We start from the raw sequence: 112,713 nt of genomic DNA on the forward strand, positions 1-112,713 counted from the left end.
GCAAAACCAGCTTCATCAACACGATGCTCGGCACCACCACGCTGAACTCTGGCTCCGTGCACATTGCCGGCGAGCCGGTGCGCCGCGGCTCCGACCTCGTCGGGCTCATCCCGCAGCAGCGCCCCTTCGGCGACAACGTGCCGCTCAGGGCCCGAGACCTGGTGGCGCTTGGCGTCGACGGCACGCGATGGGGTGTGCGGCTCAGCCGCCGCGCGATCCGCACCCGCGTGGCCGAACTACTTGAGCTGGTCGGCGCCACCGGCTATGCCGACCGCGTGGTGTCCGAGCTTTCCGGCGGTGAGCAGCAACGCCTGCGCGCCGCCCAGGCGCTAGCCGGCGAGCCGAAGGTGCTGCTCTGCGACGAGCCGCTGCTGAGCCTGGATCTGCACCACCAGCAGGCCATCAGCCAGGTGATCCACCGCCAGGCCGCGGACCGGCAGGCGGCGGTCATCTTCGTCACCCACGAAATCAACCCGATCCTGCCCTTCGTCGACCGCGTCCTCTACCTCGCCGGGGGCCGCTTCCACCTCGGAACCGTCGACGAGGTGATGCGCTCCGAGGTGCTCAGCGAGCTCTACCAGGCACCGGTGAAGGTGCTGCGCGTCGACGGGCAAATCATCGTCGTCGCCGGACAGCCCTCGCTGGATGACTGCGGCCCACATACACACCATCACGGCGCGAACCGCGCGGAGCAGGAGGGGCGATGAGCTTCGAGAATTACGCCGAGCTGCTACCGCTGGTCACCAACTCGCTGATTGCCGGGGCCGCGCTGGGCCTGGTGGGCGGCGTGATCGGCATCTTCGTGATGATGCGCGATATGGCCTTCGCGGTGCACGGAATTGCCGAGCTGTCCTTTGCCGGGGCCGCCTTTGCGCTGCTGATCGGCGCCGACGTCGTCACCGGCTCGGTGATCGGTTCGCTGGTGGCCGCGCTGGTGCTCGGGGTGCTGGGCACCCGGGCGCGCGATCGGAACTCCATCACCGGTGTGCTCATGCCCTTCGGGCTCGGGCTGGGCATCTTGTTCTTGGCGCTCTATCAGGGGCGCAGCGCCAATAAATTCGGCCTGCTCACCGGGCAGATTGTGGCGGTGGACGACACCCAGCTCGGTGCCATGCTCTTCTTGAGCGTGCTGGTGCTTGGCGCCCTGGTTCTGATGTGGCGTCCGCTGATGTTTGCCTCGGTGGACCCGGTGGTGGCCCGCGCCCGCGGTGTGCGCACCGGCGGGCTGTCCATCGCCTTCATGGTGGTGCTCGCCCTGGCCGTGGCGATGGCGATCCAGGTGGTCGGCGCGTTGCTGGTGTTAGCCCTGCTGATCACCCCGGCGGCGGCCGCGCTGCGTGTGGGGCGCACGCCGCTGAGCACCGTGGTGCTGTCGGTGGTTTTCGCGCTGAGCGCCGTGCTGGGCGGTATTCTGCTGGCCTTGGCCGGTTCGCTGCCCATCAGCCCCTATGTCACGACGATTTCCTTCGTGATCTACCTGGTCTGCCGCGTGGTGGAAAAGCTGCGTTCGGTGCAGCGCCACCAGGTCTAGGCCAGAGGTAGGGGGTCTGCCTGGCGGGTTACTGGGCTAGCTCCTCGCGGCAGCTGGCGCAGAGCCCGTAGATCTCCACGGTGTGCTCGGGGTCGCTGAAGTCGTGCTCCTCGGCCACGCGGGCGGCCCAGCGCTCCACCGCGGGGGCCAGCACCTCCACGGTCTTCGAGCACCGGCGGCACACCAGATGGTGGTGGTGCCGTTCGGTTTCGCAACGGCGGAAACGAGCCTCTCCGTCGCCCGAGCGCAACACGTCGACCAGCCCGTCGTCGGCCATCGACTGCAGTAGCCGGTACACGGTGGCCAGCGACACCTTCCGTTCGGCGTCCTGCAACCAGCGGTGCAATTGCTGCGCGGTGGCGAAGTCGTCGACCTCCGCCAGGGCCTCGGCCACGGCCAGCCGCTGCTTGGTCATGCGGGTTTCGCTCTGCGCCTTCACTGCTGCTTCATCCTTCGCTGTTGCTCGCCCGCGCCGGCTGTGGCCCGTGCCCCTCAATTTTAGCCAATCCGACGCCGCTTAGGTGCGTTGACTAGCACACCGCGTGCCGCGAGCCTACGCTAGTGTCATGCGCATCACAAGCCACGGACACTCCTGCATCACCGTTACGACGGTGGATGGCGCGATCCTTCTGGACCCGGGATCCTTTAGCCAGCTGACCAGTGACGATCCGCCCGGCACCGTGTTCGACGGTGTCGACGCGGTGCTGATCACGCACCAGCATCCGGACCATGTGCACAGCGCGTCGGTGCTCGAAGCGGTGCTGGACAATCCCACGCTGGAGGTGTTCGCCCCGCAGGTAGTTGCACTGGGCCTGCGCGAGCAGCTCCCACCGGCCTCGCGCTCCCAGGTGCGAGCCGTCGCTGCGGGCGCCGACTTCACCGCCGGAGGCATCCAGGTGCGCGCCCTGGGCGGCACCCACGCGACCATTCACCACAGCATCGAGCTGGTGGCCAACCTGGGCTACGCGCTGGGGCAGGGGGAGGTGTTCCACCCCGGGGACAGCTACCAGGTTCCGGTGGGGCTCAACCCGCAGGTGCTGCTGCTGCCGGTGATGGCCCCATGGGCCAAAATGGCCGAGGCGGTGGACTTCGCGGTGGCCACCGGCGCGAAAACCTGGGTGCCAATTCACGACGGGCTGCTCAACGAGCGCGGCCTGGAACTTTTCGACCGCCAAATCGGCGGCCTCGCCACGGCCCACGAACGAACCTACCGCCGGCTGACCCCCGGCGTCAGCTACACGATTGAGGACCTGAGATGAGCAACCCACTGATCAGCGCCGCAGAGCTACTGCAGCTAGTGAACGCCCCCACCCCCAATCTGGTGTTGCTGGATGTGCGCTGGGTGCTGGGACGCACCGACAACGTCGAACAGTACCTGGCCGGGCACCTGCCCGGAGCAGTCTTCGTCGACCTTGAACGCGAACTGTCGGGCCGCACCGGGGAGCACACCGGCCGCCACCCGCTGCCGGACCCCGAGGATTTCCAGGCCGCCGCCCGCCGCTGGGGGATTGAGGACGACGCGCAGGTGGTGGTGTACGACGACGCCGGGGCGCTGGCCGCCGCCCGTTGTTGGTGGCTGCTGCGGCACGCCGGGTTCACCTCGGTGCGGGTGCTCGACGGTGGGCTGGAGGCGTGGCGGCAGCTCAAGGGCCCGCTGGAGCTCGGACCGGTCGAACCCACCCCGGGGCAGGTCAACCTCTCCTGGGGTGCCATGCCGGTGCTGGAGCACGAGCAACTCGAGGGGTACTCCGGGGTGCTGATCGACTCGCGGGCCACGGCCCGCTACCTCGGCATTGAGGAGCCGGTCGACCCGGTGGCCGGGCATATTCCCGGCGCGCTGAACCGGCCCACCACCGATAACCTCAACTCCGAGGCGCACTTTCGTTCCAGCAGCGAGCTGCGCGAGGCCTTTGGCAGGCTCGGGGTGCCGCAGGCCGGATCGGAGCAGCCCGGCGCGGCGGCCTACTGTGGTTCGGGGGTTACCGCCGCTCACCAGGTGCTGGCCGCCGAACTAGCCGGGCTACCCCTGGCGCTCTACCCGGGCAGCTACTCGCAGTACGTCTCCTACCCGCAGGCGCCGGTGGTGACCAGCGACGAAAAGCACCGCGACCGGCGGTAGGATCGAACTCGCCGCCTCGCCGCGGTCGACGAACCACAGAAAGGTCCTTATGAGCACGCTGTTCACGAAAATTATCGACGGTGAGATCCCCGGTCGCTTCATTTGGCGCGATGAGACCTGTGTGGCCTTCCTATCCATCGGGCCGCTGTCCGACGGACACACCTTGGTGGTGCCGCGCGCGGAGATCAACGAATTCACCGACGCCGATGACGAATTGCTGGCCCACCTGATGAAGGTTTCGGCCATCATCGGTCGGGCGCAGAAAGAGGCCTTCGGCTCGGCCCGCGCCGGGCTGATGGTCGCCGGTTTCGAGGTCCCGCACCTGCACGTGCACGTCTGGCCGACGAACTCGCTGGCCGATTTCGATCTTGCCAACGCCGATACGAACCCGGACCCCGAGCGCATGGAACGCAGCGCGCAGCGTTTGCGCGCGGCATTGCGTGCGGCCGGGGCCGGTGAGCACGTTCCCGAGGACTAGAGCTCGGCCAGCCCGTCCTTAATGGCCTTGCGGATGCGCTTCTCGCTCACGGAATACGCGGTGCCCAGCTCCTGGGCAAAGAGCGAGATGCGCATCTCCTCGAGCATCCACTTCACCTCGGCCAGTGCCGCCGGTGTGCGCGTGCCGGAGGGTACCCGCTCCAGGGCCGCGTCGTACTCATCCTCAAGCCGCTGGATGATCGCCAGACCCTGCCCGTCGCGGGTCACCGCCCCGCCGGCGAGCTTTTGCAAGCGCACCTCAATGGCTTGCAGATACACCGGCACGCGCACCAGATGCCCGGCACCGGTGGCGGCGATAAACCCGGGATAGATCAGCTGCTCGAGCTGCGAACGGATATCGTTCACCGCTTGGAACATGGCCAGCGAGGCACCGGACTTCAGCTGCTTGGCAATCCGGGTGGAAATGGCGAAAATCTTCGCCACCACCGCGGTGATCGAAAAGACCGTGTCGATCTGGTCCGCGCGCACCGACTCGAAGAGCGCCTCGAAGGCCGCACGGTCCATGGGCAGGTCGGCCGGCACCAGCCGGTCCACCGCCGCCCGCGTGCAGTCGGCGATCAGCGAGTCGACCGAGCCGTGCGGATTCTGGCTGAAGGCCAAACGTTCGGTATTGCTCAGGTGTTCGAGCACGAACTTTTGCGTGGACGGCAGATGCAACATCAGCAGCCGGATGACCCCGCCGCGGTGCGCCGCATCGCGTTCGCTGGCACTGCGGAACACCGTCAAGCGCACGCTGTCGCCCTCGTCCACCAGTCCGGGGTAGGCGGTGACCTGCTGACCCATCACATCGGTGGTGACCTTCTCGGGGATCCGGCCCTCGGACAGCTCCGGCCAACTACTCAGCCCCGGCTGCTCCCAGCCGGTGGACTTCGTGGCGCCGCCGCCCTTGCCGCGGGCGCCACGCCCCGCGGATTTGCCCTTGGCCGCCGCACGCGCCGCCCCCGAAGGCTTGCCCGGCTGGGCCGTTGCCGAACCTCCGGAAACCTCGGTCGCCAGCGCCGCACGGTTAGCCGCGGCAAACCGGTGCTGCAACGCCGGAAGGTCGCGGCCGCTGCCTAGCACCTTGCCGCGCCCGTCGAGCACCTCGAAGCCGAAACGCAGGTGCGTGGGCAGTGCGTCCAGATCGAAGACCGCAGGGTCGACGACGATGCCGCGCAACCGGCGCAACACCAGGGCTAGCGCCTCGGTCAGCTCGTCGGTGGCCGGATCAAAGTCGGCGTTCAGCTGCTCCAGCGCCTGACGTGCCACATCGGGGGCGGGCACGAAATTCTTGCGCAACGCCTTGGGCATGGAACGAATCAGCGCGGTGAGCAACTCGTGACGCAACCCGGGGATCAGCCAGCGGAACTGGCGTGGTTCGAGCTGGTTGAGGAAGACCACCGGCACCTGCAGGCTCACCCCGTCGCCCTCACCGGGCGCCGCCGTCGGGTTGTATTCGTAGTGCAGCGGCAGATCGACGCTGCCGTGGCGCCAGACGGTGGGGAAGTCCTCGGTGGCTAACTGCTCGGCGTCGGCCTCGAGCAGCGCTTGCGGGTCAAAATCCAGCAAGGCCGGGTCGTTGGCGCGCGCCGTTTTCCACCAGCGGTCAAAGTGCCGTTCGGAGTAAATCTTCTCCGGTAGCCGGGCGTCGTAGAAGGCGAAGAGATCGTCGTCGCTCACCCGCAGGTCATGACGTCGCAACCGCGTTTCGAGCTCCTCCACCTCCGCCAGGGCCTTGCGATTACGTTCGAAGAAGCGGTGGTGGGTGCGCCAGTCGCCCTCCACCAAGGCGTGGCGGATGAACAGTTCGCGGGCCACCGCCGGGTCTACCCGCCAGTAGTGAATGCGACGTTGGGGCACCACCGGTAGCCCAAAGAGCGTCACCTTCTCGTAGCCCATCACCGAACCATTGCGCCGTGACCAGTGCGGTTCCGAGTAGCTACGCTTGAGCAACGGCGCGGCGACCTCTTCGATCCACGCCGGATCGATGGCGGCCACGGTCCGCGCCCACAGCCGCGAGGTTTCCACCAGTTCGGCGGCCATCACCCAGCTGGGCGACTTCTTGAACAGGCCGGACCCGGGGAAGATCGCAAAACGGGTGCCGCGGGCGCCCTGGTAATCGCGTTTGCGTTCGTCGTAGAGCCCGACGTGGCCCAGCAGGCCGGTGAGCAGACTGATATGCACCTGATCCTCATTGGCGGCCGGGTCAATGGCGGCCGCGGCCACCGTAATGCCCAGCGACTTGGCCAACTGGCGTAGTTGGGTAAACAGATCCTGCCATTCACGCACGCGCAGATAGTTGATGTGTTCGGCGCGGCACAGCCGACGGAACGCCGAGGAGGAAAGCTCGCGCTGCTGTTCTTGCAGGTAGGCCCAGAGGTTCAGCAATGAGATGAAGTCCGACTTCTCGTCGGTGAAACGACGGTGCAGTTCGGCGGCACGTTCCCGCTGCCCGGTGTCTTCGCTGGGGCGCTCCCGCGGGTCTTGAATGCTCAAGGCGGCGGTGAGCACCATCAACTCCTTGGCCACCCCGCGCTCGGCCGCCTCGAGGAGCATCCGCCCCAGTCGCACATCCAGCGGCAGCATCGCCAGTTTGCGGCCGATCTCGGTGACCTGCGCCTTGGCGCCGCCGTCGAGCGCACCCAGCTCACGCAGCAGATTCGCACCATCGGAGATCGCCCGCGACTCGGGAGGTTGCACGAAGGGGAACTCCGCGACCGCCTTCGCATCGGGCACCACGCCTAAGGAAATCATTTGCAGGATGACGCTTGCGAGGTTGGTGCGCAGAATTTCCGGATCGGTGAACTCCGGGCGCGACTCGTAATTGGACTCCGCGTAGAGCCTGATGGCAATGCCAGAGGAGACGCGGCCGCAACGACCCGAACGCTGGTTGGCGCTGGCCTGAGAGATGCGTTCAATAGGTAGGCGCTGCACCTTGGTGCGGTGCGAGTAGCGCGAGATGCGCGCGGTGCCGGTATCGATCACGTACTTGATGCCCGGGACGGTCAACGAGGTTTCGGCGACGTTGGTGGCCAAGACGATGCGCGGAGCCGAGCCGGGATGGAAGACCTTATGCTGTTCGGCCAGCGAGAGCCGGGCGAACAACGGTAACACCTCGTAGTTCCGCAAGGCGCGAGTCGAACTAATTAGAGAGCGCAGGGCGTCGGCCGCATCGCGGATTTCGCGCTCGCCGGAGAAAAAGATCAGGATGTCGCCCGGCTCTTCACGCGACAATTCGAGCACCGCGTCGGTGACCGCGTCGAGCGGATCACGGTCGTCTTCCAACTCCGAGGCGTCTTCGTCGGCGGTTTCCGCCTCGACCTGCAAGGGACGGTAGCGAAGCTCGACGGGGAAGGTGCGACCCGAGACCTCGAGGATCGGGGCGGGGACCGGATCGCCCTGCGGGTCGGGGGAGGCGAAGTGCGCGGCGAAGCGTTCGGGGTCGATGGTTGCGGAGGTGATGATGATCTTCAAATCAGGCCGCTTGGGCATGATCTGCTTGAGGTAGCCGAGCAAGAAATCGATGTTCAGGCTGCGTTCGTGGGCCTCGTCGATGATGATCGCCGAGTACTTTTTCAGCAACTTATCGCGTTGAATCTCGGCGAGCAGGATGCCGTCGGTCATCACCTTCAGCTTGGTGTTGCGCGAGACTTCACCGGTAAAACGGACGTGGAAGCCGACCTCGTCGCCGATCTTGGTGCCCAGTTCCTCGGCGATGCGCTCGGCCACGGTGCGTGCGGCAAGTCGCCGGGGCTGCGTGTGCCCGATCATCCCGTGCCGTGCCAGACCGAGCTCGAGAAGCATCTTGGGCAACTGAGTCGTTTTACCCGAGCCGGTTTCACCGGCGATGATGACCACCTGGTGTTTCGAGATCGCGTCGATGATGTCGTCGCGGCGAGCGGACACGGGAAGTGCTTCGGGATAAGAGATGCTGATCGCCATGGTAGGGCCCATTCTATGCGCCGGTCTTCGCAGAGCCGACATTCGCCCTGCAAGGGGCAACGACGGGCCGTCGATACGCGCGGTCGATGCCTATCACGCGACGTCCAACAAAGATGCGAAATGGATGTCAAATTTTCCGATTGTCTACCGTTTGCCGGTGCAGTCTGCGTGTTGGAATACAAAAATTCACCGACGTGGTTGGTTTGTGGTCATAATTTCTATCCTCAGGCCTTATCTCGAGACATTTGTCTGTACTCGTGCCACATTCATGGTCACAGTGAGGTCATTCACAGGTAAGATCGTGGGTACCCACTGACGGGGCGGCCGGCTGTTCCCACATGGCCGTATGTCCCATCGTCCGTACCCCGGGCGATGTGCCGCCGGTGGTCATTACTCGCAGGGAACTTGTGAAAGGGACGAAAAGCAATGAAGCGTTTCATGGCGACAAAATTCGCGGCTCTGGCCGCGGCGGGAGCGCTCGCACTGAGCGCCTGCGGTCAAGACGGAGGTTCGTCGGGCGGTGTGCCGGAAGGTGAGACCGTGAAGATCGGCATCGCCCAGTACGTTTCGCACCCTTCGCTGGACGCCGTTGTCACAGGCTTTAAGGAAGGTATGAGCGAGGCCGGCTACGACGCGGGCTCGGTGGAGTACGACTTCGCAAACGCTCAGGCCGACCAGGCCACCAACACCTCCATCGTCGGTAAATTCGCCGCCGATTCGGATATGGATTTGGTGCTGGCCGTGGCCACGCCGACCGCACAGGCCGCCGCACAGTCCATCAGCAACATCCCCGTGGTCTTCTCCGCGGTCACCGACCCGGTCGCCGCCAAGCTGGTCGACTCGCTCGAGGCACCGGGTGGCAACGTCACCGGTACCTCGGATAAGAACCCGGTGCTGGAACAGCTGCAGTTGCTCAAGGAACTTGCGCCGGATGCCAAGAACGTCGGCATCGTCTACTCCTCCGGTGAGGTGAACTCCGCCAGCCAGGTCACCTGGGCCAAGGAAGCCGCCGCCGAATTGGGGCTGAACATCAAGGAAGCCGCTATCTCGGCGCCTAGCGAGGTTCAGCAGGCCGCGAATTCCCTGGACGTCGACGCGTACTACGTGCCAACCGACAACGCTGTGGTTTCCGCTCTTGAAGGCCTGCTGCAAACCGCGCAGTCCAAGAAGGTGCCGGTGATCGCCGCCGACGGTGAGTCCGTGGAACGTGGTGCAACCGCGACCTATGGCATCAACTACGAAAAGCTGGGCAAGCAGACCGCTGCCATGGCCGCCAAGCTGCTCAAGGGTGAAGCCGAGGCCAAGTCCATGCCGGTGGAGACCCTGACCGACGTCGATCTTTACATCAACGAAGGTGCCGCGAAGAAGGTGGGGATTGAGATTCCTGCCGAGCTGAAGGAGAAAGCCGCAGAGGTCTACTAACCCCTGAACGGCGATGACGATCAAGGTGAGGCGAGCTAAGCACGTCGCCTCGCCTTTGTCGTGACCCAACAGCGCAGCAACTTTTCCTCCTCGACGCAAGGATCCCACCATGATCACAGCGGTTGAACTGGGCCTGATTTACGCCATTATGGCCCTAGGCGTCTATCTGACGTTCCGTATTCTTAACTTTCCCGACCTGACCGTCGACGGTAGCTTCACCACCGGGGCGGCCGTCGCCTCGGTCAGCATCGTCAACGGGGTCAACCCCTGGCTAGCGACCGCGCTGGCCTTCTTCGCCGGCATGATCGCCGGCGTTATTACCGGCTTGCTCCACACCAAGGGCAAGATTGACGGTCTGCTCGCCGGTATCCTCACCATGATCGCGCTCTACTCGATTAACCTGCGCATCATGGGCAAGGCCAACGTCCCGTTGCTGGGAGAAGACACCCTGATCAGCCCGCTGCGTCAGGCCGGGTGGCTCGGCTCCGGCCCGGCCATCGGTGTGTTGTTCCTCGTCTGCCTGATTTTCGTGGCAATTATCGTGTGGTTCCTGCACACCGAGGTCGGCATGGCCATGCGTGCAACCGGTGACAACGAGCAGATGATCCGTTCCTTCGGCGTGAGCACCGACAACCAGAAGATCCTAGGTTTGGCGCTCTCGAACGGTTTGGTGGGGCTCTCCGGCGCACTGATCGCCCAGTACCAAGGGTTCGCCGATGTTGGCATGGGCATTGGTCTGATCTTGATCGGTCTGGCCTCGGTGATCGTCGGTCAGGCAATCTTCACCCAGCGCTACATTTGGCTGGCCGCGTTGGCCGTCGTCCTCGGTGCCGTGATCTACCGCCTGGTGATCCAGTTCGCGCTGATGGCCGGCCTGGAAGTCAACGACATGAAGCTGATCTCCGCAATTCTGGTGGTCGTGGCACTGCTGCTACCGCGCTGGAAGGGATTCCAGAAGATGGTCAAGTCTTTCAAGGGCAATAAGCCGCAGGACACCCCGACCAAGGAAGAGGTGAGCAGCAATGCTTGAGATCTCCAATCTTTCGCGGACCTTTTTCCCGGGTACCGTCAACGAGCGCAAGGCCCTGCGCGGAATCAACCTGAACCTTAGTGCCGCGGAGTTCGTGACCGTTATCGGTTCGAACGGTGCTGGCAAGTCGACCATGTTGAACATGGTGGCCGGCAAGCTCCAGCCCGATGTGGGTGCGGTGCGAATCGACGGTAAGAACGTCACCAAACTGGCTGACTACCAGCGCGCCAAATACATTGGCCGCGTCTTCCAGGACCCGATGGCGGGTACCGCACCGAGTATGAGCATCGAAGAGAATATGGCGCTGGCTTACGCCCGCGGTCGTTTCCGCGGGCTCGGACTTGGTGTCGGGGCGCGTCGTCGCAAGCTGTTCATTGATGAACTTGCCAGCCTCGAGCTGGGCTTGGAGCACCGACTGAAGACCAAGGTCGGTCTGCTCTCCGGCGGTCAGCGCCAGGCGCTGAGCCTCCTCATGGCGACCTTCTCACAGCCGAAAATCCTGCTGCTCGACGAGCACACCGCCGCGCTGGATCCGCAGCGTGCGGCCCTGGTGTCCCGGCTGACCGACGAGATCGTGAATCGTCATCAGCTGACCACCTTGATGGTGACGCACAATATGGAGCAGGCCTTGGCGCTCGGCACGCGGTTGATCATGATGCACGACGGTCAGATCATCTTGGATCTCGATGCCGAGGCCAAGTCGAAGATGACCGTTAAGGGTCTGCTGGGCGAATTCGAGAAGATCAAGGGCGCTCAGCTCGATGACCGCACGATGCTGCAGTAAGGCGGCGATGCTCCTGAGATGATCCTCTGCGGGGCCCGGACGGCTGTTAGACGCCGCCGTCGGAAGCAAGACTCGCTTCCGACGGCGGCGTTTCGTCGTTATGCGACCTGCCGCCAGTAGTTATTCCGCCGGGGAATCTGCAAGGGGTCTTGATGGGCGGGGAGCAGAACATGGGGTAGGCCCGCATGTTCGATGACCTGCAGTTGGCCGGCATGTACCGCGTGATGGTGGGCGCTACACAGTGCGCACCCATTGCCGACCGTGGTGTGCCCGCCGTCTTTCCACGATTTCTTATAGTGGTGGGCCTCTAGGTGTTCGACCGGCGCGGTACAGCCCGGGACAATGCAGCCGCGGTCGCGGGCGATGATGGCTTTCTTGATCGGCGGAGGGAAGAGCCGTTGGGCTCGACCCACGTCCAACACCTGACCGCGACCGTTGAGCACCATGGGTACCACCTCGGCCTCGCAGAGCATCTGCCGTAAATCTGCGGGCCCGACGGTCAGCCCATGGGCGGTGATTCCCCGTCCATCGGCCAGGTTGGTGAGATCTTCGAGGTTGATATGCACGATGACTTCGGGGGCAATGCGCCGCGGTGTCGCCGACGGCTCGCTCAGGGCGGCCAACTCCGGGACTGGTGCTAGCTCTGTTGGGTCGTTGGCTTCGCGGGCCCCGGGGAGCACCGCCCCTAATTTGTCGAGCACCGCGTTCAGGCGGCGTTCGGCCACCGTGACTCCCGATTCTGGTGCGGGTTCTGGTTCAGTGGCCGGTGGCGTGCCGAGGTTGGGGGAGGGCTCGTTCACACCGGCCCACTCGGGGGCCGGTTGATCGGTGCTCAGCCACGAGGGCGTGTCCCCATCCGCCGCCTCCGGTTCTTGCCCGGTGGCTAAATTGGTGCGCTGGCGGCGAGCCTCGGCGCCGGCCTGGGTGCGCGGATTATCCGCTTGTGCCATGGCCGATCGAATCAGTTCCGCGCCGGCGGCGGTGGTGTGCAGCGTAAATACGTGCACCGCGCCGCGCGTGGGTCGGGCAAAGAGACCTAGTTCGGGGTCGGACTGTTGCGCCGGTGCCTGCTGCCGAAGGAGCTCGGAAATCTGTTTGGCGGCGGTGCGCGGGTCTTCGCCGTGCAAAAGGTCGGTGGCTCGTTCTTCCACGGTGCGTCCGTCGGGGCAGCGTAGCCACGGTTCACTCGGGGTGCCCTCGGAGATCAGGTCGGGCCCTTCGGCTTTGGCGAGCTTGCGGGCGACCTGGCGCACGGCGCGGGGATCGATATCCGTGGCGTCGAAGCTTTCGGCCAGCTGGCTGTACCGTGCAGTGGTGCCGGTGCCAGCCATGGTGGGGCGCGCCACCAATAGGTGGGCATCGGCGACGCGGGTACGCGCCTCGAAGTAGTCGATATTCAGCCAGCCGGCTAGCAGGTCACTGGTGTCCTGGTAGCAAGACCGCCCGCCGGTGAGCTCGGCCGTGCCCTGGTAGTCGCAGGTGCCCGCGGCTATTTCGTCGTAGGTTTCCGGTGGCAGCGCGTGGGCGGCGCCCAGCTCGGCCGCCGCGGCGCAGCGCAATTGCTCGCGAATTGCGTGTCGGTAAAGTTCTTCGGTGCGCTTAGCATGGGCCAGCAGCAGTCGGGGATCTTCACGTGATTGGACGGCCGCAGCGCACTGTTGCACCAGAGTCAGCGCGAGCTCGTCGAGCTCGGCGAGCAGACTCGTCGCAAGCTCGGGGCCGGACTCGGTGCAGGCCTCGCGGAGGGTGGCGACGGCACCGGCAATGGCGTGAAATTCCATGCCCCGATCATCGGGCAGGGTGAAAGGTGAATTTCCCAGGTGCTGGCGAACTGTGGAGAAGTGGCCACCAGCCCGGCCGCAGGCGGGCCGGGGGAGGATTTTGGGCACAAAAAGTGCCCCCGAAAGGAATCGAACCTTCGACCTTCTGTTCCGGAGACAGACGCTCTATCCACTGAGCTACGGAGGCATGCCGCTGTGCGACGGATATGAGCTTATCAGCTGGTGGGGCGGTTGGCACAATCGGGTCGGAGGGCTGCGTGGCGCCGCCGTTGACGTGAGCGGATTGACGTCATGAAGTGGTCGAATAACCCCTACCATTCGGTATTCTTGAACGGTGACTCCAGAAGAACTCTCCACAGCCATATCCGCATGCCTTACCGAGGCCGTCGCCGCCGGTGAGATCACCGTCGACCTTCCCGACACCGTGCGGGTGGAGCGACCGAAAAGTCGCGAGCACGGGGACTGGGCCACCAACATCGCCCTGCAGCTGGGCAAAAAGGCCGGCATGGCGCCGCGCGACTTCGCTCAGTTGCTCTCCGCCCGGCTGAGCCAGGTCCCCGGGGTGAGCTCCGTGGACATCGCCGGCCCGGGCTTCTTGAACATCACCCTCGACGCCGCCGCCGCCGGCGAGCTGGCGCGCACCATCGTCGAGGCCGGTAGCACCTACGGTCATAACCAGTCGCTGAACGGCCAGATCATCAACATGGAGTTCGTCTCGGCGAACCCCACCGGACCGCTGCATATCGGGCACACCCGGTGGGCCGCGCTGGGCGATGCGATCGCCCGCGTGCTGCGTGCCTCGGGCGCCGACGTGACCAGCGAGTATTACATCAACGACGCCGGCAACCAGATGAACGTGTTTGCCACCAGCGTGTACAACCGAATGCATTCGCTGCCGGTGCCCGAGGGCGGCTACCCGGGCGAGTACATCCAGGAACTGGCCGATATCGTCCTCGAGCAGGCCCCGCAGCTGAAGGACGAGCCGCTTCAAACCGCGCTGCCGCAGATCCGCGAGCTGGCCTATGCCGCGCAGATGGCGGACATTAAGCGGACCCTGGCCGACTTCGGGGTGAGCTTCGACGTGTACTTCTCCGAGGCCACCTTGCACAATGCCGGGGCGGTCAACGACGCGGTGGCGCGCCTGCGTGAACAGGGCCATGTGTTCGACGACGCCGGCGCCGTGTGGCTGCGCACCACCGATTTCGGTGACGACAAGGATCGCGTGATGATCCGTGCCAACGGGGAGCCGACCTACTTCGCCGCCGACGCCGCCTACTACCTGTCCAAGAAGGACCGCGGTTTCGAGCAGAAGATTTACCTGCTGGGCGCCGACCACCACGGATATGTGAACCGGCTGAAGTCCATCGCCGCCTGCGCCGGCGATGACCCGTCGCACAATATTGAGGTGCTCATCGGCCAGCTGATCAGCGTCAACGGCGCGAAGCTGTCCAAGCGTGCGGGCAACATCATCGAGCTGCGCGACCTGATCGAGTGGATCGGGGCCGACGCGCTGCGTTATTCGTTGGCCCGCTACCCGGCCGATTCGCCGATCGCGCTGGATCCGGAGCAGCTGAGGAAGAACAGCAACGACAACCCGGTGTACTACGTGCAGTACGCACATGCACGCTCGCGGGCCGCCGCCCGGCAAGCCGAGGCCAAGGGCGTGACCCGTGGTGAGTTCGACGCCAGCTTGCTGACCCACGCCACGGAGAATGACCTGTTGGCCGTGCTCGGTCAGCTGCCCTCGGTGGTTGCCGGTGCCGCCGAATCGCGCGAACCGCACCGCATTGCCCGCTACCTGGAGCAGGTCGCCGCCGCCTACCACTCCTGGTACGCCGCCACCCGCATCACCCCGGTGGGCGAGGATACCCAGGTCACCGCCGAGCACTCGACCCGCCTGTGGCTTAATGACGCCACCAGCCAGGTACTGGCCAACGGGCTGGGCCTGCTGGGTGTGAGCGCCCCGGAGAAGATGTAGCGATGGCGCGCAGTGCATTAGCCCCGCAGTGGTTGGACTACCCGCAGGACCCGAACGAGCTGGGTCAGGCGGCGTGGGCCGCGTCGGTCGCGCGCGATAGCGGTGGCGAGCTGGCCGTCTCCGGCCTGCCGGTCAGCGAGTTGGCCCGCGAATTCGGCACCCCGCTATTCGTCATGGATGAGCAGGATTTCCGGTCGCGCGCCGCGGATTTCAAGGCGGCCTTTGATGCGGCCTTCGCCGACCTCTGCGGCGGGGTCGACGTGTACTACGCCGGCAAGGCCTTCCTCTGCACGGAGGTGGCCCGCTGGGTGGTGGCCGAGGGACTGCGTTTGGATACCTGTTCCGGCGGGGAGTTGGCCGTGGCGCAGGCCGCCGGGGTGCCCGGTGAGCTGCTGTCGCTGCACGGGAACAACAAGTCGGCCGCGGAAATCACGCGGGCCATTGAGATGGGCGTCGGACGCATCGTCGTCGACTCCCTCGATGAGCTCGAACGGGTGGGCCGACTGGCCACCGGGCTTCAGCAGCGCGCCAAGGTGATGCTGCGGTTGACCCCGGGGGTGCACGCCTCGACCCACGAGGCCATCGCCACCGCCCATGAGGACCAGAAGTTCGGCCTATCGATCCTGTCCGGGCCCGATGGGGTCATTCCGGCGCATGCGGCCATCGACTTTGCGCTGGAACATGAGTGGATCGAGCTGCTGGGCCTGCACGCGCACATCGGTTCGCAGATTTTTGATGCCGACGGTTTCGCCATGGCCGCACGCACCATGCTCGGGGTTCTGGGCTGGGTGCGTGACACCCATGGCGTGCAGCTGCCCGAGCTGGATCTGGGTGGCGGCTACGGCATCGCCTATACCGCGGTGGATACCCCCTCGACGCCGAGCGTCTTGGCCGAGCAGATGGCCGCCGTGGTGGCCGCGCGCAGCGCCGAGCTCGAGCTGGCCGTCCCGCGGATCTCCATCGAGCCGGGGCGCGCGATCGTCGGACCGTCGACCTTCACCCTCTATGAGGTGGGGGTGCGCAAGGATGTGCAGGTTGAGGACGCGGCCGGAAGCCTGCATCCGCGGCGATATGTGGCCGTCGACGGCGGCATGAGCGATAACGCCCGACCGGTGCTGTACGACGCGAATTATTCGGTGGCTTTGGCCTCCCGTATGACGCAGGCGGAGCCGATTATTTCTCGCGTAGTTGGCAAGCACTGCGAGTCGGGTGACATAGTCGTGAAGGATGCCTACCTGCCGGCCGACGTGAGCGCGGGCGACCTGCTGGCCGTGCCGGGGACCGGCGCCTACTGTTGGGCGCTGTCGAGCAACTACAACTACCTGACCCGTCCGCCGGTGGTGGCCGTGCGCGACGGGCAAGCACGTCTGATCGTGCGCAGGGAGACCGAATCCGATTTGTTGGCCCGCGACATGGGAGTTAAATGAGCGGCGAAAAAAGCTTGAAAATTGCCTTGCTGGGTTGCGGCACCGTCGGTGCCCAGGTGGCCCGGATCCTGCGTGAGCAGCGCGAGGAGCTGGCCACCCGCGCCGGCGCGAACCTGGAACTGATTGGCGTGGCGGTGCGCAATATCGGCGCCCCGCGCGATGTCCAGTTGCCGCCCGAGCTGCTGACCACCGACGCCCATGGGCTGATCGAACGCGCCGATGTGGTGATCGAGCTGCTCGGCGGCCTGCAGCCGGCCGGGGATTACATCGCCGCCGCCCTGCGCCGCGGCGCCTCGGTGGTCACCGGCAACAAGGCGTTGATCGCCGCCGAGGGCGCCGCCCTGGCCGAACTGGCCGAACAGAACGACGCGCAGCTGCGCTATGAGGCCGCGGTGGCCGGGGCCATCCCGATTCTGCGTCCCATCGCCGATTCGCTGTCCGGCGACCAGATCACCAAGGTGATGGGCATTGTCAACGGCACCACCAACTTCATCCTCGACGCGATGGATTCCACCGGCGCCCAGTTCGACGACGTGCTCGCTCAGGCCCAGGCGCTGGGCTATGCCGAGGCCGATCCCACGGCCGACGTCGGCGGTCATGATGCGGCGGCGAAGGCTGCGATCTTGGCTTCGCTGGCCTTCCACACCACCGTCTCCTCCGACCAGGTGCACACCGAGGGCATCACCGAGATCACCGCGGAGGACGTTTCGGCCGCGGCCGCAGCCGGCTATGTCATTAAGCTGCTGGCCATTGCGCAGAAGTCCGAGGCCGGCATTTCGGTGCGCGTCTACCCGGCCCTGATTAAGCGTTCGCACCCGCTGGCCAGCGTGCACGAGGCCTTCAACGCGGTCTTCGTCGAGGCGGAAAACGCCGGCGATCTGATGTTCTACGGTGCCGGTGCCGGTGGCGCCCCGACCGCCAGCGCCGTGATGGGCGATGTGGTGGCCGTGGCTCGCCGCGTGGTTTCCGGCGGCCCGCTGCCGGCCTCCTCGCAGGCGCAGTCGGCCACGATGCTGGACTTCACGCAGATCACCACCCGCTACTGGATCGGCCTTTCGGTCTCCGACGAGCCGGGTGTGCTGGCGCGTATCGCCGACGTCTTCGGCAGCCACGAGATCTCGATCGAAGCCATGAACCAGCAGGTGAGCGCCGAGAAGTCTGGTGCTCAGCTACGCATTCTCACCCATGAGGCCTCCGAAGCGGCATTGCAGTCCACGGTGGCTGCCCTGCAGGAGCTGGACGCGGTCTTAGAAGTTCAGTCCGTTCTGCGAGTTGAAGGAAACTAGCATGGCTCACCAGTGGCGCGGCGTAATCCGCGAATATGCCGACCGTCTGCCGGTCGACGAGAACACCCAGGTCGTCACCCTCGGCGAGGGCGGCACCCCGTTGGTGTTCGCACCGGCGCTGTCGAAATTGACCGGCAACGAGGTGTACCTGAAGGTCGAGGGGATGAACCCGACCGGGTCCTTCAAGGACCGCGGGATGACCATGGCGATGACCGCGGCGGTGGCCGCCGGGGCCAAGGCCGTGGTGTGTGCCTCCACCGGTAACACCTCGGCGTCGGCCGCGGCCTACGCCACCCAGGCCGGGCTCAAGTGTGCGGTGTTGGTGCCGGACGGCAAGATCTCCATGGGCAAGCTCTCCCAGGCCGTGGCGCACGGCGCGGATATTTTGCAGGTGGATGGCAACTTCGATAACTGCCTCGAGGTGGCCCGCAAGCTCAGCGAAAACTACCCGGTGTTCCTGGTTAACTCGGTGAACCCGGCCCGTATCGAGGGGCAGAAGACCGGCTCCTTCGAGGTCGTGGACTTCCTGGGCGACGCCCCGGACTACCACCTGCTGCCGGTGGGTAACGCCGGTAATATCACCGCCTACTGGAAGGGTTATAAGGAGTACGCCTCCGAATACACCAACCAGGCCGGTGAGGTACTTGCCCCGGTAGCCACCAAGACGCCGGTGATGTGGGGCTTCCAGGCTGCCGGTGCCGCCCCGATCGTGGCCGGTCACCCGATCACCGAGCCCGACACGATCGCCACCGCCATCCGCATCGGCAACCCGGCCAGCTGGGAGCAGGCCGAGGCGGCGCGTGACGAGTCCGGCGGCTTGATTGACTCGGTCACCGACGAGGAAATCCTCGCCGCACACCGCTGGCTGTCCTCCAAGGAGGGCGTGTTCGTCGAACCGGCTTCCGCCGCCGGTGTTGCCGGACTGCTCAAGCACCACGCCGCCGGGGATGTGCCCAGCGGAAAGAAGATCGTCATCACCGTCACCGGTCACGGCCTGAAGGACCCGAACTGGGCCCTGAAGAACCTTGATGGGTCGGAGGTTGAACCGACCAAGGTGCCCTTCGACGTCGTCGAGGTCGCCGCGGCGCTGGGTCTGTAACCCACGTCGAAGACCATTCGGCCGGGCCCGCGGGCCCGGCCGAACGTTTATCCCCATTTTTCACCGTGCGCCCACCAGCGCACCCGCAGCCGAGGAGCCTTGCATCTTATGAGCGCCACGATCGCTTTGGGCCAGCACCTTCGTATTTGCCCGCCGGCCACCAGCGCCAACCTTGGGCCGGGCTTCGATTCCTTCGGGCTGGCCTTGGATTACCGCGACGAACTGCTGGTCAGCACCGCGGAGCACACCGAGGTGGTGGTGCACGGTGAGGGCGCCGAGAGTCTGCCGCGCGATGAAAGCCACCTGATCGTGGCCAAAATGCGCGAGTACTGGGCGGAACGTGGCGTGGAGCCGGTGGGCGTGCGGCTTGAGGCCACCAACAACATTCCGCATGCTCGCGGGATGGGGTCCTCGGCCGCCGCGATCGTCGCGGCCTATGCCGCGGCCGACGCGCTGCTGCCACCGGCCCTGCGCGGGGGAGCGCAGGCGGTGTTCCAGGCCGCGGCCGCCTGGGAGGGGCACCCGGATAACGTGGCCCCGGCGGTGTTCGGTGGCCTGAGCATTTCCGCCAGCCTCGACGACGGAGAATTTTCCGCCGTGCCGCTGCCGGTGCACTCGGCGGTGCGTGCGGTGCTAGCCATTCCCTCCACGGGGCTTTCGACCCATGCGGCGCGTTCGGTGCTGCCCGAACAGATCGATCACTCTCGTGCCGCGGCAAATTCGGCCGCCACCGGCCTGCTTGTGCATGCCATCGGCCACGCCCCGCAGCACCTGTTGGCCGGTACCCGGGACTACCTGCACCAGGATTACCGGGCCGAGGCGATGCCCGAATCGGCCGAACTGATTCGACGTCTGCGCGAGGCCGGATTGGCGGCGGTGGTCTCCGGTGCCGGACCGACCGTGCTGACGTTGGTGTCGACCGAGGCCGACGAAGATCGCGCCCAGCAGCTCATCGAGGGCTACGCCGAACAGCTCGAAGCCTCGGGGAACCCGGTAAGTTGGCGCATAGAAATTCCCGCACTGGCGCGCAACGGTGTTACAGTAGAGGTGCTGTAGCGCTTCGAGCAGTCCGAAGGACTCAGGTTCCAGCGACCGTTGATGGTTTTCGTCGGTTCGCGCCAAGGCAAGCGATTATGCGTGGGAAGTTCACGCAGCGCTCGTACAGCCTTTCGGATGTTTCCCCTGGCGCGCAGCATCTCGACATCCCTTATTAGTGCACAGCCTCGTGCCATCGAGTTGTCGAATCTTTCACATCCCAGTGCCGCCATGCTCGTCTCAATGGCGGTACGTGCGGGTCGTCGCGTCGGACATCTGCCGGCCGGTGGCCACCGTTTAACGGCACAAGAACCGGATCACCGGTTCATCGAAACGAGTCAGAAGGAACATTCGTGACCGAAACCACGAGCCTCGTCGAAGGCGTGGACAACAAGACTTCAACCCCCAAGGGCTCCGGACTGGCATCTTTGAAGATGACTCAGTTGCAGCAGCTCGCCTCCCAGCTTGGCATTACCGGCGGTTCGCGCATGCGCAAGGCCGACCTGGTCGCCACCATTAGCGCACATCAGCGCGGGGAGGCCGTCGCCAAGGACTCGAAGGCCGGCGCGAAGGCGTCCGCCAAGTCCGCACCGAAGACCGAGGCCGATAACGCGGAAGCTCCGGCCGAACCAAAGCGCAAGTCCAGCCGCAGCCGCGCCTCGAAGGCCGAGCAGCCCGCCGAGTCCGTCGCGGCCGCTGCCGCCGAGGCCCCGGCCGAGCAGGGCGGAACCAAGGCTCCGGCCCGCGCCCGCCGCGGTTCGCGTCGCGCCACCGATTCGGGCAAGGTCGCCGCCGAGGCACCGGCCGCGACCGAGGCACCGGCCGAACAGCCGACCGAGGAAGAGGCCAAGTCCACCGCAAAGGCACGCCGCAGCGGCGGCCGCGGCAAGAAGGCCGAAGCAGAAACCGCCGCGCAGAACGAGGCGGAGGGTTCCGCAGAGCGCGGCAACAACGAAACTCAGGGCGAGGAGCGCAGCGAGCGTCGCGAGCGCGGCAACCGCCGTGAACGCAACAACCGTCGTGAGCGTTCCGAGTCCAACCGTGCGGACGCCGGTGAGGACAAGCAGGACACCGAGGAGCGTAGCGACCGCTCCGAGCGCAACGAGCGTGGTGACCGCAACGACCGCGGTGATCGTAATGACCGCAACGAGCGTGGCGACCGTAACGAGCGCAGCGAGCGTGGCGACCGCACAGAGCGCGGGGACCGCGAGGATCGTGGCGAGCGTAATGAGCGCAACGATCGTAATGACCGCGGGGATCGTAACGACCGTAACCGCAACCGCCGTGAGCGCAACCGCGACCGCAACGATCGTAACGACCGCAATGATCGCAACGACCGTAACCGCAACCGCCGCAACCGTCGTGAGGACAACGACGAGCCGCAGCTGAACGAGAACGACGTGCTGCTGCCGGTCGCCGGTATTTTGGATGTGCTGGAGAACTACGCCTTCGTGCGGACCTCCGGCTACCTGCCCGGCCAGAACGACATCTACGTCACCCTGGGCCAGGTCAAGAAGTACAACCTGCGCAAGGGCGATGCCATCGTCGGTGCCGTACGTGCCCCGCGCGAGGGTGAAACCCCGAACCCGCGTCAGAAGTTCAACGCACTGGTGCAGCTGACCAGCGTCAACGGGAAGACCCCGGAGGACAACAAGGAGCGCGTCGAGTTCAACAAGCTCGTGCCGCTCTACCCGCAGGAGCGTCTGCGCCTGGAGACCGACCCGAAGAAGGTCGGCCCACGCGTGATCGACCTGGTGGCCCCGATCGGTAAGGGCCAGCGTGGCCTGATCGTCTCCCCGCCGAAGGCCGGTAAGACCCAGATCCTGCAGTCCATTGCGCAGGCCATCACCACCAACAACCCGGAAGTGCACCTGATGATGGTGCTCGTGGACGAACGTCCCGAGGAAGTCACCGATATGCAGCGCACCGTCAAGGGTGAGGTTATCGCCTCGACCTTCGACCGCCCGGCCGATGATCACACCACGGTGGCCGAACTGGCCATCGAACGCGCCAAGCGCCTGGTGGAAATGGGCATGGACGTTGTGGTGCTGCTGGATTCGATGACCCGTCTGGGCCGCGCCTACAACCTGGCCGCCCCGGCCTCGGGCCGCATCCTCTCCGGTGGTGTGGACTCGGCCGCGCTGTACCCGCCGAAGCGCTTCTTCGGTGCCGCCCGCAACATCGAAAACGGTGGCTCGCTGACCATTCTGGCCACCGCCCTGGTGGAGACCGGTTCGAAGATGGACGAGGTGATCTTCGAGGAGTTCAAGGGCACCGGCAACATGGAGCTGCGCCTGAGCCGCAAGCTGGCCGACAAGCGTATCTTCCCGGCCGTGGACGTCAACGAGTCCTCGACCCGCCGTGAAGAGCAGCTGATGAGCGCCGACGAGGTGCGCATCATGTGGCGTCTGCGTCGCATGCTCTCCGGGCTGGATCCGCAGCAGGCCCTGGAAATCCTGACCGGCAAGATTCGCGAAACCGAATCCAATGCCGAGTTCCTGATGCTGGTGAATAAGACCACTCCGGCCAAGGACTAGCAACCCGATGCGCGACGGCGCCCGGTACCTGAGATGGGCACAGACCCAGCCAGGAACCGGGCGCCTTCGACGCGCAATCAGCGGTTGGAACTAGACTTTATTAAGCGCGCGACTATTGCGCGCGTTCGCGCACATATCGAAGGAAGACCTCCACCATGTTCGAATCCGTCAAGCCCTTGCTCGAGGAGCACGCCAGCATCCAGCAGCAGCTCTCCGACCCCGCGGTGTACGCCGACCAGGCGCTGGCGCGCAAGCTCGGGCGCCGCTCCGCACAGCTCAACGGCATTGTCGACGCCTACAACCGGTGGAAGCAGAGTTCCGAGGACCTCGAAGCGGCCCGCGAAATGGCCGACGAAGACCCGGACTTTGCCGAGGAGGTCGAAACCCTGACCGCGGCCCTGCCGCAGCTCGAGGAGCGCCTGCGCCGCCTGCTGATTCCGCGCGACGAAAACGACGGCCGCAACGTGATCCTCGAGGTCAAGGGCGGCGAAGGCGGTGACGAGGCGGCGCTGTTCGCCGCGGACCTGCTGCGCATGTACACGCGCTTTGCCGAAACCAAGGGCTGGAAGGTCGAAATGATCTCCTACAACGAGTCCGATCTCGGCGGTTACAAGGACGCTCAGGTGGCCATCAAGGGCTCCTCGAACGACCCGGCCGAAGGCGTATACGCCCAGCTGAAGTTCGAAGGTGGCGTGCACCGTGTGCAGCGCGTGCCGGTGACCGAATCCCAGGGACGCATTCACACCTCGGCCGCCGGCGTGCTGGTGCTGCCCGAGGTGGATGAGCCCGAGGAAATCGAGATCCACCAGAACGATTTGAAGATCGACGTGTACCGTTCCTCGGGCCCCGGCGGCCAGTCGGTGAACACCACCGACTCGGCGGTGCGCATCACCCACTTGCCCACCGGCATTGTGGTGGCGATGCAGAACGAGAAGTCGCAGATCCAGAACCGTGAAGCCGCCATGCGCGTGCTGCGTTCGCGCCTGCTGGCCTACCAGCAGGAGCAGGTGGATGCGGAGAACTCGGCCCAGCGTGCCAGCCAGATCCGCACCATGGACCGCTCCGAGCGCATCCGCACCTACAACTTCCCGGAGAACCGCATCGCCGATCACCGCACCGGCTACAAGGCCTATAACTTGGATGCGGTGATGAACGGTGAACTGCAGCCGGTGATCGACTCGTGCATCGCCATGGACGAGGAAGAGCGCCTCGCGGCCCTCGGCGAGCAGCACTAAGAACGGCATGGACCGATCGATCGCGGCCTTGCGCCGCGCGGCCAGCGCCACGCTGGCGGCGGCCGGGGTGCCCAGCCCCGCCGCCGACGCCCGCATCCTGCTCTGCTTCGCCACGCGCATGGAACTCTCCGAGCTGGAACTTGCGGCCCTGCACGGCACCCAGTTGCCGGATGCCGACGTCGAACTCTTCGAGCAGTTGGTGTGTCGCCGCGCCGAACGGATCCCGCTGCAGCACCTGACCGGGCGCGCCGCCTTCCGCTATCTGGAGCTGGCGGTGGGCCCGGGCGTGTTCATTCCGCGCCCGGAGACCGAAACCGTGGTGCAGGTGGGATTGGATTTCCTGAGTCGGGCCGGGCTGAGCGCACCGCGCTGCATCGATCTGTGCTCCGGGTCCGGGGCCATCGCCGCGGCGCTGGCCAGCGAGCTTCCCGCCGCGCAGGTGTGGGCGGTGGAGCTCTCCGACGAGGCGATCTCCTACACCCGGCAAAATTGCGAGCCGCACGGGGTGCAGGTGTTGCACACCGATGCCACGCAGCTGCCGGCAGAGCTGGAGGGCGGCATGGATCTGGTGATCAGTAACCCGCCCTATATTCCGCCCGGAGCGGTGCCGCGCGAGGTCGAGGTGTATTTGCACGACCCGCAGATGGCTCTCTACGGGTTGGGCGAGGACGGACTGCAGATTCCCCGGGCCATCACCGCGCAGGCGCTGCGTCTGCTGCGGCCCGGGGGACTGTTTGTGATGGAACACGCCGAGGTGCAGCAGCACAGCGCCGCCGAGATGTTGCGGCAGGCCGGTTTCACCGCGGTGCGTGGCCATGAAGATTTAACCCAGCGGGCACGGGCCACCAGTGGCCGCAAGCCCGAGTAGCGCATGAAAGAATAAGCAACGTGAGTACTCGATTTGATGTCAGCGAAGAATCCGGGCGCGAGGCCTCCTTGGCCGCCGCGCGTGACGCCCTCGCCGAGAAGCGGTGCATCGTGTTGCCCACCGACACCGTCTACGGCATCGGTGCCGACGCCTTCAGTCCGCAGGCCGTCGCGATGCTGCTGGCGGCCAAGGGCCGTTCACGCACCATGCCACCGCCGGTGCTCATTTCGCAAAGCGCCACCATGGACGGCTTGGCCCGCGACATTCCCGATGCGGCCCGTGCGCTGGCCGACAAGTTTTGGCCCGGGGCACTGACCCTGATTTTGCATGCCCAGCCCTCGCTGACCTGGGACCTGGGGGAGACCAAGGGCACCGTGGCGCTGCGTGTGCCCGACGATGCGGTGGCGCTGGAGCTTCTGCGCCACACCGGTCCGTTGGCGGTCTCCTCGGCGAATCGTTCCGGTCAGCCGGCGGCGACCACCGTCGACGAAGCCCGCGAACAGCTCGGTGACAGTGTGGATGTCTATCTCGACGGGGGAGCGCGTGGTTTGCATCCGGATGCGGCACCGTCGAGCATCGTCGACGCCACCGGTGAGCGGCTGCGTCTGGTGCGCGCCGGAGCGTTGAGCATCGAGCAGTTACGCGAGGTCGTGCCCGACCTGCTAGACCTTGGCGAAGAGCCCGAAACCGCCGGCGCATGAGACTCTATGTCCTGCTGATCGCCTTTAGTTTCGCGGTCAGCTACTTGCTGACCCCGGTGGTCAGGTCGGTGGGCGAACGGTTTACCGCGGGCCAACAGCTGCGCGATCGTGACGTGCATACCGCACCGATCGTGAAATTCGGCGGCCTGGGCATTATCGCGGCGCTCGGTGCCGGGCTGTGGCTGGCTAGTTACCTGAGGTTTTTCTCCGCCGTCTACGAGTCCACCGATGCCATCCGCGGCGTCGGCCTAGCGCTCGTGGCCGTGTGTATTTTGGGCCTGGCCGATGACCTGATGGACCTGAAATGGTGGATCAAGCTCGGCGGGCAGATCGCGATCGCCGGAATCGTCGTCGCCCACGGCATTGTCATCCAAGCGCTGCCGGTGGGCTCGTGGCAGATCGAACAGTTTTGGGTGCAGGCCAGCATCACGATTTTGCTGATTGTGATGACCATGAACGCGGTGAATTTTTCCGACGGTCTGGACGGGCTTGCCGCCGGGCTGGCGGCCATTGGCGCCGCGACGTTCTTCCTCTACTCCTATGTGCTGGCCACGCACGTCAACGCCGAAGATTACGCAAACTTTTCGGCGCTGATCTGTGCGCTGCTGCTCGGAGCATGCCTTGGGTTCTTGCCGCATAACTTCAACCCGGCGAACATTTTCATGGGGGAGTCCGGGGTGCTGGGCATCGGCCTGGTGCTCTCGGTGGCGACCATTGCCGTGACCGGCGATGTGCAGGGCATCGAGGCGTACCGATTCCGCAATGTGCCAGCCTATATGCCCATCGTGCTGCCGGCGGTGATCGTCTTCCTCCCGGTGCTGGACCTGGGACTGTCGGTAATCCGCCGGTTGAGCAAGCGGCGCTCGCCTTTTGCTCCCGATTCGAAGCACATCCACCACAAGATGCTCGCGCAAGGGCACTCGGTGCGTAAAAGCGTGTTGTTGCTCTACTTATGGGCGATTTTTGTGGCGCTCACCGTGGTGCTCGTGGCCTTCATTCCACTGACCCTTTTGATCCCGCTATGCCTGCTTTTGGGTCTTGGCGTCGGCCTTTTAACCTGGTGGCCGTTGGTGCGTCGCCGCGCGCTGCAACTTCGCGATAAACGCACCGGGCGTGCGGGGTAGTCGCACGTCTGCAAGTGGTTTCTATCTCGTGTAGAATTCAAGTGATACCTAGTTCATTGTGTACACCCGTATGCGGTGCGCTGGGGAAGTCGATCATCAACTCCGCATGGTTCCTAGCACCGGGCGGTCGAGGCATAAAGGCGAGGGTGAATTAGTGAAAGCCAATTCCAACCGCTTGACCGCCGCGAGCGCCCCCGAATCCATATGGCTCCCGATTCTCGGCACCTCACTGGTCTATGCAAGTGTTGCCACCGCCGGCTTTTTCCTGATTTCTTGGCTGGTGGCGGACCTTCAGTATGCACTGAGTGGGGCGCTGGCGGCCGGGGTCGTCGTCGGGTTCTTTGCGCTGGGAATTCTGGTGGCCGAGATCGCTGGGCGCATCCGTCGTTCGTGGGCTATGCCCGCGTTTTTGGCGGTCTTCGTGCTCAAGGTTTTCGGTCTGGCCTTCGTGTTACTTAACCTGGGTTTGCCCGGATGGGTCGATCGTCAGGGCTTCGTGCTGGGTGCCGCCATTAGCTTGGTGGCCTGGCAGGCCGGAGAGATCCGCGCCTTCATGAAAACCCGCTTGGCGATTTACCACGAGGACTAGTGCTTCGTCGACGGATTATGTCATTAGCGAAGCTGTGAGTTTGATAGGCTTACGTTGGGTCATTTCCGGTCCTCCGCCACTGCGGATGACCGGCGGGTTCGACGGCGTGGGATACCAGCCGCCGGCCGGTGTCTCATCAGCGTCGATACCCTGTGCTGACGCGCTGATGCCCGAATGATCTTTACTTCACACGGTGAGGGGCAGTTACCGCCAGTCACCGCCTTTTGCCCGTGACCGTTACTGCAGAGAGGACAGCGCGTTGATCGCGTTTGCGCTCCCAATGGCCTCAGAAGAAGGCGGATTCATTCCGCCGACCGTGTCCGACACCCACCTTCCGGATCTCTTCCCGTGGATGGCGGAGTACGGCACCGGTTTCGGCAAGCAGATGCTCATGATCGTGCTGTCGATCGTGTTGATCACCTGGTTCTTCACCGCGGCCATCAAGAACCCGAAGCTGGTTCCAGGCAAGATGCAGTTCCTCGCCGAGTCCGGCTACGCCTTCGTGCGTAATGGCATCGGTCGAGACATTATCGGTGAGAAGAACTTCCGCCCGTGGATTCCACTGCTGTTCGCCACCTTCTTCTTCATCCTGCTGAACAACCTCTTCGGGGCGATCCCGTTCCTGCAGCTGCCGTCGTTCTCACACGCCGGTTCTGCATACGCGATGGCCATCATCATTTACGGCACCTGGATCGCTGTGGGTCTGAAGAACCACGGCATCAAGTTCTTCAAGCTCATGGTGATGCCTTCGGGCGTCCCGGGCTGGATCATGCCGTTGATGATTCCGCTGGAGTTCATTTCCAACTTCATCGTTCGCCCGCTGACGCACTCGCTGCGTTTGATGGCAACGATGCTGGCCGGCCACATGATCGTGATGCTCGCCGCCGCAGGCGCGCGTTACCTGATTGTGATGCAGGAAAACCTTGCCATGAACGGCTTGGGTGTTCTGGTCATCGTCGGTTCGGTCGCCATGTACTTCCTGGAACTTTTGATCATGGTGCTGCAGGCATTTGTTTTCGCCCTGCTGACCGCGATCTACATCCAGGGCGCGATTGAAGCCGACGCCCACTAGAGGCCAACTCTTCTTCGACCATTCAAAGAATTTCCCCTTGGCCACCAAAGGGAATACCTCACAACCTACCGAGACCATCGGTATCTTGAAAGGAACATAATCACATGTTGCACGGCTCCTTGAACATGATCGGCTACGGCCTGGCTGCTATCGGTTCGGCAATCGGCGTGGGCCTGATCTTCGCCGCTTACATCAACGGCGTGGCTCGTCAGCCGGAAGCACAGCGCATCCTGCAGCCGATCGCCATGCTCGGCTTCGCACTGGCCGAAGCACTGGCCATCCTGGGCCTGGTTTTCGCCTTCGTCATCGGCGCCTAGTCTTTTCGCGAGTTTGTAGTGGCCTCGCCACTATCGCGAGGCCCATACATCAAGCGAAAACTAGTAGATAAGGAATAGTGAGAATGAATAGCACTGACTTCATCCTCGCTGCGGGCGAATCAGTTAACCCGTTGTTGCCGAACCCGTGGGAAATTCTCGTCACGGGCGTAGGCTTCGCGTTGCTGCTCTTCATCGTCGTCAAGGTGATTGCTCCGAAGTTCGAGCAGTCCTACGAAGATCGCGTCACCGCGATCGAAGGCGGTTTGGAGAAGGCTGAGGCTGCACAGAAGGAAGCAGAGGAGACCTTGGCTCAGTACAAGGCTCAGCTTCTGGAAGCACGCACCGAGGCTAACCGCATTCGTGAGGAAGCACGTAGCGAAGGTGCACAGATCCTTGCCGATCTGAAGACCAAGGCAGGCGACGAGGCAGCTCGTATCACCGAGCAGGCTCACCGCCAGATCGACGCCGAGCGCTCCGCCGCACTGGCGTCGTTGCGTAGCGATGTTGGCACCTTGGCCACCGAATTGGCTAGCAAGATTGTTGACGAAGCTCTGCAGGACGACGCCCGTGCCCAGCGCGTGGTTGACAAGTTCCTGAACGATTTGGAAGCCCAGCAGAACGCAGGTGCATCGAACTAATGGCAAGTGTAACGAGCGAGTCATTGGCAAGGGCCTTGGAGTTCATTGAACCCAAGTTGGCCACCGCATCTCTGGAGTTGCCGAAGGAACTGTTCGCGGTCCTGGAAGTACTGGATGCAAACGCCGGTCTACGCCGCGCATTGACTGATCCGGCCCGTGAAGCCGACGAGAAGGCTGCGCTGTTGGCGCAGTTGCTGCGCGGCAAGGTCTCGGCCGATGCCGAGGACACCGTCGCACAGTTGGCTTCCACCCGCTGGAGCTCGGAACGCGACATTAGCGATGCGCTGGAGACGCTGGCGGTGACTTCGGTTGCCGCGGTGGCCGAGCAGACCGACGGCGCATCATCGTTGGCTCAGCTGGAACAGGACCTGTTCTCCTTCATCGAGGTAGTGCGTGCAAGCCACGAACTGCAGCGTGCGTTGGACGATGCACAGGCTCCGGCCCAGGCCAAGACGGAACTGGCACTGAAGCTTGTGCCGGGCGCCACGCGCGGTGCGCAGCTGCTCATCGGCCAGGCGGTGGCCAACCCTCGCGGGATGAAGCCGCTGAACCTGGTGGAGCGTTTCGTGCAGCTGGTCGCTAAGCGCCAGCAGCGCTGGATCGCCGAGGTGGCCAGTAGCGTGAAGCTCTCCGACGCTCAGCTTGAGCGTCTGGGTGCCGGGCTGAACAAGCTCTACTCCCGCGAGCTGAAGATCAACGCAACCGTTGATCCCAAGCTCGTAGGCGGTCTGGTCATTAAGGTTGGCGACGAGGTTGTCGACGCTTCCGTGGCCGCTCGCGTGGCCGAGGTGCGCCGCGCCCTGGCCGGCTAGGACTTCGATTCCGAAGTCCTGGCCGCGCCGGGACCACCACAGACTTCATTCACATTCGATCCGCCGTGAGCGGATCACAATTTAGGAGAGCAGGGACTGCAGATGGCCGACTTGACCATCAACGCCGACGATGTCCGTAATGCCCTAAACGAGTTCGCAGCGTCCTACGAACCGGGCAAGGCAGAGCGTACCGAAGTGGGACGCGTCATCACGGCAAGCGACGGTATTGCAAAGGTGGAGGGTCTTCCCTCCGTTATGGCAAACGAGCTGCTTCGCTTCGAAGACGGCACCCTGGGCTTGGCCCAGAACCTGGACACCCGTGAAATCGGTGTCGTGGTCCTCGGTGACTTCACCGGGATCGAAGAAGGCCAGAAGGTAGAGCGCACCGGCGAGATCCTCTCGGTTCCGGTTGGCGATGGCTACCTCGGCCGCGTGGTCGACCCGCTGGGCGAGCCACTGGATAACCTGGGCCCGATCGAGGCCGAAAGCCGCCGCGCACTGGAGCTGCAAGCTCCGGGCGTGACCCAGCGTAAGAGCGTGCACGAGCCGCTGCAGACCGGTATCAAGGCCATCGACGCCATGATCCCGATCGGCCGTGGCCAGCGTCAGCTGATCATTGGTGACCGTCAGACCGGTAAGACCGCAATCGCCGTCGACGCCATCCTGAACCAGAAGGCCAACTGGGCCTCGGGTGATGTGAACAAGCAGGTGCGCTGCGTGTACGTGGCCGTTGGTCAGAAGGCTTCGACAATCGCCGCCGTGCGTCAGACCCTCGAGGAGCAGGGCGCGCTGGAGTACACCACCATCGTGGCTTCCCCGGCATCCGACCCGGCCGGCTTCAAGTACCTGGCACCCTACGCAGGCTCGGCCATCGGCCAGCACTGGATGTACGGTGGCAAGCACGTTCTGATCATCTTTGATGACCTGTCCAAGCAGGCCGAAGCCTACCGCGCCGTGTCGCTGTTGCTGCGTCGTCCGCCGGGACGCGAAGCCTACCCGGGCGACGTGTTCTACCTGCACTCCCGTCTGCTGGAGCGTTGCGCCAAGCTCTCCGACGAGCTGGGCGCCGGTTCGATGACCGGTCTGCCGATCATCGAAACCAAGGCCAACGACGTGTCGGCTTACATCCCGACCAACGTCATCTCGATCACCGACGGCCAGATCTTCCTGCAGTCGGACCTGTTCAACGCTAACCAGCGTCCGGCCGTCGACGTGGGTATTTCGGTGTCCCGCGTGGGTGGTGCCGCTCAGGTCAAGGCCATGAAGAAGGTCTCCGGTACGCTAAAGCTGGAACTGGCTCAGTACCGCGATATGCAGGCCTTCGCGATGTTCGCCTCGGACCTGGATGCCGCCTCGAAGCAGCAGCTGACCCGTGGTGCCCGTCTGATGGAACTGCTCAAGCAGGGCCAGTACACCCCGTACCCGGTTGAAGACCAGGTTGTCTCCGTGTGGGCCGGTACCAACGGTCACCTGGACGACGTTCCGGTGGAGGATGTGCGCCGCTTCGAGTCCGAGTTCCTGGACTACCTGCGTCACCGCACCCAGGTACTGACCGTCCTCGCCGAAACCGGCAAGCTGGAAGACGAGACCGTCGAAGCTCTGAAGACGGCCGTGGCCGACTTCAAGGCTGGCTTCTTCGGCGACGGCGACAGCCAGCTGGTGGCCGCCGGGCACGAGGAGCACGACGCTCTGGATGCCGAGGCAGTCGACCAGGAACAGATCGTCAAGCAGAAGCGCTGACATTTTCCTTCACGCTAGTGGGCTGCGGCCCGGCAACGGGCCGCAGCGCCACATCGCGTAGGGAATAAGGAAAGGACATACATGGGAGCCCAGATCCGGGTCTACCGCCAGAAGATTGCCTCGACCTCGTCGATGCGCAAGATCTTCAAGGCGATGGAACTGATCGCTACATCCCGCATCGGCAAGGCACGTAGCCGTGTTGCGGCCTCGTTGCCGTACGCCAATGCGATTACCCGTGCAGTTACCGCCGTCGCGTCCCAGGCCGAGGTTGACCACCCACTGACCACCGAGCCGGCCACTGTGCGCCGTGCCGCGGTGTTGGTGATGACCTCCGACCGTGGACTCGCCGGGTCCTACTCCGCCAGCGTTCTGAAGCAGGCAGAGCACCTCGTCGAACTCCTGCATGAGGAGGGCAAGGAAGTCAAGACCTATCTGGTCGGCCGCAAGGCACAGGCTTACTTTGACTTCCGCTCGCGCGAGTACGCACGGGTGTGGACCGGGGGGACTGACGCCCCGCAATTTGAAACCGCACGTGAGCTGCGCGAGGTCCTTCTTGAGGACTTCGCTAACGATTACGAGCAGGGTGGCGTGGACGAGATCCACGTCGTCTACACCCAGTTCAAGTCGATGGTCACGCAGGAACCGACGGTAATCCGTCTGTTGCCGTTGGAGGTTGTCGAGGACGAGTCCGAGACCCCGACCGACGAGCTGCTTCCGCTGTACGAATTCGAGCCGACGCCGGAGGATGTGCTCGATGCACTGCTGCCGCGCTACATCGATTCGCGACTGTTCAACTGCCAGCTGCAGGCCGCCGCATCCGAACTGGCAGCACGCCAGCGCGCGATGAAGGCCGCCGGTGACAACGCGGGTGAACTGATCAAGAAGTACACGCGACTGCGTAACAACGCCCGTCAGGCTGAAATCACCCAGGAGCTCTCCGAAATTGTGGCCGGCGCCGACGCGCTGAGCAGCTAATTTCCGAGCGTTCCTACCAGAGATAGAAGTGAGAAAGATGACTGCCCAACTCAACGAGCAGGTTACCGCAGGGGCCACCGGTCGTATTGCCCGCGTGATTGGCCCGGTCGTGGACGTCGAGTTCCCAGCCGATGCACTGCCTGCAATCTACAACGCACTGACCGCTGAGCTAACCCTCAACGGCGAAACCAAGAAGATCACCTTCGAGACCAGCCAGCACCTGGGTGACAACCTGGTGCGCGCCGTGTCGCTGCAGGCCACCGACGGCCTGGTCCGCGGCACCGTGGTGAAGGACACCGGCGCCTCGATCTCCGTCCCGGTTGGCGACGGAGTCAAGGGCCACATCTTCAACGTGCTGGGCGACGCCCTGGACGTTGACAACTCGGAGATCCAGGTGTCCGAGCGCTGGCCGATCCACCGTCAGGCCCCGAAGTTCTCGGACCTCGAGGGCTCGACCCAGATGCTGGAGACCGGCATCAAGTCGATCGACCTGCTGACCCCGTACATTCAGGGTGGCAAGATCGGCCTGTTCGGCGGCGCCGGCGTGGGCAAGACCGTGCTGATCCAGGAAATGATCACCCGTGTGGCTCGCAACTTCGGTGGTACCTCGGTATTCGCCGGTGTGGGTGAGCGTACCCGTGAGGGTAACGACCTCTGGGTGGAAATGGATGAGGCCGGCGTGCTCAAGGACACCGCCCTCGTATTCGGCCAGATGGATGAGCCGCCAGGAACTCGTCTGCGCGTGGCACTCTCGGCACTGACCATGGCGGAGTACTTCCGCGATGTGCAGAACCAGGACGTGCTGCTGTTCATCGACAACATCTTCCGCTTCACCCAGGCCGGTTCCGAGGTGTCGACCCTGCTCGGTCGCATGCCTTCGGCCGTGGGTTACCAGCCGAACCTTGCCGATGAGATGGGTCTGCTCCAGGAGCGCATCACCTCGACCAAGGGTCACTCGATCACCTCGATGCAGGCGATCTACGTCCCGGCCGATGACTACACCGACCCGGCACCGGCGACCACCTTCGCCCACCTGGATGCAACCACCGAGCTCTCCCGTGAGATCGCTTCGCGTGGTCTTTATCCGGCGATCGACCCGCTGACCTCCACCTCGCGTATCCTCGATCCGCAGTACATCGGTCAGCACCACTACGACGTGGCCACCCGCGTGAAGCAGATCCTGCAGAAGAACAAGGAACTGCAGGACATCATCGCGATCCTCGGTGTGGACGAGCTCTCCGAAGAGGACAAGATCGTCGTGGCTCGCGCCCGTCGCATCCAGCAGTTCCTTTCGCAGAACACCTACACCGCGAAGCAGTTCACCGGCGTCGAGGGCTCCACCGTGGCCCTGAAGGACACCATCGAAGGCTTCGAGGCCATCTGCAACGGCGACCTGGACCACATCGCAGAACAGGCGTTCTTCAACGTCGGTGGCCTAGACGACGTCGAGCGTCAGTGGGCCGACATCCAGAAGGCTAGCTAGTAGCATGGCCGAGCTGAAGGTCGAAATCGTGGCCGCCGACCACTTCGTGTGGGCCGGCGACGCGAAACTGGTCAAGGCACGTTCGGTGGACGGAGAGATCGGTATTCTGCCCGGTCACATTCCGACCCTGTCCGTGCTCGCCGCTGGGGACCTGGAGATCGACCCGGTGTCCGAGTCCCGTTTCACCGTGCAGATCGACGGCGGTTTCATCTCCGTCGATTCGGATCGCGTGGTGATCGTGGCCGACAACGCTGTGGTTGCTAACGCAGCGTAGGCCCGGCATTGATCGAGATCACCGCACCAGTTCTCATCGCGCTGCTGGTTTGCGCCGGCATCGTCGCGTTCTTTGGTGCCATGGCGGTGCGTCGCTATCAACTGCGACGCACCCTGGGCACCTTCGATGCCTCCATCAAAACGCCCAAGGGGCGTTGGATGTTGGTCATCGGCCGTTATGGCAGGGCGCATGTGGATCTGCTGCGGTTTTTCTCGATCTCCCCGCAGCCGAGATTTATGCTCGAACGCCGCGGGCTGGATATTTCCGGCTGGCGACAGCCCAACGACCAGGAGGTCGGGCAACTACCGCCCGGATTCATCGTCGTGCAACTGACCCGTGACGGGCAGGAGTTGCTGCTGGCCATGGACTACCGCGACTACACGGGTTTTTCCGCGTGGCTCGAGGCCGGTCCGATCGCTGGCAACTGGCATATCTAGTACTCGCAGGGCAAAAAATCCCCCGCACCACCCGAAGTTTTCGGGAGGTGCGGGGGATTTTGCGTACCGGCAGTACTAGGCCGTGACCGGGGTGGGGAGCAGCTCGCCCTGGCGGAACACCTGCTGCAGGTTCAGGTGCTCGTCGAGCAGCAACAGGTTGGCGGCGAAGCCGTGATGCAGCGAACCGACCTCATCGGCCAGGCCGATCAGCGTGGCCGGGACGCTCGTGGCCGAGAGAATGGCGTGTTCCAGCGGTACCCCGGCGGCCACGGTGCCCCGCACCACCTGCAGCAACGTGGCGGTGCCACCGGCCAGGGAACCGTCGGAGATCAACCGGGCCTGACCGTCCTTGACCTGTACCTGCTGCGGGCCGAGGCTGTACTTTCCGTCTGCGAGCCCGGCGGCGGCCATCGAATCGGTGACCAGCAGAATGTTGGGGGAGCGGACCGTGGAGAAGACCCACTGCACGGTGTACGGATCCAGATGCACGCCGTCGGCGATCAGCTCCACCACGGCCTGGCCACGAGCCGCCAGCTGCAGGCAGGCGGCCACCGGGCCCGGGGCGCGGTGATGCAACGGCGGCATGCCGTTGAAGAGGTGGGTGACGGTGGGACGCTCGGTGAAGCCATCCACGCCGGCGCTGGCCAGCTGCTCGCGGGCGAAGTTCAGCGAGTCGAGCGTTTGCGCGGCGCTGGCGTCGGTGTGCCCCAGCGAGGGCACCACCCCGTGGGAGATTAGCTGTTCGAGCAATTCCTCACTACCGGCTAGCTCCGGGGCGTAGGTCATGGTGCGCAGATTGCCGCGGGCGGCCATGACCAGCTCGTCGACGAACTCCGGATCGGGGTCGCCGAGGAAGCGTGGGTCCTGGGCGCCGCAGCGTGCGGCGGAGAGGAAGGGGCCCTCGGAGTGGATACCGGCCAGCAGCCCGTCCTCACAGAAGTCGGCCAGCGCCTCGGCGGCCTGCACCATGAGTGCCGGTTCGGCGGTGACCAGCGAGCCGAGCAGCGTGGTGGTACCCGAGCGGTGCAAGAAGTCGATGGCCTTGCCCACCGCCTCGGGTTCGGGAGCCGGGAAGTCCGCCCCGATGGCCCCGTGGCAGTGCAGATCCACCAGCCCCGGGGTGATGATGGTGCCCTCGGGCACCGGATAGTCGGTGTAACTTGCCGCGTCCTCGAGGGCGGCGAAGTCATCGCGGGTGCCGGCGAAGCTGATGCGATCGCCCTCGAGCGCCAACGCGCCCTCGGTGATGCGCTGCCCGTCCGAAACCAGGGTGGCAAAGATGACCGTGCGCTGGGCTGTGTTCATACCCCAAGTCTAGAAGAGGCGGCCCGCCGAGTCATCGACGCCGCGCATCGCATCGTAGTCCAGTACCAGGCAACGGATGCCGCGGTCCTCGGCCAGCGTGCGAGCCTGCGGTTTGATCTGCTGGGCGGCGAAGACTCCCTGCACGGGTTTGAGCAGCGGGTCGCGGTTGAGCAGCTCCAGGTAACGGGTCAGCTGCTCGACGCCGTCGATATCGCCGCGGCGCTTGAGTTCCACCGCCACGGTGGCGCCCTGCGCATCGCGGGCCAGAATATCCACCGGACCGATCGCGGTCATGTACTCGCGGCGCACCAGGGTGTGCCCGTCGCCGAGCAGTTCGATCTGTTCGGCGAGCAGACGCTGCAGGTCGGCCTCCACGCCGTCCTTGATCAGCCCCGGGTCGGTGCCCAGTTCGTGGGCGGAGTCGTGTTCGACGCCGTGGAAGTTAATGGTCAGCGTGTCATCGCTTTTAGCGCTGGAGACCTGCCAGATTTCGGTGATGCCCAGTGCCGCGGCATCCTCATCGACCTCGAGGGTGCGCAACGTCAGCGGGGGATTCATCCAGTTCAACGGCTTGTAACTGCCGCCGTCGGAGTGAATCAGCACCGAGCCGTCGGCCTTATGCATGATCAGGCGGGTAGCCAGGGGCAGGTGGGCCCGCAAACGGCCCACATAATCTACAGAACATTTCGCAACCACTAAACGCACCCGCACCACTTTACCGTCTTCGGTTGGCTCCGGCGTGCCCCGGTGCGGCATGATTAATGGCATGCCACGCAATAACCGTCCTAAGCGCCGCCGCGGATCGAACCCCCGGGGTGGCTCCGGGCCCGGGGCATGGGAGCAGGAGCCCGAGGAAGACTGGATCCAGGCCGCCCGCTATGGGGTGGTTCGGCTACAGGATGCCCCGGACGGGCAGTGGCATGTGCGCAAGATCGCCGGCGCGAATGCGGTGAAAAATTACACCTGCCCGGGCTGTCACCGCACCATCACCCCCGGCGTCGGGCACGTGGTGGCCTGGCGTGCCGATCACTGGTCGGGGGATGAAGCCGCGGCGAATTCCCGCCGGCACTGGCATGAGCACTGCTGGAAGATTCGTTCCTACCGGTATTAGCGGCGGTCCTGCCGGGCGATGAAGATTTCTTGCACGAGCATCATCGCCGAGGCGGCCACCGGGATGGCCATCAGCGCACCGGTGATCCCCATCAGCGAGCCACCGGCGATCACCGAGATCACCGCGACCGCACCGGGGACCGAGACCGCACGGTTCATGATGCGCGGAGCCAACACGTAGGACTCGACCTGCAGGTAGCCGAAGTAGCACAGCGCGTAGACCAGCGCGCTCTGCCAGCCCAGCGAGAAACTCACCAGGGTGACCAGCACCCCGGCAATCACCGCGCCCACCATCGGGATGAAGGCCAGCACCGCCACCGCGGCGGTCAGCAGCGCGGCAAAGGGCACCCCAAGCACCAGCATCAGAGTCATCGCCACCAGCGCGTTGAGCCCGGCCACGCTGGCTTGGCCCATCACGTAGTTACCCACCGAGCGGGTGATGCGGGTCAACAACTGATCGACGCGCTTGCGCTTGGAGTTCGGGGCCAGACGCAGGGCAAAGTGATTGATCGAGGGCAACGAGGCCAGGAAGTACACGGCCAGCACCAGCACGATCAGCACACCGAACATCGACTGCGCCACCGTCTGCGAGACGCCGAGCACACCGCCGAAGAGCTGGGTCACGGCCCCGGAATCACCGAAGAACTTATCCACCTCGGTGGTCACTCGTTCGGAGAGCCCGAATTGGTTATCGAGGTTATGCACCCATTCGCTGTTCACGAAGTTGGACACAATCTCCGGGGCGTCGTCGATGAACTGGGTGATCTGGGTGATCAGCATCGGAATGATCAGCGCCATGAAGCCGCCGAAGAGCGCGAAGAGCCCCACCATGGTGACCACCACGGCCGCCGGGCGACCGAGCCCGCGACGCATCAAGAAGCGCACCACCGGGTCCAGTCCCAGGGCGATGAACAGCGCCACCGAAATCCAGGTGACCAACTGTCCGACGTTGGTCAGCAGGTAGAAGCCGCCCAGCGCGATGCCCACCCCGAGCGTGCCCAGAAAACCGATGGCAATCGGATGCAGGGCCGAGAGCGGTTCGAACTGCGGGTTCTCTTCACCGCTGAGCGGGTGCTCGGGGATATCCGGTTCGGGGACGCCACGCAACAGCCGGCGCATCGCCCGGGTCACGCGATGGGGCAATACCCTGCTCGGGCTCGGGTGCGGCTCGGCTTCAACGTCGGGCTTCCCCTGTGGCTCGACTTGCTCGTCGGTGGCCTCGGGTTGCGGTTCGAGGGGTTCACTGGGGGTGTTGCGCTCCATAGTGTTGAGCATATCCCCTCCGGCAACCCGGATTGAGCAGGCTCACACCGGGTTGCGGGAACCACGTTCTGGCGGTACTCGTTAGACTGGGGATTAGAAAAGCGAAGACCATAGGCGAATGGGTGGAGCCGTGCGAAAAATTATCTCAGCGATCGCGATGCTGCTCGGGGTCGCGGCCCTGATTGTCGGCATCGGGCAGAAGACCTTCTGGGCGCCGCCGGAGACGGTGACGGCTTCAATGCCGCAGTTCTCCGACGAAGCGCCACTGACCGTGATCGAACCAACTATCAACGACGCACATCTTGCGCCGGTGGAACTGGTTATTAAGGGTGAGGGCGAATTCACCGCTTCGCTGGCACGCTCCGCCGAGGTGCAGGCTTGGGTGGATGACGCCGCGCATGTCACCCTCGAGGGGATCGATCGGGCCAATGCCAGCCTGCAGGCCAACTACACCGACGGGAAGAAGGAGGTGCCGAACCCGGCCGGCGATGACATCTTCTTCGACTCGCAGAAGGCCGATGGCACCATGACCTACCGCTGGACCGCTCCGGATGACGGACAGTGGTCCCTGCTGTTGGCCGCCGATGGAAAGAAGCCGGCGCCCGTAGACATCTCCATTACCTATGACAACGACGACGCCATGCCGTGGGCTCTGCCGCTGATCATCATCGGTGCGTTGCTGCTCGTATTGGGTGCCGCCCTGCTGGCGGTGCGCGGTAACACCAAGAAGACCCCGGCCAAGTCCCCGGCGCAGTTCTCGGTGGCCCTGGCCGCCGTGCTGGCACTGGGCACCGGCGCGGTCTCGCTACCCATGAGCCCGACCGAATCCTCCAAGGAATCCGAGCCGGCCAAATCCGACGAGGCCAAGGCCTCGGATGAGGCGAAGGAGTCGGAGCAGAAGTCGGAGCAGGCCACCGAGACCGAGTCCTCGAAGGACGCCGCGAGCACGGACGCCGAGTCTCTCGCCTACCCGGTGGTGACCGAAGAGCAGCTGACCCGCCTGCTCAAGGATGTGCAGAAGCAGATCGGCGCCGCCGACGACAAGCACGATTCGGACCGTCTGGGTTGGCGTGCCGCCGGCGCGTTCAAGTCCATTCGCGACACCCGCTACAAGATCTTGAAGGATAAGATCAAGGGCGCCGAGAAGCTGATTCCGGTGGAAACCTCGGTGGTCCGGTCCGCCGCGGTACCCAACGCCAGCGAGGTGAAATTCCCGCGCCGCATCACCGTGGTGACCGCCAAGGATCAGGATGCCAACACCCTGCCCACCGCGCTGACCCTGCAGCAGGATAACGCTCGGGCAAACTACAAGGTCGTCTTCGCGGCCAAGATGTTGCCGAACTCCACCTTCCCGGGCATTGCCGTGGGCGATCCGTCGGTGAAGCAGCTCGAGCCCGACGCCAAGGGGCTGAAGGCCACGCCGAAGGATGCCGCCAAGGCTCTGGCCAAGGTGATGGGCGATGAGAAGGCCAAGGAGAAGGACCAGTTCGAAAAGTCCGCGCTCCTCGAGCAGCTGCATGCTAAGCAGAAGGACGAGGATAAGAACCGCGACGAAGCCAAGATCGAGCGTAAGACCTCGGTCAACGAGAAGGACACCAGCGTCATCTCCACCCCGGATGGCGGGGCCCTAGTGACGGCGCGCATCAACGAGAAGGTCACCTTTAGCCGCGGCGAGGACGCCGACGTGCTGGATGTGGTCAACGACCTGACCAAGGCCCTGCTGGGATCTTCCACCTCCAATAAGGCGGTTGAAGTCAGCTACGCCACCCCGGTGATGTTCTACATTCCGGCGGCCGATAGCGACCAGAAGATCTCGCTGATCGCCGGTGAAGTGACCTTGCTGGGCGCGAAACAGGCCGACGACTAGCAGAAACGAGGTTTACCAATGACTGAACCACATATTCCATCAGCCCGCGGGGCCGTGGATCTTTCCGCGGTGGCGCAGGCCGCCTCAAATACGGCTCAGAACGAGGGGCAGGCCGGCGCCAGCTGGTGCATCGAACTTACCGAAGCGAATTTCCAGCAGTTTGTCAGCCTGTCGGCTCAGGTGCCGGTGCTGATTTCTCTCGGTGTGCCGCGCGTGCAGGCCTCGGTGCAGCTGGATGCTTCGCTGCGTCGTCTGGTCGATGCCCGCGGGGGTGCCTTCGCCCTTGGTTTGGTGGACGCCGAAGCACAGCAGGGGATCGTCCAAGCCTTCCAGGCACAGCAGGTGCCGCTCACCGTGGCCCTGGTCAAGGGCCAGCCGGTGCCGCTGTTCCAGGGACCGGCTAGTGATGAGCAGATTTCCCAGGTGCTCGATCAGCTCCTCGAGTTGGCCTCCCAACAGGGTATGCCCGGCGGGACCATTCCACCCCTGGGCCAGGGCGAGGCCGCGGCCGAAGCAGAACTGCCGCCGCTGCACCAGAAGGCCATCGACGCGATCGAAGAGGGTGACTACGCTGCCGCAGAGGCCGCCTACTTGCAGGCCCTGAACGAGAAGCCCAATGACCACGAGGCCCAGGTGGGCGTGTATCAGGTGCGCCTGCTCTCGCGCACCGCGAACCTGGATCTGAATGAGGCGCGCGCCGCCGCGGCGGCCAACCCGCAAGATATCACCGCTCAGTTGAACGTGGCCGATCTTGACGTGGTGGGCGGACATGTCGAGGACGCTTTTGCCCGGCTGGTCTCGCTGATCGCTACGCTGGCCGATGATGATCGCGAACGCGTGCGTCGCCGCCTGATCGAACTGTACGCCGTGGTGGGCAACTCCGATGAACGCGTGGCCGCCTCACGCCAGAAACTGGCCCGGGTGCTGTTCTAAGTAGCACCGTGAGGCCCGAGCCATCACCGTTGCCTGCGGCCCGATTCATCCTTAGCGATGAGTCGGGCCGCAGGCCGTTTAACCATCACATCAACTGGTGGGGCTGGTGCTCGGGGCCTGGCGCCGGTTGAAACGTAACGTGCCAAGATTAACTCCAAAGGATGATGAACCGAGCAATGGTGGGTTGTTAGGCTCGAGGCATGACTACCGTTGCGCTGCAGGTCAGCAATCTCTCGAAACAATTTGGGGCAAAGGTCGCGGTTAATAATGTGAGCCTGACCGTTCCGGTCGGCTCCATGTTTGGCCTCGTAGGCCCGAACGGGGCAGGTAAGACGACGATGCTCTCCATGGCCACCGGTCTGCTCCGACCGGATGCGGGCACCGCACTGGTCAATGGCGTCGATATTTGGGCCGATCCCAGTGCGGCTAAATCCACCCTGGGCGTACTGGCCGACGGAGTTCGCCAGTTTGACCGGCTCTCCGGACGCCAGCTGGTGACCTATTCGGGCCTGCTGCGTGGTATGGCCCAACAGGAAGTCGCCGAACGCACCGAAGACCTGTTGCGCGTGATGGATTTGACGAACGACGCGGATAAGCTCGTCGTCGACTACTCGGCCGGTATGACCAAGAAGATCGCACTTGCCACCGCCATGATTCATTCCCCGAAGCTGCTGGTGCTCGACGAACCCTTCGAAGCGGTCGATCCGGTCTCGGCGGCAAATATCCGCGAAATCCTCGCCGACTATGTCGCCTATGGTGGCACCGTGATCGTCTCCTCCCACGTGATGGACTTGGTGCAGCGCATGTGTACCCATGTGGCGGTCATCGATGGTGGGGTGCTCAAGGCCTCGGGCACGGTGGACGAGGTGCGCGCCGGTTCAACGCTCGAGGAACGCTTCGTCGAGCTGGTCGGCGGCCGCGGTACCGGGGAGGGGCTCTCGTGGTTGCGCACATCCTAAGGCTGAAACTGCGGCTGCTGGCTAACGGGTTTCGCCGTAGTCCGTGGCAGCTCGTCGGCGTGATCGTCGGTGGGCTCTACGCACTGGGTTTGGTGGCCCTGCTAATAGTTGCTGCATGGTTCGTCGCTGATCAGGGCTCATGGCTGACGCCGATCTCGGTGCTGGTTTCCTCGGTCGTGGTGCTGGGCTGGGCGATTATCCCGCCGCTGCTAACCGGCGTCGATCTGACCCTCGAGCCGGCGCGTTTCGTACACTTCGGCATCCCGTCGAAAAAGCTCTCTCCGGGGCTGATTCTGGCCGGTTTCATTTCCGTGCCGGCTCTGCTGACCGTCGTCGCGATGCTGTGCTTCTCGGTGCTTTGGCGGCTGAATGCCGGAGCCTTTGCCGTGGCGTTGCTGACGAATCTGGCTACCGCCGTAATGGCCATTCTGGCCTGCCAATATCTCACCATCGTGGCGACCACTCTGCGCTCGAAGCGCCGCTTTAGGGAGATCAGCTTCGGGCTGCTCTTTACCGTATTGATTATGCTTGGGCCCATTATCAACCTCGTGACGCAGGCCGGGGAACAGGCCGGCAGCTGGATCGGTCCGGTCACCGAGGTGCTTAGCTACACGCCGTTCGGTACCTTTGCGGCCGTGCCCGGTAGCGTGGTTGAGCAGAGCTTCGCCATCAGCGGGCTGATACATACCGGACTCGGACTGCTCTACCTCGTGGGCCTGGTCTGGCTGTTGGTGCGCGCCACGAGCGCGGCGGTGATTGCCCCGCCACCGCAGAATAAGGCGGCGGCCGCGAAGGGACTCGGTTTCTTCAAATGGTTGCCGAGTACCCCGACCGGGGCGGTGGCGGCACGCTGCCTCACCTATTGGTTCCGCGACCCGCGCTATGCCATCAGCGTGATCATGGTGCCCTTGCTGCCGGTGCTGTTTTACTTTATGGGCACGCAGACCGGTAACTTCACTCTGATGTTCCTGGTCGGCCCGATAATCGGTGTGCTCTTGGGCTTTTCCATTTCCGCCGATATTTCCTACGACAACACGGCGTTCGCGCTTCATGTGCTCACCGGGGTGAACGGGCGTGCCGACCGTGCCGGCCGTGTTCTGGCCGTCGGACTCATCTCAATTATTCCGATTCTGACCGCGGGGATCTTGCCCGGGCTACTGTCCGGACAGAGCTGGCGTGTGGTGGGCGATCTAGGCTTATCACTGGCCGCCCTTCTGGTGGGCTTCGCGGTGTCTTCGGTAGTGTCCGCGCGCTATACCTATTCGGTGCCGCTGCCCGGGGATAACCCGATGAAAACCCCGCCGGGAAATGGCATGCGTGTGGCAGTGACCCAGCTGGGTACCTTCGCTTTGATGGGGCTGCTATTGGTGCCGGTGATCATTCCCTTTGCCTTCGGGCTGGCCCAGCAGTCGACGATGCTCGGGGCCCTGACGCTGGCCCTCGCGCTCATCTACGGGGCCGGGTTACTCTTTGCCGGCATGGTCTGGGGCGGTCGCTGGTTCGAGCAGCGCCAACCCGAACTCATGCAGGCCGTGATGCTTAATAAGTAGCGCGTTGTCCGATAGTCAAAAACCCGCGGATTCAGAGATGAATCCGCGGGTTTTTCGCTGATTTTGAGCGGCGCGGCGGGTCACGTTGTGCAGAAGCTCCCAGCAAGACTGGCCCCGCATGTGGCTTCGTCCGTACTAGAATTGACTGCATGGTCGAAGAGTCTGAAGAAACACGCGGCGGCACGGCAACCATCGAACGCACCGAGACGCGGGAAACCGTTGAACCGGGCGATCATGAGCGTTTTGCGCACTACGTGCGGAAAGAAAAAATCATGGAGTCGGCGCTCTCCGGCGACCCCGTCATCGCCCTGTGCGGCAAGGTATGGGTGCCTGGCCGCGACCCGAAAAAGTTCCCCGTCTGCCCGGAATGCAAGGAAATCTACGAGTCCATGATGGGCGAGTAATTAGGTATCCACGCAGGTTTTCCGGGAGGGGCTAGATGACCGAAACACTATTCGACTTAGGTGACAAACTTCCACTAGAAGATAAGCTTCCGGTCGCATACCCAGAACGAGCGGCCTGGGGTACCGGCCCGAAACTTCGCGCCTGGCAGGCCGAGGCATTGGCTAAGTACTTCGATACCGAACCGAAGGACTTCATGGCCGTGGCGACCCCCGGCGCCGGTAAGACGACCTTCGCGCTACGCCTGGCCAAGGTGCTGGTTGACTCGAAGAAGATCAACCGAATGATCGTGGTCGCCCCCACCGACCACCTGAAGAAGCAGTGGGCCGATGCGGCGGCCCGCGTGGGCCTGGCGTTGGACCCGAACTACAAAAACTCCGATGGTCGCCACGGCGATCATTACTTGGGTGTCGTGGTGACCTACGCACAGGTCGCCCTGAAACCCGCGGTGCACCGAGCCAAAACCGAAGCGGCCCGCACCCTTGTGATCATGGACGAGGTGCACCACGCCGGTGACGCCTTGAGCTGGGGCGATGGTATTCGCGAGGCCTTCGAACCGGCCACTCGGCGCTTGGCGCTCACCGGTACTCCATTCCGCTCGGACGCGGCTCCCATCCCGTTTGTGAACTACGTGGATGAGGGAGATGGCATTCGCCGCTCGAAGGCGGATTACACCTACGGCTATGGCAACGCCCTCGCCGATCACGTGGTGCGTCCGGTGCTATTCATGGCCTACTCGGGAAATATGCGCTGGCGGACCTCGGCCGGCGAGGAAATGGAAGCCAATCTCGGTGCCGGGTTCACCAAGGATGTCACCGCGCATGCTTGGCGCACCGCGCTCGACCCGGCCGGTGACTGGATCCCCTCGGTGTTGCGGGCTGCCGATCGGCGTCTGTCCGAGGTGCGCCGAAGCGTCAAGGACGCCGGCGGCCTGGTGATTGCCACCGACCATGAAGATGCGCGCGGCTACGCGGCGCAGCTCGAGGCGATCTGCGGGGAGAAGGTCACCACGATTCTCTCCGACGACCCCAAGGCCTCGGAGAAGATCGACGAATTCTCCGAATCCGACGCGCGCTGGATGGTTGCGGTGCGCATGGTGTCCGAAGGCGTGGACGTGCCGCGGCTCTGCGTGGGCGTCTACGCGACCTCGACGTCAACCCCGTTGTTCTTCGCTCAGGCCGTGGGCCGCTTCGTGCGTAGCCGTAAGCGCGGCGAGGTAGCCAGCGTGTTCCTTCCGTCGGTGCCGATCTTGATGGCCTTGGCCAACGAGATGGAGGTCGAACGTGACCACGCACTGGATCGTGAGGGGGAGAAGACCGAGGATGGGCTCGACGATTTCCTGATCGAGGCGGCGAATAAGGAAGATAAGGCCAACGATGAGTTGGTGCGCAACAAGTTCGAAGCGCTCAACTCGCAGGCCTCCTTTGACCGTGTGCTCTTTGACGGTGGCGAATTCGGCACCGGTGCCGAGCTGGGCAGTGAGGAAGAGCTGGGATTCTTGGGCATCCCCGGCTTGCTCGATACCGAGCAGGTCTCCGAGCTGTTGCGACAGCAACAGAGCAAGCAGATCAGCAAGGGAGCCTCGAAGCCGGAACCGGTATCGGATCACCGACGGATGATGGACCTGCGGACCAAGCTGTCCAAGAATGTGTCGGCCTGGGCCGCACGGACCGGTATGCCCCACGGCCAGGTACACAATAAGTTGCGCAGCGTTTGTGGCGGCCCAGCGGTGCCGCAGGCCACGGCCGAACAACTACAGGCACGCATCGATAAGCTCCAAGATTGGTTTGTCGGACGTAAGTAGTCAGCCCGCATCAGAATGCCCCCGAAGGTGACCGAACCGGTCGCCTTCGGGGGTGTTCTGCGTTAACGACTCGATGGGCCTGCGATCTGCCTCACAGAATCGCAATTTTTGACTAAGCATCAAAAAACTTGCGATCTGCGCGAACCGCGCCTACGCTGACTGTCATGCCAACGACGTTGACCGGTAGTGCGCTCGCCGACCGAGTGCGCCTTGCCATCAAGAAGAGCGGAAGCTCGCAACGTGACATCGCCACGCAGGCGGATATCGAAGAAACCAAGCTATCTAAGTCACTCAAGGGACTGCGACGCTTCACGGCCGACGAGCTGTTGCGTCTGGCGATGGCCACCGGAGTGACGGTCAGCTGGATTATGGGCGAGCGATCCTCGGCCGTCTCCGCGGATCCGCCGGCGACGCCCAGTTCCGGGCATCCCTCGCGCTCGGCTGATCAGAAGTTAAAGCATCGCAAAATCACCGAAGCGGCCTGGCGCCTTTTCGCCGAGCAGGGTTTCGAGTCGGTGCGGATCGTCGATATCGCCGCCGAAGCCGGGGTATCGAGCGCGACCGTGCACTATTATTTCCCGACCAAGCAGGATCTTCACACCGCGGCCATGGCGTACTCGGTCAAGCTGGCCTACGACCGGCAGGTTGCCTGGCTGAGTGATGTCAGCGACCCGGCCGAGCGGCTGACCCGATTGCTCGAACTGCAGTCTCCCGATGGGCACACCGCCGAAATGGAATGGTCCATCTGGTTGCAGACCTGGAACAAGATCACCGTGGATGGGCGACGTAACCCGGCATATCTCGAGAGCTATGCGCGGTGGGTCGCTACCGTGCGCAGCACCATCGAGGACGGGCAACGGCAAGGACTGTTCCGGGCCGGGGACGCCGAAGCCATGGCCACCGAACTGACCTCGCTGGTTGATGGCTATGGCATCAAGGTGCTGACCCATGTGATCGAGGCTCCGGCCATGGCTCGCGGACTGCAGGATTACCTACGCCGCTGCCTTGCCGTGCAGGGCTCACGAGCCGAAGCGCGCTGGACGACCTCCTTACCCACCGACCACCATTTGCCGACCTCCTTGCGGAATGGAGCCGAACGATGAACCGAAAAGTCATTTTGACCTGTGCCGTCACCGGGGCAGGGGACACCACCGGAAAAAGCGAATTCGTGCCGGTCACGCCGGAGGAGATCGCCAATGACGCGATCGCCGCCGCCCGCGCCGGTGCCTCGGTGGTGCATATCCACGTCCGCGACCCGGAATCGAAACTCGGCTCGCGCAAGGTGGAGTATTACCGGGAGGTCGTCGAACGGGTCCGCGCCTCCGAGGTTGACCCGGTGTTGAACCTGACCGCCGGGATGGGCGGGGATCTGGTCATCGACCCGCATCATCCCACGACGCACCTTCCGGGCACCGATCTGGTCAGCGGCCTCGAGCGGTTGCCGCATGTGGAGCAATTGCTTCCCGAAATCTGCACCCTCGACTGTGGGTCGTTGAACTTCGGCGAGGGGAGTAATCTCTATGTTTCCACCCCAGATATGTTGCGCGAGGGTGCGGCCCGCATTCAGGAATTGGGTGTGCGCCCGGAACTTGAAATCTTCGACACCGGCAATCTGTGGTTCGCCAACGTGATGGTGCAGGAGGGCCTGATCGATCCGCCGCCGCTGTACCAGCTGTGCATGGGCATCCCTTATGGAGCGCCGGTCGATGCAGGGTTGTTGCAAGCCATGGTGCAATTGCTCCCCAAGGGGGCCGAATTTACCTCTTTCGCCATTGGCGCCAACCAATTGCCTTGGGTCGCACAATCCGTACTCGCCGGTGGGCATGCGCGGGTCGGGCTGGAAGATAACCTGTATCTGTCCAAGGGAGTGAAGGCCACCAATGCGCAGCTGACCGACCGGGCCGTGAGCATCATCGAAAACCTCGGTGCGCAGGTGGCCACCCCGGCCGAGGCCCGTGAGATCCTCAACCTCAAGGTACAGCTCCCGACCGGAGTCGCCTCATGACCGCGCTACGTTCGGCCTCGAGCATCGACACCATCGCCTGCGTCGGTGCCGGTACCATCGGCGGCGGCTGGGCCGCATACTTCCTGGCCCGCGGCTACCGGGTGAAGGTCTGGGATCCGGCCGAAGATGCAGCGGAGAAACTTGGTCGACTCATCGACGCGGCCTGGCCGGCGTTGGCCGAGCTCGACATGGTCGAAGGTGCCGACAAGAGTGCCTTTACGGTGCACCGTGATCTCGCCGAGGCGGTGGCCGATGCCGGGTTCGTGCAGGAATCCGCCCCGGAGAATCTGCAACTCAAACGCGAGCTCTTCGCCGAGCTCGATGAGCTCACCGCACCCGACGTCGTCATCGGTTCCTCGACCTCGGGCTACCCGATGACCGAGATGGCGGTGAATCTGGTGCATCCGGAGCGTTTCGTGGTCGGGCACCCCTTTAACCCGCCGTACCTGATTCCGCTGGTGGAGGTGGTCGGCGGGGAGCTGACCGACCCGGCCGCCGTGCGCTGGGCGGCGGAGTTCTACGAGCTGATCGGCAAGTCGGTGATCCTGATGGAGCGCGAGGTGCCCGGGTTCATCGCGAACCGGCTACAGGAGGCGCTCTGGCGCGAGGCGCTTCACATGATTGATCAGGGCGAGGCGACCGTCGAGCAGATTGACCGTTCGATCACCGACGGTCCCGGCTTGCGTTGGCCGATGCACGGCCCGATGCTCACCTTCCACTTAGCCGGTGGCGAGGGCGGCATGGCCCATATGCTTGATCATTTTGGTCCCTCGCTGAAGTCACCGTGGACCCGGTTGCTCGCCCCGGAACTGACCGGGCAGCTGCGTGATGCCGTGGTGGCCGGTTGTGACTTGGCCGCCGGGGAACGTAGCTTCGCCGACCTGGTCGCCGAACGCGACGCGGGGATCGTGGCGATCCGCAAACTGGCCGGGGGACAGCGATGAACCTAGCATCTGAAAGCGTCTTCAGCGAGTATGCGACCGTCGTCGACGAGTCGTGGATCGACTACAACGGCCATATGTCCGAGGCCTACTATGTGCTGGTCTTCGGTTTTGCCACCGATGCGGCGATGGACCGACTGGGGCTGGACGCCGACTACCGGCAACGTACGAGGTGTTCGCTGTATACCGTGGAGGCGCATGTGCGCTACCTCGCGGAGGTCAGCCTGGGCCAGAGTCTCACGGTTCGCACCGTACTCGCCGGACATGGGGCCAAGAAGGTGCACCTGGCCCATGAGATGTATTGCGGCGAGCAGCTGGTGGCCACCGAGGAGATCCTCGGGCTCCACGTCGAGCAGCAGTCGGGACGGAGCGTGGCCCTGCCGGACGCCGCCCAAGATGCCGCGCGGCGGGCCGCGGCCGATCCGCCGAGCTGGTGTGGTCGACGGGTCGGGTGATCGATCCGTCCCCAAAGGTGCTAGCTCAGTGACAGAACGCGAACTCAGGTGAACAGATATGGCAGAGAATAACGAACCCCAGGAGCAAGCCACGGCGCGCAGTCGCCCCCCGATGCGCAAGCTGCTCAAGGAATTTACGCAACCCGGCTTGGTGCACCCGGCCCTGATCCCAGGAATCGGGGTCGAATCGACCCGCCAAGACTTTCGGACCAATAAGCTCGTCTTTGCCCTCTCCGGGGCGCTGATCCTCGCGGTCATTCTCTGGGCCGTCTTCGCCCCGGACTCGGTCTCCAGCGTCGGTGGGATCGCCCTGTCCTGGGTGACCACGAATTTTGGATGGATGTTCGGGCTGCTCTCGGTGGCCATCGCGGTGTTCATGCTCATCGTCGGGTACTCACGCACCGGCGGGATCCGCCTGGGCGCGGATGAGGAAAAACCCGAGTTCTCCACCGTTTCGTGGGTGGCGATGCTGTTTTCGGCCGGTATTGGCATTGGTCTGCTGTTCTATGGTCCCTACGAGCCGCTGGTGTATTTCCAGAACCCGCCCTATGGTTTCGAGTCAACGGCCGGAACCCCGGACGCCATGCACGATGCGATGGCGCAAACCATGCTGCACTGGGGCCCGATCGCGTGGGCCTACTACGCGCTGGTGGGCGGGGCCATCGCCTATAGCGCCTACCGTCGTGGACGCCCGCCGCTGATCTCTTCGATCTTCGAGCCGATTTTTGGGCGGCGCACCCATGGCCCGATCGGGGCGACCATCGATATTTTTGCCATTCTCGTCACCCTCTTTGGCACCGCGATCTCTCTGGGTATCGGAGCGCTGCAGATCGGGCGCGGCTACGAGGTCGTGACCGGGGCCGGCCCGGTGGGCAACGCCTTCCTCATTGGTGCCATCACCCTGCTGACCGTGATGTTCATCCTCTCGGCCGTCTCCGGGGTCAAGCGCGGCATCCGTGCGCTGTCGAATCTGAATATGGTGTTGGCCGGGCTGCTGGCGCTGTTTATCTTCCTGGTCGGCCCGACGCTGTACCTCTTGAACTTCATGCCCGCAGGGATGGCCGCCTTCTTCGGCGACCTGTTCACCATGTTGATGCGCAACCCGAATCAGAGTCCCGAGGCCGCCGAGTTTATGGGTGGCTGGACCACCTACTACTGGGCGTGGTGGGTGACCTGGACGCCGTTCGTCGGGCTCTTTATCGCCAAGATTTCGCGCGGCCGCACGCTGCGTGAATTTGTCACCGTGGTCATCATTGTCCCGGCCCTGGTGTGTTTCTTCTGGTTCTCCATTTTCGGCGGTACGTCGATGTGGATGGAGATGACCGGTCAGAGCATCAGCGATGCCGGTTCGCCGCAGGCCATGCTCTTCGCCCTGCTCGATAACCTGCCCGGTAGTACCGTGCTGTCCATTATCGCGCTGGTCTCCATCGTGGTCTTCTTCATCACCTCGGCCGACTCGGCCTCGATCGTGATGGCCTCGATGTCCCAGCGTGGCCGGCCCGAACCCTCGCGCTGGGTCACCGTGGTGTGGGGCCTGTTGTTGGGCTTGACCGCCGCCTCGCTGCTGCTGGCCGGTGGTGAGGAGGGGCTCAGCGGCCTGCAGTCGCTGATGGTTGTTTCGGCGCTGCCCTTCGCCTTCGTGGTGATGGGGATTATCGTGGCCTGGTGGCGGGATCTGCGCACCGACCCCTATATCCTGCGGGCCAAGTTCGCCCACGCGGCCATCGCCCAGGGTATCCGCCGTGGCATCGAGGACTACGGCGATGACTTCGTCTTCAACGCCACCGCGGTGGATAAGGAAGAGGGAGCCGGGGCCGGGCTACATACCGAGGACCCGCAATTGACCGAGTGGTATCTGCAGGCCACCGGGGAGATCGATCTGGTCAAGCCGGGGGATATCACCCGCACTCTGCAGCCGGGCAAGATTCAGCACGAACATGAGCAGAATCCGGAGCACACCGCCTCCGGCGACGCTTCGCTGACCGTGGGCGAAAAATAGTCGCGGGCTCATCCAGCCCTTTGCACTGAGAACCGGCCCGGACGCACCCCTGAAGGGTGCGTCCGGGCCGGTTCTCTGCGGTTTGCGGTGAGTTAGCCGAGAGTGAGTACCGTGACGCCCGCGGCGCGCAGCTCGTCGTGGACGTGCGGCATGTTCTCGGGCGAGACCGCCGCGGTCAACGGGGCGATCACGGTGGTGTGAAAGCCCTGCGAGGCGGCGTCCAGGGCTGTGGCGCGCACGCAGTGATCCGCGGCCAGCCCCACCACATCGACCGAGGTGATGCCGTGCGCGCGCAACCAGTCGCCTAGGAGCGCCCCGGATTCGTCGTCCTTGGGAGCCTGGGCGAGCATTTCACGGGCCTCGAATCCGGAGTAGGCTGCGGTGAAGCGTCCCTTGGTGAAGTGGGCATCTACCGGAAGGTCTGCGATCGCCGGGTGCAGTTCGGCACCCGGGGTGCCGGCAACACAGTGCACCGGCCACGAATCGACGAAATCCGGGGTGGAGGAGAAGTGCTCTCCGGGGTCGATATGCCAGTCTTGGGTGGTGACGATCGCCGCATAGTGTGAGCGCCGGGATTCGACGTCCGAGGCGATGGCGGAGGCCACCATTTCTCCACCGGTGACCGGCAGTGCGCCGTTCTCGCAAAAGTCCGGCTGCACATCCACGATGATCAGGGCGTTGCTCATCTGTTGGCTCCCTTCGGGCCGATGGTGACGCTAGAGGCTAGCGGTGCTGGGCACCAGTGTGCGCTAGTTTTCCAAGAATTCGGTGGGAATTACCGGTTCGCCGCGTTGGAGCTTCCTGGCCTCGCCCGGTAGCTCTTGAATCGAGTCGTGGTGCCGTTGCGCCGCCAGGCGCACTCCTTCGGCCCCCACATAGCGGGTATCGATCTCCCCATCGACCACCAGCGGCACGGTGAGCGCCCGAGCATCGACCTGCGGGTCTGCGTCGTTGAGGGTGACCAATTCGGTCACCGCACGGCCGCGCTCATTGAGCTGGCGGAAGCCGCGCTTACGCCCGCCGACACTGGCCTTATTGGTGGCGGCCTTGGCGACCGGCACCCAGTTACCCTGCGCATCGTGCCGCGCGACCAGCTTGTAGACCATCGAGGCGGTGGGGTGCCCGGACCCGGTCACCAGCGCGGTGCCCACGCCGTAGGCGTCCACCGGGGCGCTGGCCAACGCGGCGATGGCGTATTCGTCCAGGTCGCTCGTCACGGTGATCTTGGTGTTCCAGTTCCCCAAATCGTCGAGCAGCTCACGCACCCAGGTGGCCTGTTGCACCAGATCGCCCGAGTCGAGCCGGACGGCGCCGAGTTCGGGACCGGCGACCTCGACGGCGGTGCGCACCCCGCGCTCCACATCGTAGGTATCCACCAGCAAGGTGGTGCCGCGGCCCAGCGAGGCGACCTGGGCGGCGAAGGCATCGGCCTCGGTGTCATGCAGCAGGGTGAAGGAGTGCGCGGAGGTGCCCAGGGTTTTCAGCCCATAGCGGCTGCCGGCCTCCAGATTGGAGGTGGAGGTGAACCCGGCAATCACCGCGGCACGTGCGGCGGCCACGGCGGATTCCTCATGGGTGCGCCGCGAGCCCATTTCAATGCAGGGGCGCCCCGAGGCCGAGGCGATCATGCGCGAGGCGGCCGAGGCGATCGCCGAATCGTGGTTCAGGATCGAAAGCAGGTAGGTTTCGATCACGCAGGCCTCGGCGAAGGTGGACTGCACGGTAAGCACCGGCGAATTCGGGAAATAGAGTTCACCTTCGGCGTAGCCGGTGATGGTGCCGCTGAATCGGAAATTCTCCAGGTAGGAGATGGTGGCCTTGTCCACGACCTTGGTATCGGAGAGGAAGCGCAGCGACTCGTCGTCAAAATGGAAATCGCGCAATCCCTCGAGCAGGCGGCCGGTGCCGGCCACCACTCCGTAGCGGCGGCCCTCAGGCAGGCGTCGGGCGAAAGCCTCGAACACGCTGGGGCGGTGAGCGGCCCCCGAGGCCAGCGCCGCCTGCAACATGGTCAGCTCGTAGTGATCGGTGAAAAGGCTCGTGAGCATCGAGGCGCTCCAAAGGTGGGAGGGTAGGTGAATCGAGTTTTACTGTATAACGTCACGGCCGGGATGGTGATATTGCGCGCTGCGGCACGCTCATTGGGGCCGTGGGAGCGTAAAATGAAGTTATGACCGTAATGCCCGACGTGTATGAACAGACCGAATCACAGGTGGTGCAGGAAAAGCCCTGGCGCCTGATCGTGTGGAACGATCCGGTAAACCTGATGAGTTACGTGTCCTATGTGTTCCGCTCCTATTTCGGCTTCCCCCGGGAGAAAGCCGAACACCTGATGATGTGCGTGCACCAGGACGGGCATTGCGTGGTGCGTAGTGGCCCGAAGGAAAAGATCGAGTCCGACGTGCATGCCATGCACGGTTTCGGGTTGCAGGCCACCATGACCCAGGAGGTCTAGGCCCGTGGCCACAGGCTTTAGAAACACCGCCCGCGGCATCGCCGGGTCGCTGCCCTCGGCAGAACGTGCCCTGCTGGGCAAGCTCTTCGGCGACGTGATCGAACTGCTCACCGGGCGCCAAGAGGTCCACGCCCTCGATGATGAGGTGGACCCGCTCTACGCGTTGACTGGGATGCGTCCAAGCGACGCTCAGCTACCGGTTCCCTCCGACCCGGCCGTGCACCGGTTGCTCCCCGACGCGAGCCAGGACCCCGAAGTGGCCGCCGAATTTCGTCGGCTAACCGAGGCCGACCTGCTCAGCGAAAAACTCGGGCGGCTACGCGAGGGACAGTTACTGCTCGAATCCGAGAAGGTGCTCTTCGGCGATACCGCCCAGGCCACCCGCTTCGCCCAGGCGCTCAACGACGTCCGTCTGGTGTTAGCCACCCGACTGGACATCGAGGATGAAGCCGATGCCGAACGCATCGGGCAGATCCTCGACGCCGCCGAAGTCCAGACCCAAGAGGACTACCTGGCGCTGGTCTACAACCTGGTCTCTTGGCTACAGGACAGTTTGATGTCCGCCCTATTGAATGAGCAGGCGTAAATGCCCTCCCACTTTGCCACCGCCCCGGCCAGCACCCCGGAGCAAAACACGCCCGTCGGCATCTTCGATTCCGGGGTCGGCGGGCTGACCGTCGCCCGCGCCATCATCGACCAGCTGCCCGGCGAATCGCTGATCTACGTGGGCGACACGAAAAACTCTCCCTACGGTCCCTTGCCCATCGCCCAGGTGCGCGCCAACGCGCTGGGGGTTATGGATGAGCTGGTCGACGCCGGGGTGAAGGCGTTGGTCATCGCCTGCAACTCGGCCTCCTCGGCGGTGCTGCGCGACGCCCGGGAACGTTACACCGCCGGCTATGGGATCCCGGTGATCGAAGTGATCCAACCGGCGGTGCGCCGCGCCGTGGCCGCCACCAAAAACGGCAAGATCGGCCTGATCGGCACCGAAGCCACCGTTGGCTCGCGCGCCTATGAGGATGCCTTCGCCGCGGCTCCGAACCTTGAGATTACGGCCGCGGCGTGCCCACGTTTCGTAGAATTCGTCGAATCTGGAATTACCGCCGGCGCCGAACTGCTCGAGGTGGCCCGTGAATATTTGGCGCCACTCCAGGCCGCCGGGGTGGACACCCTGATTCTCGGTTGCACCCACTATCCGCTGCTGACTGGTGTGATCTCCTATGTGATGGGCGATGCGGTCACGCTGGTGTCCAGTGCGGAGGAAACCGCGAAGGACACCTTCAAGGCGCTCACCGGCCACGGACTGCTGCGTGACGACGGCGAACCGGCGCGTCACGAATTTCTCGCTACCGGCAACGCTGATAGCTTTGAGATACTGGCGCGACGCTTTCTGGGCCCCGAAGTCCATCAGGTGCGTCACGTGGACAACGTAGCAGCGAGGTACCCCACCGGGGCAATTGCCCGGGTGACCCCGCAGATGATTGCCGCCTCGAAAGCGAGTAACCAATGAAGCTGACCATAATCGGGTGTACCGGTTCCTTCCCGGGTCCGGGCTCGCCGGCCTCATGCTATTTGGTGACCGCTTTCGACGGCACCCGCGACTGGAAGATTCTGCTGGATCTAGGCTCCGGCGCTCTCGGCGTGCTGCAGCGCTACACGGATCTGAAGGATATTGACGGGATCATGATCTCGCATCTGCATCCGGATCACTGCATGGATCTGTGCGGGATGCACGTGGCCATCCGCTGGGACCCCGAGGGGTGGGGCCGCGACCGGATGCTGGTGCACGGACCACAGGCCACCGCGAAACGTATCGAAACCGCTTACGGTCTGCCCGAGGGCGACACCATGCGCAAGGACTACCACTTCAAGTCCTGGGCCTCGCGGCAACCGGTACAGGTGGGGCCCTTCACCATCACCCCATACCCGGTGCGCCATCCCATCGAAGAGGCCTACGCGCTGCGCGTCGAGGCCCGCGAGCCGGGACCAGATGGTGAGGAACTGACCAGTATTCTGACGTATTCCGGCGATACCGATACCTGCGAGGGTCTGGTGGAGGCCGCTCGCGATTCGGATATGTTCCTCTGTGAGGCCGCGTTCGAAGAGGGACGCGACGACCACATCGAAGGGGTGCACCTGACCGGTAAACGCGCCGGGCAGATGGCCACCGAGGCCGGCGCCGAGCGCCTGCTGCTGACCCACATTCCGGTGTGGACCTCCATCACCAAAATGGTCGAGGAAGCCAAGGAAACCTACGACGGCGACATCGCGGTAGCGGTGTCGGGCGTGACCTACGGCGTCTATTCGGGCACGCGCAAGGAAGTCAAACCCCCGCAGTACTACAAGGGGGACGTGGGCACCGACTACATCAAATCGCCCACCGGATCGTTGCCGACCATCGACTACACCAAGGTGCGTAAGTTCCCGATCCTCAAGCGCAAGAAGTAGGCACGCATTACTCCAGCGGCACCCCGGCCAGCATTAGCGCCGGGAACACCACGGCCGGGATGGTCGAGCCGAGGTTGACGAACAGGTGGGTGAGCGTCACCGGCAGCAGTCGGCCTTGACGCGCAACCACCCAGGCCGAGAGCAGTCCCCAGACGAAAAAGGCCGCCCCGTAGACGATGGCTCCGGGCAGCGTGGGGGCAAAGAACATATGCTGAATCCCGAAGAAGAACGAGGGCACCCAGATACCGCGCGCCCCGCCGAGCCGGGATTGCGCGTAGCCACGGTACAGGGCCTCTTCCACCGGTGCGTTAAACAACCCGTAGGTCACCAGCGTGGCAAGACCCAGCGCGAGCAGGAGCCCCGGCGGTAGTTCCGGGTCCGAGACCGCAAAGATGGTGGTGAAGCCGGTATTTAGATCTCCGGTGAGCAGGAATACCGTCACGTTGATCACGGCGGCGAAGGCGACGGAAAACAGCACGAGCCACAACAGCGCCCAGAGCAGCTCACGGGGCCAACTCCGGCCCGGACGAAATGAGATCGGTGCGTGCTCCTCCCGGGCGAAACGCCGCACCAAAAGCCAGGTCACCAGGTTCACCGGCAACAGGAACAAGGCCCCTAGCATGATCATCGCATCGCCAAAGAGCAGGGCGGCGAGTCGCATCGACAAGGCAATCAGAATGACTCGTAGCACCAGGAGTCCCAGCGCCCGTTGAGTGAGGGTCTGCATAGGCTCACCCTAGCCCCACGGCCGCTTGGCTGAATAGTGCGGCCTGCCGATAGGATGGAAACCATGACTGTACGCGCCGACGGCCGTAGCGCCGCGCAACTTCGAGATATCACCATTACCCGCGGTTGGTCCGCTCAGGCAGAGGGCTCCGCACTGATCGAATTTGGCAACACCCGGGTGCTGTGCACCGCGTCTTTCACCGAAGGCGTGCCGCGCTGGCTCAAGGGTCAGGGCACCGGCTGGGTCACCGCCGAATATGCCATGCTGCCGCGTGCCACCAACACCCGTAATTCCCGCGAGGCCGTCAAGGGCAAACTGTCGGGCCGTACCCACGAAATCTCTCGTCTCATCGGCCGTTCGCTTCGTGCCGTAGTTGACACCAAGGCCTTGGGCGAAAACACCATCGTGCTGGACTGCGACGTGTTGCAGGCCGACGGCGGCACCCGTACCGCGGCCATTACCGGAGCCTACGTCGCCTTGGCCGAAGCCATCGAATGGGCGCGGACCCAGGGCATTATCAAGGCCGGAGCGCAGGTACTCACCGATTCGGTGGCCGCCATCTCCGTGGGCATCATCGACGGCACGCCCATGTTGGATCTTCCCTACGAGGAGGACGTGCGGGCCGAAACCGACATGAACGTCGTGGTGACCGGTTCCGGTGACTTTGTCGAGGTGCAGGGCACCGCCGAAGGTGTGCCTTTCAAGCGCGCCGAACTGGACTCGCTACTGGACCTCGCGCTGATCGGGACCAGCGAGCTGGCCCAAATTCAGGCCGAGACCTTGAAGTTTGGCGCATGAGCGCCCCGGTTCTCGTACTGGCCAGCCGCAACGCCGGAAAGCTGCGTGAGCTACGCGAACTACTACGCGGCAAGGTGCCGGGATTGGATGTCGATACCCAGGTCATCGACGCGGCCAGTGCCGGTGCGCCGGACCCCGTGGAAGATCAGGTGACCTTCCAAGGCAACGCCTTGAAAAAGGCTCGTGAAATCGCCGCACACACCGGGCTGATTGCGCTCGCCGACGACTCGGGATTGAGCGTTGAGGTGCTCGGCGGGGCGCCGGGAATCTTCTCGGCCCGCTGGTCCGGACGGCATGGGGATGACGAGGCAAATATCGACCTGCTGCTCGGACAGCTCAGCGACATCGCGGCCGAACACCGCGCCGCCGCGTTCGTTTGTGCCGCGGCACTAGCCACCCCGGCCGGAACCGAGCATGTTGAATTGGGCAAGGTGCCCGGCGTCTTGCGCACCGAGCGTGCCGGAGAGCACGGCTTTGGGTACGACCCGATCTTCGAACCCGAAGGGGCGGGCAAGACCATGGCCGAGCACACCCCGGAAGAGAAGAATGCGATGTCGCATCGGGCGCGTGCCTTCGCCGCACTGCTGCCCGCCGTGATCGAGGCGGTCAGCGCCGAACTGAAGACTCGTTCTCAGAACTAGTAAGCACCGATTAACACAGGCCGCCGACCGTCACTTTCTGACTGTCGGCGGCCTGCGTTTTGTGGCATTGGGGGAGCCTAGCTGAGTTCGGCGCCGCGACGTTCGGGGATGAGGAACATGGCGGCGAAGCCCAGCAGATAAATCACCGGCAACATGCCTAGCGCCGCACCGAAACCAAAGGATCCGGCCAGCAGTGCAATGACCAGTGGGGCGAAGCCACCCACGCCGCGCCCAATATTGAACAGCACGTTCTGGGCGGTGGCTCGGGCGTGGGTTGGGTAGAGTTCGGCCAGCAGCGCTCCGTAGCCACCGAGCGTGCCGTTGGCAAAGGCACCCATCACGAAGCCGGCGGCCAGCAGCCAGTTCGGGTCAGTAATCTGCGAGTAAATCAGTACCGAAAGCGCGGCACCGATCTGGAAGGTCCAGAAGGCGGCACGGCGTGAAACCCGGTCGGCCAGCTGACCGAAGAGGATGATGCCAAGCATCATGCCGGCTACCGTGACGGCCGTCCATAGGCTCGAGCCGGTCAAGGTCATCTCATAGCGCTTGGCTAGGTAGCTTGGGAGCCAGGTCATGATGCCGAAGTAACCGAAGTTTTGCACGCTGGTCAGCACCACCATCGCCAGCGACGTGCGTCGCGCCGCCCCGGTGTTGACCAAGGGTGCCAGCGACTGGCGCAAGGTCGGGCGCGGCCCCTCGGACTGGGTGAAGCGCTCCGGCTCGCGCACCCCGCGGCGCACGATCATTGCGTACACTGCCGGCAACGCGCCGATCACGAAGAGCCCGCGCCAACCGAAAAGCGCAATCACCGGGGCCGATAGTAGGGCCGCGGCTAGCACGCCAAATTGGAAGCCGATGCCTACCCAACTGGTGGCACGGGCACGCCAACGTGCCGGGACCGCCTCCGCGGCCAGCGTCATGCCGATGCCGAATTCACCACCGATGCCGATGCCGGCGATAAACCGGTACGCGGCCAAATCCCAGTAGCCGGTGGCCACGGCGGACAGGCCGGTGAATACCGCGAAGATCAGCACCGAATAGGTCAGGATCTTGACCCGTCCGAAGCGGTCGGCCAACACACCGAACACCACACCACCGAGTACCGCGCCAAGCAGCGTCAAGGTGGCCAGTGAACCGGCCTGCGGGTCGCTGAGCCCGAAACTGGCGGTGATACCCGTCAGGGCGAAGGAGAGGATCAACAGGTCGAATCCGTCGAGCCCATAGCCGATGGCGGCGGCAAAGACGGCCTTTCGGGCATAGCGTTCGGCGGATTGGCCCGTTGGGGCGGGACGTGTGTCGGTGGGCATGAAGGCCTTTCAGGTGCTGCGAGTTCACCATCGTGCGGTAGGCAAACGACTCAATTTTACGGCATTATTCGAGCCTCGAAAATCGGAGGACATGAGGTCTTGACGAGCCGGTACCTCGCCTCTATGGTTAATTACATGAGTAACTAACCAACTAACTAGGCCTGTTAGTGGGTCCGAGCTTGGAAAGGGGTCGGGGTGATCGATGATTCCAAGCCGATCTTCATTCAGGTCGCGGAGCGGATTGAGAATGACATCGTCTCCGGTGTTCTGGCTGAAGAGTCCCAGGTACCGTCCACCAATGAATTTGCGGCCTTCTATCGGATAAATCCGGCCACCGCAGCGAAGGGAATTAATCGCTTGGTGGAGGACGGGCTGCTGTATAAGAAGCGGGGCATCGGCATGTTTGTCGCGCAAGGAGCGCCACATAGACTGCGCCAGAAGCGCCGCGAAGAATTCGCCCAGCAGTACATTGCGCCGTTGACGGCCGAAGCTTCCAAATTAGGCATCGGCCTCGACGAACTCATTGCCATGATCAAGACCGGTGCGTCCAGCTAACACCGGGAAGACCAAGCACAGTCAGGACTGAGCCATGACCATTACACCTGCCATCGCCACCCGAGCGCTGAGCAAGACCTACAAAGACGTCCGGGCACTGGACAACGTCAATTTGGAGTTGCTTCCCAACCGTATGTACGGCTTGTTAGGACGCAATGGAGCCGGTAAAACCACGTTGATGTCCATCCTTACCGGACAGAACTTCGCCGATAGTGGTGAAGCCGAAATCTTCGGACACGACCCCTTTGAACACGATGCGACCTTGTCGCGTATCTGCTTCATTCGTGAATCTCAGAAGTACCCAGACGACTTTCGCGCCCATCAGGCGTTCAAGGCAGCCGCGCTCTTTTTCGAGAACTGGAACGAGGAGCTTGCACAAGACCTCATTGCCGCCTTCAATCTTCCGGTAAAACGCCGAATCAAGAAACTGTCACGCGGTCAACTATCCGCGGTAGGCGTCATTATCGGGATGGCGTCGCGGGCCGAGGTCACCTTCTTTGACGAACCCTATCTGGGGCTGGACGCGGTCGCACGACAGATTTTCTACGACCGGCTCGTCGAAGACTTCGCGGAGTATCCGCGCACCATCGTGCTTTCCAGCCATCTGATCGATGAGGTGGCTAACCTCCTCGAACATGTCATCGTCATCGACCAAGGCCGCATCGTGGTTGACGATGATGCCGAAGAATTGCGCGGATCGGCGGTCACAGTAACAGGAAGCGCGGAGCGCGTCGAGGAGTTCATCAACGGATATCCGGTGATACACCGCGACGCCCTGGGATCCTTGGCCAGCGTCAGTATTCGGGCCCGACTTAGCAGCAGCGAGCGCGAGAAGGCACGCGCCCTCGGGCTGGAGCTGAGCCCGGTATCCCTTCAGCAACTCGTGGTGCGCAGCACCCTGAGTCGTGTCGACACACTTGTCCCCGCCGGTGAACAGGAGGCCCGCAAATGAACCGCATCATCAAGGTTGCGCGAATGCAGCTGATCAACAAGTGGACCTTTATTGGCATCCCGCTGCTCATCTTGGTCGCAAGCTTCGCATTTACCCTCGCTATCTGGCTACTGGTCCGGCGAGCAGGTGGCGACGGCGTACTCTACGGCGGCGGGGCCCAGGCCCCGATGTGGTACTTCTTGGCCCTAGGGGTTCAAGCGCTTACCTTGACCTTTCCGTTCTCGATGGCCATGAGCGTCTCCCGCCGGACCTTCTACCTGGGGACCCTGGGTCTGTTCGCACTCTGCGCGTTGGCCTTGTCCGTGTTTTATTACCTGATGGGTCTGGTCGAAGTTGCGACCGGTGGCTGGTGGGTCGACGGGCAATTCTTCGCACTACAGTGGATTGCCGATAACAACTGGTTCGTCCAGATCATGTTCTACTTCGTGCTGATGGTTTTGCTCTTCATGGTCGGCTTCTTGATTGCGACGATCTACATGAGGTGGCGCAGCACGGGCATGCTCGTATTCTTTATTGGCCTTGGTCTGGTGCTTCTTGGGATCATCGCCCTGTTTACCTTCGGTAACTTCTGGCCAACGTTCTGGAGCTGGGCCTTGAGCTGGACAGCTGCAGGGGTGACGCTCTGGGGTGCCGTTGCAGCCGTGGCGATGGCGGGCAGCTCCTATCTGACCCTGCGCCGAGCGACCGCCTGAGCAGCATCGTAAAACGCCTAATTTTGACCGGAAATCTCTGGCCGATCCCCATGGGATAAGGCACACTCTGCCCCGAACGGATCTCTAAGGTACGTTCGGGGCAGTAGACTATCAGCCGTGGCATTGGACTTCACGGCAATCGATTTTGAAACGGCAAACGGGTTTATCGGCTCCGCCTGCTCGGTGGGACTACTCAAGGTACGCGGTGGTCGCATTGTCGATCGTGCCTCCTGGCTCCTGCGTCCACCGCCGGGATTCGATCACTTCGATCCGCGCAATGTCTCCATTCACCACATCACTCCAGAGATGGTCGCCGAGGCACCACGCGTCGGAGATAGGCTTCCAGACCTGCTGAAGTTCGTGGGGCAAGACTTGCTCGTGGCACATAACTCGGCATTCGATACCGGAGTTATTCGCGCCGCCGCGGAAGCCAGCGAAGTCATGGTTCCGGGCCTCGAACACCTGTGCACCGTGAAGCTAGCCCGCAAGGTCTACGACCTGCCCAGTTACTCACTGCCTTTCGTAGCCGAAGAAGCCGGACACCCGATCGAGAACCACCACGAGGCCCTGGCAGATGCCGAGGCCTGTGCTTGGGCGCTGATCGATATGGCCGAACGCGGCGCTCACGATACCGCCGTGCAGGTGGCGCAGGCGCATCAGGTTCCCATTGCTGCCTCGGGCTCTTGGTCTCCGGGCGACCCACCGTCGCGGGCACTGCGTGATGCTCAGGGGTGGCTGGCCCACGGACATCACCTGCCGCCACGAGATGCCTTTACCCACTGGCCGCAGGAGGGGGAGAACCCCACTCCGAACGAACAGGCCGATCCGAGCCACCCGCTGTACGGTCAGGTCGTGGTGTTTACCGGAAATCTAGCGGTGCCCCGGCCTACCGCGAAGTCGTGGGCCGCCGCGCATGGAGCAACCACAGCCTCTCGGGTGACCCGCGCGACGACCGCGCTTGTAGTGGGCGATGGGTTCGTGCCCGAAGACTTGGCCAACGGCCGACTGACCAACAAGGCCAAGCACGTGTTGCGTCTGCGTGAATCCGGCCAGCGCGTATCGGTCATCTCCGAGGGCGAGTTTATGCAGCTCGTCGACGGTTTCTCCGCCGGGGCCTAACGCTCCTACCAGCACAGCACACCGTGACTGGGTATTTTCGAGCCTACGCGTGAAGATCGGTGCAGTCGCTGACCCTGCGTGAGCTCGGTGCGCTACAGCCCGTTCACGGGACCACTGCCGACGTTGTCTCCGGGGCAGCTCACATGAACTAGCTCAAGGAATGTGGCACGATATGTGCCATGGACACCACCGACGAGCTGGCACGCCGAATCCGGGAACGCGGATTGCCTGAAGCCGTGGTGAGCCTCGCGCTTCATGGCGGGGCCGCCGTTCATCCGGCGCTAGATTTGCATGTTGACTACATTGACCTGACCGGTGATGACCCCACCTCTGCGGTGCTTGGCGCCACCGAATCGGAGTACATGCTGCCACTTTGGATGACCGGGGCGACTACGACAGTGTTCTCTCGAGGTGATGGCAGCTACGAGCTTTGGAACGCCGAAGACGAATCCGGGCCATGGGAGCGGTGGTCGGATTTTGGGGGAGTGGTACGTTCCCTGCTCACCGACCTCTGGGAATCCGAGGTCGACGAGGCACAGCGACGCGAAGTCGCCGAGCTCCTGGTGCCGAAGGAACAGGTAGACGCGGTGTTGGAACCCGAAGAACGCTAAGAACGTTGGTCGAGAACGCTCCGGCAACCTTGGCGATAAGCCCTTGCTCCGTGCCAGACCGGGGGCCGTGACGCCAATCGACGTCGAGCCACGATTCATTGTTTCGCCGCCAGTTCGCGGTGGCGGTGATCTACCTAAACGGGAGGTCGCTGCGGAGAAACGTAAAACCCCCGGGCGAGGCTTAGCAAGCACCGCCCGGGGGTTAGCGCCTCAGCATCGGTGGCCGAGGCATGAACACAGCCGACTAGGCGATCAGGTCCATCCAACGATCGTGGAGCAATGAGATCGCTGCGTCCAGCGAGGAGGCCGGGCGCTCGCCGATGACATCCGAACCGTAGACCGCGGCCAGCAGTGCTACCGCGTAGGCGTCGGCCTCCGGGTCACGCGGCTCGACGGTCTGTGGCTCGTCGTCCGCGTCGGAGTCTTCCTCGCTCGCCTGCTCGCCGAAGTAGCTGGCATAGGCTTCGGTGGCCGGTAGTTCCAACACTGCACTGACGGAGCTGACGATCTGGGCCAGCGCCGCCGCGGCGGTACCGCTGGTGCCCTCCAGCAGGCTCGGCCAGGTCTCTGCGGCCTGCGCACCGGACTCGAGCGCGGAGCGCAGAATCAGTGCCGCCGCCACGCAGGTGGCCGCCGCGTCGGCGTCATGGGTGAGGTAGGCGGCCGAGCGGGCCAGCGACGTGGTGGTAGTCTCCGGGACACGGGCGAGTAAGGCCACCACGGCGGCTCGCGGCAGGACGCCGGTGGAATCGGCGCCCGGTCCGGTAGGTCGTGCGGCCAAGCCCATATCCGCGTGGTTCAGTCCGGCCAGCGTCAGTGGGTCACCCGGTAGCGGCGGGTGATCGAAGTCGGTGGCGGCCAGTTCGGTGTCCAACCAGCGATCTTGAGGTTCCGGGGCACCCTCGGGGAAGCTTCCGGTGAGGAAGCGGTAGCCGCGCAGCGCGGCGAGCCACAGGCAGGCTGCCTCGTCGCTGGCGACGCCGTCGTTGGCCCATTCCAAGGCTTCGAGCAGACCGTCGGCCAGGTATAGGTTCAGGATTTCGGTGGCGCCGGGTTCCTCGTCCTCGCGGGCATGTGTGGCCCCATCGGCCAGGCCCAACAGGATGGCGAACACCTTATCGGAGTAGTTCTCGGGCAATAACGTGGGAGCTCCGCTTTCATTCACAGTCCACATTGTAGTGCGCAAAGCGTCGCACGCATTGCATAGGGTGGGAGTTATGCGATTGTTGCACACTTCCGACTGGCACCTGGGCCGCACCTTCCACGGCGCCTCGCTACTGAACGAACAACGTCAGGTCCTGCAGGCAATTGTCGACCTGGTCCGCGAACACCGGGTGGATGCGGTGTTGGTGGCCGGGGACATCTACGACCGGGCGCTGCCGCATGTGGATGCGGTGCGGCTGTTTAATTGGGCGCTGGGACAGCTGCGGGCCACCGGGGCGCGGATCGTGCTCAGCAGTGGCAACCACGACTCGGCCGCACGGCTCGGGTTCGCCGCCGAACTATTGGACGCCGCCGACGTCCATGTGGTGACCGATCTGCAACGCATGGTGCAGCCGGTGGTGCTTTCCGATTCCGATCACCAAGTCGCGATCTATGGTGTGCCCTATTTGGAACCGCGCATGGTGATGGAGGAGCTCGAGGTCGAGGAACCGAGTCACCAGGCCGTGGTGACTGCGGCCCTCGAGCGAGTACAGAGTGCGCATAACAACCTATGCGCGGAGGCCGCCGGTCCGGTGCATAGTGTGGTGCTGGCGCACCTTTTCGCCGCCGGCGGTGTCGGATGCGACTCCGAGCGGGCCTTGAGCACCGGAAATCTAGATGTTGTGGCCGCCGACCTCTTCGCGGGATTCGATTACGCGGCCCTGGGGCACCTGCACGGCAAGCAACGGCTGCAAGAGCATGTGCGCTACAGCGGTTCACCGCTGGCCTACTCCTTCTCCGAAGCACGTCATCGTAAATCGGTGCTCCTGGTGGAGACCGATGCCAGCGGCGTGGCGGGAGTCGAAGAACTCGAGTTACCGGTCCCGCGGGCCCTGGCGGTCCTGCGGGGGCAGCTCGAAGAGTTGCTGGCCGACCCGGACCTAGCATGGGCCGAGCAGGCATGGTGCCAGGTGACGCTGACCGATGCGCAGCGACCTGCCGAAGCGATGACCCGGTTACGCGAACGCTTCCCCGACACGTTGGTGCTTGCCTTCGCTCCCGAAGGCGAGGAAACCGAAGCGCAACCCAGTTATGCCCAGCGCCTAGCGCGGGCCAAAAGCACCGCCGAGGTCTGCGCGGACTTTGTCGAGCATGTCCGCGAACGCCCGGTGGATGAGGACGAAGCACACATCATCGATGACGTGCTCAAGCGGGTACGTGAAGGAAGGGTCAGCGCATGAAACTGCACCGATTGCGGCTACAGGCTTTCGGCCCTTTTGCCGGGACGGAGACCATCGACTTCGACGCGCTGGCATCTTCGGGCCTCTTCTTGCTTGACGGGCCCACTGGGGCCGGCAAGTCCAGCATTCTCGACGCCATTTGCTTTGCCATCTACGGCTCTCTTCCGGGGGCGCGCCAGGGCAACCGACAGATCCGCTCCGACCATGCCACCGCCCACGACGCCCCCGAGGTAAGTTGTGAATTCTCCGTGGGGCGGCGCCGCTTCGAGGTGACCCGCGCCCCGGCATGGATGCGTCCCAGCTCCCGTGCCAAGAGCGGTTTTGTGGAGCAGAAGGCCTCCAGCACGTTGCGGGAACGGGTCGACGGACAATGGCAGGTGCTCTCCACGCGCAATGATGAGGTTGGACAGCTGCTCGGCGGTGCTCTCGGGTTGAGCCGAGACCAATTCACCAAGGTGATCATGCTGCCCCAAGGAGGATTCGCGGACTTTCTACGGGCCAAGGACACGGACCGTGAAGCGCTCTTGGCGGACCTGTTCGACACCAGCGACTATGCGGGAATCGAAGAAGAATTCGCCAGCCGTTACACCGATGAACGCCGCGCCTTCGAAACTGCGGAGACTCAGCTGGAAACGCGGGCGAGCACTTTGCTGCAGGAAGCCCACGAATTTCTTGGCGAAACCGTGCCGCAAAGCCCCGAGGATGTCGCGGCCACCGAGGCAGAAGCTCGTTACACCGCGTTGCGTCCACGAATTCACGCGGTGATCGAGGAGTTAGAGGTCGCACGCAAGGCCCGTGACACCGAGCGCCAGAAGGCACGCGCCGCGCAACGGCAATTGAATGAACAGGTGGCGGCCTTTGCCAAACTTGAGGAATTTGAGGGGCTACAGGTCACCGACAGGGAGAGCCGACCCGAGACCGAGCAGGCACGGCAGGCCTTGGAGCTTGATGCGAAGGCCCAACGAATCACCGCCTACCTTCGCCAGCGGGAGCAGGCCCGTGCCCAACAAGAGCAAACGTCAACGGCGGCGAGTACGGCATTGCGCCAGGCGGACGATCTGCGTGAATTACCGCGCCGCGCCGACGGTGCCCCAGACCTTGACGCCCTGCCGGCTCACCTCGACGTGCTACGGGAACAACTGGCCACGGCCCGTGCCGCCGTCCCCGAAGAACGCGAGCTGAAAGACTTGCACGGTTCACTTGCGGCGCAGTCGACGCGCATAGAGCAATTGAACGCGGAACTGGTCACGCAGCAGTCGCAGGTCGAGAACCTCGGCGCGAGCCGCCGGGAGTTAGAGGGCGAAGACCTCGACGAGGTAGCCGCCAGCGGTGCTGTCCACGAGGCTACCGTGGCCTTGCAGGAGGCCGGCGAATTGCTCGAGATGGTCAAAGAGCGCGAAAAGCTTCGCGAACACCGGCTGGCCTCCCACGAAGCCCTTGCCGAGGCGCGCTCGGCAACCGCTACGGCCGCCAAGGAGCATGCCGCGGCCTGGCAACTACATTTGTCGCAGAGTGCTCTACGGCTCGCCCAGCAGCTACGTGCCGGCGAACCATGCATGGTGTGTGGTGCCACCGAACACCCCGCTCCGGCAAGCAGTGCACAGACCGAGCCGGAGTTGATTGACGAGGACCGACTGGCCGAGCTTGAGCAGGCTACCGAACAGCGCCGCGCCACGGAGCAACGCGCGCTGGCGGCCTTTGAAAAGGCAGACACGAATTATCAGTCGGCCGTGTCCGCCACGGAATCCGTAGTTGTTGCCGCAGCCGCTGCGGCTTTGACCGAGCGGGAACAGCAGCTCAAAGACGCTAAGGCCGCATTGCAACAGGTCAAGGACCGGCTCAAACGGCTCGTGGCACTTGAAGCGCAACAGGGCAAGGCTCAGCAACGGCAGAACGACATCACCGTCGAACTGAGTGCCGAACGTGAAAAGCTGCGGGCCGGCACCGAACGCCGCACGCTGCTCGAACAGCGCATCGCCACGCTTCGCGGTAGCTATGATTCGCTGACGGAACTGGTCACCGAGCTTGCTCGGCGGGTGGAGCGCACCGATCTGGTCCTCGAGACACAGCGTTCCCTTGAGACGGCCAGCGGGCGGCTGGAGCAGAGCATCGAGGAATGGGAGAAGCAGCGTACCGCCGCAGGTTTCGCCGCGGATGCCGACTATACGGCTGCGCTTCTGGAACAGAACCAACGTGCCGAGTGCGAGCGGCACGTACATGCCGCGGAGCAGCGCGCGGCCCGACTCGCGACACTGGCCGAGTCCGCGGAGGTCCAACTGGCTGCGGCGCTGCGTGCCGATGGAGGGCAGGCTCCCGGCGAATCGCAGTGCACCGCGGCGAACGAAGCGGTGGACGAGGCCGAGCGAGCCTATGAACAGGCCAACGAACGGTTGGCCGTGTCCCGCAGTCGTCTGGAACGGCTCGACGCGCAGCGCGACGAGTTGGCTGCCCTGCGTGCGGAGTATGGCGAACTTTTTGCCAGCTATCGGCGTTTGAAGGCTTTGGCTGAGGTCATGCGCGGTCAGGGGGAGAACCGGCTGAAAATGACCCTGCGCACCTACGTGTTGGCGGCCCGGCTGGAAGAGGTGGCGGTGGCCGCCACGGAGCGCCTGAAGGTGATGACCTCCAACCGTTATGAGTTGCACCATGATGACAGGGCGCGCGGCAATGCCAAGTCGGGGTTGGGGCTTGTGGTGCATGACGCGTGGACGCTGAAACCGCGGGCCACGCAGACACTCTCCGGCGGGGAGACTTTCATGGCTTCACTGGCGCTGGCTCTCGGTCTGGCCGATGTCATTACCCAGCACAGCGGCGCGATTGACATGCAGACGCTGTTTGTCGACGAGGGCTTCGGATCCTTGGACACGGACACGCTGGATCAGGTGATGGGGGCGCTCGAAGATTTGCGCTCTGGCGGTCGCTCGGTCGGAGTGGTCTCGCATGTCAGCGACATGAAGCAACGTATTGCACAGCGGGTGACGGTCCATAAGACCCAACGTGGCTCGCGCATTGCCTACGATCCGCTCGGTCCATAGCCGGTAGCGGGGCGAGCTTGGCCACAGTGCTCGGTCAAAGTGGCCTCGATAATAGACAAAGCCCGCCCGGCGTGGCTCAATGGAACTAGCGCCATGAGGCGTGCATGGGCCACGGGCGCGTCGGGGGGTGCGGGACGACGCGCAAATCGATCTTTGGAGATTTGTTGACCCTGGATTCACGCTCGGGTGACTCGAGCGCACCCTCGAATTCCTCTGTCGGCTACGCCGGACTGATCCCTCTGGTTGGCGGCCTGTACCTGCCGTTGGCCTTCTTCGCCCGTCTTCCGTTGGCCATGTTGACCATCGGTTCGATGACACTGGTGACCGCAACCACCGGTTCCTATGCGCTGGGCGGTCTTTCGGCCGCCATGGTGGGTATTGGCTCGGCCGTGGGCGGACCAACCATTGGATATCTGGCCGACCGTCTAGGCCAGCGGCCGGTACTGCTTATCGCCGCTATTCTGAACACCGCCCTGCTGGCGGGCATGGCCTTTTTCGAAACGACCTTCACCGAACCCAATGTGGCGGTACTTGTGCTGCTGGGCTTGCTCACCGGCGCCAGCGTTCCGCAGGTTGGCCCCATGTCGCGTGTCCGCTGGATTTCGCTCACCAGAACCAAAGGCAGCAACCCGCGGGTGCTTTCCGCCGCGCTGGGTATCGAGTCCATGCTCGATGAGCTGGGCTTCGTGCTCGGACCGGTCACGGTGGGACTGCTCGCTTCGCTAGTTCACCCCGTCCTACCGCTGGTGATTGCTGCGGTGCTCACCATTGCCTTGGTCCCGCTGTTCGCGGTGCACCCTACCGGAGCCGCAGTGCGTCCCGCGACGACTCGGAAGGGTACAAAGGTCCCCTTGGGCCGTGCCCGGGCCAGCGTCATCGCGCTGATGGTGTTGGGAATGATCGGTTTGGGGACCGTTTTTGGTTCCCTGGCCGCGGCTACCCTTGCCTTTGCCGGTGCGCAGGGTGATTCAAACCAAGGTGGCATGCTGTACGGCGCGATGGGACTTTCCAGCGCCATTGCGGCCGTGTCGGTGGCGGCATGGCCACAAGGCTTTACGCAGAGTGCCCGTTGGATCGCCAGCGGCCTGTTCTTGACCGTCACCAGTTTCGCGCTCCACGTGGCCAGCGACGTGCCATGGATGCTGGCCTCGCTGTTCCTCGTGGGCATCGGGGTAGGGCCGGTGATCGTGACCGTTATGAGCTTGGGCGGCGAGGTTGCCCCGGCACAGCGACTGTCCACGGTGATGACGCTGCTGTCGGCTGGCATCGTGGTCGGTACCGCGATCGGCAACGGTTTAGCCGGTGTCTTCGCCGAGTCCATGGGATACCTCGGGGCCTTCTGGGTCGCGACGGGTGCCTCGGTGGTGATCACCCTGGCCGCGGTGGCCGCACGGCTGATTATGCGCTCATCGCGTGATCTGATCCGCGTGCGCTAACCGCAAGGAGCCACCTTGCTTCGGTTCAGCTCAACTCGTCGCTGATATTCAGCGCCGCTTCTTTCAGGGCCCGCACGATCTTTTCGTGCGGGTCCTGCGCATTACTGGCGAAAACCACGGCGATAGCCGCGGGGATGGGACCGGTGGCCGGAAGCGGGACGGCGATCGAAGAAACACCTTGGATAACCTCATCCTCGCTCGAGGCGTAGCCGTCGATGCGGGCGGCGCGGGCGGCCTCCCGGTAGGCGACGGTGGATTCCATGGATTCCCACTGGGCCTGCGTGTAGAGGGACTGAATCGCGATGCCCGGGGCGCCAACATCCATTCCGTGGCGTGAGCCGGGCCGGTGCACGATGGCGCGCTGCGAGTGCATGGGCTCAACCGACTGCAAGGTGGTGCAGAGTCCCTGTTCCCAGACGGCGATGAAGGCGGTCATCGATAGTTCATTGGCCAATCGGTTCAGTTCGGGGATCGCCGCCGTTTGCAGGTCGCGCTGTACGCTGCGGGCCAGGACGGCCAGTCCCGAGGCCGTGCGAATCTTCCCGGCGTCATCACGGCGCAGCAGCCGGTGTTCTTCGAGCGTGCGCAGGATGCGGTAGGCCACCGAGCGGTGTACCTCCATGGCTTCGCTGACCTCGGCAATGGATAGCGGGCGTGGCGCATCGGCCACGATTTCGAGCATGCGGATGCCTCGGGAGAGGGTCTGCGCTGCGGTCATGATTTGCCTTTACTCCTGTGCGATCCGGGTATCGCGAGTCTATGGCATTGCCATATCGCACGGCGAGTTCGTTATTTGAAAGTCGTAGCAACGGTCTTGTGATGTGAAACACGTAACGGGTACGATGACTGACATCTGTAACCGTCCGAACGGTCGGTAACTCGCTACGTCATACAGGAACTCACATGTCACAGAGCCCCACACGCACCCAAGAGGAGCGGCGAGTCCTCGCCGGCACCTTGGTGGGTACCACCATTGAATGGTACGACTTCTTCATTTTCGCCCAGCTCACCGCGACCTTGCTGACTCCGCTCTTCCTCGAGCCGTTGGGCCAGTCCAACCCCGGTGTCGCGCAGATTCTATCCTTCGCGATGATCGGCATTTCCTTCTTCTTCCGCCCCCTGGGCGCGGTGGTCGCCGGACACCTCGGCGATAAGTTCGGCCGTAAGCGCATTCTGGTGCTCACCCTGATCCTGATGGGCGTGGCCACCACCCTTGTTGGTCTGTTGCCCACCTACGCGCAGATCGGCGTCGCGGCGCCGATCATGCTGGTGTTTCTGCGTATTCTGCAGGGCTTCTCGGCCGGTGGCGAATGGGGCGGCGCCGCGTTGATGTCGGTGGAGCACGCTCCGGATCACCGGCGTGGTTTCTTTGGTGCCTTCCCGCAGATTGGTGTGCCCATTGGCATGATTCTGGCCACCGGTCTGCTCTTCATTCTGCGTATCTCGATGACCCCGGAACAGTTCATGTCTTGGGGCTGGCGCATTCCATTCCTGCTCTCGGTCGTGCTGATCGTCGTCGGGTACATGATTCGCCGTGCGGTCGAAGAGTCACCGGTATTCAAGCAGCTGGCTCAGCGCAAGGCCTCGGAGCACACCCCGCTGCGCGATTTGTTCCGGACCAACGCGAAGCAGGTTATTCAGGCTGCGCTGGTCTTTATCTCGAATAACGCCGTGGGCTACATCGTGATTGCCTTCTTCATCTCCTACACCACCAAGGTGCTTCAGATGCCGCTGGCGCCGGTGCTGTTGGCCACCACCATTGGTTCGGTCGGTTGGTTGATCTTCACCCTGCTCGGTGGTTGGCTCTCCGATAAGCTCGGCCGCCGCAATACCTTCCTCATTGGCTATGGCATCGTGTTCGTCTGGATCATTCCGACCTTCATGCTCACCGATACCGGGTCGCTCTTCCTCTACGGACTGAGCATCTTCATTCTGACCATGGGTCTGGGGCTGTCCTACGGGCCGCAGTCGGCGATGTATGCCGAGATGTTCCCGGCCCACATCCGCTTCTCCGGCATTTCCATTGGCTATGCCATTGGCGCGATCCTCGGTGGCGCCTTCGCCTCCACCGTGGCGCAGATCCTGCTCGAAGCCACCGGAATGTCGATTTCGATCGCCATTTACCTCATGGTGCTCACCGTGATCTCGGTGGCCGCCGTGATCTGGGTTGGTGAAACCCGCGGCAATAACCTGCATGTGGAGGACCTCGAGGAACAGGGCGAATTCAGCGAGCCTAACACCACAGCGTAGTACCAACGGAGCCGGGATCCGGGGCAGTAGGCTGGGGAACATGAAATCTCCTCTGCCCCGGGCCGCCCGGCAATTCCTTGAGCAGCTGGGCCGCGAACTGTCCTTTTTGAGCCGTGAGGAACGGGCTCAGGTGTTGGCCGCGACCCGCAAGGAGATCAGGGCGTTACCCGGTCGTGGGCGACGTGCCGAAGATTTGGCCGGGGCCTTCGGGTCACCGGCCATTCTGGCGATGAAGTTCAAACGCACCGAACGTGAGGAACTGCCGGTGCGTAGCGGGCGTGAGTTTCTGTTGCGCCTGCTAGCGTGGCCGACCGTGGGATTCGCGGTCGTGACCGCGCTGGCGATGTTTAGCCTCGAGCGCTTCGGCGCCTCGGCGGGGGAGTTGGGCTTCGCCGCCCTCTGGGTGCCTCCGGTGCAGCTGAGCCTGTTGCCGGTGGTGTTGGCTTTGGTGCCGCTGGTGCTCTCCGGATGGACGGCGGTGGTGCTGCAACTGCTCGGGGTGCTGGGGCTGGGGCTCGTCGTGGTTCTGGGCGGGCCGCAGGCCGGATGGTTTTACTTACCGGTCTGGCTCTTGCTCGGCACCCAGATTCTGGTGCCGCAGTTGTTGATGCGCGGTTCCATGGGGCGTCCCGACGGGCCGTGGCGTCCTCTCGCTCTGCTGGGGTTGATTGCGGTGGTGACTTCGGTTGTTATCGAGCGCGGCTGGGTTCATATAGTGGAACACTGGTGGACAATGACCGCCTGTGTCGCCATGATGATCACGGGCCTTGGCGTGCTCTTCCGGCGCCGTTGGCTCGACATCCTCACCATTGCCTGTGGGATCGCCATTCTCGGGGCGGTGTTGGCGGCCCCGTGGGCCGGGTTTGCGGCCGGGTTAGACACCGGTCTCTGGCTTGTCGGGGGCGTTGGTTTCGTCATCGGTCATTTGGCGCTGGCCGGCGATCTGTGGCACCGGCGTGCGGCCCAATTACTCGCCTCGTTATAGGTCTGTTGCAGAAAAATAAATCAGGGTAGGTTTTAACGTATGAGCTATGCCGATCAGGTCCCGGTTGAACCCGTCAAACGTCCTCGCGGTCGCCCGCGCAAGGACTCGGCTCTCGTCAAAATCAGCAAAGACCTGATAATTGATCGCGCGCTGGAAATCGCCGGTCGCGAGGGCTTTGGGGCGGTCACCATGAACCGGCTGGCCGAGGAGTTCTCCGCCACCCCACGCGCACTCTATAACTATGTGACCGACCGCGACGAGGTCGTCTCCGCCGCATTCGCCGAGTTCCTCGATCAGGCACCAGAACTGGAGTTTGATACCACCGACTGGCGTAGCTCCTTGCGACAGGCCTACGCGGCGACCCGCAAGCTCTTCCGGAAATATCCGCGCATCGCCATGGCGGCCCTCGAAGAGCGATTCAGCGATGAGGTCGATGAGCGACAACTGCAGTTGATCGGCAAGATGGTGCAGTTCTTCGTCGATCTCGGCCTTGATTTGCCCACGGCCGAACTCTTCGTGCACGCCTTTGAAACCGACGCCTTCGGTTTCGCCATGCGCGTGGACTACGTCAATGATCTGGCCAACAGCCAGCATGAGGATCCGCAGAATGCGCCACTGCATGTGTGGTGGCACCGGGCCGCAGATCGCGGAGTAGCGGCCAACTTCCCGCAGCCGGATGACAACGAGCCGCTACGGACCGGTGACATGCTGTTCGACGAGTTCGTGAACCTTCGGGTGCTGGCCGTTGAGCAGGCGCTGGCTGCTAAGGGACTTTCGTGAGCAGCTCCGCGGAGGGCACCTGGGGAGTCAAACGGCGCGGCGAACCCTGGCTACAGCTAGCAGCCGAGGGGCGGATCCTCGGGAATGATGGGTGCAACCGGCTGATGGGCGGTTGGCGCGTGGATGGGCCGGGCGTGCGTTTTGAGCCCCTGGCTAGCACCCTGATGTATTGCGAAGGCGTGGACACCTGGCTCAACACGGCCGTTACTGCCCTGGTGGAAAATGACGAGCTCGTGGTATTCGACGCCGAGGGCCGGGAAATTGGCCGGCTGGCTCGCGCCGCGGAGTCGGACTAGTCGAAATCCGCGGTGCGCTGGGCCGTCGTGCCGCGCACGATGAGTCGATGCCCGGCTAGGTGATGCTCGGCCGGGGCACGTCCCAATAGCGCATCGATCAGTAGCTTGGCCGCGTCGGCACCCTGCTCGGCGGGATTCTGACCGATCGTGGTCAGTTCGAAGAGCTCGGCCAGATCGTGGTTGTCGATGCCCACCACCGAGAGACGGCTTGGTACGTCCACGCCGAGATCACGAGCGGCCAGCAGCGCACCGATGGCCATTTCATCACTCGCCGCGAACAGTGCGGTGGGGTGGGCCGCGGGATTCCCCAACAGTTGCTTGGCGGCCTGGTAGCCGCCCTCCATGGTGAAATCGGCCCCTTGGAAGAGCGCCGGTTCGACCTCTAGTTCGGCCTGGCGCATCGCCGTCACAAAACATTGACGGCGATGCGAGGAAAGCTGGAAATCCAGGTCCATGTCGTTGCTACCGCCAAGGTAGCCGATGCGTTCATGACCCAGGGCACGCAGATGCCCGACTGCCAAATCTGCCAGGGCCTGCTCGTCCAGGGAGAGGGTCGGGGCCCCGGGGAGCGGACCCCCGACCCCGACCAAGGGCTTATTCAACGCATGTAATGCGGTGAGCTCCGATTCATCGAGCTCAACATTAATGGCGATCACCGCGTCCACCCGCTGGCGCAGCAGAAAGTCACCGAAGATGCGCTTGCGCTCCTGCGGTTCCTTGGTCAGCTGATACAGCGTGGTGTCGAATCCCTCGCGGAGCAGGGCCGAGCTGACACCTTCCAGGGCCTTGGCGTAGAACCAGTGGTTGATCTGCGGAAGCAGCACCCCGATGTTGCGGGTGCGTCCCGAGGCGAGGCCCGAAGCGCTGGCCGAGACCACATAGCCGAGGTCATCGGCCGCGCGCCGTACCGCCTCCAGGGCATTTTGTGAGACGTTGCCGCGTCCGGAGAGCGCTCGCGAAACTGTCGCGATTGATACGCCGGCGCGTTCGGCGACGTCCTTGATCCCTGCCACGTGATTCCTTCCTCGGCCCTGACTACAGGTTATCGGGTTATCGGCGGTTTATGCGTCCAGCACCCAGTATGTTGCTTCGCCCGCCAGCTGACCCTGCTCGGTAAGCGGTGCGCTGCAGAGCACCACGGTCCCGGCGGACAGGGCCGGGTGATCCATGGGCTCAGCCGAGTAGTTGCTCAGCACCGTCAGCGGACCATTGCGGTAGGCTAGAACCTGCTCATCCGGCGACTCCAGCCACTCTAGCTTCCCTTCACCCAAACGGTGGGTGCGGCGTAGCTCAAGTGCCCGCGTGTACAGATTCAGCGTGGAATTCTCGTCCTGGAGCTGCAGATCGCGCGCCAGCGGACCGTAGGCCTTCGGCTGCGGGAGCCAGCTGGCGCCGCTGTCGTTGAAACCGTAGGCCGGGGCGTTCGCTTCCCACGGCAGCGGCACACGGCAACCGTCGCGTCCGTAGCGTTCACCGGAGGTGCGGAACCAGGTCGGATCCTGACGGGACTCGTCGGGCAGGTCAATGGCTTCGGGCAATCCGAGCTCTTCACCCTGATACAGGTAGGCGCCACCGGGAAGGGCCAGCATGCCCAGCGAGGCGGCACGAGCGCGGCGCAGGCCATGCTCCTGCTCGGGCAGGTTTTCGGTGAGCGGGCCGATGCCGTCACCCTGCGGGTTATCGGCCGAGAGGGCCAGGCGGGTGGCATGGCGCACCACGTCGTGGTTGGAGAGCACCCAGGTGCTCGGGGCACCAACGGCGGCAAAGGTCTCCAGTGAGTCGTTGATGACCTGGCGAACCTCGGTCGCGTCCCAGCTGGTGGACAGGTAGGGGAAATTAAAGGCCTGGTGCATTTCATCCGAACGCACCCACTTGGCCATAAGTTCCAGCGGGTTGACCCACGCCTCGGCGCAGAGCACCCGGGAGCCCTCATATTCGTCGAGGATCTGGCGCCATTCGCGGTAGATCTCATGCACGCCATCCTGGCCCCAGTATGGGGCTGGCTCCTCGTCGCCACCCATGGAGGCGGAGTCTGCCGGTGGGATGTAATCGGGCAGCCCTTCGGCCTTAATCAACCCGTGGGCCACGTCGACGCGGAAGCCGTCGACTCCACGGTCCAGCCAGAAGCGCAGCACGTCGGCAAACATGGCGCGAACCTCTGGGTTCTTCCAGTTAAAGTCCGGCTGCGAGGAGTCGAAGATATGCAGGTACCACTGGCCCTCGCTGCCATCGGGGTTCGTGGTGCGGGTCCACATGCTGCCGCCGAAGACCGACTGCCAGTTATTGGGCACATCCTCGGAGTCGCGGAAGATGAAGCGATCGCGCTCGGGGGAGCCCGGGGCTGCCTTTAGGGCTTCCCGGAACCAGGGGTGCTGATCCGAGCAGTGATTCGGTACGAGGTCGATAATGACGCGCAGCCCACGGCGGTGCGCCTCGGCCACCATCTGGTCGAAATCCTGCAAGGTGCCAAACAGTGGGTCCACGTCGCAGTAATCGCTGACGTCATACCCGGCGTCCTTTTGCGGGGAAGTGTAGAAGGGCGAGAGCCAAATGGCATCCACCCCCAGATCCTCGAGTGCACTCAGGCGCGAGGTAATTCCCTGCAAGTCACCCATGCCGTCGCCGTTCGCGTCGGCAAAGGAGCGCGGGTAGATCTGGTAGATCACCGACGAACGCCACCAGGTATCGTCCTGCAGGCGACGGACGGCGTCGGTTTCGGCATTTAGTAGGTCAGTCATGGATTCAACGATAGGGGAGGTTGCGAGGTTTTGTAAACGTTTACTTATGCATGACAATAATTCTGACTCAGTGACGTGCCGCCGGCAGCTCTATGTCGACATTCCCGCCTGGTTGAATTGGGTAGTTGCGCGTTTTCGTAATGTGTGTCACTCTGGAAACGCTTTCACGTGGTGGTGTCGAACGCCGCATTCGCGGAAGCGTTCACTCGCCAATATGGATGATGAAAGGCACTGATATGAAGGTGACACGACGAACCGTGCTCTCGGCCACGGCCCTAGCTGCGGCGACCACCCTGGCACTGACGGCATGCGGCTCCGGAAACGAGCCTGCTGCCTCCTCCGCCGCTAAGCCCTCGAGCAGCGCTCCGGCCAGCGACGCCACGCTGAGCGTATGGGTTGACTCGAACCGCGCCCCGGTGCTGAAGGAAGCCGCGGCCGAATTCACCGCCTCCTCGGGCGTCAAGGTCGACCTGGTGATCAAGGACTTCGGCAAGATCCAGGAAGACTTCCTGCGTCAGGTGCCTTCCGGCAAGGGTCCGGACATCACCATTGGCGCCCACGACTGGCTGGGGAACCTGGTCAAGAACGGCGTGGTGCAGCCCGTTGAGCTTGGCGACAAGGTCAACGACTTCCAGGAAGTGACCGTCGACGCGATGAGCTACGACGGCAAGGTCTACGGCGTGCCGTACTCGACCGAGAACCTGGCCCTGCTGCGCAACACCGAGCTGGCCGACAAGGCTCCGGAAAGCTTCGATGACATGGTCAAGGCCGGCAAGGACTCCGGCGCGAAGTACCCGTTCCTGGTCCAGGTGGGCACCGAGGGCGACCCGTTCCACATGTACCCATTCCAGATGTCCTTCGGCACCCCGGTCTTCGGGCAGAACGCCGAGGGTGGTTATGACCCGAGCAAGCTCGAACTAGGCAACGCCGGCGGCGAGAAGTTCGCCACCTGGCTGGCCAAGCAGGGTAAGGCCGGAGTGTTCAACACGAACATTGACGCCGACATCGCCAAGGAAAAGTTCAACGCCGGCGAGTCCCCATTCTTCATCACCGGCCCATGGAATGTTGAAGATGCACAGAAGGCCGGCATCAAGCTGGCCGTGGACCCGATCCCGAGCGCCGGTGGCGAGCCTGCCGCACCGTTCGTGGGTGTTCAGGGATTCTTCGTCTCCTCCAAGACCAAGAACCTGCTGGCCGCTTCGGAGTTCCTGACCAACTACATCGGCACCGAGGCCGTGCAGACCAAGCTCTACGAGGCAGGTAAGCGCCCGCCGGCAAACAAGGCAGCCTTTGAGGCAGCCAGCCAGGACGAGTTGGTTTCCTCCTTCGGACAGGTAGCCGCCGACGGTGTGCCGATGCCGAACATTCCGGAAATGAACGCCGTCTGGGAGTTCTGGGGTGTCGCCGAGGCCGACATCATTACGGGCAAGGCCAAGGATCCGGTCAAGCGTTGGAACGACATGGCCAAGCAGGTCGAGTCGGCCATCTCCAAGTAGTTTGACCCCTTGGGTGCGGGCGCGCGTCCTATCGGGCGCCCGCACCCTCATTAGTATTCGACGAAGGCCAGGACATGACCATGACCTCCCAACGCCCCCAGAGGGTTAAAACGCGCCGCGCGGCTCAGCCCGTCGCCGTACCTGCCGATCGGGTCGGCATCAAGACGTTGCTCTTCAAGATCGTGCTCTTGGCGATTCTTGACGCATTTGCGGTGATCGCCATCTTCATGGCGGTTGCCAAGGATTCCCCGTTGATCGCCGGCGCCTTGGCGCTTGTGACGCTACTGGTCAACGTCGTCTACCTCAAGCGCGGATGGCTTCCGGCCAAGTACTTGGTGCCGGGCACCATTTTCCTGCTCTTGTTCCAGGTTTTTGTCATCATCTATACCGGGTACATCGCCTTCACGAACTACGGTTCGGGGCACAACTCGGATAAAGACGATGCGATCATGTCCCTGCAGCAGACCAACCTAAACCGCGTTCCGGATTCCTCCGGTTACCCGGTGCGCGTCGTTGAAGGCGCCGACGGGTTGCAGCTGCTGGTCGAGATCGATGGCCAGCCAGCGCTCGGTGACAGCGATGATCCGCTGACCCCGATTAGCGCCGACGAGGCCGCCTCCCTGTCGATCCTGCAGTTCGGGCAGTTGCTCGAGCGCCAGCAGGAACTGGCCGAATTGGCCGTCCCGGTGTCGGATGACCCCGCCGAGGGCATGTTGCGCACCCAAGATGGTGCCACGGCCTATCCGTATACCTCGAGCCTGAAGTACGACAAGGCACAGGATACGATGACCGATACCACCACCGGGGTTGTCTACCGCGATATCGGTACCGGCGCCTACACCGCCGAGGATGGCAGTGAATTGATGCCCGGCTGGGCGGTGAATGTGGGGATGGATAACTTCACCAAGGCACTGACCGACTCCTCGATGCGCGGCTCGCTGATCCAGGTCACCACCTGGACCTTCGCCTTCGCCTTCATCTCGGTGGCCTCGACCTTCTTCCTTGGGCTATTTTTGGCCATCGTCTTCAACGACATGCGCATGAAGGGTCGCAAGATCTACCGCGTGCTCTCGATCCTGCCCTACGCCTTCCCGGCGTTCCTCGGCGGCCTGGTCTGGGCCGGTATGTTGAACCAGGACTTCGGCTTCATCAACCAGACCCTGTTTGGGGGCGCGGCGATCCCGTGGCTCACCGATCCATGGCTGGCCAAACTTTCGGTCCTCTGGGTGAACCTCTGGCTCGGATTCCCGTACATGTTCCTGGTGTGCACCGGTGCTCTGCAGTCGATTCCGAACGAGCTGTCCGAGGCCGCCACCATTGACGGGGCACGACCCTTCCAGATTTTCCGGCTCATCAAGCTGCCGTTGCTCTTGGTTTCGGTGGCTCCGCTACTGATCTCGTCCTTCGCGTTCAACTTCAACAACTTCAACATCATCTACATGTTGACCAATGGTGGACCACGCATTCAGGACTCCGATCTCGGCGTTGGCTCGACCGACATCCTGATCTCCATGGTTTATAAGGTGGCCTTCGAAGGCGCCAACCGTGACTACGGACTTGCCAGCGCCTTCTCCATCATCATCTTTGTGATCGTGGCGATTATCGCGGTGATCAGCTTCAAACAGACCAAGGCGTTGGAGGACTTGAACTAATGACGACGCTCAAACTCACCCCGACCCGCCGCACCTTTGGCCAGTGGTTTGCAGCCACCGGCTGGCGACACCTGATTGGTGTTGCCCTGGTCATCTACTCGGCGTTCCCGCTGCTCTATGTGCTCTCGGCTTCGCTGAACTCCGAAGGCACCCTGCTCTCCTCGAACGGTCTCTTCCAGGCCGTGAGCTTCGATAGCTACGTTGAGCTCTTCCAGAACCCGCAGCGACCCTTCGCCGCATGGTTCGTCAATACGCTGTTTATCGGCCTGACCACCTCGGTGGCTTCGGTGCTGTTGGGAGCCATGGCCGCCTACAGCTTCTCCCGCATGCGGTTCCGCGGACGTCGTTTGGGGCTGGTATCGCTGCTCGTGGTGCAGATCTTCCCGCAGCTGCTGGCCGTGGTGGCCATCTTCATCCTGCTGACCACCCTGGGCGATGTGTTCCCGATCCTAGGCATCGATAACCAGATCGCGCTGATCATGGTGTATCTCGGCGGAGCGCTGGGCATGAACACCTACTTGATGTATGGCTTCTTCAACACCGTGCCGGTGGAAATCGACGAAGCCGCCAAGATTGATGGAGCCGGTCACGCCCGGATCTTCTTCACTATCATTCTGCGCTTGGTGGCTCCGATCCTTGCCGTGGTCTCGCTGCTGTCCTTCATCGGTACTACCTCAGACTTCGTGATCGCCTCCGTGGTGCTGGTTTCACCCGAAAACCAGACGCTCGCGGTGGGCTTGTTCCAGTACGTCTCGGAAGAATTTACCTCTAACTGGTCGGTCTTTGCCGCCGGTGCGGTACTTGCGGCCATCCCAGTGATGGCGCTGTTCCTCTTCCTTCAGAAGTACATCGTCGGCGGTCTCACCGCCGGATCGGTCAAATAACCAGTCACGACAAGTGTGGGCCCGGGGCGAACCCCCGGGCCCGCACTTGTTTAAGCTGTGGATCGTCGTGCCTCGTGGTTGAGCAGATAGCTCAGGTGCACACCGCCCACGCAAGGCACCCACACGAAGCTTGCCTGTACAAGGTAGCGAGTATGACGGTGCTAAGGGTCCGGTAACGGCTAGGGGCTTGCCCTTAATCGTGTTCGGGATCAGGTTCCCACGCACGTAGCTCATCTCCCATATGACGGATGAGCTCCGAGGCCAGCACCGTCTGGCGCCGCCGTGGCATGGTGAGGATCTGTGCCGAGCGTTGCGCGAGCGCGGGATGAGTGAACGGAATGAAGCGCAGGTCGGAGGTCACTCCGGGCCGTCGGGCGTAGTGGCTCAGCAAGGTTGCACCTTCGCCACTGCGCGCGAATTCCAGAGCCGGGTTGAGATAGTTGGTGGCCAGAACGATACGCGGCCGCAAGCCCTCCATTTCAGCGGCGATGTCGAAGAGCTCGCGCTGGGTAACCCCGCGTTCGGGCATGGCCAGCGGGTAGCTGCAAAACTCCGACAGTTCAACGCGACTGTGCAAAGAGAGCGGATGATCACGATGCACGACCGCGTAGCCCGGTGCCGGGCAAGACAACTCAACTTTTACCTCGTGTTGCGGGCCTAGGGCGAAGACCGCCGCGATATCGGCCTCTCCTTCCACAACGCGTTGTGTGGCCTCCTGCGAAGCAAGGACGGATAAGCGTACCGTCACCTCCGGATACTCCCGATTGAAGCGGCTGATTGCCGCCGGTAACGCGAATGCCGAGAGTCCTTCGGAGGCCGCCACATGGATTCCACGCCGAGTCCCGGCAGCCAATTGGCTCAGATCCTCGATGAGTTGTTCGCCTTCGGCCTCCGCTCGTCGGGTGTGAGCTAGAAGTAGCACTCCGGCGTCAGTGAGCTGCATGCCGCGGGGATGTCGGCGGAAGATCGGAGTTCCTACCTGACGCTCGAGCTGTGAAATTTGTCGGCTGATCGCGGAAGGAGAGACCAGCAGGGTAGTGGCTGCCTCTGAGACGGAACCTGTGCGAGCGACCTCGTGGAAATAGACCAAGGCCGTGGGCAGCATCTGCATCTTAGACTCCTCATCCGTGGGTTTGACTTCAACGCAAAGCGCATGCGCAATTCGGCACTGGTTCGTGATGGTATGGCGAGCTTACTGTGAATTAGATTACTGGTCGACCCGAGGGGAAATATCGTGGCACTACGCGATGAAATCATCGAATTGTCCGAAAGTCGCATGGATTCTGGACGTTTCTTTGCCGACCTTAGCCAATTGGTGGCCTGTGCCAGTGTCAGCACCAACGGCCAGGACGGGTTTGCGCTCAGCACATATCTGAGGAGCCACCTGTCTGAACGTTTGCGACGCATGGGTTTTGTGATCACCCTAGACGAGCAATGGAACGGTGGGCCGAATTCTTTCCTGCGCGCAGCTCGTTTCGAGTCCGAGGAACTCCCCACGGTTCTCTGCTATGGCCACGCAGACGTGGTCGACGGGCAGGCTGCCGAATGGTCCGCGGACCGTGAGCCGTTCGTCCTGAGTGCCGAGGGAGAGAAGTGGTACGGGCGGGGGACTGCGGATAACAAGGGCCAACATCTGGTCAATCTGACCGCGCTCGAACTGCTGCTCGAGGCTCAAGGGTCCTTGGGGTTCAACGCGATCTTCCTTTTCGAGGCCGGCGAAGAAATCGGCTCACCCGACCTGGCCGAGTATGCCCTAGCTCATCGCGAGCAGCTGCACGCCGACATTTTCATAGGTTCAGACGGTCCACGGCAGGCCGCGGGCCGACCCACGATCTTTCTCGGCGCTCGCGGCGGCTTGTCCTTTGAATTGTCCGTCGATCTGCGCGAAGGAGGCTTCCACTCCGGGAACTGGGGTGGCCTGCTGCGTAACCCGGCCACCACACTTGCCGCGGCCATTTCAACGCTCGTCGACGGGCGGGGTCGAATCCAAGTGCCAGAATTGTTGCCGACCGAATTGCCAAAGTCGGTCCGGGCGGTGCTCGACGGATTGGATCTGCCACGCGAGATTGGTGATCCGGCGGTAGACATCGAGTGGGGTGCCGAGGGGCTGACCCCGGCCGAGCGTGTCTACGGGTGGAACACCCTTGAAGTCCTGGCCATGCAGGCCGCCGACCCACGGCACCCTGTCAACGCCATCCCAGGCACAGCCACCGCGGTGCTGCAGTTGCGTTTCGTTGCGGGGACCGACATCGAAAAGGTGCCCGGCGCAATTCGTCGTGCCCTCGATGAAGCCGGACTCGACATGGTCACGATCCGCCAGCGCGAGTCCTTCCCAGCCAGTCGCATCGAACCCGATAACCCTTGGGTGACGTGGGCCGCGGATTCCATCGCAGGAACCACGGGCCAGCAACCAGTGATCCTACCCAATATTGGAGGATCGCTACCGAACTATGTATTCGAAGCGCTCCTTGGTTTGCCCACTGTATGGGTTCCGCATTCCTACCCGGGGTGCCGCCAACATGGGCCGGATGAACATGCCCTCGAACCTATTCTGCGTCAGGGCCTGGCCATGATGTGCGGGCTGTTCTATGACCTCGGAAATCTTCATCACGTTCCAACAACTTTCCACGCACTGACGGCCTCGCAGTAGGCCTAGAAAGAGCCATCATGAGTAATCCACTCGAGCCTAGTACCGCCACGGCGGCCCCCGTCGTGCCCGCGCGTCCCCAGTCGATCCGCCGTGGCATCGTCGCCGCGACCATCGGCAATGCCTTGGAATGGTACGACATGGGCGTTTACGCCCTACTGGCCATCTATATTGGCCACAACTTCTTCCCGTCGGATAATCCGGCCATTGAGGTCGTTCAGGCGTTTGCCGCCTTCGGCATTTCATACCTGATCCGGCCGATTGGCGGTTTGATTCTCGGTTCATACGCCGACCGCAAGGGCTCGAAGAAGGGGCTGGTGCTGACCATCCGGCTCATGGTCTTGGGTACTGCACTTATCGCCATGATGCCCAGCTTCGACAGCATCGGCCTACTAGCTCCCGTCGGTCTGATTCTGGGCCGTCTGATCCAAGGGTTTTCGGCCGGAGGTGAGTTCGGTGCGGCCACGTCCTACTTGCTGGCCCAGCACGAGGGCAAGCGTGGGTTCCTCGGGAGTTTCCAATTCGCCAGCCAGGGCCTTGGCGCTTTGGTGGCTGCCATCACCGTGGCCACCCTGACGGCGGTGTTTTCCGAGCAACAGATGAACGACTGGGCCTGGCGTATCCCTTTCGTGATCGGACTACTGGTCGGACCGGTGGGCTGGTGGGTCCGTCGGCACGTCGACGAGGCACCCATTGCCGAGACTACCGGAGGCAAGCGGAACACTCCGGTGTTGGAGATCTTCCGCTTCCAGAAGGCCTCGCTATTCATGGCTGGCGGCGCGCTGGCGATTTCCACCGCGCTGAACTTCGTGTTGCAGTACATGCCCACCTACGGCATCAAACAGTTGGGGCTCGACCCGTCGATTTCCTTCACGACCCTGATCCTTACCGGCGTGATCCTAACCTTCGTCACCCCGGTGGTCGGATATCTCTCCGACAGGGTGGGTCGTATGCGTCTGATGATCCCTGCGGCGATCCTGATTGGCACGCTGACTATTCCGCTGTTCTTCGGGCTGATCGCTGGCAAGAACTTCCTCGTTCTCGCCCTGGTTATGGTCCTGTTGGGGGTGCTGAAGGCGTTGTATTTCGGGGCGTTGCCCTCGGTGATGGCCGATGTCTTTACGAAACAGACCCGGGCCACCGGCCTATCGTTCAGTTACAACGCTTCGGTGGCACTCTTTGGCGGGTTCACGCCGATGATCTGCGCATACCTTATCGAGGTGACCGGCCAACCGATCGCCCCGGGCTACTACCTCGCAGCACTTGCCACGTTGAGCATTATCGCTTTGGTTTCGTCGATGAAGTTCCGCGCGGTGCACTAGGACCTTACACGTACTAGCCCGCGGTGCGACAGGAGTGCTCTGGCATCGCGGGCTTTGCCCATATCTGTGCGTGGGACTGATCGGAAAATTCGTGCTTGAAAGCCCAGCGCCGAAACTACTTTGTGCCCTGTCTTCCGCCGGAGATGGTGCCTAGCGGCGCGGCCGCACGGAGCAGCACGGCCCAAGACCTAGGCTACGGCCGGAAGTTTGCCAATGGTTACCGGGCAGAAAAAACCGGCTGGGCGCTACGGATATCCGTACTGCCCAGCCGGGTAGGTTGTTTCTGGCTGCTTATGCGCCGCGGAACCCGGAGATCATCGGGCACTCGAAAGGATCGCGCGCCGAGAGGCCTACCTTGTTCAGGTAGTTAATGACCTGTGCGTAGGATTCACGGACCGAGGCGACGGTGTAGGGGATCTGGTGTTCGGCGCAGTACTTACGCACGATCTGGGAGACCGCGGCCAGGTTTGCGCGTGGCATCGCGGGGAACAGGTGGTGTTCGACCTGGTAGTTCAGGCCGCCGAACACGGTGGAGAGTACCGAGTTACCCCAGCGGCTGCGCGCCATCACATTGCGGCTGGTGAGCACCTGGCGGGAGAAGAAATCGATCTTGGCGTTTTGCGGAACCATGGGCATACCTTTATGGTTCGGGGCAAAGGAACCGCCCATGTAGATGCCGAACACGGCCAACTGCACACCCAGGAAAGCAAAGGCCATTCCGACGGGTAGGAAGATGAACAACAAGGCGACGTAGATGCCAACGCGGATGGCGATGGTGCTGAGCTCGCGCTTGCGGCGCTTGGCACGTTGAGCGGTGAACAGGTGTCGAATCGACTGGTAATGCAGATTCAGGCCCTCAAGCGTGAGTAGCGGGAAAAACAGGTAGCCCTGACGTTCGGTGATCCAACGCAGCACGCCGCGCTGTCGCTTGGCGTCCTCCGGCTGGAAGGAGATAGTGTCCCATTCAATGTCGGGGTCCTTGCCGATGGTATTCGGCGTGGCGTGGTGCTTGCTGTGTTTGTGCATCCACCACTGGTAGCTGATTCCCACCACGCCATTGGCGAGGAAACGGCCGAGACGGTCGTTGTTTTTCCCCGAGGTGAGGATCTGTCGGTGGGCCGCCTCGTGGGCGAGGAAGGCGAACTGCGTTAGCAGTACGCCGAGCGCGCCGGCAATCAGCAACTGATACCAGCTATGCCCAAGGAGCACGAAGCCCGCGATGGCTCCGCCGAGCAACGCGGTCAGGGCGATGCCCATCCCGAGGTAGTGCCCGCGACGTCGGCCGGTGAGCCCAGCTTCCTGAACCAAGCGTTTGACGTGGAAAAAGCTCTTGGGGTCGCCCGGACGTACGTCGGGCGTCGAGGGAGCTGGAGGGGTAAGTAGAGTGGATCGGGTGAAACTCAACGAGTGGATCCTAACGGTGGTAGGCGGCGACCTTGCAGTCGAAAGAACTGAAAGGCTCGGCTCCTATACCTTGAGTCTACGCACCGCACCTGTGTATGCCCTGATCTTTTGAAAGTTTTTCGGTGCGCGTAACCGTTGTGCGGGAGCGCCGGTTGCGGATCGTATACACAGGTCAGGTAACTCTCTGTGCCGGTATTTAGTGGTGGTGCGCTCGGGGTCGGCGGAGCTCAACTCGACGGTACCACGTCCTGTAGCGACCCGACCCGCCTGCTGGCGCTATTGCAGATGCACGGTGCCTTGCTCCACCAACCAACGTTGGTCTAAGCGCACGGTGTCAAGCATGCGGCGATCGTGGGTGACCAGTAATAGGGCTCCCTCGTAGTTTTCTAGGGCTTGTTCCAATTGCTCAATGGCCGGGACGTCTAGATGATTGGTCGGCTCGTCGAGGACCAACAAGTTCACCCCGCGGGCTTGGAGCAGGGCCATGCCCGCACGCGTGCGTTCACCGGGGGAGAGTTCTCCGACCGGGGCCGCACACTGGGCGGTCTTTAATCCGAATTTAGCCAGCAAGGTGCGCGCTTCGGCCGGAGCAAGATCCGGTAGTTGTTCCTCGAAAGCCTCGCCGAGCGGTCGCTCGGAACCCAGATAACTACGGGCCTGGTCGATCTCGCCCACCGCAATGGATGCTCCTAAACTTGCGCTGCCGCCCTGCGGGGACAGCTTGCCCAGAAGCAACTTCAAGAGAGTCGATTTGCCAGCCCCATTCGGGCCGGTGATGCCAATACGTTCACCGGCATTCACCTGGACCGACACTGGCCCTAGGGTGAAATCGCCGAGCGTGATTTGCGCATCGTTGAGGGTGCAAACTACGGAGGAAGAACGCTCCGCGGCGGCGATTGAAAACTGCAGCACCCATTCTTTGCGCGGCTCGGCCACCTCGGTGAGCCGGGCAATCCGTGACTCCATCTGGCGAACCTTTTGCGCCTGCTTCTCCGAGGATTCGGAATTGGCCCGGCGCCGCACCTTATCGTTATCTGGTGCCTTGCGCATGGCGTTGCGGACACCCTGAGAGGACCACTCGCGCTGGGTACGCGCCCTAGAGACCAAATCGGCCTTCTGATCGGCGAACTGCTCGTAGGCCTCGCGCGCGTGACGCCGGTTGATGGCTCGCTCCTCCAGATAGGACTCGTAACCACCCTGATAGACGGCCACCTGCCCTTGAGCCAGATCGAGCTCCACGATCCCTGTGGTGCATCGAGCCAGGAATTCGCGGTCATGGGACACCACCACGACTCCGGTGCGTAGTGAGGTGATGAAGTTTTCCAAGCGTTGCAGGCCGTCAAGGTCCAGATCATTGGTGGGTTCATCGAGCAGGACGGCATCGAAGCGGCTCAGTAGCAGCGCAGCCAGCGCGATGCGGGCGGTCTGGCCACCCGAGAGCGCGGTCATGTGCGTGGTTGCTGGCAGGGTGAAACCGAGTTCGGCGAGCACGACGGGAATGCGGTCCTCAAGGTCGGCTGCACCGCTAGCCATCCAATGATCGAAGGCTGCCGCGTAGGCGTCGTCGGCGCCGGGCTGCCCCGAGCCGAGCGCCTCGGCGGTAGTCTCCATGGCGGTCGTAGCTTGGGCGCATCCGGTGCGCCGGGAGAGGTACTCGGCAATGGTTTCGCCGGGAATGCGCTCATGTTCCTGCGGCATCCAGCCGATGAATGCACCATCCGGTGAGGTAGATACCGTGCCGGACAGTGGCGTAGCGACCCCGGCCAATAGCCGTAACAGCGTGCTTTTACCGGCGCCGTTCGCTCCCACCAGTCCAAGGACGTCTCCGGGGGCCAGCGTGAAATTCAGATTTTCGAAGAGGGTGCGATGGCCGTGGCCTCCGGTGAGATCCTTGGCCACTAAAGTTGCGCTCATTCCGGTAATTCTAGTGCGCCTGTGCCTTCTAGCTGGCGGACTTGTAGCCGGTCACCGTCGCGGACAAGTTCGAGCCGTCCATCGCGTGACTCCATGGACCAGCCGTGGACCGGAAAGTTTCCGTCCGGGTATTCTCCGCGACCAGCCAGTTCAAAGGTGATCGGCGCGGTCTGTCGATAGACCCGGAAAGACTCATATCTCATTCCACTAGGGCAGACGACCACACTATACCCGTCGACTTTGCTGGCCTTGGCACACGGAAAAAGATTTGGACCAAGCAGGGATAGGCCAAGGAAAAAGAACCAACACAACATGCAGAACATGGTTGCTATGAGGGCAACGATCCACGCGGCATCTCGCTGCCACACTTTCGGTAGCGCGCCGATCGCCGGAGGAAGCAGGTTATATAGCGCCATCGCGGTACACAGTCCGCTGAATAATACGGAGAGGACTACGTAGTGACCGACATCCACCCCTAGATACAGAACCAGCCGCAGGTCAGCCGAGAAGGCTGTTGAGTACACGAAGTAGGCAAAGTAGAACAACAACGCCATCAGTGTGAAGGCCAACCCACGGTGGATTCGCCGGCGCAAGGATCGTGGCGCTTCGGCTACGACCTGTTGTTGAGTGCCCAATCGTTTCCCTCGCTTGCCTCGCGCCAGCGCAAACCGGCCGCCCCTGGCTAGGACCCGGTACCTGCGCCATCCCTGCTTGAAGCCTACCGGGCGGCCTGGGCAAACCGCGGAGCATGCAACGATCTGGTGGGACGAGACATAAGCACGATAGCCGCTCGGCGCGCGCAAAAGCCCGCCGCCGACACAGGATCATCCTGCGCCAGGGGCGGGCCGAGCAACCCATGGTGGGTGTGCGGGTTTTAGAGCTGGTTGCCCAACTTGAAGCCCTTGGAGGCTTCGCCGTGGTAGCTACCGGTCTCGTCGCCCGAGCGAGTGTAGGAGAAGCCGTCTGCGCCTACGGTGACGTCCATTTCAGAGTCATCGGTGCGCTCGATAACTTCCTGCACGTTGCCGTCGAGATCCAGCACGTAGGAGGCCTCGGTGTACCAGGAAGGGACCACCGGGTTACCCCACCAGTCACGGCGCTGGTTATCGTGCACATCCCAGGTGATGACCGGGTTGTCCGGGTCGCCGGTGTAGTAATCCTGGGTGTAGATCTCAATGCGGTGACCGTCGGGATCCAGAATGTACAGGTAGAAGGCGTTGGACACACCGTGACGGCCCGGGCCGCGCTCGATGCGGTCCGAGATGCGCAGCGCGCCCATCTTGTCGCAGATCTGGATGATGTTGTGCTTCTCGTGAGTGGAGAAGGCCACGTGGTGCAGACGCGGACCGTTGCCGCCGGTCAGGGCGGTGTCATGCACGGTGCCCTTGCGGTGCATCCATGCCGCGTAGGTGGTGCCAGCCTCGTCCTGGATGTCCTCGGTGACCCGGAAGCCCAGATCCTCAAGGTACTTACGGCCTCGCGGAACATCCGGGGTGACCTGGTTGAAGTGATCCAAACGGACTAGTTCGCCAGCGGAGTACAGGTCGTAGCGCATGTGCAGACGCTCTACATGCTCGGTTTCGAAGAAGAACTCGTACGGGAAGCCCAGCGGATCTTCGACGCGTACGGCATCGCCGATGCCCTTGACGAAACCCTCGCTACGGCGTTCGGTGCGGCAACCCAGTTCCTTGTAGTAGGCCTCGGCCTTGTCCACGTCTTCGGTGGAACGCACACGGAAGGCCATGGCCTTCAGCGCGGCTACTGGACCCTTGGTGAGTACCAGGTTGTGGTGGATGAACTCCTCGAAGGAGCGCAGGTAGATCTGGTTCTCGTCTTCCTCGGTGACGTGCAGACCGAGCACGTCGACGTAGAACTTGCGCGAGGCCTCCAGATCGGTGACGACCAGCTCGGCGTAGGCACAGCGCAGGATGTCCGGGGCCTGGACGCTGGGCTTAGGGATTTCGTTGCTCATGAGTTGCTCCTTTGCAAAAGATGGGGCCGGGGCCTAGGCGCCGAATTTCGGGGTGTGCACGTCGCCGAGCGTGATGTGCACGGCCTGCTGGTCGGTGTAGAAGTCGATGGAACGGTAGCCGCCCTCGTGGCCCAGACCCGAGGCCTTCACGCCGCCGAAGGGGCTGCGCAGGTCACGCACGTTGTGCGAGTTGAGCCACACCATGCCGGCCTCGATGGACTGGGCGAAGTTGTGAGCGCGCTTGAGATCGTTGGTCCACAGGTACGCGGCCAGGCCGTACTTGGTGTTGTTGGCCAGCTCCAGTGCTTCCTCTTCGGTGTCGAAGGGGGTGATTGCCACAACCGGGCCGAAGATTTCCTCCTGGAAGATCCGGGCATCCGGTGCCACGTCGGCGAAGACGGTCGGTGCCACGTAGGAGCCGTTTTCCTGACCCTCGGGCAGGTGCTCGGGACGACCGCCACCGGCCACCAGGCGGCCCTCGGACTTGCCGATCTCGACGTAGCTCATCACCTTGTCGTAGTGCTCCGGGTGAACCAGCGCACCAACCTGGGTGGCCGGGTCATGCGGGTCACCGACCTTGATGTTCTTCGCACGGGCGGCGTAGGTCTCGACGAACTTCTCGTAGATGCCGCGCTGGACCAGAATGCGCGAACCGGCGGTGCAGCGCTCGCCGTTGAGCGAGAACACGCCAAAGAGCGTGGAGTCGATGGCCGCATCGAAGTCGGCGTCCTCGAAGACGATGGCCGGGGACTTGCCGCCCAGCTCCATACTCATGCCCTTGAGGTGCGCCGCGCAGTTGCGGTAGATCAGCTGCCCGGTGGAGGATTCGCCGGTGAAGGAGATCAGCGGGACGTTCGGGTGCTTGACCAGCGCGTCGCCAGCTTCTTCGCCGATGCCGTTGACCAGGTTGAACACGCCAACCGGCAGACCGGCGGATTCGAAGATCTCGGCCCACAGCGAGGCGGAGAGCGGGGTGAATTCGGCCGGCTTGAGCACCACGGTGCAACCGGAAGCGATGGATGGAGCCAGCTTCCAGGACTCCAGCATGAACGGGGTGTTCCACGGGGTAATCAGCCCGGCCACGCCAATCGGCTTGCGGTTCACGTAGTTGATCTGCGAACCCGGGACCTTCAGCGCGGTGTCGTGCTGGGCCACGATCAGGTCGGCGAAGAAGCGGAAGTTCTCCGCTGCACGCTGTGCCTGGCCCTTGGCCTGGGTAATCGGCAGGCCGGTGTCGAAGGTCTCCATCTCGGCCAGGCGGTCCTGCTGGGCCACCACGGCGTCGGCGATTGCGTAGAGAACATTGGCGCGTTCGCGCGGCTTCATCTTCGACCAAGGGCCGTTGGTGAAGGCCTCGGAGGCGGCAGCGACGGCGGCGTCGATATCGGCCTGCTGGCCGGCGGCGGCCGTGGCGTAGGGGGTGTTGGTGACCGGGTCGAGAATCTCGAAGGTCTCACCGTTGATCGAATCGACCCACTGGCCACCGATGTAGTGCTTCAGGTGGGTGGGCAGGTTCTCGGGAACGAAGTGCTTGCTCATGGAATATTGTCCTTTCGCGGGTCGTGCGTTGGGTCTGCGGGTTAGAGCGTCGAGGGCGGAAGCCCGGCGCGTTCCAGGTAGGCGTTGAGGGTATTGGTGCGGTGTTCGCGGGCGGCCAGTTCGATGGTGCGCGCATCGGCGTTAGAGGCGATCAGTTCGAGCAGCCGATCATGTTCTTCCACCGAGGCGTGCGCCCGGTTTGGAATCTGAGTGAAGGAGCTCGAACGCATCGCGGCCAGTCGCCGCCAGCCGCGCTGGACCAAATCCAGAATGTGCGGGTTCGGGCAGCGACCGTAGAGCAGCTGGTGGAACTCGTTGTTCAGCATGGTGAAGCTGACCGGATCGAAATCGCTGAGGCATTGACGCATGCGCTCGTTGAGTTCGCGGGCCTGGGCCAACCATTGCTCGTCCATCAGCGGGGCGGCCAGCGCGGTGGCGGCCGGCTCGATCACGGACAGGGTCTGCATGGTGTGCAGGTACAGGGTCGAATCCACATTGGCCACGGTGGCACCGACATTGCGGGTGAAGTTCACCAGCCCTTCGGCTTCGAGGCGACGGATCGCCTCGCGCACCGGAACCACCGAGCAACCGAGTTCATCGGCGATCGTGCCAAGTACGAGCCGGTAGCCGGGGGAGTAGTCCCCGTCGGAGATACGCTGTGAAATCAGCGCGTAGGCGGCCTCGGATTTCGACGGGCTCATTACAACTCCCATGAGTCCAGCTCCGGGCTACCGGCATCCTTCCACGCCTGGTACTTGGCCTTCCACTCGGCGTTCATCGGGAACAATCCTTCGATGCCGTGTCCGCGCTTGACCATGGCGAAGATGAACTCGTCATTGGACTCGGTCACGGCGGCCTCTGCGGCTACCTCGGCGACCAACGCCGGGGGGATCACCACGATGCCGTCGGAGTCGGCGACGATCACGTCACCCGGCTGGACCGAAACACCGCCGCAAGCCACGGTGATGTCGCGATCCCAGGCCACATGCTTGCGGCCAAGCACGGCCGGGTGGGCGCCGTTGTAGAACACCGGGATGTCCAGATCCGTCACCGCATTCAGGTCACGTACCCCGCCGTCGGTGATGATGCCGGCGGCGCCGAGGGTTTGGCTACGCAGCGCCAGAATGTCGCCGAGGGTGGCCGAGCCGGTCTCGCCGCGGGCCTCCATGACCAGGATCTCTCCGTCCTTGACCGCGTCGATGGCCTGCTTCTGAACGTTATATCCGCCGCCATGGGCCTTGAAGAGGTCTTCGCGGTTCGGGATGTAACGCAGGGTGCGTGCGGTGCCAATGACGCGCTGCATGCCCTTGGTGGCGCCGGGGACCTCGATGTTGACGTTATTCAGGCCGCGCTTACGCAGGGTGGCCGAGAGCGTGGCGGTGGCCACCGATTCGAGCTGGGCGCGGACCTCATCGGTGAGCACGTCCTTGCCGGTGAGCTCCGGGGCGAGCCCGGCGGATTCGCGGTCCCCGTAGGCGTCTTCCTTGTCCTTCTCGTTGACCTGCGGCTGGTTGCCGAAGTCGGCGAAGGTTTCGGTGGCTTGGACGGCGGTGGTCTTCAGTTTGCCGGTGCTGGCCCCGGTGAGCAGGTCGGTGACTTCGACCTCAACCACGTCGCCGGGGAAGAACACGGTGGAACCGGCCGGGGTGCCAGTGAGGATGATGTCGCCCGGGTGCAGGGTCATTTGCTGCGATAGGTCGGCGATGATCTGGGCGAAAGAGAAGAGTAGTTCCGAGGTGTCTGCATCCTGGGCGAGCTCGCCGTTGACCCAGGTCTGCACGCGCAGCTTGGACGGATCGATGTCGGCGGCGTCCAGTGCGGTGGGGCCGAGTGGCGTGTAGCCGTCTCCGGACTTCGAACGAATGTTGGAGCCCTTGTCGGCGTACTTCATGTCGTGAACGCCCAGGTCATTGGAGGCGGTGATGGAACCGACGTAGTTCCATGCGTCCTCGACCGAGACGCGGCGGGCTGCGGTACCCATGATCAAGGCGATCTCGCCTTCAAAGGCAAGAAGTTCCGTGCCTGCGGGACGTTCGACGGTGGAGCCGCTGACGGCCAGCGAGCTGGAGGCCTTCATGAAGTAGCTCGGGAATTTCGGGGTGCGTCCCCGCTGGGCGGCGCGCGAGGCGTAGCTTAGGTGGACGGCCAAGACCTTACCGGCCTTCGCGAAGGTCGTTTCATCCACCGTGATCGGGGTGCTCATCGATCGTCCCTCTTTCGTCGTACATCAAATCGTATACGATCTAGTGTGATACGAGTCTCCGAGGTTGTCAAGGGCGTGGAGAAGCGGACCTGAAGCCAGATATGGCCCAGAGGTCCGTGGTCAACTGGCCGCCTGATGGAGCGCGCACCAGATTCGGAAATATGGGCCGGGAGTAACGCAGCAAAAAGAGAAGGGGACCGTGCGACGCCTAACGTACTAGGCTCGTCGCGCGGTACCCCGAAAAAGTAGGTCTCGTTAGCGCTACAAGGTGACCTGACCCTGAACGCACGTGGTGACTTCTCCGCCGACCCAGATAACGTCCCCTTCGATGGAGATCTGTACGCGGCCTTCATAGTCGATCGCGGTTCCCTGCGCGGCGATGTAACTCGTATCGGCCACACCGGTATCCATTAGCCACCGAGCTAAACCTGCGTTCAGGCTGCCGGTCACCGGATCCTCCCACACGGGATCACCGCCGACGAAGGCACGAACTTCGAAGTCAGTTTCATAGCCGGGCTCATGGGGGCCAACCACACCAATGCAGAGGGAACCGAGATTGGCCGGATCGGGCGCTAGTTCAAGCACCTCGGCTGCCGAAGCTAGCCGGATGCCAATCCATTCCGGGCCGTTGACGATCCATGAAGCATCGAGAATGAGCTCCCGAGGAATACTCAGAGCTCGAGCAATCTCGTGGACGAGTGGTTCGTCCGCCGGTTCATAGCGGGTCAACGGTGGTGCCGCGAAAGCAAAGCGTCCGTCCTCTACGCGGACGGTCACCAGCCCGGCACCGCATTCCTGTACGAGATATCCCTCCCGCTGCGGAATGCCGCCGGCGCCCAACCATGCCGCAGCCGAGCCGAGGGTCGGGTGCCCGGCGAAGGGTAGCTCATGGGTGGCCGAGAAGATCCGCACGCGATAGTCGGCTGCCGGATCGGACGGTGGTAGCAGGAAGGTGGTTTCGGCCAAATTTGTCCACTTCGCGAAGCGCTGCATTTGATCGCTGTCTAGCGACTGAGCGTCATGAACCACCGCTAAGGGATTACCGCGATACGGGGTTGGCGAGAAAACATCTACTTCACTGTAATTTCGTGCGATCACGCCTCTAACCTAACAGTTTGCACGGCCCAGCTTGGACGTGCGCCGCGGGTACGAGGCCGACCTGGCTATGCCTCTTGGGGGCTCTGCGAGATAGGCTCCTGCTAGCCCCAGGGGGCCGAAGCTGGGATGGCGGAAGGGTGATTGGTAATTAGGGGCATACCGCCTGTGCGCGTGGGCTGCCGGCGGCGGCTCCGCTGTTGGCAGCTCATCTTCCTGAGTGGGTATTTGGGCTTCTGTGCGGTTGACTGCTTGCCCTGAGCTGCTGATGGTCCGGGTTTGGATTGTGATGGTACGTCCCGGATTTCCGTCTCGCTCAACGTAAAGCGTTGAGAGCTTTTCTGTCGACGTAAGCTAATGGTCTTCAACCGAGACTCTCTGGACTCTGACTTTCTGTTGTGACAGGCTTAGTCCGTTCATTTTCTTTATCGTCGGAGGATGCAGATGTCTTTCAAGTGCAAAATGTCCGCAGCGTTGCTTTCGCTGGCGATTATCGGCGGTTCTGCCGTAGCTGGTGCTGCTCCTGCTAATGCTGGTACTTCGATCCCGTCTACGTACAACGGCGGAACCGGGCTCTACTACAAGTTCTATGCCTCGACCAACACGTTCTGCATCAAGCACAACAATCCCGATGGGACTGCTGTGGCGCAGTTTGAGCGGGGTAGCACGACCCATTACTTCCTTTACGCCGCCTATGGCAGTGGCTGGAACTGTGCGAACCTGACCTACAACAACCCTCTGAACGAGGGCGACTACGTGAAATTCACTCTGATCATGCATTCTGACGATCCGATGCGTCGTTCCTCGGGCTACATCACCATCTAGTTCGGCCGGGGACGTACCGCGGCGGTGGGCCTGCTGCAGAGGCCAGCCGGTGCCATCGGAACGCGCAGGCCACCAGCCTCCCTCGGGGCCCGGGTACCAGGTGCGTTACCGAGAACGAGGCGTGTACCGGTTTCACGCCAGGTCTCGTGAACCGGAAGCGCCAGTGGCGGACGGTATGTCTTGCATACCTTTTGCGCTCGTCGTGACCACGGGGCCGAGATTCCTGGGAGCGTTTCTCCTGATCGCGCGGAACTCGTCAGCCTGGTGCCTGGTTGGTGGGGGACATACCGCCCCTCCCATGGGCCTGCAGCGAATCCGGATCCGGCCGCCAGATACGTGCCCTGGTCACTGCCTCCAGTTGATAGTGGTCCCTGTGCGTTGCCCAGGGGCACGGGCTCAACCCGGCCTTGGCGCTAAGCCAGGCCCTCGCGGACCGATCTCTGACCAGTGATATATCCTTGCCTCTGCAGTTCTTGCTCTCCGGGGCTTCGGGTGCTGGTATGCCTGCCGCCCCTGTAGGCTGCTCACTCCAGAAGACCGGCAGCATGATGTGCCAAGCAGGCGCTCGCCGTTGGGAGGAACGGCCCGCCCGCCTCGTATGCCTTCCGCACTTTCACTAACAAGTTCCCGTATTGTCCAAAGCTGGTCCCAGGGAAGCAGCAGCTCCTCGTGCCTGGAGCGGGCTCATGACGGTACGTCCCTCATATCGTAGCTGCACCTGCTGTGTTCCAGGGCGCTCGCCGGAGACTACCAACTGGGTTGGTTGAAATGCCTAGTCAGGCGGTGGCGGTTGCTTTAAGCCAGGGTGACCTCTTGAAGACCGGCATGATGGGTGGCATGAATTCCTTAAACGATCTATTAGCGCCCTTACCCTCAGTGGCAGCGTTCTTTGCCGCGGTCTCTGGTCTGATCACGGTGGTTATGCCTCTGTTTAGTTCTGGCGCGCGCTATCAGAAGAAGGCTGAGTTTTGGCGTGAAGAAGTCAACGAGAGCCGCAACGGGCCGCTCACTGCGTTCTTTCAAGAGAAGCACCGATTTTATTTGGCGAAGGTCTATGCGCAGTCGTTTTTCAACGCCAGTGTCTACGCAAGGACGGTAGTAATCGCTGTTGTCTGCTGGTTCCTCGCAAGCCTTGTGTGCATGGTCTTGACAGCGGGCACTGACGTTTCGGCTGATTTTATGGAGACTGAATCACTTGTTACGGCTCTGGTGCTAGGAACTTTGAGCTTGATTTATCTCGCACGGTGTTTCTATAAGTTCATGGACAATACACTCCGCCGCCGAATCGCCTTTGAAGCCGTTGTGAATGAAAAGCAGCCACCGTCCGCCACAGGTGCCTTGCCCGGTTTTCGCAGAGGGGTACTTTCGAGTGCTCTGTTTGCCGGGGGCGCTGTATGTCTCGGAAGCTTTCTAGCGTTCACTCTTGCTGCTGCCAGGAGAGATGCCCCAGTTGACACAGCTGCAGCGCCCTATGCGGTTTCTTGTGCCCTCCTTCTGGTGCTTGCCTTCTCTGCGCGTGGGCACTGGTATGAAAACGTCACTACTCCTGATCTGAGGGGTAAAGAAGTGAAGCGGAGTGATTCGGCGTATCTTTTCCACCGAAAGCGCCGCAACCACGGGGCTGGAAAATCAAGAGCTTAGACATTTGCTTGGCTTCTGGCGTGTGCTGCAGGCCTGGTGGGGACATACCACCGGGCGGGGTGCCTGCCGCGCGGCCGCCGGCGCCTTCCAGCGGGGTAGGTACCTTCTTTGGGCAGGTCGCCCTGGGCACGGTCAGCTGGTGGTACGTCCTCGACTTCCTTCAGCGGTTGCTGCTCTCGAAGATCCGTATCTGCCTGCTACCGGGATTTGGTCGTCCGGTCTTGGCAGGTGACCGGTAGGTCCCCCACCTGCACACCTGGCGATGGTAGGGCTTATTGCTGTAATCCAGGGTTCAGCACGGGCCGCTGCGTCCTGTATCTATTGCGTTCCTTGTGCAGCTGGTGAGTGCGCTCGCCGTGCGTCAGGATGCGTCAGCATTTGCCGAGATTCAAGCTAGTGGATCATCGGCCCTGAAGTTGGTCTGTTGGCCTGAGCGGGCTTGGTATGCGGTTGTGCGCTGCATCTGGCCTCCTGGGCTGTCCAGGTGTGCAAGGCATAGCAACGCTGATGTGGGGGACAGCTGGTAGGTTTCATCTCAAACCCCTGAGAAGAGCGCGGGAAACGAGGGAAAGGAGCCTTGCGATGCGGTGGGCCTTGTTCGACGGCACGCAACTGCTGGACGCGACGGAACTGCATGAGCAGGACCGTGAGTATTATCGAGGCCGTTTGAGCTGCCTTGACCAAGTATGCGGCGTGCAGATGCATTGGCGTAAGCGTTCCAAGGACGGCAAGTCTGCGACCTTCTTCGGGCATCACACCGAGGGGTGCGAGTATAGCTCGAAGAGCGATGAGCAGATTGAACTGCAGCGTGCTGTCGAAGAGTTCAAGGCTATCGCCAACACCGCCGATGAGTTGGTCATCCGCGTCGATCCTCTTCCGCAGAACCGGGCGGTGACCGATGAAATCCCAGACGCCTCCAGAACCCCTGGGCGGACCCACCAGCATCAAGGCGCTGACAAGCAGCGGCGAGCCGGGTCTGTGGGCTACGGGCCTTTGCTGGGCATGTTGATTACTGATCCAAACTTCCGCCAGAGCAGGAGGGCTTTGACGCTGAGTGATAAAACCCGCACAACGATCGCCGATGGATGCGTTTACGTCGATGACTTCACTTTGCGGGGCACCACAATGATCCTTTGGGGACAGATTGGAAACGTGCGAGGGAACTTCCTCAATACTGGGTATGCGGGCGAGAAGAAGCCGTCCGTACTTCTGTACAAGGAGGCAGCTTCCGTCGTGAAGGACTCACTGAATCTGGAGGAGCTCCATGAGCTGAGTGGATGGTATTTTCTGGTTGAGGGTCGATTCCAGGAAAGCTCTAATGGTGGGCCCTACGTATCTCTCGACAGTGCCCGGAAGATCGCTTTCCTCCCACCCCAGAACTCAGCAAACTAACCTGCTGAAGGCTGGGGACATACCACCGGGCGGGCTTACCTGCAGCGGGCTGCCGGCGCCTTTCTTAAAGGGGCTTGGTCTTCGGCCGCCGGTGGTACCTGCACCGATTTCTCCAGTGGTCGATCGTGATGACCAAGGCCTCGACGAACCTGGGTTGGCCTGTGACGGTATGTCCCTAGCTATACGCGTTGCCTCTTGTACACCGGGCGCTCGCCGTTTGCTGATTCGAGGGTGTTTTGCCGGTTGTGGGTCTTGTTTATGAGTCTTTTTCTTGGGTCGGTTCGAAGATGGTGTGGAGGTAGGTGATGCCTCCTTGGTTCACGCTGTCCTCGGCTAGCCTGTACACCTCCTGGTGGAAGTCATTGTCGGTTCCGGCTGCGTTGAGGCTCGTGCGTACGGGGGTGAACTTCCGCAGGGGGTTGGATACGCCGTCGTAGGTGCGTCCCGTGTTGTCGACGGTCAGTATTTGCAGAGGTTGCTTCCCTGTCCACTCGATGCCGACGCGAACTTCATACTCGTCGAGGTTTTGTGTCTCGGCTACGGCGCGGATGAGAGCAGTGAAGTCGGAGATGCCGCATTCGATTCCTCGGCTTTCAACTTCCCATCCTTCGAGATTCCCATCAAAACTTTTACGGTGGGCTCCGACGGCGGCTGCGAGAGTTACTGATCCATCGTGATGGGCTTCGGCCCAGGCCTCGCGCCATAGCTGTTGCCCGGAGGTTGCTGTGTTGACTGCGACCCATCGGCGGAGCCCTGGGCGCGGGTTAAGCCTGTCCACATTCTCTAGCGGATGGACACCACTGTTCTTTGAGAAGCGTAGTGTCACAGCCTCAGCGCGCTCAAAGATCGCTCGCGCTTTATCTCGGTCCGGACGGGCCAAAAGAGCAGGAATACGTGGGCGGGCGACCGCAACGAACCACGCTCGCTGGTCCGTGTCACGTCCCGCGGCGGCTTCATCATAGAGCGCATCGATGGCTTCGGAAGATCGCCGGCGCTCGTCGAATCGCGCCCGGTACATGGCTTCGATCTGCCGTTCTCGCATCCAAACGGTATCTGCGTCGTTGCGTATGGGCGCGCCGAAGTAGTCGTTCCTGTAGATGAGATGGGGTCCGTCGACACTGGCAGGAATCACGACCGCCACGGCGAGAGGGTCAGTGCCCAGGCGATAGATGTCCAAGCCGAATACTGGTGGGGAGATCGCGCTGACTGCGGCACTGCGGTAGGCCCGTTCGTGTCCTTCGGTGAACTCGCCGGTATCTTTCCGCCCGGTTGCCGATTTCTGCGATTCCTCGACTCCGTAGATGATCATTCCTCCGCCAGCGTTGGCCATCGCTGCGATGTCCTTGGGAACATCCGACTGAGGCAAGCCCTTAATCGGAGGCAGCTCTGACTTCCAGTCCAGATCGTCCGTTTCTCGTACACCGGCATTGATTGCGGCATCCAATAATTCGTCAGTGAGCGGGCTTGGCGCGGAGCCAAGAGCGCGATGCAGTGGCGTGAACTTCATGAGGGAAACTATAGATGGCCGCTTGCCCGCTGGGGGCCGACCGTATTGACATCGCGACGAGGAGTAGTATGAGCGAAACGCTGGGTCGCGATTCCGAGCGCACTTTCTGCCTCACGCGCGGCGAAGTCTCGCTATTCCTCACGGACTTTGGTGGTTCCGGAGCTCCAGTTCTCCTGTTGCACGGCCTAGCCGGAAGTTCTCGGGAACTGCGCGACACGGCGCAAGAACTTTCGGGCACCTACCGCGTTATTCTGATGGACCAGCGGGGACATGGTCGAAGCACTCGGCGCCCCTCCGATCTCTCGCGTGATGCGTTCGTAGCGGATGTCGAGTTCGTGCTCGAGAACGTATTGAAGAGTGATCCCTGCGCGTTGATCGGGCAATCCATGGGCGCGCATACAGCTTTCCTGACCGCTGCCAAGTGACCGGATCTTGTTCGGCAACTGATTATGCTCGAAGGGCATCCTGCGGGTAACGAGAATCCTCAATCTGCCGCCGACCGGGGGGCAGTTTTTCGCGTCCTGGCCGGTGCCCTTTAGCGACGAGGCTGCGGCGCACCAGTTCCTCGGCGCACACGCTCTGGCGGCAGCATGGATCGCAGACATGCAGCGCACTCAGCAAGGACTGACTCCACACTTCGACGCCGACATCATGCAGGAAACCATCGCTGCAGTTCATCAGCCGCGCTGGACCGAGTGGGAGACATTAGAGGTGCAAACGCTGGCCGTGTTCGCTCGGGACGGCATGTTTGATGCAGCCTCCAGGGCAGAACTTGTTCGGCGCCGACCCGCTACGCAGCGGATTGACCTTCGGGGTGGAACCCACGATGCACATTTGGATGCTTTCGATGAATGGATCCAGTTGTTGCGCATCTGGTTGCGTTGAATCGCCTCCGCATGGGAGCACATGGCATATGAGAGCATGAGCTCATGCCTAGCTCAGTGCAATTGATCCGCGCCGCAGCATTATCCAATGTGGCTGAATACGCCTATGCGTCAACGGCGCCTAAGGACGCCCGGCTGATTTTCCTTGCCGGGTCGTGTCCACTCGACGTAGCGGGTCGCATCGTAGGGCGAGACGATTATGCTGCCCAGGCGTTGGCCTGTGTTGAGAACCTGCAGCTTGCTCTGGCCGCAGCCGACGCGAAGCTAGAGGATGTGCTTAGCACGCGCGTGCTGGTGGCGTCTGGGGACCGGGCCGATTTGGTGACGGCGTGGAACGTCGTGCGGGATACCTTCGGCGACCACGACGTGCCGAGCACATTACTAGGCGTTACAGTGCTTGGCTACGAGCATCAGCTGGTGGAGGTCGAAGCGGTCGCTGCCGTCCAAGACTGACAGTCCATGATCGCCTGGTTGGCAGCGGCCGGCGGCTTCACGCCGCCGTTGGAGTCGGTGACATGGCCGTAGTGCGCCGAGCGGAGTGCACGCGCACGGGCGGGCCCGAGGGATGTCTGGACCCGCCACAATGCGCGAGCGGACGAGAGTTACAGTTTCGTGGTGAAGAACGGCACGACCCGCCGCAGGGCCTGACCGGCTCCGTTCTCCTGGTCGTACAGCTCGTAGTGCGATACGCCTTCTAGAACGACAAGTTCCTTATCCTGGGAGGCGGCCTTCTCGTAAATGGTGTGTCCGTCCTTGTAGGCTCCGAATACTCCCTGCTTATCACCGATGATCACTAGCAGGGGCTGGTCGAGCAACTCATCGGCGAGGTGGAAGGCGTCCCACCCCATGGCGGAGGAGGCGTGGCTGAGCAGCATGGTCGTGCAGCCATGTGCACTTTGTCCGCGCTCGGTGCGGTAGTAGTCGAAGGCCTCAACAATGTCGATGTCTCCAATGGTTGCTGCCGCTTCGGCGGTGTCGGGCAGGAAGTTGGTGACCGGTGCTTCGGTACCGCGAACGCTGGCGGTGCGGAGCTCGGCGAAACCGGTCAATGCCTGTAGAACTCCGCCATTGACGGCTGCGGTTTCGCGTTGCATTCGACCGAAATTCACCCCGGTGATCGATACGACCGCCTTGAACCGCTTTTCGGTGAGCGCTGCGTTGAGCGTGTAACCGCCACCTCCGCAGATGCCCAGAACTCCGATGCGCTCGACGTCGATATAGGGCAGGGTAACAAGGAAGTCAACGACGCGGCGGAAGTCTTCGACGCGTTGTGTTGGGTCTTCGAGAAAGCGAGGGTATCCGCCACTGGCGCCTTGGAAGCTGGCGTCGAAGGCGATCGCAACGAACCCCGCGTCGGCCAACGCTTGGGCGTAGATGTTCCCGGACGTCTGTTCTTTGCAACTACCGATGGGGTGCGCGACGACGATACTTGGATAGCTGCTATCGGTCGTGAAATCCGCCGGCAGGTAGATATCTGCGGCGATATCCCAGCACATGTCCGCATTGCGGAAGGTAACGTGCTCGATGGTTGTGGTAGCCATGATGCTCCTTGTGGCCGTGGGTGTTTTTCCTCTTCCAGTCTGTTCAGGCAGGTCGTGCTCAAACAGACCAAGCTTCTACCTGGGAACGATTTGTCCTAGGTTAGAGTCCTTACGCGAGCCCTAGGATGAGAACTATGGCCACCAATTCACAGCTCAAGGTACTCGGAGACTTTCTCAAAGCCCGGCGCAGTGAAGTGCCCCCGGAAAACATCCCAGAACAGTTGGTTAGCTATGCGACGCGTCGACGCGTAAAAGGACTACGGCGGGAGGAAGTTGCCCAATTGGTCGCAGTGAGCCCCGATTACTACGCCCGCGTGGAGCAGGGAAGGCTCGCACCCTCGGAGCAGGTCCTGCAGGCACTGGGCCGTGTTTTTTCCCTTACCGCAGAACAGCGGGCCTACGCCGAGGATCTTCTCTACCGTGCGCGCGGCTACGTAGAACCGGCTCCAGGCGTCGAGCGGACGAATCAGCGGCTGCAATTGCTACTAGAGCAGCTAAATGATCTACCTGCAATGGTGCTCGGCCCGCGACTGGAGGTCTTGGCCTGGAATGATTTGGCGTCAGCGTTGATCATCGATTTCTCCTCGATGCCCGCCAGCGACCGGAATTACGCGGTCATCACGTTGACGTATCCACATATGCGGGACTTCTATGAAGATTGGGATTCGGTGGCACGAACCTGTGTGGGATTACTGCGTCGTGAGGCGGTCAGTAACCCGGACGATCCGCAACTAGCGGCGCTTGTAGGGCGGCTCTCGATTGCCAGCGAGGAATTTCGTCGATGGTGGGCCGAACACCGCGTGTCGGATCAAGATTTCGGGGCGAAATACGTAAATCATCCGCGACTCGGACGGATCTTGCTGAACTGGGACGCATTCAGTTATTCAGGATCGGGTCGTCAGCAGCTCATTCTCTGGTCGGCCGAGAAGGGGTCGGCCGACGCCGAGGCGTTGAAAGAACTGGCCAGAGGCGTGAGCTCGTGAATGCTGTTTCGGTAGATGAGTTTTTCCTATCGACTTTATACCTGCCGACTCTTTAGTGCTCATATGACGATTAGCGGGCGTCCTCGCGCTTCCCGACTGACACCGAACGTATCCAGTAGATTCTGTAATGAGGGCTCGCCGTCCGGGAGGTCTCTTGTGACGTTAGAGAAAGTTGTCATTCCAATGAGGCTGCATCACGTTCAGTTATCAATGCCTACATCACAGGAAGCGGAAGCTCGTCGATTCTACGGTGATGCGTTGGGTCTAGATGAGGTTGAAAAGCCGCCCGACTTACGCGCACGCGGAGGGTGCTGGTTTCGCGCGTACGACGGAAATGCCGTAGTTGCGGAAATACATGTAGGTGTCGAGGAGCCTTTCACGCCAGCTCGAAAGGCCCATCCAGCACTCGTTTGCGCCAGCGCGGAGGAGCTGGAAGCCGTTGCAGAGCGTATTACGGGATGCGGATACGAAGTATCGTGGGCGGAGCGCGACAGTTTTGAGGGTTATGTTCGATTTCATGCTCGAGACGGTTTCGGTAATCGCCTGGAAATCATGGCACCGAAGAACGCCTCGGCGGAGTAATGCCGATTCGTCTTGGTGTCCCGAACGTCGCTACGTTTTGAACCACAAAAAATGCAGTACCGCATAGTTCGGTGGATTGGAGACCGACGAGATTCGTGACCGAGCCCGCGAATGTGGGCTCCGATTGCCCTTCGAAAAGGCGCCGCTTCCTACGCACAAAAGATAGTAAGCGGGGAACAGGAGATTGATAGAAGTCCGAAGCGACATCGACCGAGCTAGGCTGTTTTATATCTCGTGCAAGAAGGGTATTGGCTAGTTTCTACGCGCCGGTTGATGTCTCTCGACGCTGCTGTGGTTACGAGTAGCGGCGGGAGCCATTGAGTTTGCGGATTCCCTGGTAACTCCGGCGAAATAACTGGGCGGTATGGCGGCGCCGTGTGCGGCCTTCTAGGCGAATCTAACGAACAAACCGACCACGGTGAGTGCCCAAAATGCGAGCCAAACATACCCAATGATCAGTCCTGCCAGCGCCATTCCGGACCCAAGTTCGCCGGTGCGTTTAATCTGGCTCAGGGCAACGTGGCCAAAAATGATTCCGAACAAACCAGTGAAGATTCCTAGTACAAGAGCTAGAATCGCGAACACGTTGGTTCTTGGTGGGGCGCTTTGTTGATAGATGGGTTGCCCATTCATGGTGTACCCGAACTGCGCGCCAGTACCTTGCGATCCGTTTGGTATGAAGGACGTAGCGTTTTGTTGGCCAGCCTTTGAACTGCTGGATAGAACCACCACAATAACGACCACCACGGCAACTACGGCTACAAATGTCAGGAGCATGACTAGGTGCCATCCTTGTAGTCCACCCATTGCTGAACCTCAGTTTCTACTCGGCTGCTGTTGTTCGAAATCTGTGTTTGACATCGCTTTGGGCTTGAGTGTACAGGTAAGTCCAGATGATGGGAATTCTCGTTAGGGCTCACGTGATTTGCGCTCTTCGACCGCTCGCGCAAGGCCTAGGTACCGGGCACCCTCGTCCGGGCGGAAGATGTTTCTTCGTGGCGTTGGGTGGGTTTTGCGCTTCTGGCGAGCTTCTACCCGGTGCCGACGATTCTACCGAGCTACTCTCTGCCCGGTGGGGCCCTGTCCACATGGTTATGCAGTCTGTCGGTGCGCGCCTAGCCATTGCATCCGGGCTCACCCGCTCACAGTATTGAGGTGAGGGTGCCTCCATCGGCTCGGAGGGTGGCACCGTTGGTCGCCGAAGCCCGGGGACTGCATATGAAGGTCACTAGATCTGCGATTTCCCGTGGCTCGATGAATCGCTCCAGAAGCGTGGTGGTGTTCTGCGAAATGATGGACTGCTTGATCTCCTCGGCGGGTACTTGCTGTGCCGCAGCCAGCGCGGAAACTGCCGAGGCGACGCCATCGGAATAGGTTGGTCCACCAAGAACCGTATTGACGGTCACCTCGGTGCCGCGGGTGAGTTTGGCCAGCCCATTGCCCAGGGCCAGCATGGCGGATTTGGTCGTTCCGTAATGGATCATGTCGGCCGGAATGTTGACCCCGGATTCGCTACTAATGAAAATTACGCGACCCCATCCGCGAGTCACCATGCCGGGCAGCAATTGCCGTGCGAGTCGGACGCCGCTCATTAGATTGATATCGAAATACTGTTGCCACTGAGCATCGCTGAGCGTCGTGAAGTCGGCAAGGCCGAATATCCCGACGTTATTGATCAAAATGTCGACCTCACCCAGCTGCTCCAAGAGCTTGCTTACTTGCTCGGGCTTCGAAAAATCGGCGGTGATCCCGGAAACTTGGGCACCGGGGCAGTCCTCGCGTAACCGAGTCACTGCTTTGTCCAGTCGTTGTGAACTGCGACCGTTGAGCACGACGTGAGCTCCCTCGGAAGCCAGGGTGGCCGCGACAGCGTATCCGATGCCCTGGGTCGAGCCGCTCACGAATGCTCGTTTGCCCTCAAGGTGAAGATCCAATGTTGTTTCCCTTCGGCGGTCCCTATTGAGACCTTGTTGGTGTGGATGAGATACCGATCCTAGGGCTCATTCACTTGCTTAAGCAAGTCACATAACTTGCTTAGGAAAGTGAAAAAACCGATCTTTCCAACTGAATTGATAGTATGGGCGCATGAGAACTTCCGCTGACGAAGCTGAATTGAGTGGTGAGAGCCTCGAGATCTGGGCGTCCCTTGCGACCCTCTTGGAACGGCTGCCCGCCGCATTGGACGCCCAATTGCAGGCCGACAGCGGTCTTACGCATTTCGAGTATGGCCTGATGTATGCGCTCAGTGAAGCGCCCGAGCGCACCTTGCGGATGAGCACGCTGGCGGGCTTTGCCAATTCGACCTTGTCGCGGCTTTCGCGGGGGATCGCCCGGTTGGAAAAGAATCAGTGGGTCTACCGGCAACCGGATCCGAGCGATGGGCGCTACACCTTGGCGATCTTGACCGAGGAGGGCGCTGCAAAGGTCGAGCAGTCGCGACCCGGGCACGAAGCGCTGGTGCAGCGGGTGGTCTTTGGGGCGTTGACCAAGGCACAGGCGCGACAACTGTCGACCATCAGCGAGCGCATTTGCGCCTCGATCAGCTCTGTTCCGGCGTGGAAACCGACCACACGTAGGTCATCGTCGAGCGATAAGTAGGCGCGAGCGCCAGGCATCGTTGGCAGATGTTGAAGCCGGCCTGCGCGCTAAAACGTGAAGTCTTTGATCTTCTTAGTGGGTGTCCAAGCCAGCGTGTACTCTTGCTCGCCTCCCGGTTCCCGAGAAGCGATCATGGTGCGCTGGGTTAGCTCGTGTTCTCTGCCGAAGGCGCGGAGCGCCCGAACTCCGAGCTTGCAGTCCACCACGCGGCAGAAAAGATTGATGCGAGTACCTTCGAGCCCCGTTTCTGCCGGAGGGGTTCCGCCAATGTCGTAGCCGTCATAATGTCCCAGCCCCAGGCGCCCCACCAGGTCGTTGAGCTGTTCGGCGCCGTCGCTAAGGACCCAATCCTCGAGTGGATCGTTCGGCTCGGTCCAGAGTTGAAGGGCCACCCAGCCCAGCTCGTCGTCGGCCAGCTCGCGGTACCCGTCGGCCGCGGCCTGCTCGAGGAAGGCGTCCATTTGTTCGCTGGCCGTGGGATTGTTGGGCCACGTCGGGCCCTTGACGCCACGAACCTTCTCGCGCCCCTTGGTGCCGACCTTGCCTTCATGGGTGACGAATAGGGTCTTATGGCGCCATGCTTCGCGGTAGTGGAGAGCGCCTTGTTCGTCTCGACGGTAAGTTTTGCGCATTTTCATGCCGTGATCCCTCCGTATCACTTGGCAGATATTGAGCCTAGGTCGTTGGTGGCCGGGGACTAGCTACCGCCAGTTCGAGTGGGGCGAGCGGACTAGTTGGCGAGGAATTCGCTGGCACGCAGCTTAAAGTCGCGGCTGGTGATGGCGTTGGCGTGATTGCGCCCGGCTAGCCAGGCCACGGTCGACTCGGTGCACGCGGCGGTCAGCAACCGACGCAATTGCGGCATGGTGGTGGCCAGGTCGTCCTGATCGCCCGCCACGAGCAGGGTCGGGGCGGTCGGCACCTTGGCTGCGGGGTTGTAAGGCTCGGTCTTAATGGCCTCGATGAGGCGGAAAAGCGCGGCAAAATCGGTGTCGGGCTCGGCCTGGGCAATCTGCATTACCTTGGCCGTGTAGTCATCGGCGATGGCCTCGCCGTTTTCGAGGAAGGCCCGTGCCTGGTCCAAGGCGAATGCCGCCAGTGGGTCGATGCTGGCCGGGCCACCCATGATCAGCCGGCGAACCAACTGCGGGTGGTATGCGGCGAATTCCCAGCCCAGGCGCGAGCCCAGAGAGTAGCCCAGAACGTCGACGCTGCCGCAGTCGAGCGACTCAACGGCCGCGGTCAGCGCGGCGCGGATGGCGCTCGGTGCCCAGCTTCCGGGGTTGGTGCGCGGTTCGCTGCCATGGCCTGGCAGGTCGACCAGGGCGACATTGCGCCCCTCGCCGGTGAGGTGCTTGATCCACCCGGAGCGCTCCCAGTTCAGTTCCGCGGATGACGCGAAACCGTGAATGAGCAATGTGGTCGGGGCGTGAGAGCCGCTGTTTGCGGAGATCACCCGAAGATTCAGATCCAAACTCATGAACACGATCATAGGCCAGATGCGTCACATTTATCGGGTCGGGTGGCCCCGATGGGCAGTTAATGTCAAAATGACTTTAACGCTGGGTGGTGGTCGCCACCGAAGCAAGTCATCGACGAACGGCAGCAAAGATGTCAATGAGTCCTGGATGGGCCAACGTGAACGAGCGGCGCAACATGCCGCCCTCACTGGCCGTATCCACCGTCATCCTCGGGATCCGCACGGATCCCGAACGTGGCGGAACCCGGCTGTGGATGCCGCTCGTGAAGCGCATTCGCCAGCCTTATCGCGGGCAATGGGCCCTGCCCGGCGGACCGGTCGGTGCCCGCGAATCTCTCGGCGAGGCGGCCGGACGTACTCTGGCCGAAACCACCGGATTGCGCCCGAGCTATCTCGAGCAGCTCTACACTTTTGGTGACCCGGACCGTTCACCGACCCAACGACTGGTGACCATCGCTTACTTCGCACTACTAACCGAGGCCCAAGTTGGGGCCACGGTCAGCGACCCGAATGTGGCGTGGTACTCGGCCGACGGCGAGCACAGCCCGCAGCTGGCCTTCGATCACCGCAAGATCGTGGACTACGCGCTCTGGCGGCTGCGCAACAAGACCGAGTACGGGCAGGTTGCCCACCGGCTACTCGGTGATCGCTTCACGTTGGCGCAACTGCGTGAAGTCTACGAAGCGGTACTCGGCCGGAGCCTGGATCCGGCCAACTTCCGCCGTCAACTGAAGAACACCAGTTCCATCGAGGCCACCGACGAATTCCTCGCCGGCGGCAAACACCGACCCCCACGGCTGTACCGCTACATCGGCCACGGCCCCGACCCTCTAGAAGTGGACCGAACCTCATGAGCACCACGAATCTTTCCACCACCATCACCCGGCTGACCCTTACCGCACCGGGCTCCACCTGTTCCTCTTCGCTGTCCAAGAATCCGTGGGATGCCACCGCCGGCTACGGTCCGGGAGCCTCGCAGCAGGATGTGGTGCCCGCCGACTTCCCGGTCCAGGGCCGCCTGCCCGAGCAGTACCTGCAGGCCACCGAAGAGGAGCTGGATCAGCGTATCCGCGCGGCCCGCGAAACGCTCGGGGAACGTGCGGTGATCCTCGGTCACTTCTACCAGCGTGATGAGGTGGTGAAGTACGCCGACTTCGTGGGCGACAGCTTCCAGTTGGCCAACGCCGCACTGACCCGCGACAAGGCCGAACACATCGTCTTCTGCGGCGTACACTTCATGGCCGAAACCGCCGACATCCTCTCCACCGATGAGCAGTCGGTGATCCTGCCGAACCTCGCCGCGGGATGCTCCATGGCCGACATGGCCGATGAGGCCAGCGTGCAACGATGCTGGGATGAGCTCATGGAGCTCTACAAGGACGAAGAAGACGACGGCCGAGCACCGGTCATCCCGGTCACGTACATGAACTGCTCGGCCGCCCTGAAAGCATTCGTGGGTCGTAACGGTGGCCTGGTCTGCACCTCCTCCAACGCCAAAACCGTGCTGGAGTGGGCCTTCCAGCGAGGCCGCCGGGTCTTGTTCTTCCCGGATCAGCACCTGGGACGCAACACGGCCAAGGCCATGGGTGTACCGCTGGAGCAGATGCCCATGTGGACTCCGCGCAAGGCGTTGGGTGGCAACGACGAGACCACCTTGCGCCAGGCTCAGGTCGTTCTTTGGCACGGCTTCTGCTCGGTGCACAAGCGCTTCACCGTGAACCAGATCGAGCAGGCCCGCGCCGAGTACCCCGGCGTGCGCGTGATCGTGCACCCCGAATGCCCGATGGAGGTTGTCGACGCCGCCGATGAGGCCGGGTCCACCGACTACATCCGCAAGGCCATCGAAGGGGCCACCGAACCCACCGTGTTCGCCATCGGCACCGAGATCAACATGGTGAACCGGCTCGCCGCCGAGCACCCGCAGCACACCATTTTCTGCTTGGACCCGGTGATCTGCCCCTGTTCGACGATGTACCGCATCCACCCGGGCTACCTCGCCTGGGTGCTTGAAGAACTGGTCGCCGGTCGTGTGGTCAACCAGATTACCGTCGATGCCACCACGGCCGCCGATGCGAAGGTGGCTCTCGAGCGCATGCTGGCCGCCAAGCCATGAGCACCCAACCCATCGGGCGGCGTCTGCTGATCGTTGGCTCCGGGGTGAGCGGGCTGTTTGCCGCACTGCAGGCCGTGGCGCTGGGCACCGAGGTCACCGTCGTGACCAAGGATGCGCTGGGCACCTCCAATTCGGCGCTGGCCCAGGGGGGACTGAGCGCTGTCACCGCACAAGGCAAGGCCGCCGGTGACAGCGTGCAGGAGCATGTGCACGACACCCTGAGCGCCGGAGCCGGGCACTGTGCCCCCGCGCCGGTGCAGCTAATGTGCGAGTTGGGGGACGAGATTGTTACCCGGCTCGAAGCCTACGGGGTGCGTTTCGACCGGAACGCCGATGCAACCTTGCAGTTGGGTTTGGAAGCTGCGCACAGCCGGGCGCGAATCGTGCACGTGGGCGGAGATGCCACCGGCGCCGGGCTGGTTCGCGCGCTCTCCGACGCCTGCCGGGCACTGTCGGCCTCCGGGCGGTTGCGGTTGCTTGAACACACCCTGGCTACCGATGTGTTGCTTGATCAGGGGCGTGTGCATGCGGTGCGCGTCCATAACACTGGGCGCGAAGATACGCTCACCTGTGATGCCTTGTTGCTGGCCACCGGGGGACTGGGGCAGCTCTATGCGGCCACGACCAATCCCTCCGGAGCCACCGCTGATGGCATCGGCCTAGCGGCCGCCGCCGGTGCGGTGCTCACCGACATGGAGTTCATCCAATTCCACCCCACCCTCGTGGATCCGCAGTACCATCCCGAGGCCGGGATGATCAGTGAGGCCGTGCGCGGTGAGGGAGCTATATTGCTCAACGACGCCGGGCAACGATTCATGGCCGACCACCCTCAGGCGGAACTGGCCCCGCGCGACGTGGTCGCCCGCGCCATCCACGCCGAATACGCCGACGGGCGGCGGGTATTTCTCGATGCCCGCGGCATCGAACGGGAACGCGGGACGGGCTTCCTGGCCCGGCGCTTCCCGACGATCAGCGCGCGGTTGGCGGCCAGCTCACTCGATATGGCCCGAGACCTGATCCCGGTGCGCCCGGCCCAGCACTACGCCATGGGTGGGATCGCCACCGACCGGCAGGGACGTACTACCGTCGCCGGTCTTTACGCTGCCGGGGAATGCGCAAATACCGGTGTGCACGGGGCGAACCGGCTGGCTAGCAACTCGCTTCTCGAGGCCCTGGTCTTCGCCGATCGTGCCGTACGGGCGATGGCCCGGGACAGCGCCGGAACGAGGGCGGACTTCCCGGAACTTTCCGTGACCGAGCTTCCACTGCCCAACGCGCAAGGGCCGCTGACCCTTCCGGACCTGCAGGCTCTGGCCAGCGCCAGATTGGCCGTACGCCGCGATGGACCGGGCTTGACCGCGGCCATCGGGCAACTGCAGGCCGGCAGCCCACTGGCCGGTGACCTGCGCGCGCACTTCGAACTTCGCAACCTGTGGCTCACCGCCCGGATCATCGCGCACGCGGCCGCGCAGCGCACCGGTAACCTCGGCGCGCACTACCGCACCGACGCGGTCGGTGACGGTG

Annotated in this window: 104 protein-coding genes, 1 tRNA gene and 1 pseudogene (2 of these 106 running past the window's edge); 76 read left to right on the forward strand and 30 right to left on the reverse strand. The window is 62.9% G+C overall.

Going from position 1 to position 112,713, the window contains the following annotated elements:
- Window positions 1-707 carry the 3' portion of a metal ABC transporter ATP-binding protein gene (locus ACJD00_RS06250; protein WP_418908956.1) on the forward strand. 130 nt of this gene lie to the left of the window's left edge, so 707 of the gene's 837 nt are visible here — the last part of the coding sequence; its start codon lies off the left edge, out of view; its stop codon occupies window positions 705-707.
- Complete coding sequence (locus ACJD00_RS06255; protein ID WP_418908957.1) at window positions 704-1,531, forward strand: metal ABC transporter permease; 828 nt, start codon at window positions 704-706, stop codon at window positions 1,529-1,531. Before ACJD00_RS06250 ends, ACJD00_RS06255 begins: the two co-directional genes overlap by 4 nt.
- A gap of 28 nt (window positions 1,532-1,559) precedes the next feature.
- On the opposite strand, the gene ACJD00_RS06260 is transcribed toward ACJD00_RS06255, so the two are convergent.
- Window positions 1,560-1,946, reverse strand: coding sequence for a Fur family transcriptional regulator (locus tag ACJD00_RS06260; protein WP_418909315.1), 387 nt, complete (start codon window positions 1,944-1,946; stop codon window positions 1,560-1,562).
- Window positions 1,947-2,097: 151 nt separating this feature from the next.
- Between ACJD00_RS06260 and ACJD00_RS06265 the strand changes: the two genes are divergently transcribed.
- From ACJD00_RS06265 to ACJD00_RS06275, 3 genes are read left to right on the forward strand one after another with little or no spacing between them, the layout of a single operon-like run.
- Window positions 2,098-2,790, forward strand: a complete 693-nt coding sequence (locus ACJD00_RS06265; RefSeq protein ID WP_418908958.1) for an MBL fold metallo-hydrolase — start codon at window positions 2,098-2,100, stop codon at window positions 2,788-2,790.
- Window positions 2,787-3,650, forward strand: a complete 864-nt coding sequence (locus ACJD00_RS06270) for a sulfurtransferase (RefSeq protein ID WP_418908959.1) — start codon at window positions 2,787-2,789, stop codon at window positions 3,648-3,650. Before ACJD00_RS06265 ends, ACJD00_RS06270 begins: the two co-directional genes overlap by 4 nt.
- Before the next feature lie 49 nt (window positions 3,651-3,699).
- Window positions 3,700-4,128, forward strand: coding sequence for an HIT family protein (locus ACJD00_RS06275; RefSeq protein ID WP_418908960.1), 429 nt, complete (start codon window positions 3,700-3,702; stop codon window positions 4,126-4,128).
- Here ACJD00_RS06275 and hrpA read toward each other — a convergent pair.
- On the reverse strand, window positions 4,125-8,069 hold the full coding sequence (gene hrpA / locus ACJD00_RS06280; protein WP_418908961.1) for an ATP-dependent RNA helicase HrpA: 3,945 nt from the start codon (window positions 8,067-8,069) through the stop codon (window positions 4,125-4,127). The genes ACJD00_RS06275 and hrpA overlap by 4 nt on opposite strands.
- A 438-nt stretch (window positions 8,070-8,507) precedes the next feature.
- Between hrpA and ACJD00_RS06285 the strand changes: the two genes are divergently transcribed.
- The 3 genes from ACJD00_RS06285 (at window position 8,508) to ACJD00_RS06295 (ending at window position 11,305) form a co-directional block, all read left to right on the forward strand.
- On the forward strand, window positions 8,508-9,491 hold the full coding sequence (locus tag ACJD00_RS06285; RefSeq protein ID WP_418908962.1) for an ABC transporter substrate-binding protein: 984 nt from the start codon (window positions 8,508-8,510) through the stop codon (window positions 9,489-9,491).
- A gap of 109 nt (window positions 9,492-9,600) precedes the next feature.
- On the forward strand, window positions 9,601-10,521 hold the full coding sequence (locus ACJD00_RS06290; RefSeq protein ID WP_418908963.1) for an ABC transporter permease: 921 nt from the start codon (window positions 9,601-9,603) through the stop codon (window positions 10,519-10,521).
- The gene (locus tag ACJD00_RS06295; protein WP_309407753.1) at window positions 10,514-11,305 is read left to right on the forward strand and encodes an ABC transporter ATP-binding protein; all 792 of its coding nucleotides are present in this window, start codon (window positions 10,514-10,516) and stop codon (window positions 11,303-11,305) included. The genes ACJD00_RS06290 and ACJD00_RS06295 overlap by 8 nt, the downstream gene beginning before the upstream one ends.
- Window positions 11,306-11,403: 98 nt before the next feature.
- Here the strand turns inward: ACJD00_RS06295 and ACJD00_RS06300 are convergent, their stop codons facing one another.
- Window positions 11,404-13,086 carry an HNH endonuclease signature motif containing protein gene (locus ACJD00_RS06300; RefSeq protein WP_418908964.1) on the reverse strand — a complete coding sequence of 561 codons (1,683 nt, stop codon included), beginning with the start codon at window positions 13,084-13,086 and terminating at the stop codon, window positions 11,404-11,406.
- A gap of 114 nt (window positions 13,087-13,200) precedes the next feature.
- Window positions 13,201-13,273 (reverse strand) — tRNA-Arg (locus ACJD00_RS06305).
- Between the two features lie 147 nt (window positions 13,274-13,420).
- Here ACJD00_RS06305 and argS point away from each other — a divergent pair.
- From argS to ACJD00_RS06405, 20 genes are all read left to right on the forward strand, one after another.
- Window positions 13,421-15,064: an arginine--tRNA ligase gene (argS, locus tag ACJD00_RS06310; protein WP_418908965.1), complete on the forward strand. Its 1,644-nt coding sequence runs from the start codon at window positions 13,421-13,423 to the stop codon at window positions 15,062-15,064.
- 2 nt (window positions 15,065-15,066) lie between these two features.
- Window positions 15,067-16,491, forward strand: coding sequence for a diaminopimelate decarboxylase (gene lysA, locus ACJD00_RS06315; RefSeq protein WP_418908966.1), 1,425 nt, complete (start codon window positions 15,067-15,069; stop codon window positions 16,489-16,491).
- Window positions 16,488-17,777, forward strand: a complete 1,290-nt coding sequence (locus tag ACJD00_RS06320) for a homoserine dehydrogenase (protein WP_418908967.1) — start codon at window positions 16,488-16,490, stop codon at window positions 17,775-17,777. The genes lysA and ACJD00_RS06320 overlap by 4 nt, the downstream gene beginning before the upstream one ends.
- A gap of 1 nt (window position 17,778) precedes the next feature.
- Window positions 17,779-18,876, forward strand: coding sequence for a threonine synthase (gene thrC, locus ACJD00_RS06325; protein ID WP_418908968.1), 1,098 nt, complete (start codon window positions 17,779-17,781; stop codon window positions 18,874-18,876).
- A 108-nt stretch (window positions 18,877-18,984) separates the two neighbouring features.
- Window positions 18,985-19,932, forward strand: a complete 948-nt coding sequence (gene thrB, locus ACJD00_RS06330; protein ID WP_418908969.1) for a homoserine kinase — start codon at window positions 18,985-18,987, stop codon at window positions 19,930-19,932.
- A gap of 332 nt (window positions 19,933-20,264) precedes the next feature.
- A complete protein-coding gene (rho, locus tag ACJD00_RS06335) occupies window positions 20,265-22,448 on the forward strand; it encodes a transcription termination factor Rho (RefSeq protein WP_418908970.1) in 2,184 nt (727 codons plus the stop codon).
- 155 nt (window positions 22,449-22,603) lie between these two features.
- Window positions 22,604-23,683 (forward strand): peptide chain release factor 1, encoded by a 1,080-nt coding sequence (gene prfA / locus ACJD00_RS06340; protein ID WP_309407741.1) that lies wholly within the window; start codon window positions 22,604-22,606, stop codon window positions 23,681-23,683.
- Between the two features lie 7 nt (window positions 23,684-23,690).
- A complete protein-coding gene (gene prmC, locus ACJD00_RS06345) occupies window positions 23,691-24,551 on the forward strand; it encodes a peptide chain release factor N(5)-glutamine methyltransferase (protein ID WP_418908971.1) in 861 nt (286 codons plus the stop codon).
- Between the two features lie 20 nt (window positions 24,552-24,571).
- Window positions 24,572-25,252, forward strand: a complete 681-nt coding sequence (locus ACJD00_RS06350; protein ID WP_418908972.1) for an L-threonylcarbamoyladenylate synthase — start codon at window positions 24,572-24,574, stop codon at window positions 25,250-25,252.
- Window positions 25,249-26,376 (forward strand): MraY family glycosyltransferase, encoded by a 1,128-nt coding sequence (locus ACJD00_RS06355; RefSeq protein WP_418908973.1) that lies wholly within the window; start codon window positions 25,249-25,251, stop codon window positions 26,374-26,376. Before ACJD00_RS06350 ends, ACJD00_RS06355 begins: the two co-directional genes overlap by 4 nt.
- 154 nt (window positions 26,377-26,530) lie before the next feature.
- Window positions 26,531-26,965 carry a hypothetical protein gene (locus ACJD00_RS06360; protein ID WP_418908974.1) on the forward strand — a complete coding sequence of 145 codons (435 nt, stop codon included), beginning with the start codon at window positions 26,531-26,533 and terminating at the stop codon, window positions 26,963-26,965.
- A 280-nt stretch (window positions 26,966-27,245) separates the two neighbouring features.
- Window positions 27,246-28,037 carry a F0F1 ATP synthase subunit A gene (gene atpB, locus ACJD00_RS06365; RefSeq protein ID WP_418908975.1) on the forward strand — a complete coding sequence of 264 codons (792 nt, stop codon included), beginning with the start codon at window positions 27,246-27,248 and terminating at the stop codon, window positions 28,035-28,037.
- A 104-nt stretch (window positions 28,038-28,141) separates the two neighbouring features.
- Entirely contained in the window at window positions 28,142-28,354 is a 213-nt protein-coding gene (locus ACJD00_RS06370) for an ATP synthase subunit C (protein WP_013348621.1), read from the forward strand.
- 83 nt (window positions 28,355-28,437) lie between these two features.
- Complete coding sequence (locus ACJD00_RS06375; protein ID WP_309407735.1) at window positions 28,438-28,992, forward strand: F0F1 ATP synthase subunit B; 555 nt, start codon at window positions 28,438-28,440, stop codon at window positions 28,990-28,992.
- Entirely contained in the window at window positions 28,992-29,804 is an 813-nt protein-coding gene (locus tag ACJD00_RS06380) for a F0F1 ATP synthase subunit delta (RefSeq protein WP_418908976.1), read from the forward strand. Before ACJD00_RS06375 ends, ACJD00_RS06380 begins: the two co-directional genes overlap by 1 nt.
- Window positions 29,805-29,906: 102 nt before the next feature.
- The gene (gene atpA, locus ACJD00_RS06385) at window positions 29,907-31,544 is read left to right on the forward strand and encodes a F0F1 ATP synthase subunit alpha (protein ID WP_309407733.1); all 1,638 of its coding nucleotides are present in this window, start codon (window positions 29,907-29,909) and stop codon (window positions 31,542-31,544) included.
- 81 nt (window positions 31,545-31,625) lie between these two features.
- Window positions 31,626-32,519: a F0F1 ATP synthase subunit gamma gene (locus ACJD00_RS06390; RefSeq protein WP_418908977.1), complete on the forward strand. Its 894-nt coding sequence runs from the start codon at window positions 31,626-31,628 to the stop codon at window positions 32,517-32,519.
- Window positions 32,520-32,556: 37 nt separating this feature from the next.
- Complete coding sequence (gene atpD, locus ACJD00_RS06395) at window positions 32,557-34,002, forward strand: F0F1 ATP synthase subunit beta (protein ID WP_309407730.1); 1,446 nt, start codon at window positions 32,557-32,559, stop codon at window positions 34,000-34,002.
- A gap of 4 nt (window positions 34,003-34,006) precedes the next feature.
- On the forward strand, window positions 34,007-34,276 hold the full coding sequence (locus tag ACJD00_RS06400; RefSeq protein ID WP_309407728.1) for a F0F1 ATP synthase subunit epsilon: 270 nt from the start codon (window positions 34,007-34,009) through the stop codon (window positions 34,274-34,276).
- An 8-nt stretch (window positions 34,277-34,284) separates the two neighbouring features.
- Complete coding sequence (locus ACJD00_RS06405) at window positions 34,285-34,713, forward strand: DUF2550 domain-containing protein (protein ID WP_309407726.1); 429 nt, start codon at window positions 34,285-34,287, stop codon at window positions 34,711-34,713.
- 75 nt (window positions 34,714-34,788) lie between these two features.
- Here the strand turns inward: ACJD00_RS06405 and ACJD00_RS06410 are convergent, their stop codons facing one another.
- Together ACJD00_RS06410 and nucS are read right to left on the reverse strand one after the other, a co-directional pair.
- Entirely contained in the window at window positions 34,789-36,018 is a 1,230-nt protein-coding gene (locus ACJD00_RS06410) for an N-acetylglucosamine-6-phosphate deacetylase (RefSeq protein WP_418908978.1), read from the reverse strand.
- Window positions 36,019-36,027: 9 nt separating this feature from the next.
- Entirely contained in the window at window positions 36,028-36,723 is a 696-nt protein-coding gene (gene nucS / locus ACJD00_RS06415) for an endonuclease NucS (RefSeq protein WP_418909316.1), read from the reverse strand.
- A gap of 61 nt (window positions 36,724-36,784) precedes the next feature.
- On the opposite strand from nucS, the gene ACJD00_RS06420 reads away from it, so the two are divergent.
- The gene (locus ACJD00_RS06420; RefSeq protein WP_418908979.1) at window positions 36,785-37,129 is read left to right on the forward strand and encodes a hypothetical protein; all 345 of its coding nucleotides are present in this window, start codon (window positions 36,785-36,787) and stop codon (window positions 37,127-37,129) included.
- Here the strand turns inward: ACJD00_RS06420 and ACJD00_RS06425 are convergent.
- Window positions 37,126-38,391, reverse strand: coding sequence for an AI-2E family transporter (locus ACJD00_RS06425; protein ID WP_418908980.1), 1,266 nt, complete (start codon window positions 38,389-38,391; stop codon window positions 37,126-37,128). The genes ACJD00_RS06420 and ACJD00_RS06425 overlap by 4 nt on opposite strands.
- Before the next feature lie 130 nt (window positions 38,392-38,521).
- Between ACJD00_RS06425 and ACJD00_RS06430 the strand changes: the two genes are divergently transcribed.
- From ACJD00_RS06430 to ACJD00_RS06480, 11 genes are all read left to right on the forward strand, one after another.
- The gene (locus tag ACJD00_RS06430) at window positions 38,522-40,258 is read left to right on the forward strand and encodes a hypothetical protein (RefSeq protein ID WP_418908981.1); all 1,737 of its coding nucleotides are present in this window, start codon (window positions 38,522-38,524) and stop codon (window positions 40,256-40,258) included.
- Window positions 40,259-40,276: 18 nt separating this feature from the next.
- On the forward strand, window positions 40,277-41,191 hold the full coding sequence (locus ACJD00_RS06435; RefSeq protein WP_418908982.1) for a co-chaperone YbbN: 915 nt from the start codon (window positions 40,277-40,279) through the stop codon (window positions 41,189-41,191).
- 200 nt (window positions 41,192-41,391) lie between these two features.
- A complete protein-coding gene (locus ACJD00_RS06440; RefSeq protein ID WP_418908983.1) occupies window positions 41,392-42,150 on the forward strand; it encodes an ABC transporter ATP-binding protein in 759 nt (252 codons plus the stop codon).
- Entirely contained in the window at window positions 42,132-43,700 is a 1,569-nt protein-coding gene (locus ACJD00_RS06445) for a transporter (protein ID WP_418908984.1), read from the forward strand. The genes ACJD00_RS06440 and ACJD00_RS06445 overlap by 19 nt, the downstream gene beginning before the upstream one ends.
- A gap of 149 nt (window positions 43,701-43,849) precedes the next feature.
- Window positions 43,850-44,104 carry a DUF3039 domain-containing protein gene (locus ACJD00_RS06450; protein WP_309407713.1) on the forward strand — a complete coding sequence of 85 codons (255 nt, stop codon included), beginning with the start codon at window positions 43,850-43,852 and terminating at the stop codon, window positions 44,102-44,104.
- A gap of 35 nt (window positions 44,105-44,139) precedes the next feature.
- Complete coding sequence (locus ACJD00_RS06455) at window positions 44,140-45,906, forward strand: DEAD/DEAH box helicase (RefSeq protein ID WP_418908985.1); 1,767 nt, start codon at window positions 44,140-44,142, stop codon at window positions 45,904-45,906.
- Window positions 45,907-46,070: 164 nt separating this feature from the next.
- Window positions 46,071-47,009 carry a TetR family transcriptional regulator C-terminal domain-containing protein gene (locus tag ACJD00_RS06460; protein ID WP_418908986.1) on the forward strand — a complete coding sequence of 313 codons (939 nt, stop codon included), beginning with the start codon at window positions 46,071-46,073 and terminating at the stop codon, window positions 47,007-47,009.
- On the forward strand, window positions 47,006-47,911 hold the full coding sequence (locus ACJD00_RS06465) for a 3-keto-5-aminohexanoate cleavage protein (protein ID WP_418908987.1): 906 nt from the start codon (window positions 47,006-47,008) through the stop codon (window positions 47,909-47,911). Before ACJD00_RS06460 ends, ACJD00_RS06465 begins: the two co-directional genes overlap by 4 nt.
- Entirely contained in the window at window positions 47,908-48,855 is a 948-nt protein-coding gene (locus tag ACJD00_RS06470) for a 3-hydroxyacyl-CoA dehydrogenase NAD-binding domain-containing protein (RefSeq protein ID WP_309407708.1), read from the forward strand. The genes ACJD00_RS06465 and ACJD00_RS06470 overlap by 4 nt, the downstream gene beginning before the upstream one ends.
- The gene (locus tag ACJD00_RS06475) at window positions 48,852-49,307 is read left to right on the forward strand and encodes a thioesterase family protein (protein ID WP_418908988.1); all 456 of its coding nucleotides are present in this window, start codon (window positions 48,852-48,854) and stop codon (window positions 49,305-49,307) included. Before ACJD00_RS06470 ends, ACJD00_RS06475 begins: the two co-directional genes overlap by 4 nt.
- Before the next feature lie 58 nt (window positions 49,308-49,365).
- Window positions 49,366-51,306 carry a BCCT family transporter gene (locus ACJD00_RS06480; RefSeq protein ID WP_309407705.1) on the forward strand — a complete coding sequence of 647 codons (1,941 nt, stop codon included), beginning with the start codon at window positions 49,366-49,368 and terminating at the stop codon, window positions 51,304-51,306.
- 92 nt (window positions 51,307-51,398) lie between these two features.
- Here the strand turns inward: ACJD00_RS06480 and ACJD00_RS06485 are convergent, their stop codons facing one another.
- Both ACJD00_RS06485 and ACJD00_RS06490 read right to left on the reverse strand, forming a co-directional pair.
- On the reverse strand, window positions 51,399-51,992 hold the full coding sequence (locus ACJD00_RS06485) for an isochorismatase family protein (protein ID WP_418908989.1): 594 nt from the start codon (window positions 51,990-51,992) through the stop codon (window positions 51,399-51,401).
- A gap of 63 nt (window positions 51,993-52,055) precedes the next feature.
- Window positions 52,056-53,354: a nicotinate phosphoribosyltransferase gene (locus ACJD00_RS06490; RefSeq protein ID WP_418908990.1), complete on the reverse strand. Its 1,299-nt coding sequence runs from the start codon at window positions 53,352-53,354 to the stop codon at window positions 52,056-52,058.
- A 122-nt stretch (window positions 53,355-53,476) separates the two neighbouring features.
- Here ACJD00_RS06490 and clpS point away from each other — a divergent pair, with 122 nt between their 5' ends.
- From clpS to ACJD00_RS06510, 4 genes and pseudogenes are all read left to right on the forward strand, one after another.
- Window positions 53,477-53,761 carry an ATP-dependent Clp protease adapter ClpS gene (clpS, locus tag ACJD00_RS06495; protein ID WP_418908991.1) on the forward strand — a complete coding sequence of 95 codons (285 nt, stop codon included), beginning with the start codon at window positions 53,477-53,479 and terminating at the stop codon, window positions 53,759-53,761.
- Between the two features lie 4 nt (window positions 53,762-53,765).
- Entirely contained in the window at window positions 53,766-54,347 is a 582-nt protein-coding gene (locus ACJD00_RS06500; RefSeq protein WP_418908992.1) for a DUF2017 domain-containing protein, read from the forward strand.
- Window positions 54,348-55,271, forward strand: coding sequence for a glutamate racemase (gene murI / locus ACJD00_RS06505; protein WP_418908993.1), 924 nt, complete (start codon window positions 54,348-54,350; stop codon window positions 55,269-55,271).
- Window positions 55,268-56,062 (forward strand): annotated as a pseudogene (locus tag ACJD00_RS06510) (MBL fold metallo-hydrolase); the annotation flags it as partial. The gene murI and the pseudogene ACJD00_RS06510, both read left to right, overlap by 4 nt.
- A 154-nt stretch (window positions 56,063-56,216) precedes the next feature.
- Here ACJD00_RS06510 and ACJD00_RS06515 read toward each other — a convergent pair.
- Entirely contained in the window at window positions 56,217-56,936 is a 720-nt protein-coding gene (locus tag ACJD00_RS06515; RefSeq protein WP_418908994.1) for a CPBP family intramembrane glutamic endopeptidase, read from the reverse strand.
- 63 nt (window positions 56,937-56,999) lie between these two features.
- On the opposite strand from ACJD00_RS06515, the gene rph reads away from it, so the two are divergent.
- Window positions 57,000-57,734, forward strand: coding sequence for a ribonuclease PH (gene rph / locus ACJD00_RS06520; RefSeq protein WP_418908995.1), 735 nt, complete (start codon window positions 57,000-57,002; stop codon window positions 57,732-57,734).
- Window positions 57,731-58,375, forward strand: a complete 645-nt coding sequence (gene rdgB, locus ACJD00_RS06525) for an RdgB/HAM1 family non-canonical purine NTP pyrophosphatase (RefSeq protein ID WP_418908996.1) — start codon at window positions 57,731-57,733, stop codon at window positions 58,373-58,375. Before rph ends, rdgB begins: the two co-directional genes overlap by 4 nt.
- Before the next feature lie 77 nt (window positions 58,376-58,452).
- On the opposite strand, the gene ACJD00_RS06530 is transcribed toward rdgB, so the two are convergent.
- Window positions 58,453-59,682, reverse strand: a complete 1,230-nt coding sequence (locus tag ACJD00_RS06530) for an MFS transporter (RefSeq protein ID WP_418908997.1) — start codon at window positions 59,680-59,682, stop codon at window positions 58,453-58,455.
- Window positions 59,683-59,877: 195 nt separating this feature from the next.
- Here ACJD00_RS06530 and ACJD00_RS06535 point away from each other — a divergent pair, with 195 nt between their 5' ends.
- From ACJD00_RS06535 to ACJD00_RS06555, 5 genes are all read left to right on the forward strand, one after another.
- Complete coding sequence (locus ACJD00_RS06535) at window positions 59,878-60,237, forward strand: GntR family transcriptional regulator (protein ID WP_418908998.1); 360 nt, start codon at window positions 59,878-59,880, stop codon at window positions 60,235-60,237.
- A gap of 34 nt (window positions 60,238-60,271) precedes the next feature.
- Window positions 60,272-61,189: an ABC transporter ATP-binding protein gene (locus ACJD00_RS06540; RefSeq protein ID WP_418908999.1), complete on the forward strand. Its 918-nt coding sequence runs from the start codon at window positions 60,272-60,274 to the stop codon at window positions 61,187-61,189.
- Window positions 61,186-61,881: a hypothetical protein gene (locus tag ACJD00_RS06545; protein WP_418909000.1), complete on the forward strand. Its 696-nt coding sequence runs from the start codon at window positions 61,186-61,188 to the stop codon at window positions 61,879-61,881. Before ACJD00_RS06540 ends, ACJD00_RS06545 begins: the two co-directional genes overlap by 4 nt.
- A gap of 117 nt (window positions 61,882-61,998) precedes the next feature.
- Window positions 61,999-63,000 (forward strand): exonuclease domain-containing protein, encoded by a 1,002-nt coding sequence (locus ACJD00_RS06550; RefSeq protein ID WP_418909001.1) that lies wholly within the window; start codon window positions 61,999-62,001, stop codon window positions 62,998-63,000.
- 179 nt (window positions 63,001-63,179) lie between these two features.
- Window positions 63,180-63,611 (forward strand): hypothetical protein, encoded by a 432-nt coding sequence (locus ACJD00_RS06555; protein WP_418909002.1) that lies wholly within the window; start codon window positions 63,180-63,182, stop codon window positions 63,609-63,611.
- A gap of 244 nt (window positions 63,612-63,855) precedes the next feature.
- Here ACJD00_RS06555 and ACJD00_RS06560 read toward each other — a convergent pair whose 3' ends face one another.
- Window positions 63,856-64,776 (reverse strand): ADP-ribosylglycohydrolase family protein, encoded by a 921-nt coding sequence (locus ACJD00_RS06560; RefSeq protein WP_418909003.1) that lies wholly within the window; start codon window positions 64,774-64,776, stop codon window positions 63,856-63,858.
- A gap of 52 nt (window positions 64,777-64,828) precedes the next feature.
- Here ACJD00_RS06560 and ACJD00_RS06565 point away from each other — a divergent pair, with 52 nt between their 5' ends.
- From ACJD00_RS06565 to ACJD00_RS06575, 3 genes are all read left to right on the forward strand, one after another.
- A complete protein-coding gene (locus tag ACJD00_RS06565) occupies window positions 64,829-65,995 on the forward strand; it encodes an exonuclease SbcCD subunit D (RefSeq protein WP_418909004.1) in 1,167 nt (388 codons plus the stop codon).
- Window positions 65,992-69,030 (forward strand): AAA family ATPase, encoded by a 3,039-nt coding sequence (locus ACJD00_RS06570; RefSeq protein ID WP_418909005.1) that lies wholly within the window; start codon window positions 65,992-65,994, stop codon window positions 69,028-69,030. The genes ACJD00_RS06565 and ACJD00_RS06570 overlap by 4 nt, the downstream gene beginning before the upstream one ends.
- A gap of 164 nt (window positions 69,031-69,194) precedes the next feature.
- Complete coding sequence (locus ACJD00_RS06575) at window positions 69,195-70,466, forward strand: MFS transporter (protein ID WP_418909006.1); 1,272 nt, start codon at window positions 69,195-69,197, stop codon at window positions 70,464-70,466.
- A gap of 25 nt (window positions 70,467-70,491) precedes the next feature.
- Here ACJD00_RS06575 and ACJD00_RS06580 read toward each other — a convergent pair whose 3' ends face one another.
- The gene (locus tag ACJD00_RS06580; RefSeq protein WP_418909007.1) at window positions 70,492-71,184 is read right to left on the reverse strand and encodes an IclR family transcriptional regulator; all 693 of its coding nucleotides are present in this window, start codon (window positions 71,182-71,184) and stop codon (window positions 70,492-70,494) included.
- Window positions 71,185-71,369: 185 nt separating this feature from the next.
- On the opposite strand from ACJD00_RS06580, the gene ACJD00_RS06585 reads away from it, so the two are divergent.
- Genes ACJD00_RS06585 through ACJD00_RS06600 form a run of 4 tightly spaced genes read left to right on the forward strand, consistent with a single transcriptional unit; the run spans window position 71,370 to window position 74,777 of the window.
- Window positions 71,370-72,716: an MFS transporter gene (locus tag ACJD00_RS06585; protein WP_418909008.1), complete on the forward strand. Its 1,347-nt coding sequence runs from the start codon at window positions 71,370-71,372 to the stop codon at window positions 72,714-72,716.
- 40 nt (window positions 72,717-72,756) lie between these two features.
- Window positions 72,757-73,701, forward strand: a complete 945-nt coding sequence (locus tag ACJD00_RS06590; RefSeq protein WP_418909009.1) for an HAAS signaling domain-containing protein — start codon at window positions 72,757-72,759, stop codon at window positions 73,699-73,701.
- A gap of 39 nt (window positions 73,702-73,740) precedes the next feature.
- Entirely contained in the window at window positions 73,741-74,481 is a 741-nt protein-coding gene (locus ACJD00_RS06595) for a TetR/AcrR family transcriptional regulator (protein ID WP_418909010.1), read from the forward strand.
- Window positions 74,478-74,777, forward strand: a complete 300-nt coding sequence (locus ACJD00_RS06600; protein WP_418909011.1) for an META domain-containing protein — start codon at window positions 74,478-74,480, stop codon at window positions 74,775-74,777. The genes ACJD00_RS06595 and ACJD00_RS06600 overlap by 4 nt, the downstream gene beginning before the upstream one ends.
- Here the strand turns inward: ACJD00_RS06600 and ACJD00_RS06605 are convergent.
- On the reverse strand, window positions 74,774-75,790 hold the full coding sequence (locus tag ACJD00_RS06605; protein ID WP_418909012.1) for a LacI family DNA-binding transcriptional regulator: 1,017 nt from the start codon (window positions 75,788-75,790) through the stop codon (window positions 74,774-74,776). The two genes, ACJD00_RS06600 and ACJD00_RS06605, sit on opposite strands and share 4 nt — an antisense overlap.
- Window positions 75,791-75,838: 48 nt before the next feature.
- Window positions 75,839-77,515 carry a glycoside hydrolase family 13 protein gene (locus tag ACJD00_RS06610; protein WP_418909013.1) on the reverse strand — a complete coding sequence of 559 codons (1,677 nt, stop codon included), beginning with the start codon at window positions 77,513-77,515 and terminating at the stop codon, window positions 75,839-75,841.
- A 236-nt stretch (window positions 77,516-77,751) separates the two neighbouring features.
- Between ACJD00_RS06610 and ACJD00_RS06615 the strand changes: the two genes are divergently transcribed.
- The 3 genes from ACJD00_RS06615 to ACJD00_RS06625 all read left to right on the forward strand — a co-directional run bounded on the left by ACJD00_RS06615 (window position 77,752) and on the right by ACJD00_RS06625 (window position 81,547).
- A complete protein-coding gene (locus ACJD00_RS06615) occupies window positions 77,752-79,011 on the forward strand; it encodes a sugar ABC transporter substrate-binding protein (RefSeq protein ID WP_418909014.1) in 1,260 nt (419 codons plus the stop codon).
- Between the two features lie 74 nt (window positions 79,012-79,085).
- Entirely contained in the window at window positions 79,086-80,663 is a 1,578-nt protein-coding gene (locus ACJD00_RS06620; protein WP_418909015.1) for an ABC transporter permease subunit, read from the forward strand.
- Window positions 80,663-81,547 (forward strand): sugar ABC transporter permease, encoded by an 885-nt coding sequence (locus tag ACJD00_RS06625; RefSeq protein ID WP_418909016.1) that lies wholly within the window; start codon window positions 80,663-80,665, stop codon window positions 81,545-81,547. Before ACJD00_RS06620 ends, ACJD00_RS06625 begins: the two co-directional genes overlap by 1 nt.
- A gap of 193 nt (window positions 81,548-81,740) precedes the next feature.
- Here the strand turns inward: ACJD00_RS06625 and ACJD00_RS06630 are convergent, their stop codons facing one another.
- On the reverse strand, window positions 81,741-82,658 hold the full coding sequence (locus ACJD00_RS06630) for a LysR family transcriptional regulator (RefSeq protein ID WP_418909017.1): 918 nt from the start codon (window positions 82,656-82,658) through the stop codon (window positions 81,741-81,743).
- A gap of 123 nt (window positions 82,659-82,781) precedes the next feature.
- Here ACJD00_RS06630 and ACJD00_RS06635 point away from each other — a divergent pair, with 123 nt between their 5' ends.
- Both ACJD00_RS06635 and ACJD00_RS06640 read left to right on the forward strand, forming a co-directional pair.
- Window positions 82,782-84,197, forward strand: a complete 1,416-nt coding sequence (locus ACJD00_RS06635) for a M20 family metallopeptidase (RefSeq protein WP_418909018.1) — start codon at window positions 82,782-82,784, stop codon at window positions 84,195-84,197.
- Window positions 84,198-84,214: 17 nt separating this feature from the next.
- Window positions 84,215-85,516: an MFS transporter gene (locus ACJD00_RS06640; protein WP_418909019.1), complete on the forward strand. Its 1,302-nt coding sequence runs from the start codon at window positions 84,215-84,217 to the stop codon at window positions 85,514-85,516.
- Between the two features lie 291 nt (window positions 85,517-85,807).
- On the opposite strand, the gene ACJD00_RS06645 is transcribed toward ACJD00_RS06640, so the two are convergent.
- The 8 genes from ACJD00_RS06645 to ACJD00_RS06680 form a co-directional block, all read right to left on the reverse strand.
- Complete coding sequence (locus ACJD00_RS06645) at window positions 85,808-86,920, reverse strand: fatty acid desaturase family protein (protein WP_418909020.1); 1,113 nt, start codon at window positions 86,918-86,920, stop codon at window positions 85,808-85,810.
- A gap of 276 nt (window positions 86,921-87,196) precedes the next feature.
- The gene (locus ACJD00_RS06650; RefSeq protein ID WP_418909021.1) at window positions 87,197-88,834 is read right to left on the reverse strand and encodes an ABC-F family ATP-binding cassette domain-containing protein; all 1,638 of its coding nucleotides are present in this window, start codon (window positions 88,832-88,834) and stop codon (window positions 87,197-87,199) included.
- Complete coding sequence (locus ACJD00_RS06655; RefSeq protein WP_418909022.1) at window positions 88,831-89,403, reverse strand: hypothetical protein; 573 nt, start codon at window positions 89,401-89,403, stop codon at window positions 88,831-88,833. The genes ACJD00_RS06650 and ACJD00_RS06655 overlap by 4 nt, the downstream gene beginning before the upstream one ends.
- A 305-nt stretch (window positions 89,404-89,708) precedes the next feature.
- Entirely contained in the window at window positions 89,709-90,806 is a 1,098-nt protein-coding gene (hpaD, locus tag ACJD00_RS06660) for a 3,4-dihydroxyphenylacetate 2,3-dioxygenase (protein ID WP_418909023.1), read from the reverse strand.
- A 33-nt stretch (window positions 90,807-90,839) separates the two neighbouring features.
- Window positions 90,840-92,345: a 5-carboxymethyl-2-hydroxymuconate semialdehyde dehydrogenase gene (gene hpaE, locus ACJD00_RS06665; protein ID WP_418909024.1), complete on the reverse strand. Its 1,506-nt coding sequence runs from the start codon at window positions 92,343-92,345 to the stop codon at window positions 90,840-90,842.
- A 41-nt stretch (window positions 92,346-92,386) separates the two neighbouring features.
- Window positions 92,387-93,046, reverse strand: coding sequence for a GntR family transcriptional regulator (locus ACJD00_RS06670; protein WP_418909025.1), 660 nt, complete (start codon window positions 93,044-93,046; stop codon window positions 92,387-92,389).
- Window positions 93,046-94,548 (reverse strand): fumarylacetoacetate hydrolase family protein, encoded by a 1,503-nt coding sequence (locus ACJD00_RS06675; RefSeq protein ID WP_418909026.1) that lies wholly within the window; start codon window positions 94,546-94,548, stop codon window positions 93,046-93,048. Before ACJD00_RS06675 ends, ACJD00_RS06670 begins: the two co-directional genes overlap by 1 nt.
- Window positions 94,549-94,809: 261 nt before the next feature.
- The gene (locus ACJD00_RS06680; RefSeq protein WP_418909027.1) at window positions 94,810-95,646 is read right to left on the reverse strand and encodes a PhzF family phenazine biosynthesis protein; all 837 of its coding nucleotides are present in this window, start codon (window positions 95,644-95,646) and stop codon (window positions 94,810-94,812) included.
- Between the two features lie 441 nt (window positions 95,647-96,087).
- Here ACJD00_RS06680 and ACJD00_RS06685 point away from each other — a divergent pair, with 441 nt between their 5' ends.
- The 4 genes from ACJD00_RS06685 (at window position 96,088) to ACJD00_RS06700 (ending at window position 99,501) form a co-directional block, all read left to right on the forward strand.
- Complete coding sequence (locus ACJD00_RS06685) at window positions 96,088-96,468, forward strand: hypothetical protein (RefSeq protein ID WP_418909029.1); 381 nt, start codon at window positions 96,088-96,090, stop codon at window positions 96,466-96,468.
- A 759-nt stretch (window positions 96,469-97,227) separates the two neighbouring features.
- On the forward strand, window positions 97,228-98,109 hold the full coding sequence (locus ACJD00_RS06690; protein WP_418909030.1) for a hypothetical protein: 882 nt from the start codon (window positions 97,228-97,230) through the stop codon (window positions 98,107-98,109).
- Between the two features lie 59 nt (window positions 98,110-98,168).
- Window positions 98,169-98,348 carry a hypothetical protein gene (locus tag ACJD00_RS06695; protein WP_418909031.1) on the forward strand — a complete coding sequence of 60 codons (180 nt, stop codon included), beginning with the start codon at window positions 98,169-98,171 and terminating at the stop codon, window positions 98,346-98,348.
- 343 nt (window positions 98,349-98,691) lie between these two features.
- The gene (locus tag ACJD00_RS06700) at window positions 98,692-99,501 is read left to right on the forward strand and encodes a hypothetical protein (RefSeq protein WP_418909032.1); all 810 of its coding nucleotides are present in this window, start codon (window positions 98,692-98,694) and stop codon (window positions 99,499-99,501) included.
- Between the two features lie 256 nt (window positions 99,502-99,757).
- Here ACJD00_RS06700 and ACJD00_RS06705 read toward each other — a convergent pair whose 3' ends face one another.
- Window positions 99,758-101,008: a helix-turn-helix domain-containing protein gene (locus tag ACJD00_RS06705; protein ID WP_418909033.1), complete on the reverse strand. Its 1,251-nt coding sequence runs from the start codon at window positions 101,006-101,008 to the stop codon at window positions 99,758-99,760.
- A 68-nt stretch (window positions 101,009-101,076) separates the two neighbouring features.
- On the opposite strand from ACJD00_RS06705, the gene ACJD00_RS06710 reads away from it, so the two are divergent.
- The 3 genes from ACJD00_RS06710 to ACJD00_RS06720 all read left to right on the forward strand — a co-directional run bounded on the left by ACJD00_RS06710 (window position 101,077) and on the right by ACJD00_RS06720 (window position 102,345).
- Window positions 101,077-101,433 carry an alpha/beta fold hydrolase gene (locus ACJD00_RS06710; protein ID WP_418909034.1) on the forward strand — a complete coding sequence of 119 codons (357 nt, stop codon included), beginning with the start codon at window positions 101,077-101,079 and terminating at the stop codon, window positions 101,431-101,433.
- A gap of 178 nt (window positions 101,434-101,611) precedes the next feature.
- Window positions 101,612-101,893 (forward strand): alpha/beta fold hydrolase, encoded by a 282-nt coding sequence (locus ACJD00_RS06715; protein ID WP_418909035.1) that lies wholly within the window; start codon window positions 101,612-101,614, stop codon window positions 101,891-101,893.
- A gap of 44 nt (window positions 101,894-101,937) precedes the next feature.
- Window positions 101,938-102,345, forward strand: coding sequence for a RidA family protein (locus ACJD00_RS06720; protein WP_418909036.1), 408 nt, complete (start codon window positions 101,938-101,940; stop codon window positions 102,343-102,345).
- Between the two features lie 149 nt (window positions 102,346-102,494).
- Here the strand turns inward: ACJD00_RS06720 and ACJD00_RS06725 are convergent, their stop codons facing one another.
- Window positions 102,495-103,433, reverse strand: coding sequence for an alpha/beta hydrolase (locus ACJD00_RS06725; protein WP_418909037.1), 939 nt, complete (start codon window positions 103,431-103,433; stop codon window positions 102,495-102,497).
- Window positions 103,434-103,567: 134 nt separating this feature from the next.
- Between ACJD00_RS06725 and ACJD00_RS06730 the strand changes: the two genes are divergently transcribed.
- Both ACJD00_RS06730 and ACJD00_RS06735 read left to right on the forward strand, forming a co-directional pair.
- On the forward strand, window positions 103,568-104,416 hold the full coding sequence (locus tag ACJD00_RS06730; protein WP_418909038.1) for a helix-turn-helix domain-containing protein: 849 nt from the start codon (window positions 103,568-103,570) through the stop codon (window positions 104,414-104,416).
- A 183-nt stretch (window positions 104,417-104,599) separates the two neighbouring features.
- A complete protein-coding gene (locus tag ACJD00_RS06735; protein ID WP_418909317.1) occupies window positions 104,600-104,998 on the forward strand; it encodes a VOC family protein in 399 nt (132 codons plus the stop codon).
- Between the two features lie 387 nt (window positions 104,999-105,385).
- On the opposite strand, the gene ACJD00_RS06740 is transcribed toward ACJD00_RS06735, so the two are convergent.
- Both ACJD00_RS06740 and ACJD00_RS06745 read right to left on the reverse strand, forming a co-directional pair.
- The gene (locus tag ACJD00_RS06740) at window positions 105,386-105,775 is read right to left on the reverse strand and encodes a DUF4190 domain-containing protein (protein ID WP_418909039.1); all 390 of its coding nucleotides are present in this window, start codon (window positions 105,773-105,775) and stop codon (window positions 105,386-105,388) included.
- Window positions 105,776-106,140: 365 nt separating this feature from the next.
- Window positions 106,141-106,899, reverse strand: a complete 759-nt coding sequence (locus ACJD00_RS06745; protein ID WP_418909040.1) for an SDR family NAD(P)-dependent oxidoreductase — start codon at window positions 106,897-106,899, stop codon at window positions 106,141-106,143.
- 184 nt (window positions 106,900-107,083) lie between these two features.
- On the opposite strand from ACJD00_RS06745, the gene ACJD00_RS06750 reads away from it, so the two are divergent.
- Complete coding sequence (locus ACJD00_RS06750; protein WP_418909041.1) at window positions 107,084-107,596, forward strand: MarR family winged helix-turn-helix transcriptional regulator; 513 nt, start codon at window positions 107,084-107,086, stop codon at window positions 107,594-107,596.
- A gap of 47 nt (window positions 107,597-107,643) precedes the next feature.
- Here the strand turns inward: ACJD00_RS06750 and ACJD00_RS06755 are convergent, their stop codons facing one another.
- Window positions 107,644-108,234, reverse strand: a complete 591-nt coding sequence (locus ACJD00_RS06755) for a hypothetical protein (RefSeq protein ID WP_418909042.1) — start codon at window positions 108,232-108,234, stop codon at window positions 107,644-107,646.
- A gap of 92 nt (window positions 108,235-108,326) precedes the next feature.
- A complete protein-coding gene (locus ACJD00_RS06760) occupies window positions 108,327-109,076 on the reverse strand; it encodes an alpha/beta fold hydrolase (RefSeq protein WP_418909043.1) in 750 nt (249 codons plus the stop codon).
- A gap of 131 nt (window positions 109,077-109,207) precedes the next feature.
- Between ACJD00_RS06760 and ACJD00_RS06765 the strand changes: the two genes are divergently transcribed.
- The 3 genes in view from ACJD00_RS06765 to ACJD00_RS06775 are tightly spaced (each overlapping or abutting the next) and all read left to right on the forward strand, a layout consistent with a single transcriptional unit that may run on beyond the window.
- On the forward strand, window positions 109,208-109,930 hold the full coding sequence (locus ACJD00_RS06765) for an NUDIX hydrolase (protein WP_418909044.1): 723 nt from the start codon (window positions 109,208-109,210) through the stop codon (window positions 109,928-109,930).
- Window positions 109,927-111,189 (forward strand): quinolinate synthase NadA, encoded by a 1,263-nt coding sequence (nadA, locus tag ACJD00_RS06770; protein WP_418909045.1) that lies wholly within the window; start codon window positions 109,927-109,929, stop codon window positions 111,187-111,189. The genes ACJD00_RS06765 and nadA overlap by 4 nt, the downstream gene beginning before the upstream one ends.
- Window positions 111,186-112,713, forward strand: the 5' portion of a protein-coding gene (locus ACJD00_RS06775; protein ID WP_418909046.1) for an L-aspartate oxidase. The gene runs 83 nt beyond the window's last position; 1,528 of the gene's 1,611 nt are visible here — the first part of the coding sequence; it begins with the start codon at window positions 111,186-111,188; its stop codon lies off the right edge, out of view. The genes nadA and ACJD00_RS06775 overlap by 4 nt, the downstream gene beginning before the upstream one ends.

This window comes from Glutamicibacter endophyticus, from assembly GCF_048457885.1.
GTDB classification, from domain to species: Bacteria; Actinomycetota; Actinomycetes; order Actinomycetales; family Micrococcaceae; genus Glutamicibacter; species Glutamicibacter endophyticus.

What these genes read in the sequence shown, in the direction of transcription:
- clpS (WP_418908991.1), top strand. Translation starts at nt 53,477, where the DNA reads ATGACCGTAATGCCCGACGTGTATGAACAGACCGAATCACAGGTGGTG.
- ACJD00_RS06425 (WP_418908980.1), bottom strand. Translation starts at nt 38,391, where the DNA reads ATGGAGCGCAACACCCCCAGTGAACCCCTCGAACCGCAACCCGAGGCC.
- ACJD00_RS06275 (WP_418908960.1), top strand. Translation starts at nt 3,700, where the DNA reads ATGAGCACGCTGTTCACGAAAATTATCGACGGTGAGATCCCCGGTCGC.
- murI (WP_418908993.1), top strand. Translation starts at nt 54,348, where the DNA reads ATGCCCTCCCACTTTGCCACCGCCCCGGCCAGCACCCCGGAGCAAAAC.
- ACJD00_RS06320 (WP_418908967.1), top strand. Translation starts at nt 16,488, where the DNA reads ATGAGCGGCGAAAAAAGCTTGAAAATTGCCTTGCTGGGTTGCGGCACC.
- ACJD00_RS06545 (WP_418909000.1), top strand. Translation starts at nt 61,186, where the DNA reads ATGAACCGCATCATCAAGGTTGCGCGAATGCAGCTGATCAACAAGTGG.
- nadA (WP_418909045.1), top strand. Translation starts at nt 109,927, where the DNA reads ATGAGCACCACGAATCTTTCCACCACCATCACCCGGCTGACCCTTACC.
- ACJD00_RS06480 (WP_309407705.1), top strand. Translation starts at nt 49,366, where the DNA reads ATGGCAGAGAATAACGAACCCCAGGAGCAAGCCACGGCGCGCAGTCGC.
- ACJD00_RS06295 (WP_309407753.1), top strand. Translation starts at nt 10,514, where the DNA reads ATGCTTGAGATCTCCAATCTTTCGCGGACCTTTTTCCCGGGTACCGTC.
- ACJD00_RS06580 (WP_418909007.1), bottom strand. Translation starts at nt 71,184, where the DNA reads ATGACCGCAGCGCAGACCCTCTCCCGAGGCATCCGCATGCTCGAAATC.
- rdgB (WP_418908996.1), top strand. Translation starts at nt 57,731, where the DNA reads ATGAGCGCCCCGGTTCTCGTACTGGCCAGCCGCAACGCCGGAAAGCTG.
- ACJD00_RS06630 (WP_418909017.1), bottom strand. Translation starts at nt 82,658, where the DNA reads ATGCAGATGCTGCCCACGGCCTTGGTCTATTTCCACGAGGTCGCTCGC.
- ACJD00_RS06390 (WP_418908977.1), top strand. Translation starts at nt 31,626, where the DNA reads ATGGGAGCCCAGATCCGGGTCTACCGCCAGAAGATTGCCTCGACCTCG.
- ACJD00_RS06265 (WP_418908958.1), top strand. Translation starts at nt 2,098, where the DNA reads ATGCGCATCACAAGCCACGGACACTCCTGCATCACCGTTACGACGGTG.
- ACJD00_RS06270 (WP_418908959.1), top strand. Translation starts at nt 2,787, where the DNA reads ATGAGCAACCCACTGATCAGCGCCGCAGAGCTACTGCAGCTAGTGAAC.
- ACJD00_RS06640 (WP_418909019.1), top strand. Translation starts at nt 84,215, where the DNA reads ATGAGTAATCCACTCGAGCCTAGTACCGCCACGGCGGCCCCCGTCGTG.
- atpD (WP_309407730.1), top strand. Translation starts at nt 32,557, where the DNA reads ATGACTGCCCAACTCAACGAGCAGGTTACCGCAGGGGCCACCGGTCGT.
- ACJD00_RS06435 (WP_418908982.1), top strand. Translation starts at nt 40,277, where the DNA reads ATGACTGAACCACATATTCCATCAGCCCGCGGGGCCGTGGATCTTTCC.
- ACJD00_RS06710 (WP_418909034.1), top strand. Translation starts at nt 101,077, where the DNA reads ATGAGCGAAACGCTGGGTCGCGATTCCGAGCGCACTTTCTGCCTCACG.
- ACJD00_RS06285 (WP_418908962.1), top strand. Translation starts at nt 8,508, where the DNA reads ATGGCGACAAAATTCGCGGCTCTGGCCGCGGCGGGAGCGCTCGCACTG.
- ACJD00_RS06620 (WP_418909015.1), top strand. Translation starts at nt 79,086, where the DNA reads ATGACCATGACCTCCCAACGCCCCCAGAGGGTTAAAACGCGCCGCGCG.
- ACJD00_RS06370 (WP_013348621.1), top strand. Translation starts at nt 28,142, where the DNA reads ATGTTGCACGGCTCCTTGAACATGATCGGCTACGGCCTGGCTGCTATC.
- atpA (WP_309407733.1), top strand. Translation starts at nt 29,907, where the DNA reads ATGGCCGACTTGACCATCAACGCCGACGATGTCCGTAATGCCCTAAAC.
- ACJD00_RS06420 (WP_418908979.1), top strand. Translation starts at nt 36,785, where the DNA reads ATGCCACGCAATAACCGTCCTAAGCGCCGCCGCGGATCGAACCCCCGG.
- ACJD00_RS06705 (WP_418909033.1), bottom strand. Translation starts at nt 101,008, where the DNA reads ATGAAGTTCACGCCACTGCATCGCGCTCTTGGCTCCGCGCCAAGCCCG.
- ACJD00_RS06735 (WP_418909317.1), top strand. Translation starts at nt 104,600, where the DNA reads ATGAGGCTGCATCACGTTCAGTTATCAATGCCTACATCACAGGAAGCG.
- ACJD00_RS06565 (WP_418909004.1), top strand. Translation starts at nt 64,829, where the DNA reads ATGCGATTGTTGCACACTTCCGACTGGCACCTGGGCCGCACCTTCCAC.
- lysA (WP_418908966.1), top strand. Translation starts at nt 15,067, where the DNA reads ATGGCGCGCAGTGCATTAGCCCCGCAGTGGTTGGACTACCCGCAGGAC.
- ACJD00_RS06590 (WP_418909009.1), top strand. Translation starts at nt 72,757, where the DNA reads ATGAAATCTCCTCTGCCCCGGGCCGCCCGGCAATTCCTTGAGCAGCTG.
- ACJD00_RS06410 (WP_418908978.1), bottom strand. Translation starts at nt 36,018, where the DNA reads ATGAACACAGCCCAGCGCACGGTCATCTTTGCCACCCTGGTTTCGGAC.
- ACJD00_RS06260 (WP_418909315.1), bottom strand. Translation starts at nt 1,946, where the DNA reads ATGACCAAGCAGCGGCTGGCCGTGGCCGAGGCCCTGGCGGAGGTCGAC.
- ACJD00_RS06650 (WP_418909021.1), bottom strand. Translation starts at nt 88,834, where the DNA reads ATGAGCGCAACTTTAGTGGCCAAGGATCTCACCGGAGGCCACGGCCAT.
- ACJD00_RS06685 (WP_418909029.1), top strand. Translation starts at nt 96,088, where the DNA reads ATGTCTTTCAAGTGCAAAATGTCCGCAGCGTTGCTTTCGCTGGCGATT.
- ACJD00_RS06475 (WP_418908988.1), top strand. Translation starts at nt 48,852, where the DNA reads ATGAACCTAGCATCTGAAAGCGTCTTCAGCGAGTATGCGACCGTCGTC.
- ACJD00_RS06715 (WP_418909035.1), top strand. Translation starts at nt 101,612, where the DNA reads ATGCAGCGCACTCAGCAAGGACTGACTCCACACTTCGACGCCGACATC.
- atpB (WP_418908975.1), top strand. Translation starts at nt 27,246, where the DNA reads ATGGCCTCAGAAGAAGGCGGATTCATTCCGCCGACCGTGTCCGACACC.
- ACJD00_RS06585 (WP_418909008.1), top strand. Translation starts at nt 71,370, where the DNA reads ATGTCACAGAGCCCCACACGCACCCAAGAGGAGCGGCGAGTCCTCGCC.
- ACJD00_RS06515 (WP_418908994.1), bottom strand. Translation starts at nt 56,936, where the DNA reads ATGCAGACCCTCACTCAACGGGCGCTGGGACTCCTGGTGCTACGAGTC.
- ACJD00_RS06440 (WP_418908983.1), top strand. Translation starts at nt 41,392, where the DNA reads ATGACTACCGTTGCGCTGCAGGTCAGCAATCTCTCGAAACAATTTGGG.
- ACJD00_RS06760 (WP_418909043.1), bottom strand. Translation starts at nt 109,076, where the DNA reads ATGAGTTTGGATCTGAATCTTCGGGTGATCTCCGCAAACAGCGGCTCT.
- ACJD00_RS06255 (WP_418908957.1), top strand. Translation starts at nt 704, where the DNA reads ATGAGCTTCGAGAATTACGCCGAGCTGCTACCGCTGGTCACCAACTCG.
- ACJD00_RS06720 (WP_418909036.1), top strand. Translation starts at nt 101,938, where the DNA reads ATGCCTAGCTCAGTGCAATTGATCCGCGCCGCAGCATTATCCAATGTG.
- ACJD00_RS06670 (WP_418909025.1), bottom strand. Translation starts at nt 93,046, where the DNA reads ATGAGCCCGTCGAAATCCGAGGCCGCCTACGCGCTGATTTCACAGCGT.
- ACJD00_RS06615 (WP_418909014.1), top strand. Translation starts at nt 77,752, where the DNA reads ATGAAGGTGACACGACGAACCGTGCTCTCGGCCACGGCCCTAGCTGCG.
- ACJD00_RS06570 (WP_418909005.1), top strand. Translation starts at nt 65,992, where the DNA reads ATGAAACTGCACCGATTGCGGCTACAGGCTTTCGGCCCTTTTGCCGGG.
- ACJD00_RS06755 (WP_418909042.1), bottom strand. Translation starts at nt 108,234, where the DNA reads ATGAAAATGCGCAAAACTTACCGTCGAGACGAACAAGGCGCTCTCCAC.
- ACJD00_RS06765 (WP_418909044.1), top strand. Translation starts at nt 109,208, where the DNA reads ATGTCAATGAGTCCTGGATGGGCCAACGTGAACGAGCGGCGCAACATG.
- ACJD00_RS06490 (WP_418908990.1), bottom strand. Translation starts at nt 53,354, where the DNA reads ATGCTCACGAGCCTTTTCACCGATCACTACGAGCTGACCATGTTGCAG.
- ACJD00_RS06300 (WP_418908964.1), bottom strand. Translation starts at nt 13,086, where the DNA reads ATGGAATTTCACGCCATTGCCGGTGCCGTCGCCACCCTCCGCGAGGCC.
- ACJD00_RS06625 (WP_418909016.1), top strand. Translation starts at nt 80,663, where the DNA reads ATGACGACGCTCAAACTCACCCCGACCCGCCGCACCTTTGGCCAGTGG.
- rph (WP_418908995.1), top strand. Translation starts at nt 57,000, where the DNA reads ATGACTGTACGCGCCGACGGCCGTAGCGCCGCGCAACTTCGAGATATC.
- ACJD00_RS06400 (WP_309407728.1), top strand. Translation starts at nt 34,007, where the DNA reads ATGGCCGAGCTGAAGGTCGAAATCGTGGCCGCCGACCACTTCGTGTGG.
- hrpA (WP_418908961.1), bottom strand. Translation starts at nt 8,069, where the DNA reads ATGGCGATCAGCATCTCTTATCCCGAAGCACTTCCCGTGTCCGCTCGC.
- ACJD00_RS06465 (WP_418908987.1), top strand. Translation starts at nt 47,006, where the DNA reads ATGAACCGAAAAGTCATTTTGACCTGTGCCGTCACCGGGGCAGGGGAC.
- ACJD00_RS06740 (WP_418909039.1), bottom strand. Translation starts at nt 105,775, where the DNA reads ATGCTCCTGACATTTGTAGCCGTAGTTGCCGTGGTGGTCGTTATTGTG.
- ACJD00_RS06700 (WP_418909032.1), top strand. Translation starts at nt 98,692, where the DNA reads ATGCGGTGGGCCTTGTTCGACGGCACGCAACTGCTGGACGCGACGGAA.
- ACJD00_RS06290 (WP_418908963.1), top strand. Translation starts at nt 9,601, where the DNA reads ATGATCACAGCGGTTGAACTGGGCCTGATTTACGCCATTATGGCCCTA.
- ACJD00_RS06730 (WP_418909038.1), top strand. Translation starts at nt 103,568, where the DNA reads ATGGCCACCAATTCACAGCTCAAGGTACTCGGAGACTTTCTCAAAGCC.
- ACJD00_RS06450 (WP_309407713.1), top strand. Translation starts at nt 43,850, where the DNA reads ATGGTCGAAGAGTCTGAAGAAACACGCGGCGGCACGGCAACCATCGAA.
- ACJD00_RS06460 (WP_418908986.1), top strand. Translation starts at nt 46,071, where the DNA reads ATGCCAACGACGTTGACCGGTAGTGCGCTCGCCGACCGAGTGCGCCTT.
- ACJD00_RS06380 (WP_418908976.1), top strand. Translation starts at nt 28,992, where the DNA reads ATGGCAAGTGTAACGAGCGAGTCATTGGCAAGGGCCTTGGAGTTCATT.
- ACJD00_RS06675 (WP_418909026.1), bottom strand. Translation starts at nt 94,548, where the DNA reads ATGAGCACCCCGATCACGGTGGATGAAACGACCTTCGCGAAGGCCGGT.
- prfA (WP_309407741.1), top strand. Translation starts at nt 22,604, where the DNA reads ATGTTCGAATCCGTCAAGCCCTTGCTCGAGGAGCACGCCAGCATCCAG.
- hpaE (WP_418909024.1), bottom strand. Translation starts at nt 92,345, where the DNA reads ATGAGCAAGCACTTCGTTCCCGAGAACCTGCCCACCCACCTGAAGCAC.
- ACJD00_RS06610 (WP_418909013.1), bottom strand. Translation starts at nt 77,515, where the DNA reads ATGACTGACCTACTAAATGCCGAAACCGACGCCGTCCGTCGCCTGCAG.
- ACJD00_RS06595 (WP_418909010.1), top strand. Translation starts at nt 73,741, where the DNA reads ATGAGCTATGCCGATCAGGTCCCGGTTGAACCCGTCAAACGTCCTCGC.
- ACJD00_RS06485 (WP_418908989.1), bottom strand. Translation starts at nt 51,992, where the DNA reads ATGAGCAACGCCCTGATCATCGTGGATGTGCAGCCGGACTTTTGCGAG.
- ACJD00_RS06725 (WP_418909037.1), bottom strand. Translation starts at nt 103,433, where the DNA reads ATGGCTACCACAACCATCGAGCACGTTACCTTCCGCAATGCGGACATG.
- ACJD00_RS06470 (WP_309407708.1), top strand. Translation starts at nt 47,908, where the DNA reads ATGACCGCGCTACGTTCGGCCTCGAGCATCGACACCATCGCCTGCGTC.
- ACJD00_RS06355 (WP_418908973.1), top strand. Translation starts at nt 25,249, where the DNA reads ATGAGACTCTATGTCCTGCTGATCGCCTTTAGTTTCGCGGTCAGCTAC.
- hpaD (WP_418909023.1), bottom strand. Translation starts at nt 90,806, where the DNA reads ATGAGCAACGAAATCCCTAAGCCCAGCGTCCAGGCCCCGGACATCCTG.
- ACJD00_RS06555 (WP_418909002.1), top strand. Translation starts at nt 63,180, where the DNA reads ATGGACACCACCGACGAGCTGGCACGCCGAATCCGGGAACGCGGATTG.
- prmC (WP_418908971.1), top strand. Translation starts at nt 23,691, where the DNA reads ATGGACCGATCGATCGCGGCCTTGCGCCGCGCGGCCAGCGCCACGCTG.
- thrB (WP_418908969.1), top strand. Translation starts at nt 18,985, where the DNA reads ATGAGCGCCACGATCGCTTTGGGCCAGCACCTTCGTATTTGCCCGCCG.
- thrC (WP_418908968.1), top strand. Translation starts at nt 17,779, where the DNA reads ATGGCTCACCAGTGGCGCGGCGTAATCCGCGAATATGCCGACCGTCTG.
- ACJD00_RS06530 (WP_418908997.1), bottom strand. Translation starts at nt 59,682, where the DNA reads ATGCCCACCGACACACGTCCCGCCCCAACGGGCCAATCCGCCGAACGC.
- ACJD00_RS06750 (WP_418909041.1), top strand. Translation starts at nt 107,084, where the DNA reads ATGAGAACTTCCGCTGACGAAGCTGAATTGAGTGGTGAGAGCCTCGAG.
- ACJD00_RS06455 (WP_418908985.1), top strand. Translation starts at nt 44,140, where the DNA reads ATGACCGAAACACTATTCGACTTAGGTGACAAACTTCCACTAGAAGAT.
- ACJD00_RS06540 (WP_418908999.1), top strand. Translation starts at nt 60,272, where the DNA reads ATGACCATTACACCTGCCATCGCCACCCGAGCGCTGAGCAAGACCTAC.
- ACJD00_RS06375 (WP_309407735.1), top strand. Translation starts at nt 28,438, where the DNA reads ATGAATAGCACTGACTTCATCCTCGCTGCGGGCGAATCAGTTAACCCG.